General features: G+C 46.2%; 101 protein-coding genes (2 of these 101 cut by a window edge). 50 read left to right on the top strand and 51 right to left on the bottom strand.

What is annotated here, in order from left to right:
* From metH to BMW79_RS33790, 5 genes are all read left to right on the top strand, one after another.
* Window positions 1–546, top strand: partial view of a methionine synthase gene (gene metH / locus BMW79_RS02485; RefSeq protein ID WP_089890105.1) — the 3' portion only. The gene continues 2,220 nt to the left of window position 1, outside the view; only the last 546 of its 2,766 coding nucleotides appear in the window; its start codon lies beyond the left edge, outside the window; its stop codon occupies window positions 544–546.
* 126 nt (window positions 547–672) lie between these two features.
* Entirely contained in the window at window positions 673–1,437 is a 765-nt protein-coding gene (locus BMW79_RS02490) for an exodeoxyribonuclease III (protein ID WP_089890107.1), read from the top strand.
* Between the two features lie 12 nt (window positions 1,438–1,449).
* Window positions 1,450–1,752 carry a DUF4286 family protein gene (locus BMW79_RS02495; RefSeq protein ID WP_089890109.1) on the top strand — a complete coding sequence of 101 codons (303 nt, stop codon included), beginning with the start codon at window positions 1,450–1,452 and terminating at the stop codon, window positions 1,750–1,752.
* Window positions 1,753–2,068: 316 nt separating this feature from the next.
* Window positions 2,069–2,338, top strand: a complete 270-nt coding sequence (locus tag BMW79_RS02500; RefSeq protein ID WP_012788562.1) for an HU family DNA-binding protein — start codon at window positions 2,069–2,071, stop codon at window positions 2,336–2,338.
* A 152-nt stretch (window positions 2,339–2,490) separates the two neighbouring features.
* The gene (locus tag BMW79_RS33790) at window positions 2,491–2,610 is read left to right on the top strand and encodes a 30S ribosomal protein THX (protein ID WP_079471345.1); all 120 of its coding nucleotides are present in this window, start codon (window positions 2,491–2,493) and stop codon (window positions 2,608–2,610) included.
* 154 nt (window positions 2,611–2,764) lie between these two features.
* Here BMW79_RS33790 and pdxH read toward each other — a convergent pair whose 3' ends face one another.
* Window positions 2,765–3,412: a pyridoxamine 5'-phosphate oxidase gene (gene pdxH / locus BMW79_RS02510; RefSeq protein ID WP_218150270.1), complete on the bottom strand. Its 648-nt coding sequence runs from the start codon at window positions 3,410–3,412 to the stop codon at window positions 2,765–2,767.
* An 84-nt stretch (window positions 3,413–3,496) separates the two neighbouring features.
* Here pdxH and BMW79_RS02515 point away from each other — a divergent pair, with 84 nt between their 5' ends.
* Entirely contained in the window at window positions 3,497–4,612 is a 1,116-nt protein-coding gene (locus tag BMW79_RS02515) for a DUF3298 and DUF4163 domain-containing protein (RefSeq protein WP_089890111.1), read from the top strand.
* A gap of 80 nt (window positions 4,613–4,692) precedes the next feature.
* Here BMW79_RS02515 and pyrH read toward each other — a convergent pair whose 3' ends face one another.
* The 6 genes from pyrH to BMW79_RS02545 all read right to left on the bottom strand — a co-directional run bounded on the left by pyrH (window position 4,693) and on the right by BMW79_RS02545 (window position 9,489).
* The gene (pyrH, locus tag BMW79_RS02520) at window positions 4,693–5,406 is read right to left on the bottom strand and encodes a UMP kinase (protein ID WP_089890113.1); all 714 of its coding nucleotides are present in this window, start codon (window positions 5,404–5,406) and stop codon (window positions 4,693–4,695) included.
* A 200-nt stretch (window positions 5,407–5,606) separates the two neighbouring features.
* The gene (gene tsf, locus BMW79_RS02525; RefSeq protein WP_089890115.1) at window positions 5,607–6,431 is read right to left on the bottom strand and encodes a translation elongation factor Ts; all 825 of its coding nucleotides are present in this window, start codon (window positions 6,429–6,431) and stop codon (window positions 5,607–5,609) included.
* A gap of 130 nt (window positions 6,432–6,561) precedes the next feature.
* Window positions 6,562–7,560: a 30S ribosomal protein S2 gene (rpsB, locus tag BMW79_RS02530; RefSeq protein WP_089890118.1), complete on the bottom strand. Its 999-nt coding sequence runs from the start codon at window positions 7,558–7,560 to the stop codon at window positions 6,562–6,564.
* A 92-nt stretch (window positions 7,561–7,652) separates the two neighbouring features.
* Window positions 7,653–8,042, bottom strand: coding sequence for a 30S ribosomal protein S9 (rpsI, locus tag BMW79_RS02535; protein ID WP_089890120.1), 390 nt, complete (start codon window positions 8,040–8,042; stop codon window positions 7,653–7,655).
* 14 nt (window positions 8,043–8,056) lie between these two features.
* Complete coding sequence (gene rplM / locus BMW79_RS02540; RefSeq protein WP_089890123.1) at window positions 8,057–8,500, bottom strand: 50S ribosomal protein L13; 444 nt, start codon at window positions 8,498–8,500, stop codon at window positions 8,057–8,059.
* A 296-nt stretch (window positions 8,501–8,796) separates the two neighbouring features.
* Window positions 8,797–9,489 carry a zinc metallopeptidase gene (locus tag BMW79_RS02545; protein WP_089890126.1) on the bottom strand — a complete coding sequence of 231 codons (693 nt, stop codon included), beginning with the start codon at window positions 9,487–9,489 and terminating at the stop codon, window positions 8,797–8,799.
* A 561-nt stretch (window positions 9,490–10,050) separates the two neighbouring features.
* Between BMW79_RS02545 and radA the strand changes: the two genes are divergently transcribed.
* From radA to BMW79_RS02575, 6 genes are all read left to right on the top strand, one after another.
* Complete coding sequence (radA, locus tag BMW79_RS02550) at window positions 10,051–11,427, top strand: DNA repair protein RadA (protein ID WP_089890129.1); 1,377 nt, start codon at window positions 10,051–10,053, stop codon at window positions 11,425–11,427.
* A 12-nt stretch (window positions 11,428–11,439) separates the two neighbouring features.
* Window positions 11,440–12,129, top strand: coding sequence for a ComF family protein (locus BMW79_RS02555; protein WP_089890131.1), 690 nt, complete (start codon window positions 11,440–11,442; stop codon window positions 12,127–12,129).
* A gap of 175 nt (window positions 12,130–12,304) precedes the next feature.
* The gene (locus BMW79_RS02560; RefSeq protein WP_089890133.1) at window positions 12,305–12,826 is read left to right on the top strand and encodes a glutathione peroxidase; all 522 of its coding nucleotides are present in this window, start codon (window positions 12,305–12,307) and stop codon (window positions 12,824–12,826) included.
* A 117-nt stretch (window positions 12,827–12,943) separates the two neighbouring features.
* On the top strand, window positions 12,944–13,495 hold the full coding sequence (locus BMW79_RS02565) for a hypothetical protein (RefSeq protein WP_143059051.1): 552 nt from the start codon (window positions 12,944–12,946) through the stop codon (window positions 13,493–13,495).
* A gap of 32 nt (window positions 13,496–13,527) precedes the next feature.
* A complete protein-coding gene (locus BMW79_RS02570) occupies window positions 13,528–14,667 on the top strand; it encodes a DNA polymerase III subunit (RefSeq protein WP_089890137.1) in 1,140 nt (379 codons plus the stop codon).
* 146 nt (window positions 14,668–14,813) lie between these two features.
* A complete protein-coding gene (locus BMW79_RS02575) occupies window positions 14,814–16,358 on the top strand; it encodes a PSP1 domain-containing protein (RefSeq protein ID WP_089896749.1) in 1,545 nt (514 codons plus the stop codon).
* A 203-nt stretch (window positions 16,359–16,561) separates the two neighbouring features.
* On the opposite strand, the gene BMW79_RS02580 is transcribed toward BMW79_RS02575, so the two are convergent.
* A complete protein-coding gene (locus BMW79_RS02580) occupies window positions 16,562–17,575 on the bottom strand; it encodes a nucleoid-associated protein (RefSeq protein ID WP_245752354.1) in 1,014 nt (337 codons plus the stop codon).
* A 189-nt stretch (window positions 17,576–17,764) separates the two neighbouring features.
* Between BMW79_RS02580 and BMW79_RS02585 the strand changes: the two genes are divergently transcribed.
* Window positions 17,765–18,664, top strand: coding sequence for an SMP-30/gluconolactonase/LRE family protein (locus BMW79_RS02585; RefSeq protein WP_089890142.1), 900 nt, complete (start codon window positions 17,765–17,767; stop codon window positions 18,662–18,664).
* Between the two features lie 65 nt (window positions 18,665–18,729).
* On the opposite strand, the gene BMW79_RS02590 is transcribed toward BMW79_RS02585, so the two are convergent.
* The 8 genes from BMW79_RS02590 to lptB all read right to left on the bottom strand — a co-directional run bounded on the left by BMW79_RS02590 (window position 18,730) and on the right by lptB (window position 31,725).
* Window positions 18,730–21,750: a glycoside hydrolase domain-containing protein gene (locus tag BMW79_RS02590; protein WP_245752355.1), complete on the bottom strand. Its 3,021-nt coding sequence runs from the start codon at window positions 21,748–21,750 to the stop codon at window positions 18,730–18,732.
* 117 nt (window positions 21,751–21,867) lie between these two features.
* A complete protein-coding gene (locus tag BMW79_RS02595; RefSeq protein ID WP_089890145.1) occupies window positions 21,868–23,349 on the bottom strand; it encodes a RagB/SusD family nutrient uptake outer membrane protein in 1,482 nt (493 codons plus the stop codon).
* Window positions 23,350–23,371: 22 nt separating this feature from the next.
* Window positions 23,372–26,539, bottom strand: a complete 3,168-nt coding sequence (locus tag BMW79_RS02600; protein ID WP_218150271.1) for a TonB-dependent receptor — start codon at window positions 26,537–26,539, stop codon at window positions 23,372–23,374.
* A 245-nt stretch (window positions 26,540–26,784) separates the two neighbouring features.
* Window positions 26,785–27,894, bottom strand: a complete 1,110-nt coding sequence (locus BMW79_RS02605; protein ID WP_089890150.1) for a FecR family protein — start codon at window positions 27,892–27,894, stop codon at window positions 26,785–26,787.
* A gap of 70 nt (window positions 27,895–27,964) precedes the next feature.
* A complete protein-coding gene (locus BMW79_RS02610) occupies window positions 27,965–28,528 on the bottom strand; it encodes an RNA polymerase sigma-70 factor (RefSeq protein WP_089890152.1) in 564 nt (187 codons plus the stop codon).
* A gap of 113 nt (window positions 28,529–28,641) precedes the next feature.
* Window positions 28,642–29,391, bottom strand: coding sequence for a 3-oxoacyl-[acyl-carrier-protein] reductase (gene fabG / locus BMW79_RS02615; RefSeq protein WP_089890155.1), 750 nt, complete (start codon window positions 29,389–29,391; stop codon window positions 28,642–28,644).
* A gap of 17 nt (window positions 29,392–29,408) precedes the next feature.
* Window positions 29,409–30,941, bottom strand: a complete 1,533-nt coding sequence (locus BMW79_RS02620) for a GH3 auxin-responsive promoter family protein (RefSeq protein WP_089890158.1) — start codon at window positions 30,939–30,941, stop codon at window positions 29,409–29,411.
* Between the two features lie 22 nt (window positions 30,942–30,963).
* Window positions 30,964–31,725 carry an LPS export ABC transporter ATP-binding protein gene (gene lptB, locus BMW79_RS02625; RefSeq protein WP_089896751.1) on the bottom strand — a complete coding sequence of 254 codons (762 nt, stop codon included), beginning with the start codon at window positions 31,723–31,725 and terminating at the stop codon, window positions 30,964–30,966.
* A gap of 166 nt (window positions 31,726–31,891) precedes the next feature.
* On the opposite strand from lptB, the gene metF reads away from it, so the two are divergent.
* Window positions 31,892–32,845: a methylenetetrahydrofolate reductase [NAD(P)H] gene (gene metF, locus BMW79_RS02630; RefSeq protein ID WP_089890161.1), complete on the top strand. Its 954-nt coding sequence runs from the start codon at window positions 31,892–31,894 to the stop codon at window positions 32,843–32,845.
* A 391-nt stretch (window positions 32,846–33,236) separates the two neighbouring features.
* On the opposite strand, the gene BMW79_RS02635 is transcribed toward metF, so the two are convergent.
* The 5 genes from BMW79_RS02635 to BMW79_RS02655 all read right to left on the bottom strand — a co-directional run bounded on the left by BMW79_RS02635 (window position 33,237) and on the right by BMW79_RS02655 (window position 37,838).
* Window positions 33,237–33,905, bottom strand: coding sequence for a porin family protein (locus BMW79_RS02635; RefSeq protein ID WP_089890164.1), 669 nt, complete (start codon window positions 33,903–33,905; stop codon window positions 33,237–33,239).
* Between the two features lie 79 nt (window positions 33,906–33,984).
* Window positions 33,985–34,671, bottom strand: a complete 687-nt coding sequence (locus BMW79_RS02640; RefSeq protein ID WP_089890166.1) for an outer membrane beta-barrel protein — start codon at window positions 34,669–34,671, stop codon at window positions 33,985–33,987.
* A 162-nt stretch (window positions 34,672–34,833) separates the two neighbouring features.
* Window positions 34,834–35,454 carry a porin family protein gene (locus BMW79_RS02645; protein ID WP_089890169.1) on the bottom strand — a complete coding sequence of 207 codons (621 nt, stop codon included), beginning with the start codon at window positions 35,452–35,454 and terminating at the stop codon, window positions 34,834–34,836.
* Window positions 35,455–35,603: 149 nt separating this feature from the next.
* Entirely contained in the window at window positions 35,604–36,305 is a 702-nt protein-coding gene (locus BMW79_RS02650) for a porin family protein (RefSeq protein ID WP_089890173.1), read from the bottom strand.
* A 126-nt stretch (window positions 36,306–36,431) separates the two neighbouring features.
* The gene (locus BMW79_RS02655; RefSeq protein WP_089890176.1) at window positions 36,432–37,838 is read right to left on the bottom strand and encodes a TlpA family protein disulfide reductase; all 1,407 of its coding nucleotides are present in this window, start codon (window positions 37,836–37,838) and stop codon (window positions 36,432–36,434) included.
* Window positions 37,839–37,913: 75 nt separating this feature from the next.
* Between BMW79_RS02655 and rlmD the strand changes: the two genes are divergently transcribed.
* The 11 genes from rlmD to BMW79_RS02710 all read left to right on the top strand — a co-directional run bounded on the left by rlmD (window position 37,914) and on the right by BMW79_RS02710 (window position 50,085).
* Complete coding sequence (rlmD, locus tag BMW79_RS02660; RefSeq protein WP_089890179.1) at window positions 37,914–39,368, top strand: 23S rRNA (uracil(1939)-C(5))-methyltransferase RlmD; 1,455 nt, start codon at window positions 37,914–37,916, stop codon at window positions 39,366–39,368.
* 13 nt (window positions 39,369–39,381) lie between these two features.
* Window positions 39,382–40,209: a rhomboid family intramembrane serine protease gene (locus tag BMW79_RS02665; RefSeq protein WP_089890181.1), complete on the top strand. Its 828-nt coding sequence runs from the start codon at window positions 39,382–39,384 to the stop codon at window positions 40,207–40,209.
* A 47-nt stretch (window positions 40,210–40,256) separates the two neighbouring features.
* Window positions 40,257–41,189 (top strand): rhomboid family intramembrane serine protease, encoded by a 933-nt coding sequence (locus BMW79_RS02670; RefSeq protein WP_089890184.1) that lies wholly within the window; start codon window positions 40,257–40,259, stop codon window positions 41,187–41,189.
* A 122-nt stretch (window positions 41,190–41,311) separates the two neighbouring features.
* Complete coding sequence (locus BMW79_RS02675; protein ID WP_089890187.1) at window positions 41,312–42,409, top strand: endonuclease/exonuclease/phosphatase family protein; 1,098 nt, start codon at window positions 41,312–41,314, stop codon at window positions 42,407–42,409.
* A 64-nt stretch (window positions 42,410–42,473) separates the two neighbouring features.
* A complete protein-coding gene (locus tag BMW79_RS02680; protein ID WP_089890190.1) occupies window positions 42,474–43,580 on the top strand; it encodes an endonuclease/exonuclease/phosphatase family protein in 1,107 nt (368 codons plus the stop codon).
* 153 nt (window positions 43,581–43,733) lie between these two features.
* Complete coding sequence (gene cysS / locus BMW79_RS02685; RefSeq protein ID WP_089896752.1) at window positions 43,734–45,233, top strand: cysteine--tRNA ligase; 1,500 nt, start codon at window positions 43,734–43,736, stop codon at window positions 45,231–45,233.
* Window positions 45,234–45,255: 22 nt separating this feature from the next.
* Entirely contained in the window at window positions 45,256–46,248 is a 993-nt protein-coding gene (locus BMW79_RS02690; RefSeq protein WP_089890193.1) for a M28 family peptidase, read from the top strand.
* 59 nt (window positions 46,249–46,307) lie between these two features.
* Window positions 46,308–46,949, top strand: a complete 642-nt coding sequence (locus BMW79_RS02695; RefSeq protein ID WP_089890195.1) for a DNA-3-methyladenine glycosylase family protein — start codon at window positions 46,308–46,310, stop codon at window positions 46,947–46,949.
* A 41-nt stretch (window positions 46,950–46,990) separates the two neighbouring features.
* The gene (locus BMW79_RS02700; RefSeq protein WP_089890198.1) at window positions 46,991–47,608 is read left to right on the top strand and encodes an alpha-ketoglutarate-dependent dioxygenase AlkB family protein; all 618 of its coding nucleotides are present in this window, start codon (window positions 46,991–46,993) and stop codon (window positions 47,606–47,608) included.
* Window positions 47,609–48,526, top strand: a complete 918-nt coding sequence (locus BMW79_RS02705) for an SIR2 family protein (protein ID WP_245752356.1) — start codon at window positions 47,609–47,611, stop codon at window positions 48,524–48,526.
* A 113-nt stretch (window positions 48,527–48,639) separates the two neighbouring features.
* Window positions 48,640–50,085: an META domain-containing protein gene (locus BMW79_RS02710; protein WP_089890202.1), complete on the top strand. Its 1,446-nt coding sequence runs from the start codon at window positions 48,640–48,642 to the stop codon at window positions 50,083–50,085.
* Between the two features lie 239 nt (window positions 50,086–50,324).
* On the opposite strand, the gene BMW79_RS02715 is transcribed toward BMW79_RS02710, so the two are convergent.
* The 8 genes from BMW79_RS02715 to BMW79_RS02750 form a co-directional block, all read right to left on the bottom strand.
* A complete protein-coding gene (locus tag BMW79_RS02715; protein WP_089890205.1) occupies window positions 50,325–51,092 on the bottom strand; it encodes an AraC family transcriptional regulator in 768 nt (255 codons plus the stop codon).
* A 115-nt stretch (window positions 51,093–51,207) separates the two neighbouring features.
* Window positions 51,208–51,552 (bottom strand): IPT/TIG domain-containing protein, encoded by a 345-nt coding sequence (locus BMW79_RS02720; protein WP_089890208.1) that lies wholly within the window; start codon window positions 51,550–51,552, stop codon window positions 51,208–51,210.
* Window positions 51,553–51,756: 204 nt separating this feature from the next.
* Window positions 51,757–52,503 (bottom strand): succinate dehydrogenase/fumarate reductase iron-sulfur subunit, encoded by a 747-nt coding sequence (locus BMW79_RS02725; protein WP_089890212.1) that lies wholly within the window; start codon window positions 52,501–52,503, stop codon window positions 51,757–51,759.
* 15 nt (window positions 52,504–52,518) lie between these two features.
* Window positions 52,519–54,429 carry a fumarate reductase/succinate dehydrogenase flavoprotein subunit gene (locus BMW79_RS02730; protein ID WP_089890215.1) on the bottom strand — a complete coding sequence of 637 codons (1,911 nt, stop codon included), beginning with the start codon at window positions 54,427–54,429 and terminating at the stop codon, window positions 52,519–52,521.
* Between the two features lie 6 nt (window positions 54,430–54,435).
* A complete protein-coding gene (locus tag BMW79_RS02735) occupies window positions 54,436–55,104 on the bottom strand; it encodes a succinate dehydrogenase cytochrome b subunit (RefSeq protein WP_089890217.1) in 669 nt (222 codons plus the stop codon).
* A gap of 25 nt (window positions 55,105–55,129) precedes the next feature.
* Window positions 55,130–56,560: an anion permease gene (locus tag BMW79_RS02740; protein ID WP_089890220.1), complete on the bottom strand. Its 1,431-nt coding sequence runs from the start codon at window positions 56,558–56,560 to the stop codon at window positions 55,130–55,132.
* Window positions 56,561–56,575: 15 nt separating this feature from the next.
* Window positions 56,576–57,754 (bottom strand): porin, encoded by a 1,179-nt coding sequence (locus BMW79_RS02745; protein ID WP_218150272.1) that lies wholly within the window; start codon window positions 57,752–57,754, stop codon window positions 56,576–56,578.
* 149 nt (window positions 57,755–57,903) lie between these two features.
* Complete coding sequence (locus tag BMW79_RS02750) at window positions 57,904–60,066, bottom strand: S46 family peptidase (RefSeq protein WP_089890226.1); 2,163 nt, start codon at window positions 60,064–60,066, stop codon at window positions 57,904–57,906.
* Between the two features lie 207 nt (window positions 60,067–60,273).
* Here BMW79_RS02750 and BMW79_RS02755 point away from each other — a divergent pair, with 207 nt between their 5' ends.
* The 5 genes from BMW79_RS02755 (at window position 60,274) to recA (ending at window position 65,316) form a co-directional block, all read left to right on the top strand.
* Complete coding sequence (locus tag BMW79_RS02755) at window positions 60,274–60,711, top strand: hypothetical protein (protein ID WP_089890229.1); 438 nt, start codon at window positions 60,274–60,276, stop codon at window positions 60,709–60,711.
* A gap of 89 nt (window positions 60,712–60,800) precedes the next feature.
* Window positions 60,801–61,400, top strand: coding sequence for a ribonuclease HII (locus tag BMW79_RS02760; protein ID WP_089896753.1), 600 nt, complete (start codon window positions 60,801–60,803; stop codon window positions 61,398–61,400).
* A gap of 112 nt (window positions 61,401–61,512) precedes the next feature.
* A complete protein-coding gene (rpoN, locus tag BMW79_RS02765; protein ID WP_089890231.1) occupies window positions 61,513–63,000 on the top strand; it encodes an RNA polymerase factor sigma-54 in 1,488 nt (495 codons plus the stop codon).
* 9 nt (window positions 63,001–63,009) lie between these two features.
* A complete protein-coding gene (locus BMW79_RS02770; RefSeq protein ID WP_089890234.1) occupies window positions 63,010–63,705 on the top strand; it encodes a hypothetical protein in 696 nt (231 codons plus the stop codon).
* A 597-nt stretch (window positions 63,706–64,302) separates the two neighbouring features.
* Window positions 64,303–65,316, top strand: a complete 1,014-nt coding sequence (gene recA / locus BMW79_RS02775) for a recombinase RecA (RefSeq protein WP_089890236.1) — start codon at window positions 64,303–64,305, stop codon at window positions 65,314–65,316.
* A 426-nt stretch (window positions 65,317–65,742) separates the two neighbouring features.
* Here recA and typA read toward each other — a convergent pair whose 3' ends face one another.
* Window positions 65,743–67,551: a translational GTPase TypA gene (gene typA, locus BMW79_RS02780; RefSeq protein ID WP_089890239.1), complete on the bottom strand. Its 1,809-nt coding sequence runs from the start codon at window positions 67,549–67,551 to the stop codon at window positions 65,743–65,745.
* 260 nt (window positions 67,552–67,811) lie between these two features.
* On the opposite strand from typA, the gene BMW79_RS02785 reads away from it, so the two are divergent.
* A complete protein-coding gene (locus BMW79_RS02785; protein ID WP_089890243.1) occupies window positions 67,812–68,813 on the top strand; it encodes an alpha/beta fold hydrolase in 1,002 nt (333 codons plus the stop codon).
* 65 nt (window positions 68,814–68,878) lie between these two features.
* Here BMW79_RS02785 and BMW79_RS02790 read toward each other — a convergent pair whose 3' ends face one another.
* A complete protein-coding gene (locus tag BMW79_RS02790; protein ID WP_089890246.1) occupies window positions 68,879–71,110 on the bottom strand; it encodes a patatin-like phospholipase family protein in 2,232 nt (743 codons plus the stop codon).
* A 71-nt stretch (window positions 71,111–71,181) separates the two neighbouring features.
* Window positions 71,182–72,234 (bottom strand): COX15/CtaA family protein, encoded by a 1,053-nt coding sequence (locus BMW79_RS02795; RefSeq protein WP_089890249.1) that lies wholly within the window; start codon window positions 72,232–72,234, stop codon window positions 71,182–71,184.
* Between the two features lie 181 nt (window positions 72,235–72,415).
* Between BMW79_RS02795 and BMW79_RS02800 the strand changes: the two genes are divergently transcribed.
* Window positions 72,416–72,868, top strand: a complete 453-nt coding sequence (locus BMW79_RS02800) for a hypothetical protein (protein ID WP_089890253.1) — start codon at window positions 72,416–72,418, stop codon at window positions 72,866–72,868.
* Between the two features lie 76 nt (window positions 72,869–72,944).
* Here the strand turns inward: BMW79_RS02800 and BMW79_RS02805 are convergent, their stop codons facing one another.
* Window positions 72,945–75,929, bottom strand: coding sequence for a glycoside hydrolase family 3 N-terminal domain-containing protein (locus tag BMW79_RS02805; RefSeq protein WP_089890256.1), 2,985 nt, complete (start codon window positions 75,927–75,929; stop codon window positions 72,945–72,947).
* A 280-nt stretch (window positions 75,930–76,209) separates the two neighbouring features.
* Here BMW79_RS02805 and BMW79_RS02810 point away from each other — a divergent pair, with 280 nt between their 5' ends.
* The 5 genes from BMW79_RS02810 (at window position 76,210) to BMW79_RS02830 (ending at window position 80,228) form a co-directional block, all read left to right on the top strand.
* On the top strand, window positions 76,210–76,800 hold the full coding sequence (locus tag BMW79_RS02810) for an adenylate kinase (protein ID WP_089890260.1): 591 nt from the start codon (window positions 76,210–76,212) through the stop codon (window positions 76,798–76,800).
* A 168-nt stretch (window positions 76,801–76,968) separates the two neighbouring features.
* Entirely contained in the window at window positions 76,969–77,997 is a 1,029-nt protein-coding gene (gene obgE, locus BMW79_RS02815; protein WP_089890263.1) for a GTPase ObgE, read from the top strand.
* A gap of 64 nt (window positions 77,998–78,061) precedes the next feature.
* Window positions 78,062–78,769, top strand: a complete 708-nt coding sequence (locus BMW79_RS02820) for a hypothetical protein (RefSeq protein WP_143059052.1) — start codon at window positions 78,062–78,064, stop codon at window positions 78,767–78,769.
* Between the two features lie 39 nt (window positions 78,770–78,808).
* Window positions 78,809–79,573, top strand: coding sequence for a hypothetical protein (locus tag BMW79_RS02825; RefSeq protein WP_089890269.1), 765 nt, complete (start codon window positions 78,809–78,811; stop codon window positions 79,571–79,573).
* A gap of 1 nt (window position 79,574) precedes the next feature.
* Entirely contained in the window at window positions 79,575–80,228 is a 654-nt protein-coding gene (locus BMW79_RS02830; protein WP_089890271.1) for a DUF2306 domain-containing protein, read from the top strand.
* A 52-nt stretch (window positions 80,229–80,280) separates the two neighbouring features.
* Here BMW79_RS02830 and BMW79_RS02835 read toward each other — a convergent pair whose 3' ends face one another.
* The 5 genes from BMW79_RS02835 to BMW79_RS02860 form a co-directional block, all read right to left on the bottom strand.
* Entirely contained in the window at window positions 80,281–81,417 is a 1,137-nt protein-coding gene (locus BMW79_RS02835; RefSeq protein ID WP_089890274.1) for a TPR end-of-group domain-containing protein, read from the bottom strand.
* Between the two features lie 118 nt (window positions 81,418–81,535).
* A complete protein-coding gene (locus tag BMW79_RS02840) occupies window positions 81,536–82,096 on the bottom strand; it encodes a GNAT family N-acetyltransferase (RefSeq protein ID WP_089890278.1) in 561 nt (186 codons plus the stop codon).
* Entirely contained in the window at window positions 82,083–82,448 is a 366-nt protein-coding gene (locus BMW79_RS02845; RefSeq protein ID WP_089890281.1) for a DUF7674 family protein, read from the bottom strand. The genes BMW79_RS02840 and BMW79_RS02845 overlap by 14 nt, the downstream gene beginning before the upstream one ends.
* A gap of 484 nt (window positions 82,449–82,932) precedes the next feature.
* Window positions 82,933–84,339: a PepSY-associated TM helix domain-containing protein gene (locus BMW79_RS02855; protein ID WP_089890287.1), complete on the bottom strand. Its 1,407-nt coding sequence runs from the start codon at window positions 84,337–84,339 to the stop codon at window positions 82,933–82,935.
* Window positions 84,340–84,501: 162 nt separating this feature from the next.
* The gene (locus BMW79_RS02860; RefSeq protein ID WP_089890289.1) at window positions 84,502–84,804 is read right to left on the bottom strand and encodes a YbaB/EbfC family nucleoid-associated protein; all 303 of its coding nucleotides are present in this window, start codon (window positions 84,802–84,804) and stop codon (window positions 84,502–84,504) included.
* Between the two features lie 115 nt (window positions 84,805–84,919).
* On the opposite strand from BMW79_RS02860, the gene BMW79_RS02865 reads away from it, so the two are divergent.
* The 3 genes from BMW79_RS02865 (at window position 84,920) to BMW79_RS02875 (ending at window position 89,894) form a co-directional block, all read left to right on the top strand.
* On the top strand, window positions 84,920–86,155 hold the full coding sequence (locus BMW79_RS02865) for an NAD(P)/FAD-dependent oxidoreductase (protein ID WP_245752358.1): 1,236 nt from the start codon (window positions 84,920–84,922) through the stop codon (window positions 86,153–86,155).
* A 14-nt stretch (window positions 86,156–86,169) separates the two neighbouring features.
* Window positions 86,170–87,273, top strand: a complete 1,104-nt coding sequence (locus tag BMW79_RS02870) for a DUF2891 domain-containing protein (RefSeq protein ID WP_245752359.1) — start codon at window positions 86,170–86,172, stop codon at window positions 87,271–87,273.
* An 80-nt stretch (window positions 87,274–87,353) separates the two neighbouring features.
* Window positions 87,354–89,894: a DUF3857 domain-containing protein gene (locus BMW79_RS02875; protein ID WP_089890294.1), complete on the top strand. Its 2,541-nt coding sequence runs from the start codon at window positions 87,354–87,356 to the stop codon at window positions 89,892–89,894.
* Here BMW79_RS02875 and BMW79_RS02880 read toward each other — a convergent pair.
* From BMW79_RS02880 to BMW79_RS02890, 3 genes are all read right to left on the bottom strand, one after another.
* Window positions 89,891–91,084 (bottom strand): FtsX-like permease family protein, encoded by a 1,194-nt coding sequence (locus BMW79_RS02880; RefSeq protein WP_089890296.1) that lies wholly within the window; start codon window positions 91,082–91,084, stop codon window positions 89,891–89,893. The two genes, BMW79_RS02875 and BMW79_RS02880, sit on opposite strands and share 4 nt — an antisense overlap.
* Before the next feature lie 9 nt (window positions 91,085–91,093).
* On the bottom strand, window positions 91,094–91,744 hold the full coding sequence (locus tag BMW79_RS02885; RefSeq protein ID WP_089890299.1) for an ATP-binding cassette domain-containing protein: 651 nt from the start codon (window positions 91,742–91,744) through the stop codon (window positions 91,094–91,096).
* 105 nt (window positions 91,745–91,849) lie between these two features.
* Window positions 91,850–93,649 carry a DUF4836 family protein gene (locus tag BMW79_RS02890; protein WP_089890301.1) on the bottom strand — a complete coding sequence of 600 codons (1,800 nt, stop codon included), beginning with the start codon at window positions 93,647–93,649 and terminating at the stop codon, window positions 91,850–91,852.
* Between the two features lie 225 nt (window positions 93,650–93,874).
* Here BMW79_RS02890 and BMW79_RS02895 point away from each other — a divergent pair, with 225 nt between their 5' ends.
* Window positions 93,875–94,141, top strand: coding sequence for a YciI family protein (locus BMW79_RS02895; protein WP_245752360.1), 267 nt, complete (start codon window positions 93,875–93,877; stop codon window positions 94,139–94,141).
* A gap of 55 nt (window positions 94,142–94,196) precedes the next feature.
* On the opposite strand, the gene BMW79_RS02900 is transcribed toward BMW79_RS02895, so the two are convergent.
* Entirely contained in the window at window positions 94,197–95,213 is a 1,017-nt protein-coding gene (locus BMW79_RS02900) for an SRPBCC family protein (protein WP_177192019.1), read from the bottom strand.
* An 87-nt stretch (window positions 95,214–95,300) separates the two neighbouring features.
* Window positions 95,301–95,795, bottom strand: a complete 495-nt coding sequence (gene msrB, locus BMW79_RS02905) for a peptide-methionine (R)-S-oxide reductase MsrB (protein ID WP_089890308.1) — start codon at window positions 95,793–95,795, stop codon at window positions 95,301–95,303.
* A 326-nt stretch (window positions 95,796–96,121) separates the two neighbouring features.
* Between msrB and mutL the strand changes: the two genes are divergently transcribed.
* Window positions 96,122–98,020: a DNA mismatch repair endonuclease MutL gene (gene mutL / locus BMW79_RS02910; RefSeq protein ID WP_089890311.1), complete on the top strand. Its 1,899-nt coding sequence runs from the start codon at window positions 96,122–96,124 to the stop codon at window positions 98,018–98,020.
* Window positions 98,021–98,144: 124 nt separating this feature from the next.
* Here mutL and BMW79_RS02915 read toward each other — a convergent pair whose 3' ends face one another.
* Entirely contained in the window at window positions 98,145–99,611 is a 1,467-nt protein-coding gene (locus tag BMW79_RS02915) for a gluconokinase (protein WP_089890314.1), read from the bottom strand.
* An 81-nt stretch (window positions 99,612–99,692) separates the two neighbouring features.
* Between BMW79_RS02915 and BMW79_RS02920 the strand changes: the two genes are divergently transcribed.
* The 4 genes from BMW79_RS02920 to BMW79_RS02935 all read left to right on the top strand — a co-directional run bounded on the left by BMW79_RS02920 (window position 99,693) and on the right by BMW79_RS02935 (window position 104,460).
* Window positions 99,693–101,432 carry a GMC family oxidoreductase gene (locus BMW79_RS02920; RefSeq protein WP_089890317.1) on the top strand — a complete coding sequence of 580 codons (1,740 nt, stop codon included), beginning with the start codon at window positions 99,693–99,695 and terminating at the stop codon, window positions 101,430–101,432.
* Window positions 101,433–101,449: 17 nt separating this feature from the next.
* Window positions 101,450–102,145 (top strand): gluconate 2-dehydrogenase subunit 3 family protein, encoded by a 696-nt coding sequence (locus BMW79_RS02925; protein ID WP_089890320.1) that lies wholly within the window; start codon window positions 101,450–101,452, stop codon window positions 102,143–102,145.
* A gap of 51 nt (window positions 102,146–102,196) precedes the next feature.
* On the top strand, window positions 102,197–103,651 hold the full coding sequence (locus BMW79_RS02930) for a Gfo/Idh/MocA family protein (RefSeq protein ID WP_089890323.1): 1,455 nt from the start codon (window positions 102,197–102,199) through the stop codon (window positions 103,649–103,651).
* A 152-nt stretch (window positions 103,652–103,803) separates the two neighbouring features.
* A complete protein-coding gene (locus BMW79_RS02935; protein WP_089890326.1) occupies window positions 103,804–104,460 on the top strand; it encodes a hypothetical protein in 657 nt (218 codons plus the stop codon).
* On the opposite strand, the gene BMW79_RS02940 is transcribed toward BMW79_RS02935, so the two are convergent.
* The 3 genes from BMW79_RS02940 to BMW79_RS02950 form a co-directional block, all read right to left on the bottom strand.
* A complete protein-coding gene (locus BMW79_RS02940; RefSeq protein WP_089890329.1) occupies window positions 104,457–105,749 on the bottom strand; it encodes a D-alanyl-D-alanine carboxypeptidase/D-alanyl-D-alanine-endopeptidase in 1,293 nt (430 codons plus the stop codon). The genes BMW79_RS02935 and BMW79_RS02940 overlap by 4 nt on opposite strands.
* A 104-nt stretch (window positions 105,750–105,853) precedes the next feature.
* The gene (locus tag BMW79_RS02945; protein ID WP_089890332.1) at window positions 105,854–107,185 is read right to left on the bottom strand and encodes a Gfo/Idh/MocA family protein; all 1,332 of its coding nucleotides are present in this window, start codon (window positions 107,183–107,185) and stop codon (window positions 105,854–105,856) included.
* 41 nt (window positions 107,186–107,226) lie between these two features.
* On the bottom strand, window positions 107,227–108,192 hold the full coding sequence (locus BMW79_RS02950; protein ID WP_089890334.1) for a formylglycine-generating enzyme family protein: 966 nt from the start codon (window positions 108,190–108,192) through the stop codon (window positions 107,227–107,229).
* 176 nt (window positions 108,193–108,368) lie between these two features.
* Here BMW79_RS02950 and BMW79_RS02955 point away from each other — a divergent pair, with 176 nt between their 5' ends.
* The 4 genes from BMW79_RS02955 (at window position 108,369) to BMW79_RS33795 (ending at window position 111,968) form a co-directional block, all read left to right on the top strand.
* Entirely contained in the window at window positions 108,369–109,301 is a 933-nt protein-coding gene (locus BMW79_RS02955) for a hydroxypyruvate isomerase family protein (protein ID WP_089890337.1), read from the top strand.
* Window positions 109,302–109,394: 93 nt separating this feature from the next.
* Entirely contained in the window at window positions 109,395–109,745 is a 351-nt protein-coding gene (locus BMW79_RS02960; RefSeq protein WP_089890339.1) for a phage holin family protein, read from the top strand.
* A 34-nt stretch (window positions 109,746–109,779) separates the two neighbouring features.
* Window positions 109,780–111,753 (top strand): alpha-ketoacid dehydrogenase subunit alpha/beta, encoded by a 1,974-nt coding sequence (locus BMW79_RS02965; RefSeq protein WP_089890342.1) that lies wholly within the window; start codon window positions 109,780–109,782, stop codon window positions 111,751–111,753.
* Between the two features lie 71 nt (window positions 111,754–111,824).
* Window positions 111,825–111,968, top strand: coding sequence for a hypothetical protein (locus tag BMW79_RS33795; protein WP_177192020.1), 144 nt, complete (start codon window positions 111,825–111,827; stop codon window positions 111,966–111,968).
* A 129-nt stretch (window positions 111,969–112,097) separates the two neighbouring features.
* Here the strand turns inward: BMW79_RS33795 and BMW79_RS02970 are convergent, their stop codons facing one another.
* The 4 genes from BMW79_RS02970 to BMW79_RS02985 form a co-directional block, all read right to left on the bottom strand.
* Window positions 112,098–113,477, bottom strand: coding sequence for a TlpA disulfide reductase family protein (locus BMW79_RS02970; protein ID WP_089890344.1), 1,380 nt, complete (start codon window positions 113,475–113,477; stop codon window positions 112,098–112,100).
* 208 nt (window positions 113,478–113,685) lie between these two features.
* On the bottom strand, window positions 113,686–114,228 hold the full coding sequence (locus BMW79_RS02975; RefSeq protein ID WP_089890347.1) for an O-acetyl-ADP-ribose deacetylase: 543 nt from the start codon (window positions 114,226–114,228) through the stop codon (window positions 113,686–113,688).
* A 3-nt stretch (window positions 114,229–114,231) separates the two neighbouring features.
* Window positions 114,232–114,984: an NYN domain-containing protein gene (locus tag BMW79_RS02980; RefSeq protein ID WP_089890350.1), complete on the bottom strand. Its 753-nt coding sequence runs from the start codon at window positions 114,982–114,984 to the stop codon at window positions 114,232–114,234.
* A gap of 120 nt (window positions 114,985–115,104) precedes the next feature.
* Window positions 115,105–115,343, bottom strand: the 3' portion of a protein-coding gene (locus BMW79_RS02985) for a Dps family protein (RefSeq protein WP_089890353.1). The gene runs 232 nt beyond the window's last position; the window shows 239 of its 471 coding nt (coding positions 233–471); the start codon falls outside the window, past its right edge; the stop codon is at window positions 115,105–115,107.

Raw genomic sequence — 115,343 nt, forward strand, 5'->3', positions numbered from 1 at the left:
TTCATTGCTCCTGAAGAAACCGGCAAAACCGACTACATTGGCGGCTTTGCGGTAACAACCGGTGTGGGTATCGAGAAGTGGCTGGATAAATTCAAAGAAGAACACGACGATTATAACAGCATTATGCTGAAAGCGTTGGCCGACCGCTTGGCGGAAGCCTTCGCAGAACTGATGCACGAGCGTGTCCGTAAGGAGTTCTGGGGCTATGCTACCGAGGAACACCTGAGTAATGAAGACCTGATTAAAGAAGCTTATGCAGGTATCCGTCCGGCGCCCGGTTATCCGGCCTGCCCTGACCATACCGAAAAGTGGAAGCTGTTTGATCTGTTGAATGCCACCGAAAATACCGGCATCATACTCACGGAATCACTGGCGATGTACCCTGCGAGCAGCGTTAGCGGATGGTATTTTGCCAACCCAGAGGGTAAATATTTCGGTCTTGGAAAAATAGAAAAAGACCAGGTAATCGATTATGCTGCCCGTAAAAAATGGACAGTAGAGGAAGTAGAACAATGGCTGCGTCCTAACCTGGAATACGATATATAAAAGCATTACCACTTCAATTGTTACGGATCTGTGGAGGGATAACAGCGGATTTTTTTACCGCCGGCATCTGACCACAGGTCCGTCATTCGTAAATTGAAGTCCGTAAGGCCCAAAACAACACCCGACATGAGAATCATATCTTACAATGTGAATGGTCTGAGGTCCGCCATGACCAAAGGCTTTACCGAATGGTTACAGACAGATCCTGCGGATATTATCTGCCTGCAGGAAATCAAAGCACACAAGGAGAACATCGACTTTCAGCAATTTGATCAGCTGGGGTATGAACATTACTGGTATCCGGCCCAGAAAAAAGGGTATAGCGGCGTAGCGGTATTGACCCGTATTAAGCCCGATTTTGTGCAGTATGGCAGCGGCCATGATCAGAGTGATCTGGAAGGCCGCTTTATAAGGCTGGATTTCGGCGATATTACCCTGATCAATACCTATTTCCCATCCGGCACCAGCGGTGACCTCAGACAGACCTATAAATACCAGTGGCTGGAAGAGTTCTTTCAGTACCTGGACGAACTGAAAAAAACACGGCCTAACCTGATTGTTTGCGGGGACTACAATATCTGTCATAAACCGATAGATATCCACGATCCGGTGAGCAATAAAAACTCAACAGGTTTCTTACCTGAAGAACGCGCGTGGATGGACCGTTTCTTTGAAAGCGGGTTTATTGACAGTTTCCGTCATTTCAATACAGATCCTCATCAGTACAGCTGGTGGAGCTTCCGGGCCAATGCAAGGAACAATAACAAGGGCTGGCGTATCGACTATGTGAATGTAACTACACCACTCAGGGAGAAACTGAAACATGCTACTATTTACCAGCAGGTAAAGCATTCGGATCATTGTCCGGTGTTTGTGGAACTGACAGTATAAATAATGTGAGGTATGATTATATATAATGTTACCACCAAAGTGGCCACAGATACGTATTCACGGTGGTTTCAATGGTTGAAGGAAGAGCATATTCCGGCAATGCTGGCCACGGGTTTATTCCGTGATTACCGTATCAGCCGCTTACTGGAGCAGGATGATGAAGAAGGACCTACCTATGTGGTACAGTATTTTGCAGATAGCCTGGAGGACTACAATTCCTTCGCAGAGCGGCACCAACAAGCCCTGCGGCAGAGAGGGTATGATCTTTTCGGCGATCGTTTTATCGCTTTTAATACGATCATGGAGGTGGTTTAAGTAAGGGGTCTTTACTAAACTTATCCACAGGAAATCCACTATTTTCAAGGCATCCGGACTTTGGTACAATAGTTGGTTCAAACCCGCGTTAATAGTAAAAAAGCAGGCAAACATGCCACGGTACAGGGTTCTATGCGATCCTGCTAAAGTACGTGACTTTAGCACGCACTGGGCTAATCAGCTGTAACCGTTACCAGTAGCGTTTTTCAGCCGATAAAAATTTCTATAAAAAAGTGCTGAAAAATTTGGTAATCTGATAAAACGCGCTATATTTGCTCACATCAAACATTTTTTCACTAGTTAAATCTTACTAACTATGAACAAAGCCGAATTAATCGACAAGCTTGCTAAAGATGCAGGCATTACCAAAACCCAAGCTAACGAAGCTCTGGATTCTTTCACCAAAGCTGTTGCTGATACCCTGAAAAAAGGTGGTAAAGTAACTTTGGTTGGTTTCGGTACTTTCTCCGTTTCTAAACGTGCTGCACGTAACGGTAGAAACCCACAAACCGGTCAGATCATCAAGATCAAGGCTAAGAAAGTTGCTAAGTTCAAGGCTGGTAAAGCTTTATCCGACAAGCTCTAATCAGTTAACACAACTTATTCAAGCAAGGAACAGTTATGTTTCTTGCTTTTTTTTTATATCAAACGGCCGGTACTACACTATTTCATCGATTTGCAGTATTTTGCAGCCTGATAACATCATATTTAACAACAACAAACTTCAAATTATTCGTTATGGGTAGAGGAGATATTAAAACCAAAAAAGGTAAGATCTTCAGCAAATCTTTCGGTAAAGTTAGATCTGCAAAGACAAGAAAAAATACTGCTGCAAAAGCTGCTGCACCAAAAGCTTAATTTTACGCTTTTAGAAGAAATGCCGCGAAGATGATAAAGCATCATCTTCGCGGCATTTTGATGTCTGGGGGGAAGATCTATCCTCCATTATTCTCCATAGCCGCCCTGGATTTTTTTCCTGAGACAGCCATCACAGTTATTTTACTTACTTCAATCAGGGCGCCAGACGCTCAATTTTCCAGCTACCTTCCGGGGTCAGCGTATACAAAATCCGGTCGTGCAACCGGCTGCTTCTCCCCTGCCAGAATTCCAATACCTGAGGCTTCACCAGATACCCACCCCAGTAATCGGGTCTCTGAGGGGTTTCCTGCTGATATTTAGCCGCTACCTGGTCTACCTGTTCCTCGAGGAAAGATCGGCCCGGAATGACCTTGCTTTGCGGCGAGGCGATAGCTCCTATCCTGCTGCCTACCGGACGGCTGTTGTAATACTCATTACTCACCGATACCGGCGCCTTACTAACGGTGCCCTCTATACGAACCTGCCTTTGCAACTCCCTCCAGAAGAACAACAACGTTACATGTGGGTTCAGCGCTAACTCTTGCCCCTTGCGGCTTTCATAGTTTGTAAAAAACAAAAATCCATCCTCATCAAAACTCTTTAGTAACACAATTCTCGCAGAAGGATGTCCGTCCGGTGTGCTTGTGGCCAGTGTCATCGCATTGGCCTCATCGATTTCACCGTTGATCGCTTCATCCCACCATTTCCCGAACTGGGATAAGGGATAAGCTGCTACATCGCCTTCATCCAGGGAGGCCAGTTGGTAATCTTTCCGTAAATCAGCTATTTTCTGGTTCAACATGGTCTGTTATTTTTATGTTCAAACGGGTACTCAAAGGTATGGAAGGATAATAGTAATTTTGAGGTACCTGATATAAATCATACTATGAAAAGAATTTCATTACTGGTACTCGTCATCACTGTTGCGCTGCTTTCCTGTAACTCCAGCAACAACCACTCCAACGCACCGGCGAATACTGCTGATATAATTGTACCATTGGCTTCTGCCCCCCTGTTTTATACACAACTAAAAGGAAAAATAGGTAGCAGAGATATTACCATGCAATTGCTCAAAACCGCGCCTCACCTGTTTCGTGGCTATTATAGCGACGATAGTACCGGCCAGCCCATCGCTTTATGGGGCACCCTGGATTCTTCCCTGGTAAACATCTACGAAGAAACCAATAACAGCACAGAAGACCGGTTGTTCAGTGGTTACTTTTCTGACGATGGAAAATTTAAGGGGGTATGGCATGGCGATGGCACTTCGTATCATTTTGAATTATCGACCGATCTGAAAAACGCCGTTCCGCTGAAAGTATTCTACCAGATCGATTCTGCCCGCCTGCTGGCCAATGTTACCAAATCGCCGGTGGGCACTGTTTCCAATAGCATCATATGGCCGGATTCCCTGGTGGATAGCACCGTTGCCCGCTTTATTATTGAGCAGGTGACCGGCAGCAGCCGTTATCCCGATCCGCAAAAATTCCTGAGAAAGGGTATCGATTCCTTTATCCTGAGTTATCGCTTGTCGGCCAAAGATGCGGACAGCAGCGAATTCAATGACAACAGCACGGCCCTCTCCTGGAACTGGACTACCGACAACGATATGAAAGTGGTGTACAATACCTGGCCTTTGCTGGTGATAGAAAAATATGCGTATGATTTTACCGGTGGAGCGCATGGCAACTGGGGCGCGAGCTACAAAACACTGGACCTGGCTAAGCGCAGGGTATTGACACCAGAAGATATTTTTAAACCCGGTTATAAAGAGGTATTGAGCGGGCTGCTGGACAAGGCTTTTAAAGCACGTTATCACATGAGTGAAGAAGAAGCGCTGGATCAGAATCTGCTGGTAAAAACCATCCCTCCCAATAACAATATGATAGTAACTGGCAAAGGTGTTGCCTTCAGTTATGTTCCTTATGAAATTGGACCATATGCACTGGGGCAGGTAACATTGTTTGTGCCGTTTACAGAGATGAAGGGTATATTGAAGTAGGCATGGGCACAAAAAAAGCAGCGATGATCATTGATTATGATCATCGCTGCTTTTTTATGTTGTTAGCGGAGCGCTACAAATTATCCTTTTACGAGGGTACCTACATTTTTACCCATGATAACGTTCAGAAGGTTGCCCTGACGGTTCATATCAAATACGATGATAGGCAGCTTATTTTCCTGGCAAAGGGTAAAGGCTGTCATATCCATTACATTGAGTGATTTCTGGTATACTTCTGAGAAGGTAATGGTTTCGTAGCGGGTAGCCGTTTTATCCTTTTCTGGATCTGCAGTATAGATACCATCTACACGGGTTCCTTTGAGGATAACATCTGCCTGGATTTCGATAGCGCGTAAAGAGGCGGCGGTATCGGTAGTGAAGTACGGGTTACCGGTTCCTCCACCAAATATAACGACACGACCTTTTTCCACGTGACGGATAGCGCGGCGGCGGATGTAAGGTTCTGCGATCTGTTCCATTTTTATGGCAGACTGAAGCCGGGTGTAGAGTCCAACTTTTTCCAATCCGCTCTGTAATGCCATCCCGTTGATCACGGTTGCCAGCATTCCCATGTAATCACCCTGTGCTCTTTCGATACCGGTTTCGGCTTCATTCATTCCGCGATAGATATTGCCCCCACCGATAACGATGGCTACCTGGACGCCCAGGTCGGTAACTGCCTTAATATCGTAGGCATACTGAGTTATCACCTTCGGATCAATACCATAATTTGCATCCCCCATGAGGGCCTCACCGCTCAATTTGAGCAAAATACGCTTATACTTTGGCAACATGACGCTATAAAATATTGTAAGATTGTGATTTCCTAATACTGATTACGGTATTCTAATATACAACTTAAATGCAGAAAGGAGGAAAGGAAGAAAAAAATGCCTTTTCGGAAGCCTGGTTACTGTGTGTTTAAGTGTATAGTTAGTTATGCACAAAAAAAAGGAGAGAAACGAATTCTCTCCTTTTTTTTGATATGTTTTTCTTAACCTAAAGCGATTCGCTTAAAGCTTACCACTTTCAGGTCAGCATCTACAGACTTCAGGTAATCCGCTACAGACTTGTTGGAGTCTTTCACGAAAGCCTGTGGCAGCAGGGTGCTTTCTTTGAAGAATTTATTTACTTTACCGGCAGCAATTTTCTCCGCCATTTCAGCAGGTTTGCCTTCAGCTTTCACCTGTTCAACAGCGATTTCTTTTTCGCGTGCGATCAGTTCAGCAGGAACACCGTCTGCATCAACTGCAATTGGGTTCATAGCTGCGATCTGCATTGCGATATCTTTGCCTACTTCTTCAGAAACAGGTTTAGAGAAAGCAACCAGTACACCCATACGGAAGTTACCGTGAATGTAAGCGGTTACGCTACCAGCTTCAACGAATTCGAATTTATTGAGGTTGATTTTCTCACCGATTTTTGCTACCTGATCGTTTACTTTATCAGCAACGGTAGCACCATCCAGTGGAGCTGCGTTCAGTTCTTCAACGGTTTTGATACCGCTGGAGAGTGCCAGATCAACGATAGACTGTGCAAATTTTACGAAATCTTCGTTTTTAGCAACGAAGTCAGTTTCACAACCCAGACCCACGATAACGCCGGATTTACCATCTGCTGCTGTTTTAGCGATGATAACGCCTTCTTTGGTTTCACGATCGGAACGTAAAGCGGCCACTTTCTGACCTTTCTTACGCAGGTAGTCTACTGCTTTTTCAAAATCGCCATCACTTTCTACCAGTGCCTTTCTGCAATCCATCATACCAGCACCAGTTTGCTGACGCAGTTTATTTACATCAGCTGCTGTAATTGTTGCCATGAGCTATAATTAGTTTAATTGTTGTAAAAGTTATTGCTATTACTAATCGGACTTTTAACCATTAGCCTCTAGCTGTTATAACCTGAAAGGTGTAACTGCTAAAGGCTAATCAGCTTAAAGTATAATGATATTATCTTCCGCCGCCTGGTTTTCTAGGACCGCTGTTGCTGCCGGCACCAGATGGACGACGTTGTCCGCCTGCTGCTCCACCGCCTGGACCACGACCGCCACCGCCACGGTTAGCGCCACCGCCCTGGCCACCAGGACCACGGCCGCCGCCACCACGGTTAGCACCGCCTGGGCCGCCTGGACCACGTCCACCACCTGGTGCACCTGGTTTACGACCTCTTTCGCGATCTTCGCCGCCTTCAACATCGAACTTGCGTCCTTTGTCGTCTGCTTCTTCTTCTTCCTCTACTTCTTCAGATTTCTCTGTAGCTCTTTCAGAAAGACCTTCAGCGATAGCTGCGCAGATGTAGCTGGTGATGATAGCGATAGATTTGGTAGCATCGTCATTCGCAGGAATAGCGAAATCTACTTTAGTAGGATCAGAGTTAGTATCTACCATACCGAAGGTAGAGATACCCAGACGCTTAGCTTCTGCCAGTGCAATGTGTTCGTGGCTGATATCAACCATAAACAGCGCTGCTGGTACACGTGCCAGTTGGGCAATACCACCCAGCACTTTCTCCATTTTCTCTTTATCGCGGCTTAAAGTAAGACGTTCTTTCTTAGTGATGTTATCGAATGTACCGTCCTGCAGCATTTTTTCAATGCTCTGCATTTTCTTTACACTCTTACGGATGGTAGAGAAGTTAGTAAGCATACCACCTAACCATCTTTCAGTAACGAAAGGCATGTTGATGTTACGCGCAGCATCTGCTACGATTTCTTTCGCCTGCTTTTTAGTAGCAACGAACATGATCTTTTTACCGCTCTTTGCGATAGATTTCAGGGCAGCTGCTGCTTCCTGTAATCCTTCTACGGTTTTGTTCAGATCAATGATATGAATACCTTTCTTTTCTGCGAAAATATAAGGCAGCATCTTGGGATTCCACTTTTTCTTCAGGTGACCGAAGTGAACACCTGCCTCCAGTAACTGCTGCTGCAATGAGGTATTATTTTCCATGTTTATATTGCTCAATTAAAAGGATCAAATAATGTTTAGCTTTTAGCATCCGGCGAATTAGCCCGGAGCTAACGGCCAATAGCTCAAAAAAATTAGCGTTTAGAGAACTGGAAGCTTCTTCTTGCTTTCGCTTTACCTGGTTTCTTACGTTCAACTCCACGTGGATCACGTTTCAGCAGACCTGCAGCTTTCAGTGCGGGACGGAACTCAATGTTCACTTCGCATAAAGCACGGGCAATACCCAGTTTAATAGCTTCTGCCTGACCTTTGATACCACCGCCCTGTGCATTCACTTTCACATCAAATTTATCGAGTGCATCGATCGTTTTGAAAGGCAGCTCCACCTGATTCTGCAGGTAGATCAAAGAAAAGTAGTTTTTATAATCTTTGTCGTTAACAGTAATGTTACCGGTACCCTTGTTGATGTAAACACGGGCAACAGCTTCCTTACGACGACCTATTGTATTTTTTTGCTTTTCCATGTATCAGAGAAAAATTAGAAAGTTAATGGTTGTGGTTTCTGCGCAGCATGAGGATGTTCAGCACCAGCATATACAAATAATTTTTTGTACATGGCACGGCCCAGACGGTTTTTAGGCAACATACCTTTAACAGCCTTTTCGATCAATACCTCAGGACGGCGACGGATCAGGTCCTTAGCCAACTCGATTCTCTGACCACCTGGGAAACCAGTGTAGTGCATGTATTCTTTCTCCTGCATTTTATTACCGCTCAGGGCAATCTTTTCTGCGTTGATTACGATGATATAATCACCACAATCAGTATGAGGCGTATAGTAAGGCTTGTTTTTACCTCTCAGGATAGCAGCCATCTTAGCAGCAACTCTTCCGAGTGTCAGGTTGGTAGCATCTACTATATGCCAGTCACGCTTTACGTAAGCGTCGTTAGCCGATTTAGTTCTGAAACTTAATGTATTCATTGTTGTATACGATAAAAATTACGTCTTGTAAACAATTCCCCATTATGAGGAGTGCAAAGGTACATTGCTCAATCTTAATAACCATACATTTTGGGCACTTTTTTACAGGACACCTTTGCAACAGATTGATTTTCAATAAAAAATTTGTATAAAAGTTATTAACAGCAATGGCAAAGCCGGTTAATAACTGCTTTTCTTAATATATCTGCATACTGGAAATCAAATAAAAAAGGCAGCCCGGGCCGCCTTTTATTTATATAAGTATGTAAAAACGACTTTTTCTGCCGGCCCCGGGGTTAATTCCGGTTTCTGCTACCTGCCATATATATTAATACATATTGCACCAGGGTAGCTATGGAAGCAAGTGCAGCCACTACATAGGTCATGGCAGCCCACCAGAGCGCATTCTTCGCCTTGTCATGCTCACTCCGCTGCATAATAGTAGTGTTATCCAGCCATGCCAGCGCCCTGCGGGAAGCGTCGAACTCCACTGGCAGCGTTACTACCGAAAACAGCGTTGTTATCGCAAAAAGGATAATCCCCCCCAGCAATAGCTGCGGGAACGTATTTATAAGCAGGATACCGCCCAGCAGCACCCATGAAACGATATTTGAACTGACCTGTACAATAGGAACTAACCGGGAACGGAGCCCCAGCCAGGGATAGGCCGCCGCATGCTGCACCGCATGGCCGCATTCGTGCGCTGCCACCGCTGCCGCCGCTACATTGGCGCCGTTATATACATCCGGGCTCAGATTTACCGTTTTATCGGCCGGATTGTAGTGATCCGACAGAAATCCTTCCGTTTCACGTACCTGTACGCCATAAATCTGGTTATCCTTCAGCATTTTTTCCGCAATCTGCTTACCGGTCAGACCGGAAGAGGTGGGTATTTCACTGTAAGCCCTGAACTTACTCTTGAGCACTTGGCTTACAAGCAGGCTGATCCCCACAAAAATCAGCGATAAAAACATGATTCCAGGTGTCATATTATTTAAAGTTAAGTCATCTTATGCAACAAATATCTCACCAGAGCCCCCCTTTTAAGTTATATTTAGCACTTGACTGCCATCCCTTCTTTTTGTCTCCGGATTATAAATTTAACACTGCCATTATGTCCTAAAAAATATTTTTTTAACGCGAAAAGCGCCTGTTTGTCATTTAAAAATATACTTACTATTAGATTTTTTTAATATACAAAAATCATCAACATCAACCCTATTTATCAACATTTTACGAGCCTCCAATGAAAGTAATATTAGATAAAAACAAGGGCTGAAACAAGCGATGGCAGCCACTTTCTCAGATCAGGCAAATACCCCAAAAGTTATTCACATCAATTAAATAAACTTTTTTATTCTGAAGCCATTTTGTAATTTAGACCTGAATTTAATGGGTTAGTAAGTAGAAAGAGTCAGCGGAATCTTCCGTTTGGCTCTTTTCTCTTTTTATACCTTCTTCCCTCCTTTTTTACACCTTCTCTTTTTATCATTTCACCCGAAGTAAAGTTTAAAACCGTTTACTTTGTATGCATCTTCTTTATAAAAATTATGAGTAAAATCAGAACCGCTTTTTTCTGTCAGAATTGTGGATACGAATCAGCTAAATGGAATGGAAAATGTCCGAGTTGCGGAGAATGGAATACGTTTGTCGAAGAAAGAGTGCAAAAAGACATTCCTCAAAAACAACAAGACTGGAAAAATAATGATTCCCCTTCTCCCAGAACACAAAAAATTATCAATCTTTCTGAAGTAGTTACCAAAGACGAAGAAAGAATACTTACCCCTGACAACGAATTGAACAGAGTGCTGGGAGGCGGTATAGTAGCGGGTTCCCTCGTATTGGTGGGTGGAGAACCCGGCATCGGAAAATCGACGCTCTTCCTTCAGAATGCATTACAACTGAAGCATATCAAAACACTTTATATCAGTGGAGAAGAAAGTGAACAACAGATAAAAATGCGGGCAGACCGCATCCAGAATTCCAACGAACAATTCTATCTGCTCACAGAAACTTCCACACAGACAATTTTCCAGGAAATAAAAAAATTACAACCCCAACTGGTCATTGTCGATTCCATTCAAACACTGCATTCCCCATTTATAGAATCTGCTCCCGGAAGTGTATCACAGATCAGGGAAACTACCGCCGAATTACAACGCTTCGCCAAGGAAAGTAATACCCCTGTTTTCCTCATCGGGCATATCACAAAAGATGGCTCCATAGCCGGCCCAAAAGTGCTGGAACACATGGTGGACACGGTTTTACAGTTCGAAGGCGATCAGCATTATGCCTACCGCATCCTGCGCACGATCAAAAACCGGTTTGGCTCTACCGCCGAACTGGGCATTTATGAAATGACGGGTACAGGCCTCAGACAGGTGACCAACCCTTCCGAAATACTGATCTCCCAACGGGAAGATCTGCTCAGCGGTGTTGCCATCTCTGCTACGATGGAAGGGATGCGCCCACTACTGGTAGAAGTACAGGCACTCGTTACTCAATCTGTTTACGGCACACCACAACGCACGGCTACTGGTTTCGATCTTCGCAGGTTACAATTGCTGCTGGCTGTACTCGAAAAAAGAGGTGGCTTTCACTTTGGCGTAAAAGATGTATTTCTCAACATTGCCGGCGGTATCCGGGTGGAAGATCCGGCCATCGACCTGGCGGTGTTATGCGCCTTGCTTTCTTCTTATGAAGACAATGCCATTTCCCCTAAAATCTGTTTTTCGGGAGAAGTAGGTCTGAGTGGTGAGATAAGAGCGGTGAACCGTATTGAACAGAGAATCGCAGAAGCAGAGAAGCTCGGCTTTGAAAAAATATTTATTTCACGGTACAACAAAAAAGGAATTGATTTCAGTAAATTCCATATTGAAGTAATTGCAGTAGGAAGAGTGGAGGAAGTATACCAGCGCTTATTCTAAATACACGTATATATGCTGACCAGTTTGTTAACCCCACTGGTTCATCTGTTTTATCCGCATTGCTGTGAACTATGCGGTACTGATCTTCATCAGGCAGATGAATTGTTATGTCTGCGTTGCGCGCAGGCCCTACCCCTCACCCATTTCCAGCGCTATCCCGATAATCCTGTAGCACAGGTGTTCCGGGGAAGAATACCCCTGCAACAGGCCAGCGCTACTTATTATTATAACCAGTCGTCCGGCTTACAACAGCTGATTCACCGGTTCAAGTACCATCAGCGTCCGGACATTGCCACCTGGCTCGGTAAACAGACCGGCTACCAGTTACAGGAAAGCTCCTGGATCAAAGACATTGATCTGCTGGTACCCGTTCCCCTGAATGCCCGCAAGGAAAAGCAACGTGGCTATAACCAGGCAACGTTGCTGGCCAGGGGTATTGCGGCTGTGATTCCTTTACCGGTATCGCCGGCTACCCTACGCCGGGAACACTTCACCGCCACCCAAACAAAAAAAGGGCGAACAGACCGGTGGCAGAATGTAGCACATGTCTTTAGTATCTCCGGCAACCTTTCCGGCGGTTTACACGTATTGCTGGTGGATGACGTGATTACCACGGGAGCCACTACCGAGGCCTGTTGTAATGTGCTGCAAAAAGCCGGCGCCAGGGTCAGTGTCTGTTGTCTTGCCTATGCCTGGAGCTGACAGCAGTGACATCCGGGAGCCATCGCCTGCCACCCGACTTTGCAGCGGAATTCCAGTTACCGGATGTGAATAATTAAAAGCTGGAAAATCTTACCTATTTTTAGTAAGGGAATGCTAACTTTACAAGTAGAGCCATTAAACTATTGTTTTAAATCAGACTTTATAAAAATCGCATATGTTCAGATTAGCCATATTATCAATTGTGATGCTCTTTGCATCTTCCCATCTGTATGATTTTAAAGTAGATGCCGTAGACGGAGGAAAGATCGATTTCTCCAAGTACAAAGGAAAGAAAGTATTGATTGTCAATACTGCTTCTATGTGCGGTAACACCCCGCAATACGAAGGCCTCGAAAAACTCTACAAAAAATATGAAGGAAAGCTGGTGATCATCGGTTTTCCTGCCAATAACTTCGGTTCACAGGAACCTGGCAGCAACAAGGAAATTCAGGAATTCTGCACAAAGAAATATGCAGTTACTTTTCCGATGGCCGCCAAAATTTCTGTGAAAGGCGCCGATATACACCCACTGTACAAATGGTTGCTGGAACAAAGCAAAGCGAAACACATGGAGCCAGCTGAAGTAACCTGGAACTTCCAGAAATATCTGCTGGATGAGAAAGGAAACCTGGTAGCGGTGTTTTCGCCCAAAACCCAACCTGAGTCTGCCGAGGTAATTGCGGCTATCGAGAAGTAGTTCTTTTTTCTTACCTGTCGTCAACTTTGTGTATAAAGAAATTTGCAGGTACCTATGTAAACGTATATCCGTTTACGTAGGTATCCTGTTATTCATACACAATGCGTAACCGTATTCATGAAACACTACACCCCACACACAGTTCATGCACTGCCTGTAATGGCGTTGCTTTGTATTTTATTTCTTTTCCCGGCTTGTCAGCAGGATGTAGATGGTCCTTCTATTTCCTGCCCGGGTATGCAGATGCTTGCCTCTATTGACAACCGGAGTACGCCCATGAATTTCAGCAGAAGCCTGTTATTCAGAGAGCGGACAGATACCGGCGGGCTCAAATTTCTGAGCCTGGAAACGGTATCCGATTCCTTTAAGATTGTACTCAATGTTACAGACGGCATGTATGAAGATGCAGGCCTGCTAAACGATAGTCTTAAGCTGAAAACCTATATTTTTAGCCGTCAGCAACATCTTTCAGGTGGGCTTGTAGCGATGGCGCTTAAGAACGCGGCCGGCCAATTCGATTTTCTCACAACGGATTCCTCCAGTGTAACGATACGCAAAATCAATCTCCGGACACAAACTGTATCCGGCAACTTTTATTTTACAGATAATGCTAAAAAGATCGTCAGTAGCGGCACCTTCGATAATGCCTGTTATCTGTCTCTTCAATAAATGATTAGCCCCCTTTTTACTATCTTGCGCCCATGCTTTTTTCTGATATCATAGGACAAGGGGATGTGAAGCAACAGCTTATTCAATCCGTTCAGCATAACCGGCTTAGTCATGCCATGATACTGCTGGCTCCGGAAGGAGCAGGCGGTTTGCCACTGGGCCTGGCCTTCACTCAATACCTTGTTTGTGAAAACAAACAGGAACAAGGCGCCTGCGGACAATGCGCTGCCTGCGCCAAAGCTTCCCAGTTTGTTCATCCTGACATCCACTATTCTTACCCGGTTATTCCACGCAAAACGGGTGATAAACCTGTGAGTACGGATTACATCAGTGAATGGCGTGAATTTGTTACCACCAATCCTTATGGTAATGCCTACGACTGGCTTCAGTTTATTGGTGCAGAAAACAAGCAGGGAAATATAACTGCTACTGAGTGTCAGGACATTATCCACAAATTGAACCTGAAAAGTTTTGAAAGTGGCTATAAAATATTGGTGATGTGGATGCCAGAATACCTGGGCAATGAGGGCAACCGCCTATTGAAATTGATTGAAGAACCTCCACGGAATACCTTATTTATCCTGATAGCTGAGAACCAGGAGCAGATCCTGGCCACCATTTTATCCAGAACACATCTGATCAAAATAAACCCGCTGACAAAGGAAGATATGGTGACCGCGCTGGAACAGCGAAGTCATGTACCCACTGCCAAAGCGCAACAAATGGCCACCATCACAGCAGGCAATTACCGGGAAGCACTATTCCTGTTGCAGCACTCCGACGACGATTATCATGAGTTACTCCGCAGCTGGCTCAATCACCTGTTTACCGGCAACCGTGTTGCCCTGCAGGAATGGATTGAAGGAATATCCAGTGCCAAAACCGGCCGGGAAAACCAGAAACAATTCCTGCGTTACTTTATTAATCTACTGGAACATACCATCAGGTTGCAATACCTCGACAAAAGCCTCCTCGCATTTTCCACAGAGGAAATGGACTTTGCCGCCAAGCTGGCCAAACTGGCTAACCTCGACCAGATGCAGGAAATAACCGAAGCGCTGAACAACGCCAGTTATTATATTGAGCGTAACGCCAACGGAAAGATGCTATTTCATGCCCTGTCCCTCAAGCTGCAATATATATTTAAAAAGAAACCTTTACCAGTTATATAATAGCCCCTGCATCCTGCGGGGCTTATCAGCGGCTTTTCCCTATCTTTGCTGCTTCCGGCCTTTTGTTTTTCTGAAAGGAAAAACGTATTTTGAAGAACTGGAATAACCTGAAATGCTTATTTATAAAATTTAAACTAATTAATAATATGGCTTGTGCCGGATGTGGTACGGGTGTGGATGGGAAGCCGTCAGGATGCAAGAGTAATGGAGGATGCAGCACAGGAGGTTGTAACAGACTGAATGTATTTGACTGGTTATCCAATATTCCCCTTGGTGATAGCTTAGCACCATTTGACATTATAGAGGTAAGTTTTAACAATGGCAGCCGCAAAGACTTTTTCCGCAACGTTACCAAGCAATTCTTCGATAAAGGAGAAATGGTAACAGTAGAAGGAATCAGCGGATTTGACGTTGGCACCGTGAGCCTGACAGGCGAACTGGTAAAACTACAAATGAAGAAGCGACGCGCGGAAGACACACCCGAAGTAAAAAAAGTTCTACGCCGTTCAACTAACGACGACCTGCAGCGAATGAATGACAACAAGTCCCGCGAGAAGGAAGCGCTCATCAAATCAAGAGCACTTGCCCGTAACCTCGGACTTGAAATGAAACTCGCAGAAGTGGAGATACAGGCCGATGGCCGTAAAGCCACCTTCTTCTACACCGCAGATGATCGCGTTGATTTTAGAGAATTAATCAAAGTATATGCCTCTGAATTCAGGGCCAAGGTGGAAATGCGCCAGATAGGCGCCCGCCAGGAAGCCGGAAAAGTAGGTGGCATCGGCAGTTGCGGCAGGGAGCTTTGTTGCTCCACGTGGCTGTCTGATTTCAAAAGCGTAAATACCACCGCTGCCAGATACCAGAACCTGTCTATCAACCAGGCCAAGCTATCCGGACAATGCGGTCGTTTGAAATGCTGCCTGAACTACGAGCTGGATACCTACCTCGATGCACTGAAAGACTTCCCCGACGATGCAGATAACATCGAAACAGCAGGCGGCGTTGCCCACCTGCAGAAAAGGGATATCTTCAAAAGCCTCATGTGGTATTCCTACGAAGGCAGTAACAAACAGTATCCACTCACTATTTCCAGGGCAAAGGAAATACGCCAGCTCAACAGGCAGGGTATTAAGCCTGAAGACCTGAAACCAGTAGAAGTGGTGACAGCCAAACCAAAAGAAGCGGATCTCGGATACGCAGATGTGGTAGGACTGATCAGTCTGAAATCTCTCGAAAAAACGGCACAGAAACGTAAGCAGAAAGACAAGGACAAACAAAAACAACAGAAAGGCGGAGAGCGTGGTGAACGCGGAGGAGAACGCGGCGAACCTAAACAGGCGCAGGCCCAGGGTTCCCAGAGATCCGAAGGCAGACCACAAGGTCAAAGACCGGAAAACCGCCCCCCTTCCGACCGCAAACCCAAACCAGACAACCGCCAGCAACGGCAGCAAGGTCAGGGTGGAGGCCAGCCAAAACAGGGTCGTGAACAACAACCCCGTAACGAGCAACAGCCACCGCGTTCAGAACAGGGACCAAGACAGGCATCCCAGAAACAACCGGGACAACAGCCTGCACAACCCGGCCAACAAGGAGGCAATCCGGGAGCCCCCAAACAGGACAGACGCCCACCCCGGCATAAACACCGGCCGCCAAATCCTAACAAGAACAACAATCCTGAAAAAGGACAATAAATAAAAACAAAAAAGACAACCATCCTGGTTGTCTTTTTTGTTGGTGTTATACCATCGTTTCCTATAAAATAAAAGGCCGCCCAGACGAGGCAGCCTTTGTTAACAATTGGTTTTTGCTTATGAGAAAACTTTAAATATTTCTTCTTTTCTATCTCTTCACAAAATCAATCACACAAGGCGCCCCTACTGACTATTACACGGACCTACGCTTCATTTTCAAATAGGAGTTTATAATAGTTCATGTTAGTAGCTTCATCAAAACCGCGCTCAATCATCTCACGGTTGCCATGAATATATACATGAAAATTACGATCAAGTTTCAGAATGCTTTTAAATACTTTCTGCTGCTTCTTGACAGCAGGTGCAGATATTTCAAATTCGTCAGGGATATCTTGCTGGAAATGATCCGCATATTCATTCCGGTACTCTTTAAATGATGCTATCGCGTCGGGATGACCCAATACTTCTTTCGCAAAATCATCCAGCTGGAATTGTTCTTTTTCCTTGAAATAAGCGGCCGATTTATTTAACAGATCTACCTGATCCACTCTGTCCATCTCATACTCTGTTGGCAGTTTGTTGTGTATAAACTGCTTACACATGTCCACTGCAGTTTCAGTCTGATGGTAGCTATCTTCCCTGCGCTGTACCTGTAAAAAGGCATCCTTCCAGTACACCGCCTCGGTTTGTTTGTTCGTATCTATGATAGATACTTTGAAACCATCTTCCTCCTCTGTATTAAAAACCAGACAACCTTTGTCCAGCTTATTAATATTTATACCGTCTTCGTAATTAACCTGATAATTTTCGTCTGCCAGAAATACTTTTAAATAGGTATCGCGGTTCTCTGACTTAAAAATGCCGATAGCCTCCACTTCTTCTCCATCTACCTGGCACTTGCTAAAGTAGGCTATATAGAGCTCCCCCCCTTTTATTTTTGGATGGGTGGAATGTTTATATAGATGTTTGGCAATATTGACCGACTGCTCCTGAAATTCATTTTGGTCTGTAAATATACGGCGACAATATTGAAATATTTCATTCAATTGCAGATCTGCGTCATGACGGAATCGGAAATACTCGGCAGTTTTGGCAAATGGCTGAATAAAATAAGTCAATAATAACTGGCTGATCGTTTCATCCTCCAGCTGCAACGGCGCCTTGGAACACAGCAGGGGCTCATCATTAGAGGAGTTACCTACCTTATGTATCGTCAAATGCGCCAAATCTTTAAACTCCGAAACATGGATCATGGGCGCAAAATTAATAAATTAGTTGACAGGCCGCAGAACCGTTTTGGCCTGTAATTATTTCTTGATAATTTCATTACAGAGACTCCCTTCCATCCATATACGCTGAAAAATCTGGAATAGTTCCTTAATTTAAAGTTTCAAAAAAAAATGAACATGAGAAAATATATCTGCCTGCTCACAATGATGGCTGGATGGGGACTTCCGGTAATCGCCCAGCAAAAAAACGCCGATCGCCCCCTGTATGAAGCCCGGGATCTGACCGCAGAAAATATGTTCTCCTCCAATATCGAAGGACCTAACTTTGACAAAGCCGGCAATTTCTATGTGGTGAATTTTAAACAGGATGGTACTATCGGGAAGATAAATACCAGAACCGGCGCCGGCGAAATATTCGTTACCCTGCCCGATAGCAGCGTTGCCAACGGTATCCACTTCAACAGCAAAGGCGCCATGTTCCTGCCGGATTTCATCTGGCACAATGTGCTCACCATCGATATGAAAACAAAAAAGGTCAGCGTATATGTCCACTCTGATCAGTTCAATCAACCCAATGATCTGTGTATCAACCGCAAAGATCAGATCTATGTTTCCGATCCAAAATGGGCCAACAACACCGGCCAGATCTGGCGCATAGACGCTAACCGCACCCCGGTACTCCTGGAAACAAACATGGGTACCACCAATGGTATTGAACTGAGCCCCGACGAAAAAACACTCTATGTGAATGAAAGCGTTCAGCGCAAAATCTGGAAATATAAGGTAGACAAGGCGGGCAACATCTCCCGGAAAACCTTATTCGCCTCCTTCCCCGACTACGGGTTCGATGGTATGAAATGCGATAAAGTAGGTAACCTTTACGTGGCCAGATGGGGAAAAGGTGTGATCGCGGTACTGTCGCCCGCCGGGAAACTGATCCGGGAAGTACCGCTCAAAGGAAAACAATGCAGCAACCTGGTGTTTGGAGATAAAGACGGCCAAACCGTGTACGTTACCCTCCAGGACCGCAAATGCGTGGAAACATTCCGTGTAGCCGTACCCGGAAAACATTTCTAAATTTTCTATAAATAAAAAGCGGGCCACCAGTAAACTACCGGTGGCCCGCTTCTATTTTAAACAGCTTATTTAATAATTAACAGCCAGCCTTTATTCTTCTCCACAGGAATACTGGCCTCCTTGCCAAATACCTGCCCACGCTGAAAGTTCCGTATATCCGGCGCCGTTATCACCGCTTTCGCAGGATCTATGCCCAGTGCTTTCCAGTCGATGGTCAGTTTCACTGTAGTGTTCTCCGCCGCCCAGCTGGCGATCGATACCAGCACCGCACCGTCCTTCCGGTAAATAGTAGCCGGCACCAACGGATTATTGGTTTTCACCGGGTTATTATCTACCCAGTATCCCACCATCTTCGTACCCTGCATGCCAAAGTCATCCCATACTTTCCAGATAGGACGCGGATCTGAAGTAGCTGTCCAGGGCATACGGTTAGTCATGCCATACACCATGCCCCGCCATTGATTACCGCCATCTTGCAGCATTTCGCCCATCAAACCAAACGGAATACCACTTACTTCCGTGAGGAAAAAATCAGGATCATTCTTTTCATAGTCGAAGTATTCACCGAACCAAAGCCTGTTCAGGTAAGGGAAATGCTCCATATACAGTACCGCACTGTTGATAAATCCATCGGATTTATTATACTGATTAGCGGAATGCAGATCAATGATACCGGGATGGTTATCCTTCGTAAGCACACGTTTTACACGCTTCATGGTTACCCGGTCAAACGCCACATCATCGAGGTAAATGCCATCGATACCTACGTTTTGCACCAGCCAGTTCATGCCTTCCACGTAGTAATTATGCCAGCGATTCATGCCACTGTTAATGATGGCGGCATCCTTGAATTCGGGTACAAACCAGGCGGCGATGTAATCCTGGCCTACATGTTCCTGCAGCCAGGAGAAGCCACCACCCTTACCCGGACTGTATACTTCATGCCCAAGACTACGCAGCGGGAAGGTTTCCCACGCATGGTTCGACAACTCCCTGACGGTATTATAGATCTTTACTTTTAAACCTTTCTGATGTGCTTCATCAATATAATCCTTCATCTTTTTGGTTTCGATAAAAGGATAATTGATCCACGGATTAATATCGTTGCCATGATGGATATTCACCACAGTAGCGCCGGTAGCCTTGATGCTGTCAAGGTTATTGTATTTATGATAAAAACGGGTAGACCACTGGAAGTCCGTATTAATGGTATGGAACGGCGTAATGATGAGGTGGAAGTTATAATACAACACCTCGCCTTTATGCAGGGTCCTCTCCCCGCTGTAACTGTTTACCAGTATAGCCTTTCCTTTCTCCCCGATGGTAATACCGCCTTTATCGCCATTACCCCAGGAAGTGGGCAACAGTAAAGGTTTCTGGAGATAGAAGTTGGTATTCAGCGGGCGTACATAGTTTTCATCCCGGAGATTAAACTGGATACCGGCATTTACATCACCGATCCAGGCGCCATCCTGGTTTTTATTTTTCACATTCCATTTCCAGTCGATCTTTTCCGGACGCAGTCCACCTTTCTGATTCAGGCCCATCATGTATTTGGCGGCGCCTTTGTCGAAAGGAAGGTGCATGGTAATTTCTTTCAACGACACATCTTCCAGAGCGGTTACTTTCACAGTATAGTCGAGGAAGCCATCGAATTCGAGAGCAGCATTGACTTCCATTTCCAGGCCGGTAGTGGTATTCACTGCTTTCCAGCTGATTTTTCCTGCCTCCTGGGAGGTTACCTGCCAGCCGTTGCTTTTCCAGGTAAGATCCTTGCCGGTAGCGGCAGAGGTGAAATGGAAATGTACCGGTTCTGTAAAAATATTCTTCGGCTGGGTAGCCAGTGTAGTCATTTCCGGTGTAAAGAACGTCTGGATCTGAGCGGGGAAGCCATCTTTATTGATGCCTACTTTGCGGCCCAGCAAACTGATCACGCTGTCTTTTCTTTCCAGTGGCGTATAAGGGGCAATTACAGAATTGTCCTGTGCCAGCGTGGAGTTCAGCCACTTCAGGCGGGTTTGTTTCCAGGGTTCATTAAAGCCGCTGTTCACTACCGGTTTATTCATTACCGTGAGTGTGAGTCTTACCGGCATAGCGGGCATACCTTGCGCACTGATAGTAGCAATCCCTTTATACACGCCGGCTACAGCGTTTTCCGGAACATCCACTCCACACCACATGGCCTGTATTTTTCCTTCCGGAATATTCACTGTTGCGGTAAATGGCTTTGCATCGTAGGTGGTACCGTGTGTATTGATACAGTTTAACTGCGCGGCCGGAATAGTTTGTCCGGTGGCCGTTTTCAGGTCTGCAAAGGAAATCTGCACGTCTTTCATATCATGACGGGCATAGATCCCGAGCTGGAAAGCGTAGTATTCTCCTTTACCGGCTTCGCCGGAGAAGGCCTGGGAAGGTCCTTTCTTAATCCAGCGCTGTGGCAGGTCTTCCGTCATTTTTATGGGAAACTCCCGGTCTTCCGGAAACACCATATATCCTGCACCCGGATGTTTCAGCAGCAGCTGTTTTTCTTCTGCAGCCGTGGCAATCACTTCCATCGGGTAAAAGGTATTAAAGGAATCGATGGATTCCAGTTCCTTTACGGTAGCATTGGGTTTCATACCAGCGGGGATAGATTGCAACCAGCTGTTATCTGCGGTTTGCTCCGGCGCCAGGTATACACCTTTGGGATAGTTGTCGCGGCCTTCATTTTTAGAAGGCAGGTAATAAATATAGTAGTCGCCTTTCCCTGAAACAGGTTCAAAACAGAGATCTCCCTGTTCCCGGTTAAGGACCAACGTTTTTACATTGTTGATCTTTTGCTTTGTTTTTGCATCCTGTACAATGATGCGTTTCAGTTCGGGATGTTCATCGCGGCGGCGCCAGGGGATGACTACGCGGGCCACGCGGGTAGCGCCGTTAAACGTAACAACCGCCCGGTGGTTACCGAGAGAATCTGCGTTCCAGTTGTTGTTGCCGTTGGTATACTTCACTTCCTGTGCAAGTGCGGCGGTCAGGAAACTGAAAGTAAATCCTGCCAGCAGCAACCCTTTCCTGAAGTAGCGGGAATGGTGGTTTGTCTGATACATGAAGGATAATAATTTTTTAAATGTTCACCGGTTATAAATTTACTATTGTTGCGGTTTCTTTTCCGGAATATTTTATAAATGCAAAAGCCCCGTTGAACGGGGCTTTTAGCGGATAATTTATTGAAGCGGATTTTGCGTCAGGTTTGGATCCAGCAATATTTCCTGTTCGGGAATAAAGTGCACCACCCGGGCATCTGTGTAGGATATTGTTTGCGGGTTGGTTTGTACACCCGGATAATTCCGGTATACATTCCGGTTGTTGCGGAACAGATCGAATACGCGGTGTGTTTCAAAGGCCAGTTCCAGGCGGCGTTCGTCCAGGACTACATCCAGTACGGAAGCATAGCCATGCAGGTCGGACACTGTGAACAGCGCCGTGCCGCTTAAACCGGCTCTTTTACGGATGATGTTTACGTCATCGATGGCTGCGGCGGCGTTATTCAGCTTCGCATTAGCTTCTGCCCGGATCAGGTACATTTCTGCCAAACGCAGGACCACGGGGGAACTCAGCGTAGGTACATTGTCCTGGTTGGAGAACTTCAGTACATACCATTTCGGTACACCGTTGCGGGAAGCCATTACTTTCTGGCCACCGGCGTTTACAGAATCCTTTCCGTCGCTGCCCTTCAGGTACACTGCCTGTACAAAGCCATTACGGGCGTCTTCCGGGTGTTTGTGAAGCAGATCGAGGTACGACTGAGACGCATACATTTCCCCATACCCCATACCACCGGGCGACATATAATACATAGAGCCGATAGAACTCCAGGTACGGTCGTCCTGCAGGGTGTGATGAATAGCGAAGATGGTTTCCTTGTTATTCTCATTGGTCTTGGTATAATAACCTGGGAGATCGGAAGTAGCCACCAGTGAGTATTGTCCGGAAGTGATCACGGAGTCGGCGTATATGCGGGCAGAATCATTCATGCCCATGTAAAGGTACACCCTTGCCAGTAAAGCCATGGCACCGGATCTGGTGGCATAGCTGTTGGTATTGGAATTGTCCATCAGGTCTTTCCCTTTCTTCAGATCGGCCACTATCTGCGTATACACTTCTTTCACGGTATTGCGTTTAGGCATAGCCGTTATGTCGAACTTAGTAACTACGGGTATACCTGGATTGGTTTCAGGACTCTGGGAGTAAGGACGCCCGAAAGATCTCACTAAACCAAAATGCACAAACGCACGGATGAACAGGTTTTCTCCGATCATTTCGTTTACCGCAGCAGATTTACCTTCCGGCATTACTTCCAGCAGTTTATTACAACCGTTGATGGCTTTGTATCCCATCTTCCAGATCTGGCCGGTATTGGCCTGGTTGGTGAGGTGACCATAGGTGTAAGAATAGAACAAAGCATCGGTGGTAGCGCCGCTCAGGGCTACATCATCACTTGGGAACTCTCCCATCTGCCAGTAATTGCGGGTGAAATTTTCTTCCTTCAGCAACGCATAATTACCAGCGGTGGCTGCCGGCCACTTGGTTTCATCTTTCAGGATGTTATCATCCGGAACAGCACTATATGGATCTTTTTTCAGGGAACAGGAAGTAGCCATAGATAACAGCACCAGCCCTGCAAAATATTTTGACACGTGTTTCATGATCATCTCTTTTTAGCTCCTGTTAAAAATTAATTTCAAGGCCTGCAAACCATTTGGTACTGGTTGGATACTTTATGTAGTTGATACCACGATCATCTACTTCCGGATCCAGACCAGAGAATTTGGTTAATGTCCACAGGTTATCACCGCCAATAGAAATTCTGGCGTTTCCAATATGCGCGCGGTCCAGCCAGGCCTTAGGCAGCGCATAACTCAGGTTTACGTTTCTTAAACGCAGGTAGCTACCGTCTTCCAGGAAACGGGAAGAGGTTTTTTGTGAATTCTTATTTCCTTTGATGGTGTACTTTGGATGCGTAGCATTATCACCAGGCTTTTCCCAGCGGCTCCAGTCTTTATCCAGCTGCATCATATTGTAGGTATAATACGCGCCGTCGTTGTCCATCAGTTCACGGGTACTGTTATACACATCATTGCCGGAAACAAAGGCCAGGAAGGCACTCAGCTGGAAGTTTTTATAGGAAAACGTATTACGCATACCACCAAAGAACTTTGGTGAAGCGGAACCCACAATCTGTAAAGAGGCGTCGTTGTAGTTGTTGGTAGTGGTTTTTGTTACCTTACCATTGGCATCGGTCACCAGTTTTTCCCACAGCGGGTCTCCGTTGGCAGCATCTACCCCGGCCCATTTGCGCATATAGAAACTGCGCATGTCCTGGCCTTTCTGCAGAATGAAATAACCACTGATCGGATCTACGATGTGATCCTGACCGCCATACAGTTCGGTAACGCGGTTCTTGTTGAACCCGATATTGAAATCAGTGCTCCATTTAAATGCACCTACCAGGTTATCGGTACTCAGGTTAATTTCCAGGCCTTTGTTACGCACAGAACCTACATTCTGTGAAATGTAGTTGTAGCCGGCAGTTCCAGGCAACGGTACATTGAACAACAGGTCTTTGTTATCCTTCTGGTATAATTCCACGGTCAGGTTAATCCGGTTGAATAATCCCAGGTCGATACCGAAGTTGGTATTATATGCTTTTTCCCAGGAGAGATTTGGTACACCGTAAATGCTCTGGTAAGCACCCGGATAACCGTTGTATTGTGTATTGATGGAATAAGCGCCGATAGCCGCATAATCACCGATCTCCGCATTACCGGTAGTACCGTAACTGGCGCGTACCTTCAAATTGGTAATGGCTTTGATCTGTTTGATAAAGTTTTCTTCCGATACTGCCCAGGAGGCACCAAACGCATAGAAGTTACCATACTGCTGGTTAGCGCCAAACTTGGATGAGCCGTCTCTTCTGAAGGAAGAGGTGAAGTAATATTTATAATTATAGTTATAGTTCGCCTGAATAAAGTAGGAATTAAACGCCCTGTCTATTTTGGTACCACCTATGGCCATCGGGGAAGAAGTGCCATCCAGTACGTTCACTCCCTGCAGCACACCTTTACCTTTTGCATTGATATCGTTCAGATTAGCCTGCTGGAACTCAGCGCCCACCAGTCCGTCGATGTTATGCACTTTATTAATCGTATACCTTGCTTTTAACAGGTTGGAGCTGATATAGCTGGCGGAATCCTGGTAATAGTTGTATAAATTACCGCGATCATCGGCGCCGGAAGATGTTCTCACATCACCATTACTTTCCTGGTTGTAGTGATAGTATTGTGCACGGTTGGTAGAACTGAAGGATAACCATTTGGTGATATCATACTCCAGTTTCACCAGTGCTTCGAGCGACTGCCGTTTGTTTTTGATATAGTTATACTGTTGGTCGTAGAGGAAATTGGTCATATCCCGGCCATACCAATTGGCCGCATTCAGCGGATTCACCGGTTTGCCCTGAGCATCGTAAGCCGCGTCCCATGGCAGGTTGGTGTAATACTGATAGAGGGAACCATTGGAGTTGTCGTGGTCAGAAGTTTGTGTACCGGCAAAGTTGGCGCTTACACGGAACTTGTCGGTGATATTATGATCCAGGTTCAGGCGGGCGCTGAAACGCTCTACACCAGTACCTTTCAGGATACCATCTTCTTTATAGTAGTTTCCACCGAGATAGAATTTTGTTTTTTCATTACCACCACTGGTCGATAATTCGTAGTTCTGATTTGTGGCGTTCTGAAAGGCCTGTTTCTGCCAGTTGGTATTTATATTCCGGAGAGATGGGTCCAGCGTGGCTCCTGCACCTTTTTCGAGGTCGTATAAGTCGGTGCCGTTCATCAGGTGAAAACGACCGGTGTTGAGTTGTGCGGTTCCTACGTTGGTGCGGAAATTCACCTGTGTTTTACCGGCTTTACCTCTTTTGGTGGTGATCACCATTACACCATTAGCAGCGCGGGCGCCATACAACGTAGTAGCAGCTGCATCTTTCAGGATGGTAACGCTTTCAATATCGCTTGGGTTGGGTAAACCGCCAATGATACCATCTACCACAACCAGCGGAGAATTGCCCGCAGTAAGGGTTCCGTTACCACGGATACGGATCACCGGAGCGGAAGCCGGATCGCCGGAAGTGTTACCTACAAATACGCCGCTCACTTTACCTTGGAGCATTTTGTCCATGCTGCTGGCAGTTACATCTTTCAGTTTAGCGCCGCTTACTGCCTGGGCAGCACCTGTCAGGTTTTTGGTGGTAGTGGTGGTGTAACCCATTACTACTACTTCTTCCAGTTTCTTGGTATCTGCTTCCAGTTTCACATTCAATTCCTGGCGGCCGCCGATGCTTATTTTCTGTTGCAGGTATCCCATATAGGAAAATATCAGCACACTGTTTTCAGAAGGCACCTGGATGGTAAACTTACCGGTAGCATCGGTTACAGCGCCGGTGTTGCTGCCTTCGATGGTGATCGTTACACCGGGCAACGGATCTTTGGTAGCAGCATCCGTAACATAACCGGTTACCTTCACCTGTGCGGCGCCAGCAGGAGTAATCACCACCAGGTTATTTTCCAGCACGCGGTAAGTAACGTTGGAACTGTTGAACAATTCCTTCAGCACGTCGTTGATTTTTTTATCTTTTACATCAATGGTCACTTCCTTATTCAGGTCAGTGAAATTTTCGTTGTAGAAGAAGCGATAATTGCTGTTGTTTTCGATGAGTTTAAATACCTCCTTCACGCTTTTATTTTCAGCATGCAGTTCTTTTATTTTATCCTGCGCATAAGCGTTTGCGGATACCTGTAAAAAACCTCCGAAAATCAGCAGACCCGTCAATTTCATCATGAGCAATAATTTTCGCCCGGGGCAAAAAAATGCCCCCAGGTTTGCAGTGGATTTCATAAACTTGTATAGATTTTAGTTAAACGAATAATTACGGTGAGTGCCCGTCGCAAAGGCAGTTCACCATCAAGTGATTTTCGTTGGGTTGGGGTAAGTCGCATTACCCCAACTTTTTTAGTCCTTCATATCGGGCATGTAAGTTGTTTTTACAGGTGATTTAATGTTGATTCTCCTATATCATCCGGCCATTACCGGCTCTTAAATGCTTTATTATATTTTTCTTTCAGCTCCTGATCCAGCGCCAGGGTTACCTCCCCATTGTCGATGGTATATTTCAGCGGCGCGGTGAGCTTCAGAATGTTCAGTACCTGTTCCAGCGTTTCCTGGCGGAAGGTGCCACTGAAGCGGTATTCTTTTAATTCTGGTTCTTTAAAGATCACTTTAACATTAAATCTGCGTTCCATGGTTACCGCCAGTTCATCCATGGTTTGAGCGGCAACAATCCAGTTGCCATCTTTCCAGGCGGTATAAATTTCTGTGTTGTTCACTTCCCTGCTTTCTATCGGAGCAGCTGTGGTGCTGTCTGCAATAGATACAGGCGTTTTCAATTGTTCACTGTTTGTTGTCAAAGGTTTTTTATAGACTACATGTTGATGTGGTTTCATCATCAGGCCGAAAGGCGTGGTAGTTTTGCTTCCATCTATCTTCACTTCTCCATCTACCAGCGTGGTGACCACGGTTTTATCTTCCGGATATGCTTTTACATTGAAGGAGGTGCCGAGCGCCAGTATTTTCAGGTCGGAGGCCTTTACTGTAAAGGGTTTCTGTGCATTGGTATGCACTTTAAAGAAAGCTTCTCCTTCGAGTTTTACTTCGCGGCCACGGAGGTTGTAAGACTGTGCATATTGCAGTTTACTACCGGCATTGAGCCATACTTCCGTACCATCCGACAATTCGATTTTGGTGGTAGCGCCTTTCGGGCTGATCACCGTTACCAGCGCGTTATTGCTGTCATTCTTTTTCAGGGATGACCAGGCATATACCAGGCCGCCGCCAATTAAAAAAGGTAATGTATAGGAGGCGGCCACCCTGAAATAATATCGCCACCTGTTTACAGACAGCGGGCGTTCCATAGCGGTGCGGTATTGCAAACCATCCCAGGCCGACAGGGTATCATAATCGCCGGATGCAGCCGTTGCCTGCCAGGTATCTCTCCACTGCAGGAAGTAGGATTGGTTCTCTGCGCTGGCTTCGATCCAGTGCGTGAGTATCTCCTGTTCCTCCGTGGAAATATTACCGGACAAAAAACGCGCGATCAGATCATCTATCTGCTCCTGTGTATAGTTAGGCCTCATCATATAGAAAACAAGGAGTAAGACAACATTTAACACCGGGTAGGGTGACAAGCACTCAAAAAAAATTTATCTTTTATTTCAGCAGGGGAAGTATTTCATCACGTAATCTTTGCAGGGCGCGGGTCATCTGGGTTTTTACGGTGTTGATGGAGATGCCGAGGTGGCGGGAAATTTCGGGGTAACTCAGTTGTTCAAAGCGGCTTAGGCGGAATACATCCTGGCATTGAGGTGGTAATTTACGGATAGCTTTTTCTGCGATCAGTTCCAGTTCGGACTGTTCCAGTTTTTCTGCCGGCGAATGCCCGGACGACAGACTGAATAGGGAAATGCGGGATTCCAGTTGCTGCAATTGTTCGCTGCCGTATTGTTCTTTTACTTTGTTTTGTTTGATATAGTTGAGACAATTATTTTGTACAGCACGGTACAGGTATGCTTTTTCAGATACCTGTATGTCCAGCTCCGCATACTTTTCCCATATTTTCAAAAAGGTATCCTGCACAATTTCCTCTGCCAGTTCACGTCGGTTCACGAAATCAAAGGCGAAAGTACAGAGTACGGCATAATACGTCTTGAATAATGACTCAAAAGCAGGCAGCTGGCGTTGTTTCCGGTTAATATTTTTACTTACGTCCTCCAAGGTATTCCCTTCATCCTCAAGATATGTTCACTGTGCCGAAAAGATACGGAAACTAGGATCAATAAAAAAACGCGGGTCATAGACCCGCGTTTCACCATCTTTAACTCATTGAATTACATGCACAAACCGCCGCAGGTGCTGATCGTCTGACCGGTTACATAACCGCTCATATCAGATGCCAGGAACAGGCAAACGTTAGCAATATCTTCCGGTGTACCAAAACGGTTCAAGGGAATCTGAGCAATATAATTGGCAGCAGCCTCTCCTTCTTTGAGATAGCTGGTCATATCTGTTTCTACGAAACCCGGCGCCACTGCGTTGCAGCGGATATTACGGCTACCCAGTTCCTGTGCAATGGATTTGGTAAAACCAATGATCCCTGCTTTGGAAGCGGCATAGCTGCTTTGTCCGGCGTTGCCCATGATACCGATCACAGAGCTCATATTAATGATGCTACCGCTCTTCGCCTTCATCATAGGGCGTATTACCTGCTTGGTCATATTGTATACGCTCTTCAGGTTGATGTTCATCACATCATCCCATTGGTCAGGGCTCATACGCAGCAGCAGGTTATCTTTAGAGATACCGGCGTTGTTCACGCAGATATCAATTTTTCCAAATTCTTTCAATACGTCTGCCACCAGTGTTTCCGTTTCTTCGTAAACGCCTGCATTGGATTTATACGCTTTTGCTTTTACACCTAAAGCTGTGAGTTTCGCTTCCAGTGCCTGGGCTTTTTCATCAGAGCTAACGTAGGTAAATGCTACATTGGCTCCGGCTGCTGCAAATTTCAAAGCAATTGCTTCCCCAATACCACGGCTGGCGCCTGTTACTATGGCTACTTTGTTCTCCAGTAATTTCATGTTATAGTTGATAGGTTTTAAGCATTCATATGATCCGCCGCAAATTGCAGGATTTCTTCCAGATACTTGCGGTCATTGTTCAGTCGGGGTACTTTATGTTGCCCTCCCAGTTTTCCTTTGCTCTTCAGAAATTCGCAAAAAGTGCCTTCTGGCAGTACATGTACTACCGGCATATGCAGGGCCATGTCTTTATATCTCTTTGCTTCATAATCTGAGTTGATCGCTTTCAACGTGCTGTCGAGCACGGACGTAAAGCGGTTCAGATCATCCGGCATTACTTCAAATTCCATTAACCACTCGTGTCCGCCATTGCCATGATCGCTGAAATATACCGGAGCTGCGGTGTAATCATTTACTACGGCGCCGGTAGCTTCACAGGCTTTGGCAACTGCCGTATCAGAATTCTCCACAATCACTTCTTCCCCGAAGGCATTGATAAACGACTTTGTTCTGCCGCTGATCTTTATACGATAAGGAATCAGGGAAGTGAACTGGATGGTATCTCCTACCATATAGCGCCATAATCCGCCATTGGTGCTGATAACGAGTGCATAATTTTTCCCGAGTTCCACTTCCTGCAGTTGCAGGGTTTGTGGGTCTTCTTTACCGAGCTCTTCCATGGGCATAAACTCATAGAAAATACCGTGATTGAGAAACAGCAATAAGCCTTCTTCTCCCACTACGTCCTGGGCGGCAAAGAAGCCTTCCGAAGCATTATACGTTTCCTGGTAATGCATTAAGGGCTTGCGTATCAGCTTTTTAAACTGTTCGCGGTAAGGGGTAAAGCTTACACCGCCATGCATATATAATTCCAGGTTAGGCCATACATCTGCCAGGTTATCGGTACCGGTGAGTTCAAAAATACGTTTGATCAATACGATGGTCCAGGTAGGTACCCCTGCAATAGAGGTCACGTTTTCATGGATCACGGCGTTGGCCATCCGTTCTATCTTCTCCTCCCATTCGTCCATCAGCGCGATTTCCAGGTCCGGGGTACGGATCATGTTTCCATAAAACGGCATGTTCTGGAGCATCACTGCACTGAGATCCCCGAAATAGGAATCACTGTTTTCGGAAAGTTTATTCACCTGGTGGCTACCGCCAATAACCAGCGATTTACCTGTAAATACGTCGGAGTCCGGAAAATTATTGTAGTAGAGCGAAATAACATCCCTACCGGAGCGGTAGTGGCATTCATCCAGGCTTTCCACTGTTACAGGGATGAATTTGCTTTTGTCGGCAGTGGTGCCGCTTGATTTTGCAAACCATTTGATGGGTGTATTCCAGAGTACATTTTGCTGTCCCTCCATCGTGCGTTGTATGTACGGCTTGATGGTATCATAAGTATGAATAGGAACCCGTTGCTTATATTCGTCTATCTTATAAATCTTCGAAAAGCCGTACTGCTTACCGAATTCGGTATACTGGGCGGCGCTGATTAGATTTTGGAATACCTGCTGTTGCACCTGCACGGGGTACTGCATAAAATACGCAATACGCCCCATACGCAATCGTGCCAGTTGTGATATTGCAGGACTTAAAATTCTCATATAGGATGCTGTAGAATTATTTTTATTGTTTAGCTGCTTCGTCCAGGTAATCTTTACGGCGAAGAATAAAATTCTGGCCAAGATACACTTTTCTTACCTGTTCATCGGCTGCCAGCTCTTCGGCTGATCCTGATTTAAGGATTTTACCTTCAAACAATAAATAAGCCCTGTCAGTAATGGACAATGTTTCCTGTACGTTGTGATCCGTGATCAGGATACCTATATTTTTGTATTTCAGTTTAGCGACTATCCCCTGGATATCCTCCACGGCAATGGGATCAATACCGGCAAAAGGCTCATCCAGCAGGATGAATTTCGGATCTACCGCCAGGGCGCGGGCAATCTCTGTACGGCGACGTTCTCCACCGCTCAATACATCTCCGGGGCTTTTTCGTACATGCGTCAACCTGAATTCAGATAAAAGGCTCTCCAGCTTCTCTTTCTGCTCAGCTTTCTTCAATTTCGTCATTTCCAGTACGGCTGCAATGTTATCCTCCACACTCAGCTTCCGGAACACGGAAGCTTCCTGCGGCAGATAACCGATCCCCATCTGTGCCCTTTTGTACATGGGTAGCTTGGTAATGTTCTGGCCATCCAGGTACACATTCCCTTGATCCGGCTTAATAAGCCCGACTACCATGTAAAAGGAGGTGGTTTTACCCGCTCCGTTAGGGCCCAGCAGCCCTACTATCTCCCCCTGAGACACTTCAACAGATACATGGTTTACCACCGTTCTGTTGCCGTAACGCTTTACCAGCTGGTCTGTATGTATTCTTAATGCCATATGATCAAACTTAGCAAAAATAAACAATTCATTCAGTTAGCCTAGTTATAGTTATCCTAAGATTAAAATTGATCTGATAATAATAAGGGGATATCTTATTTTTGCCCGCGTAATTTTAGCAGGGAGCAGGTTTTAATGTAGCCCGTACCTCAAAGCTTATAACTTTATGAAAGTAACTGAACATATTGCCAAAGCCAAAGACACCCTGATTTCTTTTGAAATCCTTCCCCCCCTTAAAGGGAAGAGCATTGAATCTATCTACGATCACCTGGATCCACTGATGGAGTTCAAACCCGCTTTTATCAATGTGACCTACCATCGCAGTGAGCATATGTTCAAGAAAAAGGCAGATGGCTCCTTTGAAAAGGTAGAAATCCGTAAACGCCCCGGTACCGTGGGCATTTGCGCCGCCATCATGAACCATTACAATGTAGATGCGGTACCACACCTCATTTGCGGCGGTTTTAGCCGGGAAGAAACAGAAAATGCCCTGATCGATCTTAACTTCCTGGGTATTGACAATGTACTGGTTTTACGGGGAGATGCCCCTAAAAACGAAACTTTCTTTGAACCAGATCCGCATGGACATAGCTATGCCATTGACCTGCTGGATCAGGTGGCACATATGAATAACGGCGTTTACCTGGAAGACGACCTCCAGAGCGGCGTAAAAACCAATTTCTGCATCGGCGTAGCCGGTTACCCGGAAAAACATTTTGAAGCTCCCAATATGCAGACGGACCTTTCTCACCTGAAACGTAAGGTGGAAAACGGGGCTGACTATATTGTTACCCAAATGTTCTTCGATAACCAGAAATTCTTTGATTTCGTGGCCCGCTGCCGGGAAATGGGCATTACTGTACCAATTATTCCGGGACTGAAACCCCTGACCTCGAGGAAACAGATGACCATGCTGCCACGCATTTTCCATGTGGATTTACCTACAGACCTCTCTACCGAGATCCTGAAATGCAAAACAGATAAGGATGTGGAACTGGTGGGTACCGAATGGCTCATTAATCAATCAAAAGAGCTGAAAGCTTTTGGAGTGCCTGTACTGCACTATTATACCCTGGGAAAACCCAAAGTGGTGCGTCAGGCCGTAGAAGCCATCATGTAAAACAAAACGATATCAGCTATAAAAAGGAAGGGAAGGACAAAAGTCTTTCCCTTTTTTGCTGTCTTTCATATAAAAAAAAGATGCCATCACGTAGATACGTAGTGGCATATCCCTATAACTGTCACACTTTTAATTATAACTGTCCTATGATCGAAACCATCATCTGATGGCCTCTTTCGCTAATAAGACGCGGTAAACAGGAATGACCCCTACGAAGTCCCGAAAAAAAATAAAAAAACATTATTGCCTGCCGACGGCCTGCTACCCCGGACCTGCATGAACGTACAGGCGTTTTCCTGACAGGCCTGTTGAAGAGCGTATCATAGCCAGCCTATATTAACTAAGAAAGGCACCCAATGGGTGCCTTTCTTAGTTAATATAGGCGTAGCCGTTACTTCCGGGGAAACAGGTACCCGAAAGAAATATTAAAACTACGGTGAAGCTGTTTAGTGTTTTCACTGGCACTTACGTCCAGAAGGCCCGCTGCATATCCCGCGCTCAGCAGAAAACCCGGCGAAAACTCATAACCAACCAGGAAATTAGCTGCAATATCAACACGATTGGCGTGCACATCATCAGTGGATGATGCTGTTGCTTCTTTTCCATCAAACAATATCTTTGCTGTACCTGACTTTGTTCCATCCTTGATAAAAGAAACTTTACCACCAATTCCGTAGGCAACACTGGGACCAAGACCAGCAAATATTTTACCGGCTCCCACCTTTCCTTTATATAAAAAATTAACGGGTAGTTCCAGGTAGTTATAGCCGTACCTGGCAATGAAATACCAGTTTCCTGCATCCGATTCCGGACGTGTTCTGTAACCTTTGATGCTATAAAGCAACGCTGGCTGCACCGTCAGCCACTTTGTTAAGGGAATATCCATTAAGCCCCCTCCCTGAAAGGCAGGCAGCATAAATTTACGGTTATCTGCCACATACGCGGGGCCATCCAGCTTCATATTCGCACCGGTAAAACCAGCTTTTAATCCAAATCTTACCTGTCCCATTGTTACATGAACAATCAGCAGTGCTATGATAGTCAGAATGTTTCTTTGCATGAACCTTAAATAAATTGGGTAACCTGAAGGATCAGCCTTATCCTTCAGATAAACAGGGTGCTATAGAATTGTTAGAGGGTTACCAGTCTTCCCTGTTGAACAGAAACCCAAGACTTACACCCCAATACCTGTTTCGCAGTTGATTGTCAGATGATTTGTCAATATCCATCATTCCATAACCATACTGTGCATTCAGGGTGAGAAAACAATTGAACTCCACTCCGGCTATGAAATTCAAACCGGCATCCCAGCGCTGCAGGTTCATGTTTGTTCCAAAAATATTGGGAGTTGAACCGAAATCTATCCGTTGAGATCCGGATTGCAACATCTTATTATTGTTGTAAACAGATACCTTGTAATCCCCACGGGTACAATATGCGGCATATGGCCCTGCTCCAACAATGATTTTACCAAAACTCACCGGTATCTTATATACCAGGTGTACTGGTAACTCCAGGTATTGCAACCTTAGTTTGGTAGCTCCTGAAGTAAATATATCCTCCCGGTGAGATACAGCATAATCCAATCCTGCTCCTTTCACAGTGTAACTGAGGCCGGGTTGCAGATAACCGTTTTCAAAGAGGGGAATATTTGTGTAAAATCCCACCTGCCAGTTATTAAGACTTGAAGTACCTGGCGCATAGCTCTCTACGGATGACTCAAATCCGCTTTTAATATAACCGCCACGAATACCCAGACTTACCTGTGCATGTGAGGTTACTGTAACACAAAAAGTTGTTACAAACAGTAGTGTAAAAATTTTCATTAGTCCGCTAATAAGTAAATGACAAATCCGCTATAACAGTTAATTGGGGAATGACTCTAATAGGCTGGTTACTGAACGCGAAAATAAACAATCGTTTTCATATAAATAAAAAACCACCCGAATTTACGGGTGGTTTAATAAAAAAATCATTTTGAAGGGTTGTTATCTGCCACCGAATTTATAGCCTACAGAAACGCCAAACGAGGTATTTTTAAATCGACGGTCATTGTCGGTATTCTCGGCGGTATTGACCAGGCCCAAATCTGTATTAAGACCAAAATAAAGGCCCATCGGCATTTCATATCCTACATTGATGCCTACACCGGCGTCAAATCTTTTCTGTTTTGCCAGTAATGCCTCATCATCGTATACATTCAGATCACCTAATATTGTATTTTTAATTTTGCCACCTACGCCATAAGCAAAATAAGGCCCGGCAGATAATACCAGTTTACCACTTCCCACTTCCGGTTTAAACATGAAATGCAGTGGTAATTCCAGGTAAGATAAGGTGGTTTTTACGTCGGAGTTCTTTGCTTTTCCTCCCTTTCCGGAATAAAGCAACCCGGTTCCGATATAAAATTCATCCGCCAGTGGAATATCTACAGTGATCCCTGCGCGGATCCCTGTAAGAATAGAGCTGGTTTCCTTTCCACTGTTTAAAACCGCGTTCTTGGACGCAATGCTGGAAAACTGGGGCCCTGCCACAATACCCCATTTCGCTTGTCCGAAAGAAAGACTTGCTACCAATACGGCGGCGGCAGATAATAATAACTTTTTCATGTGTGATGTAATTTGAATGATTAAAAAAAGCGGTGACCCACAGGTTAGGTACCGCTTCCTTAATTTTTTGATTGCCAACTAATGAATGAAACCTGTTTTTGCTTGCCTGGAGTTATTACAATTGAATGAGTTAATTGTTTGTTACCGGGTTATTTTCCTCCAAAGAGGTAACCAACGGATACACTGAATACACGGTTCTTACTTTTGTCGTCTGTACTGTTATCCTGTCCTGAATTTACTTTTGCAAAGCCAATACCGTACTGGGCGGAGATCAGGAAGTTGCTCAGTTCAGCACCGATCTGCACATTACCACCCCAATCAAAACGTTTCATTTTATTGTAAGCTGTATTAGGGTCGTTATTAAACGGGGTATCATCATCCCATTTAATGCTTTCAGATCCGCTGGCATTCACACCCGCAATGGTGGTTTCATATTTCTGTTTACCCGCTACACCGAAGGCAAAATAAGGACCCACACCGGCAAAAAGGCTGGCGCTCGGACCCACAGGTAATTTAGCCACGAAGTTCAGTGGAATTTCAATGTAGGAAGGATTGATGGTATACTTTGCGTAAGGGTTTACAGTGGAGTTACTTTTATCCCCGGTTTCCAGTTTGGTACCTTTGGTAGTATAGAATACACCTGGCTGGAACGAAAGGATTTTGGGAACTAAGGGTAAATCAGCAATGGCACCCACATTGAAACCGGATAATCCACGACTATCTTTTGTACTTCCGGAGTTGTCATAGGTGATGTTGGAAAGGTTCCAACCAGCCTTAATCCCAACACGTGCCTGAGACATAGCAGCAACAGAAATGGCTAACGCTGCAAATGATAATAAAATCTTCTTCATAATCTTTGGTTTTATGGTCTGTTACACATAAAGCCAAAGACTATGCCAAAGGAATGTTAAATTCTTACAACTAATTGATTTTCAATATACACCGAGGACCATATTCTACGTTCTACACCCTCATTTCTACAGCTTTGAAACGGTGTCCTTGGGTGTAATCCGGTCCAGAAATTCCTGTAATTGCTCCACACCCAGTCTTTTCGCCACAATTTTCTTCTTTTCGTCCAGCAGATACACCATCGGCGTGCTGTAAACGTCGTATAAGCGGCGGTAATTGGTAGCAGATTGAGGATCTGAGCCATGTACCCAACCTTTTAGATGATGCTCCCTGATAAACTGCAGCCATTCTTCACGGGTTCCTTCCGTTTTTACGCCTATCATAGCTACTCCTTTGCTTTTCCAGCTTGCATTCCACGCAGAATCGAGCCGGGGAATCTCCGTTTTGCAATGTCCGCAGGTGGGATCCCAGAAAACCAATACCGTAAACTTTGCAGCTGTCTTATATAAGGAAAGTGGTTTTGAGGCCGTGTCTTTGTATTCCAATGGGGCGGCCTGTTTCCCTATCAGGTTTGGCGCCATGGTATAGGCACGGTCAACAATTTTATTTAGTTGCTCATCGTTCATCCAGAATGCTTCTCCCGGTACATAGTATTTCTCTACGAGATGCACAAAAACAGCATCCATCCCCATGTATGGAGAACTTTCATAATTATAGGTGAGCCACCACAAAACAAATTTGAATACTTCTTTGCTCTTGCGGGTGCGTGCAATCATGGCGTCGCAGTCCACTATAATGGAATCGGGGTGTAAAGGCACCAGTTGTGTAAAATACTTCTTCAGTTTTCCTTCGAGGATAGGCGTTCTCACCAGGCGGTCACTTTGCAGATCTACTTCATCCCAGTAATGATTTTTAAAATAGTGGTAGGCGAACAGGGAGTCCGCACCCGCAGGCGCCTGTGGCACCTCTGGCTCCTTCATGGCCAGGAAAATAGTACTGAGAATTGTACCTGGGTGTTTGGTGATAAACTCGGACCTGAAAACCTGGATCTTTTTCCCCAATTCCTGCTGCAATGGCTGCGCTTTCGCTGAATCTGCCGCTGTACGGGCAGCCTGCAGTTGCTGCTGGATGCTGCGGCTAAGGGTTTCCTGTTGAAAAAGGAATTTGTTATACTCCAGGAAGCTATCATTATCCGGACTTCCTTTATATACTGTTTTATTGACCAGGTCGCTGGTATCAAGGGCTACACTAAACACCTGTTGCTTATCAATCAGGGTTTCCACATATTGTTGTTTACCGGGGAGTACCAACAGATAGATACCGGGCAATAACTTCTCTTTCCCCTGGAGTACTACTTCCCCTGCCGGATTTACATCTGCAGAATCCGCCAGATAGGTGGATTTTCCCATATAATGAGCCAGGAAAAATCTGCCTCCGGTAAAGTTTTTCAGCTTTACCGAAATGTGGTATCCCTGCGCCTGCAGGGTCCAGTGTCCCAAAAGAGTGGCTATCAGTAATAAAAATAGTCTACGCATAATATTTGAAAGCAATATGTAAATGTAAGAGGAAAAAAGTGAAAAAGGAAAGCCCTGTGCTGAGCGGTAATTCCTATGAATTACGCGGCAGGATTCAGCATTTCAATTACCTTTGCAGCCGTGAGGAAAAAAAACGTTGTTTTAGAAAATGTACCTGTTACTGCCTATGCGGCAGAAGGTAAAGCCCTGGCCCGTCATGACGGGAAAGTTGTATTTATAGAAGGCGGTGTGGTGCCTGGTGACGTGGTAGACGTTCGTCTTGCTAAGAACAAAAAAGACTGGGCAGAAGGGAAAGTGGTTCACTTTCATAGCTATTCAGACAAAAGAGTTACTCCGTTTTGCCAACATTTCGGGACATGTGGAGGTTGTAAATGGCAGATGTTGCCTTACTCCCTGCAACTGGAATACAAACAACAACAGGTAGCAGATCACCTTCAACGCATCGGTAAACTGGCACTGCCACCTATGGATCCTATCCTGGGAGGCGTTCACACAGAACACTACCGCAATAAGCTGGAGTTTACCTTCAGCAACAAGGCCTATCTCACCAATGAAGAAATCAGGGCCAACGACGGGGAAATACCGGTAAGGCCGGCACTGGGCTTCCATGTACCGAAACTATTCGACAAAGTATTAAACATAGATACCTGCTACCTGATGCAGGAGCCAGTTAACCTGATCCGCAATACCATACGTGAGTACGCAGTTTCCCACGAACTGACCTTTTATGATATCCGTGCGCAACAGGGCTGGCTCCGCAACCTGGTGATCCGTCTCTGTACTACCGGTGAAATCATGGTGAATCTTGTGATCCATCATGAGGACAAAGCCAACAGGATCGCTTTGCTGGATCATCTGCTGAAAACAGTACCGGCTATTACCACTGTGCTGTATACCATCAATCCCAAAGGAAATGATACCATCTTCGACCTGGAGCCGAAGGTATATTTCGGTAAAGGATATGCAGAAGAAAAGCTGGAGGACTTTGTTTTCAAGATAGGTCCGAAATCTTTTTTCCAGACCAATACCTACCAGGGCGAGGTTTTGTATAAAGTGACGAGAGATTTTGCAGGACTCACCGGCTCCGAGACCGTATATGACCTATATTGTGGCACTGGTAGTATCGGCATCTTTGTATCACGTAATGCCGGCAAAGTCATTGGCATTGAACTGATCAAGGAAGCTATAGATGACGCAAAAGAAAACGCCGCCCGTAACAATGTGGACAATGCCACGTTTTTTGCAGGCGATGTAGTAGATATTTGTAACGATGCTTTTTTTGCGGAACACGGTGCGCCGGATGTGATCATTACGGATCCTCCACGGGCAGGCATGCACGAAAAGCTGGTAAATAAGTTGCTGGAAATCGCTGCCCCGAAAATTGTATACGTGAGCTGTAATCCTGCTACACAGGCCAGGGATCTGGCCTTACTGGATACACTCTATACAGTGGAAAAGGTTCAACCGGTAGATATGTTCCCGCATACACATCACATAGAAAATGTGGTGCTGTTGAAAAAAAGAGTTTAATAACTAAGCAACAATGAACGAGTACAGGCCCGGAAAATTTCAGTACCTGCCCCTGGTGATCAAAAATCTGATGATCATTAATGGTTTGGTTTGGTTAGTGCAGATTACGCTGCTGAACAGATTTGATTATGATTTGAGTCGTTTGTTTGCCCTCCATTACTGGGGCTCCCCACTTTTCAAACCACATCAGTTCATTACGCATTTATTCATGCATGATACGAAGGGATTTGCGCATTTGTTCTTTAACATGTTTACCCTGTGGATGTTTGGTTCCACACTCGAAAACCTGTGGGGGGCGAAACGTTTCCTGATCTTCTATCTGATCTGTGGTTTAGGCGCAGCCCTTTGCTATATGGGTATGCTAACCTATGACAACCTGAGCCTCGCGAAATATGCAGGCCATTTCATAGATGATCCGACTTTCAGCAACTTCGTGGCGCTCGATAATAAATTTGACCTTGGCAGTATGGCCAACTTCAATATGCAAAGCCTTAAAAATGCACTGGCCAATAATGATCCCAGTGCTATTGAAATGGCCCAGCTCTATGTAAGAAACTACGTAAACTTTTATCAGAATATACCCACTGTAGGCGCATCCGGAGCAGTATACGGCATCCTGTTTGCCTTTGGCTTTATGTTTCCGAACAGGTACCTGTATTTCTTCGCCATGTTCCCCATAAAGGCCAAATTTGTGGTGGGCTTTATGATCATCGGTGAAGTATGGGCCAGTATTCAGAATAATCCCGGCGACAATGTGGCACACTTTGCCCACCTCGGTGGCGCGCTCTTTGCTTACCTGTTGCTGAGAGGGTGGAATAAAAGACGATCAGATTTTTATTAATACAACTGTATTAATGACGTATTTTTGTATTGAAAAATATTAGTACCATGCATGCGTTGGAAAAAGAGAAATTACCCCGCCTCTCTTTAGGAGAAGGAAGAAATATGGTGACACACCTGATGGTCATTAATCTTACGATTTTTGTTTTCCTGTTTTTCACGCTTGTGATCTACCAGATGGAACAAATTGGTGCGCCCAGGTTTCACCAGGACATTATGACCTGGCTGAGGCTTCCCGCAGATCCGGCGAAATTACTGAGCCGTCCGTGGACACTCGTCACATCGTTGTTTACACATATCAGCTTCTGGCAGATCTTTTCCAATATGGTATGGCTGTGGTGTTTTGGTACTTTTATGCAGCATCTGGCAGGTCATCAGCGGATTCTCCCCCTCTATCTCTTTGGGGGCATCTGTGGTAATCTCTTCTATGTGGCCGCTATGCAGCTGATTCCCTCTTTTCACACCCTCGCCGCTAATGAATATACACTGGGCGCAGCAGGCAGCATCATGGCAATAGCCGTTGGCGTTACTACCATCGCTCCCCGTTACCGCATATTCCCGTTACTGGCTGGTGGCATTTCTCTCTGGATTATTACCCTGGTTTTCGTGGCGCTTTCTGTAGGCTCCTTAATGGCCGCTTCCAGCTATGGTTATACCTATATCCCTGAACTGGCCGGTGGCGCACTGGCAGGATGGCTTTATATGTACCAATGGAAAAAAGGTAATGACCTGGGCGCCGGTTTCAATAAACTGGCCTTTAAACTGACCCATGTGTTTCATCCGGCAGCCCAGCAGGTAAACCCGGAAGATTTCAAAAAGAAAAATTTCACCGCAGATACCGACCAGCAACCTTACAGACGCATCGGCAAAGTACCTGAACAGAAATTAAATGAAATTCTTGATAAGATCAATGAAAATGGACTGTCCTCCCTTTCTCCCGAAGAAAGAGAGACCTTATTGAGAGCAAGCAAAACAGAATAAAAGTCTTACGGATTAAAAAATATTCCCACAAATAAAAGGAAAGCTGGAAACGGAGTAACATCCCGGAGAGCTTTCCTTTTTTTTTGTATTTTAAGCTCCTCATTTGTAATTGCTTGTCCCCTATGCTTAGGATTGTTTCTCGTCGTTTGTTACTCTGGACGAATATCTGTTTGGTTATTGGCCTGCTACTCAGTGCATGGCTTCCTTATCTGAACCCCGCCAGATTCTGGATCACCGGTTTTTCCGGCTTCTTCTTCCCCATCCTGTTCCCGGTTGGTATCCTGTTTATCATTTGCTGGGGCTGGTTTAAAAAACGTAAATATCTGCTGATAAATATTATTGCAGTAGCCTGTTGTATTCCCACAGCATTGAGTACCTGGGGCATTCACATCTTCCGGAATAACATACTCTCCAAAGTAAAAGACCTCCGCCAGTTTACACTAATGACCTATAACACCAGCAGTATGGGTTTGGTGAGATATGTAACGGATAAGGACAAGGAAGCTGCGATTTATCAGGCTATTGAAGCCGGAAGCCCGGCTATTCTGTGTATGCAGGAGTTTTACTCCAATGACAACCCGGAAAAAGAACAGCATATCCAACGTATTAAATCGGTGGGCCGTTATCCGTACCACTATTTCACCTGTGATAAAACCCACTGGGAAAGCTGGTATTACGGCATTGCCCTGTTCTCCCGTTTCCCCATTGCCGCTGCCACTGCTATCCGTTGCGGCGAAAGCCAGTTTGGAAGCGGCAGCACGTTTCTGCAGGCAGACCTGGTGGTACATGGAGACACTGTCCGGGTATTTTCGGTTCAGCTGACGTCGTATATGTTCCGGGGAGAGGATTATGAGCATATGAAGGCGCCGAAGGGAACCGGCTTGATCTATAAAATGCGGCGCACTTTTGAGCGACGATCAGCCCAGGCGCTGCAACTGGCGTCGCTGGTGGCTGAAAGTCCCTATCCAACCATCGTTTGCGGTGACTTTAATGATACCCCGGTGTCGTTTACCTATAAAACCATCAGCAACAACATGCAGGACGTGTTCCTGGAAACCGGTGCCGGCTGGGGGCGTACACTTTCCTATTTATCGCCTTCGCTGCGGATCGACTACATTCTGGCTCAGCCTTCTATAGATGTGCATGGGAGCAAGGTTTTCGAAATAAAACCCTCTGAGCATTTCCCGGTTATGGCCTGTCTTTCGTTGAAAAAAAACTAACTTTAGTACTTCAACAAAGTACGACGCGGTGCGATTTTTAAGACTATTTACGAAAGGATTTTTTTTGATCATCAACTTCGCCGTGGTATTACTTTTCCTGGCTGCCTGCCTGGCGCCGTATATTTCACCGGCGTGGTTCTGGCCAATCAGTTTTCTCACCCTGGCATTCCCTTTCCTGTTGGGTGTACTGGTTATATTTTTTATCGGCTGGCTGTTCTTTAACTACCGTTATACCCTGGTATCAGGCATCGCGCTTTTACTCGGCTGGAAGTCAATCAGTGCCTTTGTGGCATTTAAAATGCCATCCGGAAACAAGGCGATGACGGGCGACAGCACCCTCACCATCATGAGCTATAATGTGAGCCAGTTTGGATTGTATCGTGAAAAAGACAGTAAATACAACCGGCAGGCGATGTTTGCCATGATCAAAAAACAGGCACTGGACATTGCCTGCTTCCAGGACTTCTATACGTCTGAAAAGAAAAATGATTTTAATAACCGGGAGGATATTTCCCGGGAGATGGAACTGCCTTATCGCTATTTTTCAAGCGATTTTAACCGCGATGGCATGCAACACTGGGGTTCTATCATTTATTCCCGTTTTCCCATTATCGCCTCCGATAAGGTAAAAATGAGTGTGGGCCCGAGAAGCGAAAGCCTTATCTATGCCGACATTGTGAAAGATGACGATACCCTCCGGATCATTAACATGCACCTGGAGTCCTATCGCTTCAACGAAAAGGATTATTCCGCCATCCGGAAAATCAAAAACCAGGAAGATACCGGCCTTAAGGCCACGAAAAGCATTATCCAGAAAATGCGGGAGGCGTATATCCGCCGCAGTCAACAGGCCGATATTGTAGGAGATTTCATCCGGCAAAGTCCTTACCCGGTGATCGTTTGTGGCGACTTTAACGATACACCGGCGTCTTACACCTACTTTACCATAAAAGGGGATTTACAGGACGCTTTTCTGCAAAAAGGTTTGGGAATTGGCCGTACTTTTACAGGGCTTGCACCTACCTTGCGTATTGACTATATTTTTGTCAGTAATCATTTTAAGGTGAATAGCTTCCGGAAAATAAACTCAGACCTGTCTGATCATTATCCTGTAATTACCAATCTAAGCCTGGTTGGGAGTGGAAATACCACCGTAGAAGTAAATAAATAACTGTAACCATTATGAAAATGTATCATATTTTTTGCGCTGACCGATGTTGTTGCCTGCTTGTACCAGGAAAACAATTTTTATCTTTGCCATCCATCAACAAAAAATAAGATGTCAGCACCGGCCCGGCCGGATTACATCTGTCATTTACAGCATATGTCAGAACTGAAGATATATAATTCATTACACCGTCAGAAAGAAGTATTTACACCTTTACACCCGGGCCACGTAGGCATGTATGTGTGCGGCCCTACCGTATCCGGCGAATCACATCTGGGCCATGCCCGTCCGTATATTACGTTTGACGTGGTTTTCCGCTATTTAAAGTACCTGGGATATAAAGTACGTTATGTACGCAATATCACAGATGCCGGCCACTTTGAAGAAGAAGGCCGCGCTGCGGAAGACAAAATCTCCAAATTTGCCATACTGGAAAAGCTGGAACCCATGGAACTGGTGCAGAAATACACCAACCTGTATCATTGGGCCATGTTGCAATTCGGTTGCCAGGAACCAAGTATAGAACCAACGGCTACCGGTCATATCATTGAGCAGATTGAAATGATCAAAACGATCATGGAAAAAGGTTATGCGTATGAGGTAGACGGCAGCGTGTATTTTGATGTAAAAAAATACGCGGCTAATTACGATTACGGCATCCTGAGCGGTCGTGTACTGGAAGATATGCTTGAAACCACCAGGGAACTGGAAGGTCAGGACGATAAACATAACAAAGCTGATTTTGCTCTCTGGAAAAAAGCACCCCCAGAACACCTGATGCGCTGGCCCAGCCCATGGGGAGAAGGATTTCCCGGATGGCATATTGAGTGCTCTGCCATGAGTGCGAAATATCTCGGCGCGCAATTCGATATCCACGGTGGTGGTATGGATCTGCAATTCCCGCACCATGAGTGCGAAATTGCCCAGAGTGAAGTAGCACATGGCGACATGATGGCCCGTTACTGGATGCACAATAATATGATCACCATCAACGGCCGCAAGATGGGTAAAGCCTATGGCAATACCATTAAGCTGACCGAAATGTTTACCGGCGAAAATCCACAGCTGGACAAGCCATACAGCCCGATGACGATCCGCTTCTTTGTGTTGCAGACGCATTATCGTGGTACACTGGACTTTTCCAATGAAGCGCTGCAAGCCGCCGAAAAAGGGCTCCAACGCTTGTGGGCAGCTTATGAAACATTGCAGAAACTGACTTATACCTCTGCCAACGGCCAGGGGATCAACGAAGAACTCGACAAACAGGTTCGTCAGTGGTGCCAGGAATGCCCCGAGTTTATGAACGACGATTTCAACACGGCAAAAGTACTCGCCAATTTGTTTGAACTTACGCCGGTGATCAATTCCCTGAAAGGCGGACAGATTAAAATGAATGAAATCAGTGAAGACACCTTCCAACTGTTACTGCAAACCTGGAACACTTACCTGGTAAATATCCTGGGTATTCAACAGGAGTCAATAGCAGGAGAAGACAATAAACTCGATGGCGTATTACAGATGCTGATTGAAATGCGGAAGGAAGCCAAAAGCCGTAAGGATTATGCCACTTCCGATAAAATCCGTAACGAATTATTATCTGTAGGCATTCAGCTGAAAGATGAAAAAGACGGTACGGTTTCTTACAGTCTTCAATAAAACATAAATATCCCGGAAGATAATGCGTAAAGCTTTTATTACGCTGACTGCGCTGGCCTTACTGGCCGGCGCCTGTCAGCAGAACAGCCAGACCACCAGCAATACCAACGATAGTACCGGCGACGGAAAAGTGGCTAAGATAGAGGTACCGGTACCCGTTTTCCAGGCAGATTCCGCCTACGCGTATACCGCCAGGCAGGTAGCTTTCGGACCGAGGATCCCGAACACACCCGCACAGGAAAAATGTGCCAGCTGGTTGATCAGCAGTTTCCGCAACTGGGCGGATACCGTGTATGTACAACGCACTACGGTAACCGGACCGAAAGGCGAGAAACTTCCCTGTATCAACATCATCGCCAGCTTTAATCCTGCGGCCAAACAGCGCGTTTTGCTGCTGGCTCACTGGGATACCCGCCCCTGGGCAGATGAAGATGCCTTCGACAAAACAAAGAAACTGGATGGCGCTGATGACGGTGCCAGTGGTGTGGCTGTGCTGATGGAAGTGGCGCGTCAGTTCCGGAAACAAAAACCAGACGCAGGTGTGGACATCCTGCTGGTAGATGTGGAAGACTACGGTGCTAAGAGCGATGAAAACTCCTTCTGCCTCGGCACCCAGTACTGGGCTAAAAATCCGCATATTCCAGGTTATAAAGCCAATTATGGTATTCTCCTGGATATGGTTGGCGGACGTGGCACCCAGTTCTATATGGAAGGTTCTTCCAAACAATATGCAGGTGCACAAATGAAAATGTTCTGGGATGTAGCCAATAAACTGGGCTACTCCGATCTTTTCCGTTACGAAAATAATGGCGCCTTTATTACAGATGATCATATTGCAGTAAACACCATCGCCAATATTCCTACGTTCGATATCATTGCGCTGCAGGCAAACAATGATTTTGCACCACACTGGCATACTACCAACGACAACATGGATGTGATTGACCGCAAAACATTGCAGGCAGTAGGCCAGACCTTGTTACAGGTAATTTATACACAGCCTTTCAGTTATTAATATTGCCGACGTTTCCGGGGTGATGGATGATGTGACGTATTTACTTTAAACAACAGTTTATGCCCAGGTCAAAAAGCACTCCGGAAGCTGTTCCGTTGCATTATGTAGCGCATCTCAGCAAGGATAAAAAGCTACAGAAAATTATCAGCGGCCCCTTAACGGAGCTGGCTATACGCAAAAACATCTGCCTGAAACTCATTGGCTCTATCATGAGCCAGCAGTTATCCACCAAAGTGGCTGATGTGATTTACTCCCGTTTTCTTGATCTCTATGGCCGCCGGGAGCCAACTGCACAGCAAATACTCGATACATCTCCCCTGACACTACGCGGCATCGGATTATCCAATGCAAAAGTGACCTATGTCCAGAATGTGGCCGCTTTTGTAATAGCGGAAAAACTAACCGACAGCAAGCTGAAAAAAATGGACAATGAGGAGGTGATTGCTTATCTCACGCAGATCAAAGGTGTAGGACGGTGGACCGTGGAAATGCTGCTGATGTTTCACCTTGGCAGGAATGATGTATTTGCAATGGACGACTGGGGCCTGCAACAAGCCATGATCAAGCTTTACAAGCTGGATACGGAAGATAAGAAAGTATTCCGCGATCAGCTGCGGAGAATCACCGAAAAATGGTCGCCTTACCGCTCCCATGCGTGCCGCTACCTCTGGTCCTGGAAAGATAATACACCTGATAAGTAACTCAACATATACAATGCGTAGCAGGGTGCTAAATTAGTGTTATGAATGTGCAGGGAAGTTTTTTTGATGATGGGGAAGCAACCGGTATTTCCTTACTAAATGGCGAACTGGCCTATTACCCACAGTTTTTCAGCCTGGCGGAGAGTAATGAACTCATGCAGATTTTAAGCGAAAAAATTGCCTGGAAACAGGAATCCATGAAGATGTACGGCAAAGAAGTATTATTTCCACGGCTGATGGCCTGGTACGGAGATAGTGCCTCTGCTTACGGATTCTCAGGAAACACTTTTTCGCCACAGGCATGGACACCGGAATTATTACAGATCCGTGATCGTATCACACCTGTCAGTGGCCAGGTATTCAATAGTGTGCTGCTGAATTTTTACCGGAATGGCAACGACTCTATGGGCTGGCATGCAGATGACGAGTCTGAACTGGGCCCGCAACCGGTGATTGCCTCCGTAAACTTCGGCGCCACCCGGCGCTTCCAGCTACGATACAAGAAAGACCACCTACAGAAATATGAATTACCACTACAACACGGATCCCTGCTCATGATGAAAGGCACATTACAGGAATACTGGGAACATCAGGTTCCCAAAACCAAGAAAGTATCAGACGGAAGAATTAACCTCACGTTCCGGTTTATCCACCCCTAAATGATCGAATGCACTATGAAAAACCTGGTATTATTAATCGGAAACGACATCAACAACATCTCCCGCGGACAAAGCTGGAGAGACCTGCTGCAGGATATTATCACCTTTTGCCACGCAGGCGATTGTGTGGAACTGGACGACAAAAAACCCTTTCCACTCCTGTATGAAGAAATATTCCTGACCGCCAGCAAAAATCACCGCATCAGGGAAAAAGACCTGAAATCATTTATTGCCATCAAAGCAGCGGAAATAAAGGCCAACCCGATACACAGCGCTATCCGGGAATTAAAGCCCAGCCATATCCTCACCACCAACTACGAGTTCACCCTGGAAGGACAGATCCCGCTGGAAAATACCAGTATCATCAAGGAAAAGTTCTATAGCATTTTCCGGAAATATGAAGTAGATGGTATTCACTATTGGCATATTCATGGCGACTGCCTCAACCCGATGAGCATCAATCTTGGCTTTGAGCACTATGGCGGCCAGTTACAGCTGATGCGTAATTATGTTGTAAGCGGCACGGTATACTCTTCCAAAGACGTTCCCAGGCCTTCTCTACTCCGCAGGATTCACGCCCGGGAAGTATATTTTCACTCCTGGATTGACCTGTTCTTTACGGACGATATCCACATTTTCGGATTATCACTCGACTTTGTGGAAACAGACCTCTGGTGGCTGCTGACTTACAGAGCCCGGCAAAAATTTCATCATAAAAATGTACCAGTGCCCAACCGCATCTTCTACTACATTCCGGAAGAATATATGGTAGCTGCCAAATATAAACTGGATCTGTTGACGGCTAATGATGTGACCATCGTAAGTCTACCGGGTAAGGATAAACTGGCCTATTATGAGTCTATTATCAGGAAAATTGAGAAGTCGAGGCAAACAGCCCACCATGGCCACGTAATCTAACAAACATCCGCTAAGAATCAATGCTGGCAGCGTTTTTGCAAAATATAGGATAATCCGGCAAAAGGCACAACCTCATGGCGCCTTTTGTTGTTAATTATTAAAATCTATATTTTATGTTATTCGAATTAGCAATCACCCTGGCCACGACCTTTATGTCGCCGGTACAAAACAAACCACAGCCCCCGAAAACACAGATCATTTATGTGAAAGAGTCAAAGGAGCCATGCACAGGCGTAGCGCCCATGGAGTGTTTGCAGATAAAGGGAGTGAATGATACAGACTGGTCAAATTTTTACACCAATATCAGCGGCTTTAAGTATACGCCCGGCTATCGATATAAATTGCGGGTTAAAATCACTTCGATAGCAAACCCTCCGGCAGACGGCTCTTCTCTCAAATACACTTTATTAAAAGTCCTGGAAAAAAAGAAGGTCAACACCAATAGCAGCTGGACTTCCCTGACCAGCAAAAAATGGATACTCGTAAAAATGGATAGCGAAACGCTTACTGATGGCAGTATCTGGATACAATTCGATCCTGCAAAAAAACGTATCAGCGGTAAAAGCGGCTGCAATGGCATGATGGGCGGATACACTACCAACGGCAACGCTATCACCTTCAGTAAAACCGCAGGCACGCTGATGGCCTGCCCCGGCGCGGATGTGATGCGTAGAGAAGCTACTTTTATGAAGCTATTGGGAGATCAGACTTTTCAATATACAACTTCCGGTAATACGGTGAATCTTCAGCAAAATGGTAATACCGTACTGCAATTCCGACTGGAAGAAAACAGTGGTACTGCCGGCAATTCCAGCAGCAATAACTGGGCTGCAATAGGTGATAAAAAATGGACACTATCCATGATCAACGAAGGCGTGATGAGCAATTCCGGTATCTGGCTGCAATTTAACGCTGCCAAAAAACGCTTCAGCGGTAAAGGAGGTTGCAATAATATCTCCGGTGGTTATACCGTGGTAAAAAATAAGATCACTTTTACACAGGCCATGAGTACCCGCATGATGTGCAGTGATGCAGATGTAATGCGCCGCGAATCGGATTTTCTGAAACAATTGGGCGGCCATAGCTTTACGTATACTGTAACAGGTGAAACCGTTAATCTCTACGAAAACGGGAAACTGGTGATGCAATTCACTGTGGAAGATAATGGTGGCAGTCAGCCTGCCACTGCACCTGGCGATGATAGTCAATGGGCTTTTATCGGTAGCAAAAAATGGAGCGTACTCAAACTGAATGATGCTACCCTTTCCAATTCCGGTATCTGGCTGGAATTCGATACCAAACAAAAACGCTTCCACGGTAAAGGCGGCTGTAACAGCATTTCCGGCGGCTATAACGCTACTGCAGATCAAATCAAATTCACACAAGGTATCAGTACCCGCATGGCTTGCATAGATGCGAAAGTAATGCGCCGGGAAACAGAATTCCTGAAACTGATCAGCGACAATACCTTCCGCTATGATATAGCGGAACAAACGCTGAACCTTTATAAAGATGGAAAACTGGTCGTAATTTTTGGTATGCAGGATAAAACACTGTAGATAAAAAGAACCGGGTGGTTGATCAAAACCGGCAAAGCACGATACGTATAAAGCGGAAGGGCTAATGTTAATAAACATTGGCCCTTCCGCTTTATGAATGCAGACATCATGCCTCTAAAAATATCTCGGTGCGGGTATACGCCCACCATTTTTGGAGCAGATGTTTCAAATAACTTTAACGCTGTACACATTTTCCTGAAAGATAGCACCAACCGTTCCGGCGAAGGTTGCAAATAGCCTTAACGTTGTATAAATCCGGTAGGGCTCTCCCCTGCAAATGCCTTGAACTCTCTTGTCAGGTGTGCATGATCATAAAATCCATTATCAAGTGCCAGTGAAAGCAAAGGCTTATCTGGGTGCACTTTCAACTGTTGCTTTAAATGCAGAAATCTTACAATGCGGGTAAATGTCTTTGGAGATACGCCCACCGACTGCAAAAAATGTCTTTCAAAATTACGGGTACTCATATACGCCTGCATTGCCAGTGTCTTTATGTCAACTGCTCCGTGTACGTGGCGAATTAAAGCAATACTTTCCTGCAGTTTGTCTGCGTTGATAGTACGTGCAGGCAATCGCTGCAACAGGAAATTGTTGAGCGAATTAATTTTTTCTGTGACCGTCCTTGCCTTTAACAGCAAGGGTTCCAGCAAATGCTGCCATCCGGCAGAAATATCTGTTAAACAGGCGTGATCATCTGTAATCGACTGCAAGGGCCATCCGGTGAAAGCAGCAAGCGCACCAGGATGAAATCGGATTCCTAACAAATAGGTATATGGTAAAACAACCGTATCCCGGAAAGTAGTCATAGTGCCAACAACAAAAGCATTCCCGGGCATCACCTGTAGCCCTCCATTTCCTGCTGCGATAACATCTTCCGAAATATTAAAAATAATATCTGCACAGGTATCCGGCAAAATGCGGTGCACACTTGCGTATACACCACCGCTAACCCAATAGGCATCTACATAAGCAGCCAGTAAAGGATGTGGACGGATGGTTTTAAACATCCCTGTAAATTACTGCATTATCCTTAATTACGGTTCTATACATAGCGCCGCCTGCGAAAGAAAAACTTCGCATTGATCAACTATATATAAAACCGTAATTATTAATTCATCCCGATTATTTTGCCGCTACCAGTTTTGGGTGATAGGCAAACAGCATGGCGTTGGAAACATTGTCGCCCACAGCCACCACAACGGGTACTGTAGCTGCTTTCTGTACAGGTACCTGTACTAACAGGTAGTTGGCATTCGCCCGCAGAATCTGCGCAGGCACGTTACCAAAACTCACCTTGTTCAGGTGGCGGTCTTCACTAAAACCATGTCCTTTAATCATCAGGAAATTACCTGCATGTCCTTCTACAGTAACTACTTCAGCGGTGTTTTCTGTTGGATTCGGGGAACAAGCCGTCATGGCTGTAATTAACAGCATAAGGGCTGTCACAAACAATTTAAAATGTGTCATCTTATTTTTCTTCTCTTTTGGGGGGGCATCATGCCCTGTTACAAATAATTCACCGGGGTTAACACTATCGCAATTGCAACTCTATTCGCAACAGCATATATTCGGTATTCAAACGGACGCAAATTTACAACCATTCTTTCAATAAAAATACAAACGCATAAAAAAATACGTAAAATTACGTAGACGGGTATATGAAATAAGTAATTATTTTTTCAACACCTGTGCTTTGTTGTATTCGTAATTCATACGGGCAATATGTAATACTGAAATCTGCTGTGGACACTCCGCTTCACAAGCTTCCGTATTACTGCAATGACCAAAACCTTCTGCATCCATCTGATCTACCATACTCCTCACACGGGTTTGCGCTTCTATTTCCCCTTGTGGCAACAATACCATGTGCGATATTTTTGCACTCGTAAATAAGGCCGCACTGGAATTCTTACATACGGCCACACAAGCCCCGCAACCAATACATGCTGCTGCGTCAAAAGCCGCCTCTACATCAGGAGAACTGATAGGAATACTGTTGGCTTCCGGCGCCTGTCCAGTGTTTACAGAGATAAAGCCACCGGAAGCAATAACGCGGTCGAAAGCAGTACGATCTACTTTCAGATCACATTTCACCGGAAAAGCAGTAGCCCTGAATGGCTCAATCACAATCTCTTCATTGTCTTTAAAACTACGCATATGCAACTGACAGGTAGTGGTATTTTTTAACGGACCATGCGCACGGCCATTGATCATAATACCACATTGTCCGCAGATGCCTTCCCTGCAATCATGATCAAATTCCACCGGTCGGGAACCTTCCTGTAACAGTTGCTCATTCAACGTATCCAGCATTTCCAGGAATGACATATGCGGATTGATATCTCCTAACACATACGTCATCATTTTACCTGGATCCTGCTGGTTTTCTTGTCTCCATACTTTTAATCGTATACGCATAACCGTTAGTTTATGTTATTTGTAACTTCTTACACTTGGCGTAACAAATTCAAAATGCAGTGGCTCTTTGTGAAGTTGTGGTTCCTTCTCAACACCTGCCCATTCCCAGGCAGAGATAAAAGAAAAATCTTCATCATTGCGCATGGCTTCTCCTTCCGGGGTCTGATGTTCCACCCGGAAATGTGCGCCACAGGATTCATCCCGCATGAGCGCATCATAGCACATCAGCGCGCCTAATTCCAGGTAGTCTGCTACCCTGCCGGCTTTCTCCAGTTCACTGTTCAGTGCATATCCACCGGGTACGTATAAACGTTGCCAGAAAGACTCCCGCAACTCATTGATTTCACGGATAGCAGCTTCCAGCCCCTCTTTCGAACGACTTAATCCACATTTATCGTACAGGATTTTACCCAGTTCCTTATGAAAATAATCAGCGCCCAGGTTGCCCTGAATACCCATCAGCCGTTTCAGGAACTGTTGTACATTTTCTTCGGCTGCAGCAAAAGCGCCGTGGCGGATATCTATCGGACCGGTTTTAATTTCATCCGCCAGATAATTAGCCATGGTATAAGGCGCAATAAAGTAGCCGTCTACACTGGCCTGCAGCAGGGAATTTGCGCCTAAACGATTAGCGCCATGATCGGCGAAGTTGGCCTCTCCCAATGCAAATAAACCGGGGATGGTGGTCATCAGTTCATAATCCACCCATAACCCTCCCATAGAAAAATGCGCCGCAGGTGAAATACGCATCGGCTCCTGGTAAGCATTTACACCGGTAATTTTTTCGTACATGCGAAAGAGATTGCCGTATTTCTTCCGGATCTTATCTTCTCCCTGATCTTTAATGGCTTTAGAGAAATCCAGGTATACTGCATTCTTCAGCGGGCCTATGCCAAAGCCCGCATCAATACGCTCCTTGGCAGCACGCGAAGCAATATCACGCGGCGATAGATTACCAAATGCAGGGTACCTTCTTTCCAGGTAGTAATCCCGTTCTTCCTCCGGAATCTGGTTGGGTTCCCTGGTTTCTTCTTTCTGTTTTGGTACCCAGATGCGGCCGTCATTTCTTAATGATTCCGACATCAGCGTGAGCTTCGACTGGTATTCGCCGGATTGCGGCAAACTGGTGGGATGGATCTGTGTCCAGCTGGGGTTGGCCATGTAAGCGCCCCTTTTGTGGGCCCGCCAGATGGCAGATCCGTTACAGCCCATTGCCAGTGTAGAGAGATAATATATTTTTCCAAACCCGCCGGTAGCCAGGACCACCGCGTGTGCGCCATGTCTTTCGAGTTCGCCCGTATCCATGTTCCGCACAATAATGCCCCTGGCTTTGCCATCTATCACCACGAGATCCTGCATTTCATGACGGGCAAACAATTGCACCGTACCTGCGCCCACCTGTCGCATCAGTGCCTGGTAAGCACCCAGTAACAGCTGCTGCCCGGTTTGACCACGGGCATAAAAAGTGCGTGATACCTGTACCCCGCCAAAGGAACGGTTATTCAGATAACCACCGTATTCACGCCCGAAAGGCACGCCCTGCGCCACCGCCTGGTCAATGAGATTGGCGCTGCATTCCGCCATGCGGTATACATTGCCCTCCCTCGCCCGAAAATCACCGCCTTTGATGGTATCATAAAACATACGGAATACACTGTCGCCATCATTCTTATAGTTCTTACACGCATTTACGCCACCTTGTGCCGCCACAGAATGCGCCCGTCGCGGGGTATCCTGGAAGCAAAAACTCTTCACGCTATATCCCATCTCCCCCAGGGAAGCCGCGATAGAACTGCCTGCCAGGCCGGTACCTACCACAATCACTTCCAGCTTCTTCCTGTTGGCCGGGTTCACCAGCTTTGCATGTGCTTTGTAATGACTCCACTTATCTTCCAGTGGTCCGTCCGGTATTCTCGCATCCAGCATAACCAACTATTTTAAGAAATGAACATACACGGGCATCGCAGCAAATCCTGTACAGATCACGATACTGAATACCCAACCAAAAATTCTGACCCCTTTTGCATAACGCGGGTGATATAAACCGAGTGTTCTGGCTGCGCTGAAAAAACCATGCAGCAGGTGATAACAAAGCGCCACCATACACACCACATATAGCAGCACGTACCACAATTCACTGTAAACGCTTATCACCAGGATGTACAGATCCTTGTGCCCCTGCGCATCTAACGGTAAGTTCCCAAATTTGTACACATACCAGAAGTCGCGCAGGTGTATCACCAGGAAAATGAAAATAACAGTGCCCAGCAAACCCATATTACGGCTGTACCATTTGCTCACAGCGCCTCTCCGGTCGTAATGATATTTTACTTTTCTGGCGCGTGTATTCGTTAACGTGATAATGATAGCATATACCACATGCCCGATGATACTGGCAAATAGTATATAAGAAATTATTTTGATGATGATGTTACCGGATAAGATGTGTGAATAGAGATTAAACTGGCGGTGTGCCCGTTCTTCCGGCAAAAACAATTGCAGGTTCCCCAGCAGGTGTATGACGAGGTAGAGGCACAGGAACAGTCCTGTAAATGCCATCCAGTTTTTCCTGGATAAAGTTTGTTGCTTCCATTGACCCATAAAAAATCTTTTTAAATCGATTCGTTTACCAGATGCCCAGCACTTTCCACCACACGCCGCCAAGGCCCATCCAGATAAGGATAAGGGCGATACTCAGTATGAATCCGCACTTCCACCAATCTTTCAGATCTACATAAGTACTTCCAAAAAATACCGGTGCAGGTCCATGCCCATAGTGGGTAAGTGTTCCGAAGATGCCACCGCAATAACCCAACACCAGCGCGAGCAATGTACCGGGTATCCCTACCGAAATACCCACTCCCAGAAAAGCCGAATACATCGCCGCCACATGCGCGGTAGCACTGGCAAAAATGTAATGACTGTAAAAATAGACCAGCACGATGATCGGGAATGCAATCGTCCATTTCATGCCACCCACCTGTTGTTTAATCAGGTCGCTGAACCAGGGGATAAAACCCAGGGTGTTCAGAAAACTGGCCATCATTACCAGTGCAGAAAACCATACAATCGTATCCCAGGCTCCTTTTTCCGATTTCACATCTTCCCAGGTCAGCACCTGCGAGATCAACAGAAATACCAGTCCTATCAAAGCCGTAGTGGTAGCGTCTATGCCAAATAAATCACCGGTGATCCAGAGAAACAACAGGATCACAAATGCCAGCAACATCAACCATTCGTTCCGGTGTACCGGTCCCATTTCCTTTAGCTTCTCAGCAGCCATGGCGGGGGCATCTCCGGTAGACTTCAACTCCGGTGGGTAGATCTTATACAGGATCCAGGGCACCGCAATAATGGAGACGATAGCCGGTATCAATGCTGCCGTAAACCACGACATCCAGGAAATATCAATGCCCAGGTTTTTCGCGAACTTCTGACACATCGGATTACTCGCCGTACCTGTTAAAAACAGGGAAGACGTAATAAGGTTCATATTATAACTATTCAAAGTCAGATATCCTCCCAGTTTACGATGGGTGGCGGGATCTTCCGGAACAGAGCCAAAGTTCATGGCCATCGACTTCATAATAGGATAGATAATGCCTCCTCCCCTGGCCGTATTACTGGGTACCGCCGGCGCCAGCACCAGATCGGCCAGGCCAAGACCATATGCCAATCCGAGGGAACTACGACCAAATACCCGTATAAATAAATACGCAATACGCTTACCCAGACCGGTTTTGATAAATCCGCGTGCAATAAAAAAGGAAATACCGATCAGCCAGATCACTTTATCCCCAAAGCTGCTGAGCGCCAGTGTAATGGATTTCGCAGGGTCTCCCGGCGCCAGCACACCGGTTAATGCCACCAGCGTAATGGCCAGCATCGACATCGTTCCCATGCTGGCAGCTTTCATGATAATGCCCACAATGGTCGCCATAAAGATGGCCAGCAGGTGCCAGGCCTCCGGCTTCACGCCTTCAGGCGCCGGGATAAACCAGATGATGACGCCAATAGCCAGCGTAATTAACAGTTGCGGATACTTGATCTCTTTCATATAAACTCACTTTTATTAAAACCTGCATTGTCCCTGTATAATCAACAGGTTGCTGTTATGTGTTTTTGTACCGGGGATATCTTTATTGTACTGGTCTATCTGCATTCCGAACTGCACCCGGCCGCCATAGTCTTTCAGGAAAGCCAGGCTGATCATAGGAATATAAGATTGCCGGATAGCGCCATCGTGCTTGTCATTTTCATCAAAGTATTCATAGCGCATAGAAAATTCTATCGACGTCAGCTTTTTATAATTGATTTTATACCGGAAATTAGGCAGAACGTATACGCCGTCCATGATGTAGCGGTTTACGCCTTCTTTGCTGCGGATACTATCCGGAAGGGCATAATACAGCTGGTGGTTGTTTCCCTGCTTATACTCTGATTGTAGCTGCAGGTCCCATTTTGGCGCCAATGGAATAACGCCGCTCACATCTACCCCCAACGCATATACGTTCTGTCGTTTTACGGCGCCGAAGCCACCGTTCAGTCCGAGGGAGAGTTTATTCATATTTCCGAATTCCAGCCGGGCCGTACCCAGCTTCCCGTTATCATTATCGGAGGCCTGGTTGCGGTTGTTGCCGTTCACTACGGAAAGCGCATATTTCATCGGCAGGTTACTTTCCTGGTTAAAGGATCCAAACATGGACACCCCGATCTGAAAGCTTTGCCAGCCGTTGCTTCCAAAGGCATAGTATTGATTGGAGAAATCCATAGACTGGATAATATCTACCGGGTAGAGGTCTTCCAATCCGAAAGAAGGCCGGAACTGGCCAATGGTAAAGTTTATGGCGTCATTCCAACGGTAAGAGATATACGCATTTTCCAGCACCTTGCCTTTGGTGTCCCCGGAAAACTCGGCCAGGTTGATCAGCACCGCTGCGGTAAACCGGTCGCTCACCTGCGCCTTGGCCTGTAAACGGGCCCTTTTGATACTGAAGCTGTTACGCACTACTTCCTCGGCGTCCGGCTGGTACATCCCGTTTACATCCACATCTTTCGTCAACGACCCGGTGTACCTGGCCTGGAAAACGCCGCCGAAAGAGATCTTCTTGATAAAACCCGTCAGTTTCTGAATGGACGAATCGCGGGTGGTAGTGTCGCTCACCGGCCATGGGGAAGCCCTCGCATAAGCGCCGGCCGATAAGGAAATCATGAACAATAAGGTGGCTGAGAGTAGAATTCGTTTATGCATGCACGGTTGTTATTAGGTGTTGGCAACAGCCTCATCATCATAACAACAAGTAACAAAAAAAAGTTTGATGTCAACGGAATTATCGTGTAATAAAAAGTCCCGTGCCGGTATAACGGGCACGGGACTACTTTTTATAATGCTGTAACGGGTTATTTCACCAGTTTCAGCTCATTGATGATGTTCTTTGCACCACCCAGTTTTTCAATGCACCACAGTACATAACGTACATCCACACAGATAGTACGGTTAAACTCGGAGTCGAACTGGATTTTGTGGCTCAGCGCTTCGTAGTTACCATCGAAGGCAAGACCAATCAGTTCACCGTTGGCGTTGATCACCGGAGAGCCGGAGTTACCACCAGTGATATCGTTGGTAGTGATAAAGCCTACTACGATGTCATTGCGTTTCGCATCTTTGTACTGACCGAAATCTTTTTTGTTGTACAGATCAACATAATTTTCCGGCAGATCAAATTCATAATCGCCTGGTACATACTTCTCTATCACACCTTTCATGGTAGTTACATAGTCGTAGTGAACCGCATCACGTGGAGAGTAAGGTTTTACCTGGCCATAGGATAAGCGCATGGTGAAGTTCGCATCCGGGTATCTGTTGGCGTTAGGGCTCATCTGCATTACACCTTTCAGGTAAGCGCGGCCCAGATCGGTATTCTTCGCGTTGAACTGATTGTACAGCGGCAGGTATTTACCTACATAATTTTTCACGAAAGCGCTGGCATAAGCAAATACCGGATCGTTCTGCAGGGTTACTGCATCCGGGTTAGCGATAAAAGCGTTCCATTTGGCATCGTCAAAAATAATAGTGTTGGACATCAGCGCAGCAGCCCAGGTATTATAGGTTTTATCTTCATCGAGCGGGCCGTATTTTGCTTTCAGGCCGTCGTAGAAACCAATAGGCTGTTGATCTTTGGAGATGTCTGTGTAGTACATATGACAGGTAGCTGCCAGTATTTTCTGATCGCTTGGTTTGTTTTCTCCTTCCAGGAATGCTTTGCGGGCTTTATCAGCCGCATCGGTAGCCTGTTTCACTGCGTCTTTGGCGGCGCCTGGAGTTACCAGTGCCCTTTCCACGCTCATTAAGGAAGCGGCGAAAGATGCCACCGGAGAACCGAGGATACCTTCATTCAGGTAAGCACGTTGTTTTGCGTAAGGAGTCCATGCTTTATAGGCAGCTTCGTAGTCGCGGAGGATACCTGCAAACTCAGGTTTGTCCTGTGCCCATTTTGCAAAAGCAGCTTCCTGCTTTTGTTTGTCGGCTAGTACACCATGTTTTTCCAGTTGTTTGGTTTCGCCGTCAAAGAATTTCCAGTAGTTGGCGATGCCGGCATAGGAAGAAGCCAACTGCAGTTTTACCGCAGGGTCTTTCTTCATCTGCTCAAACATGGCTTTCAGTCTTACGTCGCGAAGATTTACCAGGGAAGGATTTTCGATGGCTGTTTTCAGCTGGATGCCATAAGAGGTTTCATAGCGGTTGGTACCACCGGGATAACCAAAGATCATAGCGTAATCATTTTCCTTTACACCTTTAATAGATACAGGCAGGAAATGTTTAGGCTTTAAAGGCACGTTGTCTGCAGCATAGGGAGCAGGTTTGCCATCTTTGCCGGTGTATACGCGGAATACGGAGAAGTCGCCGGTATGACGGGGCCATTCCCAGTTATCGGTATCACCACCGAATTTACCTACGCTTTCAGGAGGCGTACCTACCAGGCGGATATCTTTATAACGTTCGTAAACAAACAGCAGGTATTGATTGCCTTTGAACATCGGCACTACTTTCGCTTCATAGCCGTTGCCTGTGGTGGTTTTCGTGATAATTTCGCTATACACCTGTTGTTCTTTCTGGGCTCTTGCGGCACCATCCAGGCCTTTCAGGGCGTCTTCCACCTGTTTGCTCACATCTTCCACTCTTACCAGGAATTGTACAGAGAGCATGGGGGAAGTAATTTCTTCCTGTTTATTTTTTGCGTAGAAACCGTTTTTGAGATAGTTATGTTCTACGGAGCTGGCAGCAGCAATGGCGCCATAACCACAGTGGTGGTTGGTAAAGATCAGGCCTTCGTTACTTACGATTTCGCCGGTACAACCGCCACCAAAGATAACGATGGCGTCTTTCAGGGATGCTTTGTTAATGCTGTACAACTGTTCCTTGGTCAGCTTCAGTCCTTTCTTCACCATGTCGTTGTACGTTTGTTGCCCCAGTAAATAAGGCAACCACATGCCCTCATCTGCTTTAGCCCATTTGATACTTACGCTAAGCAATAAGAGCAAAACCAGTAATTTTTTTCTCATATTAAGTCAGGTTTTGTTTTTAAGGACCTCAAACCTAGCTAATTTTTCGTTACCGGGCGCAGGTATAGGGATCAGTGGCAGTCATTATCTGATAAAAAAATTAATATGATATGGGGTTGAACAAAAAAACTGGAATATGTTTTGATAAAGGGGTACAGCCGGAAGGCTGTGCCAGTATTTCAAAAACACAAAAAAAACTGTCGGAACATGAAAAATGTATTCTTACTGGCGGGCATTGCCGCTTTATTTGCCTGTAATGAGAGTAGCACTCAGCAGGAGAAAAAAGAAGAGATCAAAGAAAATATCAAAGAAGCAGGAAACGATATAAAATCTGCTGCCAGCAGCACCGGTGATTATTTATCCGAACAAAAAAAACAGGCAGAAGAGGCAATACAGGAGCGGATTAAGGAGATAGACCAGACCACAACAGCACTGAAAAAAGAGGGAGACGCCAAAAGTGAGGCAGCACGTAAAAAACTGGAAGCCTTAAAAGCACAGATGAACAGGAAACTGGATGATGTAAAAAGCAGCAGCGCCGAAAAGTGGGACAGTACCCGGGAAGCAGCTGATCAGCTCATGAAAAAATCTGATAAAGAGTGGACTGATTTCAAACAGGATTTCAAGGATCTTTTTAAGAAAGACTAGGAGCAGACTGCGGTATCTCTTCAAAATTCCACAATCCTTGTTCCTTGAACATTATTCTTGTAATTTTACCCGGCTTAATAGATTTGGATTTGCTACTTTCTTATCATCAGGAATTATTAATAGAAGCCGGCTGCGATGAAGCCGGAAGAGGATGCCTGGCGGGTCCCGTATTTGCCGCAGCGGTTATACTGCCGAAGAAATTCAGACTTCCGTTGCTGAATGATTCCAAGCAGGTGAAACCGGCAGACCGGGAAAAACTAAGGACCGTGATTGAGAAAAAAGCAGTATGTTATGCAGTAGCAAGTGTGGATAATGTGGAAATTGACAAGATAAATATACTGAAAGCTTCTTTTAAGGCCATGCACCTGGCTTTGGAGAAGTTACAGCAACAACCTGAATTTATACTGGTAGATGGGAACCGCTTTTACGCATATGGCAGCACGCCACACGCCTGTATCATTCAGGGTGACGGCATATATGCTTCCATTGCAGCAGCATCTATCTTGGCGAAAACATACAGGGATGAATATATGCAGCAATTGCATACTACCTACCCTCATTTTGGCTGGGATGTGAATAAAGGTTACCCGACCAAACAACACCGGAATGCAATCAGGGAATTTGGCGATACGCCTTATCACCGGAAAACATTCCGTCTGTTGCCGGAGCAATTGGAGTTAGACCTGTAAGCCATTAGTTTTTAGCAGTTAGCCCTTAGCTGATGCTTTAAAAGCTAAATGCCGACAACGACATGCTCCGTTAACCTTATACTTATTAATTTTGCCCTGACAGGGAATAATTATGTTAAAGCAGACACAACAGCAAAAGCTATTACAGAAACTTTCACCTCAGCAAATTCAGCTCATGAAATTGCTGCAGGTTCCTACTGTGAACCTGGAAGAAAGAATCAAGGAAGAACTGGAAGAGAATCCGGCCCTGGAGTATGGGGAAGAAGCCGGAGAAGACGAGTTTAAAGAACAGGAGGAGTACGAAGCACCTGCGGAAGAGGACGAATTTGAGCCGGATGGCAGCGAAAACGAATACGACAATATTGATATTTCTGAATATGTAAGTGAGGGAGATGATGATGTGGCGGATTATAAACTGCGCGACGACAATTACCCTGATCCGGATGAAAGCAATAAAACGATCCCGATCCGCGTGGAAACTTCTTTCCACGAACATTTACTGAGTCAGCTGGGTATGCTGGAACTGGACGACCATCAGAACGCCATTGCTGAGCATATTATCGGCAGCATCGATGACGACGGCTATCTCCGCAGGGAAATCAGCTCCATGGTAGATGATCTGTCCTTCTCCCAGAATATTGATACCACCGAAGAAGAAATTAACATCCTGATCAAAAAGATCCAGGACTTTGACCCGGCCGGTGTTTGTGCCACTGATCTGAAGGAATGCCTGCTGCTCCAGTTGAAACGTAAGCCACAGGACGATCCGGGAGTACACTACGCCTACCTCATCCTCGAAAATTACTTCGACGAGTTTACTAAAAAACACTACGAGAAAATACAGAAGGCGCTGGGATTGACCGACGAAGGCCTGAAAGAAGCCATCACACAGATCATCCGTCTCACGCCCAAGCCAGGTGGCAATTTTGCCACCCTGAATAAAGCGGAAAGCTATGTATTGCCCGACTTCTTCATTTTAAATAATGCCGGCAAACTGGAACTCACGCTGAATTCACGCAATGCGCCGGACCTGCGTATTTCCGGTGGGTACCGCGAAATGCTGAAGGAATACGACCGTGGTGACAAAAAAGACAAGCGCCAGAAAGAAGCCGTGTTATTTATCAAACAAAAGATTGATGCTGCAAAATGGTTTATAGACGCTATCAAACAGCGGCAGCATACCTTGTTATCCACCATGGAGTCCATCATGGACTATCAGCGGGAATTTTTCCTTACGGGAGATGAAACCACGATGAAGCCCATGATCCTCAAAGATATCGCAGACCGCACCCAGCTGGACATTTCTACCGTAAGCCGGGTGGCCAACAGCAAATATGTACAAACGGAGTTTGGTACCTTCAAACTGAAATTTTTCTTCTCTGAATCTTTGTCTACCGACAGCGGGGAAGAAGTATCTACCAGGGAAGTGAAGAAAATCCTGTCTGACCTCATAGAAGCGGAAAACAAACGTAAACCGCTCAGTGATGAAAATCTGACGAAGATGCTGCAGGATAAAGGATATAACATTGCCCGCCGTACGGTGGCCAAATACAGGGAGCAGCTGAATATACCGGTAGCCCGTTTACGTAAAGAATTATAAGAACATACCATGCAAGAACAAGCTGTTTTAGACCGGAACGGAAATTTACACCTGGACCCTGAGTTTCCGGGAGCGATGAAATCAACCGCCCTGGTCATTTCCTATCTTACACATCCGCTGTTCATTCCCCTGCTGGTAACGTTCCTGGTACTCGAATCCATTCCTGAATATATGGTGGCCTTTAAGCCGATCAGCAAAAGATTTGCCTTTGACATGCTGTATTTCAGAGTCGCTATTATCAGCATCGGATTTCCTGTGCTGACGCTTTTACTCGCCAAGTCGTTGAAATTTGTGTCTTCTGTTCATATGAAAACGCAGCGCGACCGGATCATTCCGTATGTGGCGATGATTACTTACTATTTCTGGGCTTTTTATACCTTTCAGCAGGAAGGACGTGCGCCGAAATTCTATACGGCCTTTTTCCTGGGCGTATTCCTCAGTGTTTCTATTGCATTTGTATCCAATAATTTCATCAAAACCAGCATGCATACCGTAGGCTGGGGCGGTGTTATCGGCTTTCTGTTTTCACTGATGTGGGGAATGCATATGAATGTATCAATACCACTTGTCATTACCTTCTTTGTGGCAGGTATTACGGCTACAGCGCGACTGATACTGGCGGCTCATCAGCCCCGGGAAATCTATCTGGGCTTTCTGATTGGTATTGTTTCTCAGCTGGCCGCCTGCTGGATTCTTGTAAAATAACTTATCGGCCATTCCTCCCTGATCCCCATCTGTAAACACTGTAATAAATCAGTTGGCAGACAGGAATCAGGGGGTTCAATTTATAGAATGGCAATGAAAAAAATTTTTGGGGTTTAACCTGGACCACTTCACCATTTCATACCGCACATTGGATGCAAAGGCCGCAAGGCAGGCTAACAAACAACTTTAACAAACAGTAGGGGGATTAACTTCAACAACTAAACTTGACAGTACAAAAGTGAAACTTTCTGTGCTGATACTCAAGCGTATAACTACGCTTTTTAAAAATGCAGTAGAATTCTCATCCCCGGGGAGCAATTATTTTTTTGAGGTTTTATGGTTACGCATATTCAATGCGTAATGGGTTCGCATCTTTGTTATGCCATTGCGGGTTAACCCTTTTAAGATCTTAAGAATAAGTTTTCGACTGGAAGTAATTGAACAGCACAGGAATTGAATACTAGTATATTTAGCATATCAAAAGAAAATGCTAAAATATTTAGGAAAATAAAAAATTAGATCATAACTTAGCAATCCAATTAATTTGCTTTCTAATTGTGATCAGCTATCTATTAAATTTGTAAAAACATTAATTATATGTCTACAGCCAATGCAGAAAAACTGAAGGCCCTGCGCCTCACAATGGACAAGATTGAAAAAGATTTCGGTAAGGGATCTGTGATGATGATGGGGGAAAAAGCAGAAGCACCGATGGAGATTATTTCCACGGGTTCCCTGGGCCTTGATATCGCACTTGGAATTGGTGGTTTACCGAAAGGAAGAATCATTGAGATATATGGACCAGAGTCTTCCGGTAAAACAACTATTGCCATACATACAATTGCTGAAGCACAGAAAAAAGGTGGCATTTGTGCCATTATAGATGCGGAGCATGCTTTCGACAGCAGCTATGCAAGAAGACTGGGAGTAGACGTTGATTCCCTGTTAATATCTCAGCCGGATCATGGTGAACAGGCACTTGAAATAGCAGATCGCCTGATTCTCTCCGGAGCAGTAGATGTGGTTGTAATTGACTCCGTTGCTGCCCTGGTGCCGAAGAGCGAGCTGGAAGGTGAAATGGGTGAGAGCAAAATGGGATTACAAGCCCGTTTGATGTCACAGGCGCTGCGTAAATTAACCGCCACCATTTCCAAAACAAATTGCTGCTGCATATTCATTAACCAGCTGCGTGAAAAGATTGGTGTAATGTTCGGTAACCCCGAAACTACCACTGGTGGTAATGCCCTGAAATTCTACGCATCTGTAAGATTGGATATCCGTCGTATGAGCCAGATCAAAGATGGCGACGAAGCAATCGGTAACCGTGTGAAAGTGAAAGTGGTGAAGAATAAAGTAGCACCTCCTTTCCGCCAGGCAGAATTCGATATCGTATATGGCCAGGGTATCTCCAAAACAGGTGAGATCATCGATATGGGTGTGGAATATGGTATTGTTCAAAAAAGCGGTAGCTGGTTCAGCTATGATACCAACAAATTAGGACAAGGCCGTGATGCAGTAAAACAACTGCTGAATGATAATCCTGAACTGGCAGCAGAAATCGAAGGAAAGATTAAAGTGAAGATTCAGGAAAAGCAAGATGCTGAAGCATAGTTGCTATTGATTTGAATTTGTTGAATTGAAACTGAGTATTTAAATATACATAGAAGTTAGTTTTAGTTTTAGTAAGCATTGGGTTAGTATGCACATCCCTGCCTTATCCTGGGCGGGGATTTTTTTTGCGGATTGCAGCCAACGGAATCTCCCGGCTCCACAGTTTGAAGAGTTATCCAAATACCTCCTCTTATAAATTTTTCGGGCTACCACTGTTAAAAAAATTTGCCCTGGCTTGCCGGCAAAATTACCTGCTCTCTTGCACAGACTTTGACAGATTATGCCATAGAAGGCTATCCCTTTTTACCAACTACCTCCCTCCTATGAACAATAAACATTAACAACAGCGAACTCCCCAAAAACAAAAACCGCCCCGTAAAACGGAGCGGCTTTCGCATTTTTTCATTAGTTATCTTACAAAGGCAATTAAGCTTCCGCTTTCATGCTCTTAGCAGTTCTCTTACGTTCTTCCTCATCCAGGATCACTTTACGCATACGGATGAAGTTAGGTGTAACTTCGATACACTCATCATGCTGGATGTACTCCATACATTCTTCCAGTGTCATCAGTATTTTAGGCGCAATGTTAGCAGCACCATCAGTTCCACTTGCACGCATGTTGGTCAGTTTCTTACCTTCATTCGGGTTTACCACCAGGTCACCTGGCTTGTTGGTTTCTCCGATGATCATGCCCTTGTATACTTCTTCTCCTGGATCAACAAAGAACGATCCTCTATCCTGAAGTTTATCCAAAGAGTAACCGGTAGTAGTACCAGCTTCTTTTGCGATCAACACACCGTTGTTACGGCCTGGGATAGCACCTTTCCATGGTTTGTAATCATTGAAACGGTGCGCCATAACTGCTTCACCAGCAGTAGCTGTGAGCATCTGTGTACGCAGACCAATCAAACCACGGGAAGGAATTTCAAATTCCAGATGTTGCATTTCACCCTTGGTTTCCATGATCAGCATCTCACCTTTACGACGGGTTACCAGATCAATTACTTTGCTGGCAAAATCTTGCGGAACGTCTACCACCAGGGTTTCATACGGTTCGCATTTTTTACCATCAACATGTTTCACGATTACCTGAGGCTGACCAACGGTCAACTCGTAACCTTCACGACGCATGGTTTCAATCAATACACCTAAGTGCAGGATACCACGGCCGTAAACCATGAAACTATCAGCACTGTCAGAATCCATTACACGCAGTGCAAGGTTCTTTTCAGTTTCTTTCATTAAACGGTCACGCAGGTGACGGGAAGTAACAAACTTACCATCTTTACCAAAGAACGGAGAGTTGTTGATACCAAACAACATGTTCATGGTAGGTTCATCTACACTGATAACTGGTAATGCTTCCGGCTCTTCCGCATCAGCGATAGTATCACCAATGTTGAAACCTTCAATACCAACTACCGCGCAAATATCGCCGGCAAATACTTTCGTTACTTTTCTCTTACCTAATGCTTCAAAGATGTACAACTCACGTACTTTCTGTTTCTTATTGGTACCATCTGCCTGCATTAAAGTAATCCACTGTCCTTCTTCGATAGAAGCACGTGCTACCTTACCTACAGCGATACGGCCAAGGAAAGAAGAGTAATCGAGAGATGTGATCTGCATCTGCAGGTTACCTTCCGGAGTTTTAGGCTGTGGAACGTATTCCAGGATGCCATCCATCAACGGAGTAATATCTTCACTCTGCTCTAATGAACTGTTGAACCAGCCATTTTTACCAGAGCCATAAAAAGTCGGGAAGTTCAATTGTTCTTCTGTTGCATCCAGATTAAAGAACAATTCAAAAACTGCATCGTGTACTTCATCAGGACGACAGTTAGCCTTATCTACCTTGTTGATAACAACGATAGGTTTCAGGTTCAGCTGTAAAGCCTTCTGCAACACAAAACGGGTCTGTGGCATCGGACCTTCAAAAGCATCTACCAGCAGGATAACACCATCAGCCATTTTCAATACTCTCTCCACCTCACCACCAAAGTCGGCGTGGCCTGGAGTATCAATCACATTGATCTTGGTGCCCTTGTACTCAACAGATGCGTTCTTGCTGAATATGGTGATACCACGCTCTCTTTCAAGATCGTTACTATCCATGATCAGTTCTCCTGATTCCTGGTTAGCCCGGAATACATTAGCCTGATGAAGGATTTTGTCAACCAAAGTAGTTTTACCATGGTCTACGTGTGCAATAATTGCGATATTACGAATGTTCATATACTTAAATCTTTAGCTATCAGCCATTAACAAAATTTACGCTAATAGCTACAAAAAGAAGGCGCAAAGGTACGAAAACATAGCGAGAATGATGGTAACGCGTTTTAAATAAATGTAATCATTTGGTCACGTCAGAAAACGTCCTTACAATAGACTGGTTATCATTGATTTACAATTAATTATAAGCAAATATTGCTTTCAAATAGTTTTATGGCGTCAATTTTGCCACCACCAGAGGCTTTAACCGTCATCGTCAGCTTATGAAACAGAAAATATACCTGCTCGCAATAGCCTGCCTCACACTCCTCTCTTCAACCTTGCCGGCACAACAAATACCAGCCCAGGACATCACCTTATCTCAATACAAATATCCATTCCCGGTACATTCCCTGAAACTACATATACAAGGACAACACCTGGAAATGGCCTATATGGACGTACAACCCTCCCGCCCTAATGGCAAAACGATTGTACTCCTCCACGGTAAAAATTTCTGTGGCGCATACTGGGATAGCACCGCCGCAGATCTCAGTAACAATGGATACCGCGTGATCATACCGGATCAGATCGGTTTTGGTAAATCGTCCAAACCTAAAACGTTCCAGTACTCCTTCCAGCAACTGGCGCAGAACACCAAAACCCTGATGGACTCACTCCACATCGACAAAACAGCCATACTCGGCCACTCTATGGGAGGAATGCTCGCCACCAGGTTTGCACTGATGTATCCGCAAATCACAGAGAAACTCATTCTCGAAAATCCGATCGGCCTGGAAGACTGGAAAGTAAAAGTCCCTTATCAGTCAATAGATAAATGGTATAAAGCAGAACTGCAACAGAACTATGAAAAGATCAAACAGTATATGATGGATAGCTACTATGCCGGCAAATGGGCCCCCGCCTACGACAAATGGGCGCAATTACAGGCCAGCTGGACCAGCAATCCAGACTATTCCATCGTAGCGTGGAACTCCGCCCTTACCTACGATATGATCTTTACCCAACCAGTATTATACGAATTTGAAAATATTACCGCTCCCACCCTGCTCATCATCGGGCAACGGGACCGCACCGCTCTAGGAAAAGCCAACGTGCCGGAAGACGTTCGGAAAACACTAGGCAATTATCCTGAACTGGGTAACTATGCTGCGAAAAAAATTCCACACGCCAGACTGGTGCCCATTGAAGGTGTAGGACATCTTCCCCACATTGAAGCCTATACGAAATTTATTACGCCGCTCCTTGAGTTTTTAAAAGAGTAGAAGAACAACGTTCTCAAAAGAGCGTTTAAATCAGAATGCAGAGGCAATCAGGAAACAAACTGCTCTTATTCTTCCAGCAACTTCACCACATATTCCAACGCACTCTGATTAGCCGGATTATCCAGCGCATGCGCTATATCCAGTTTTTCTCGGGAAGTAAGATGCCACGATAGCGCGGCGGCCTTATCCTGCTTCTGCGGTACATACTGGAAAATCACCCGGTGAAACTTATCAGGAAAATAACCTTCCATGTAGTTCAACAGGTCATCCTGGTCGAAATCCTGCATGGCACTCCAGTGCTGTTGCATGGTAAACAATGGCTCAAACAACAGATCCGGTAGATCCTTTGTTTTTTTGATAGGAGAAATATCATTTTTGCGGGTGTCACGGATCTGTATATACACCACCCCACTGGTGTTCTCATTGATCCATTTATTGAATGTATAAAGATAACGCAACGTGGTTTGCTGACCGAAATTATCGCGGATACCGGCATCCATCACATCTACAATAGGATTACTCGGCAGAAACGCATTAGGCAGCACATAAGGAAAAGTAGCACACATCCGGATGGCACTCGTTACACGCAGGTCCATGGCGTCCTGACGGGCAAAGTATTGGGCGAAATCCACACCGTCAATATCCCGTACCTGCCTTGTAGGATACAGGTACTGCGGACTACACAGGTAGCTGACAGGCTGCGGCGATATCATCAACCTACGCCCATCTGCATTAATAGTGGCATTCCAGATCAACATCGGAATCTCCGCTTTGGCCTCCGGCAGCCGGTAGTCTTTCAGGGTTTTATCCAATACACTGTCGGTATGTTCATTCAATTGCATTTCAAACGCATAGCCACGGTCTTTTGCATAGTGATTCTTCCCGATGCTGAAACTCCTCCAGGGCGTAATAAAATCATTTACCGCCAATGCAGAAAACACAGAATTCAGCAGGTCTTTTGAAACTTTCTCGGCATAAATACTATCTGTGAGCCGAATCGGTTTACCTTGTTGCTGTTCATAATACAACTCCCGGAAATAGCTGGCTCCCAACATTCCCCCGGAGGCGCCGGTCATCAGCACAGTATGTTTCATTAGTCGGCCTTGCAGCATGCTATCCAGTCGTTGCAGTACATTCACACTCCAGGTGGCTGATCGGCTTCCGCCGCCACTGAAATTCATCACGATCAGCGGAGGCTTCTTCCCAGAAGGAAATTTTGCCCGCCAGTTGTCGAGGATCAACAATGTTTGCCTTTTATCGGCTTCGTATTTCTCACGGGTAAAAAACTGTTGTAGCGCACCCACACTGTATTCCGGACGATCCTCTTTATCGCGGTAATTCAGGCCGTAGGCCTTATTGCGATTATCCACCCAGTTATGTTCCACCATCCAGTTCAGCCCAAAGAGCATGACCAGTAAAATGGGGATAGACCAGGTCTGCAACATATAAGAAAATGCGCCGGCAACGCCTATGAGAAACGCAAAGAAGATCAATACACTGGCCCCTGCCGGAATCCGGAATACATCATAATCCATCATGTAAGCCAGAATGACCAGGAAAATCAGCGAACACCCTACCGTAATCATGGCAGCAAAGTGATGCTGTTTGAGAATACTATCGAGGTAATGCTTATTATAGTGATCTACATTCCGCGCTCTCCGGATCCGCCATGGTGTAGAAAAGTAATTATGTACGGGCAGTGCATTTTCATCAGGATCCTGGTTCGGTTTCAGGATCATCCGCAAAAAATTGCGGGGATTACCAAAGCGTTTTTCCAGGCGGCGTCCGATATTTTTATCTGCATTAAAAAAATAAAAGAAACAGAAGAAGAATATAAACAGTACTCCGCAAATGAATCCTTCTCCCAGCAACATAATATCAGGGATAGTATTCAGCTGTTCATAACGCTGATACTCCCATCCACGGTAAAGCATACTGAAAATGAATACCAATGGGATGATTGCGTTATTCAGACAATACCTGAAAAAAGGCTGGGAAGTGGTGGCCAGGAACTTAAACCGGCCGGTATGCAGGATGAAAGTGGTAATCTGCCAACTCATGATAAACATGCCAGTGGCTAATCCCAGGATAGTAGTGCTATAGAAATTTACCTTACCCAGGTATTCGGGCGCCAGGTAAAGCGCATCTCCGCCAAACACCTTGGCAAAACCGCCGTTGATGGTGCTGAACAGGATCACCCAAAAAATAAGTAATACCTGGTACTTCCTGAAATGCAGGAGCAGTAGCTGTATAGGGAAAGAATAGTAAGTTTTTATCAATAATAACTTCACCTTCATCAGACGATTATTACGAATAAACCTACGGAAAATTTACGGATTTATCGCCGCAGGAATTGCCCCTGCGGAAATCAATTCAAATTCCGTGCGCCCCTGCTGAGATAAAGTGTCCATATCAGCGACAACATCAGCAGCATTCCCACGCCCTGATGAAGTATTCCATAAGAAATAGGAATTTTCACCTGGCTGTTCAACAGTGTCAATACACCCAACAGCACCTGCAGCAATACCAACAGTAAAGGAAGATAACGGATGGTATGTAACAGGCTATGAGCCGGTGTTTGCGCAGCCTTCCACCACCATACTGCAATAAGGACAGTAATGGCATACGCCAGTCCGCGATGTATAAATTGAATGGTAATAGGATTATGGGCAATGTCAGTGAGAAATCCTCCCTGGGAGAACATGCCCGTTGGCACCCAGGCACCGTTGATATCCGGCCAGGTATTGGCTACCAGCGCGGTATGCAAACCAGCCATGAAAGCCCCGTACACCAACTGAACTACCAACAAAATCAGCAACCAGATATTCAGTTTATATAAAACAGGCACTTTTAATACTTCAAAAGGACGGATACTCAGTTTCAGGGCAAACCAGAATACATAAGCCAGCAACACTAAAGCCGATATAAAATGGATAGCAAGACGGATATGGTTTACATACAAGTTTTCCTCATTCAGACCACTCATGACCATGATCCATCCTATCAAGCCCTGCAGTCCACCCAGTACAAACAGTATGATCATCGGATTGATCATGCTCTTGTTGATCTTCTTCTTAATAATAAAATAGATAAACGGAATGATGAACACCAATCCCATTAACCGGGCCCAATCGCGATGCAGCCATTCCCAGAAGAAAATGAACTTAAAATCTGATAAAGTGAAGTGATTATTCACATATTGATACTGGGCTATCTGCTTATAGCCTTCAAATGCTTTCTCCCAGGCAGCTTCATTCATGGGAGGAAAAGCTCCCAGCAACGGCTGCCATTCCGTAATAGATAAGCCCGAGCCGGTTAAACGGGTAATTCCGCCCAGCAATACCTGTACTATCAACATGCCCACGCCTATATACAGCCAGATAGCCACGGGGCGGTTCTTTTCTAATGTTACTGCTTCCATAAACGGTGCAAAAATAGGGAAGAATGCCTAACAAGTCCCCCAAATACTCACATTATTTTAACAAAGGCGTAATGTTCTGTTAATCCGCAGATCGGAGCTTTGCTTTGAATTTAAACGGCACCATTGTATTAGCTAATACCGCCCTCATTAAAAAAGACGAACACATTAAAAAAATAATGTCATGAAACACTTACGTTTTGTTTTTTTAGCACCCAAAGTAGCTTTGTTGGTATTTGTAACTATCCTTTTCCCAATTTTACACGCAGCAGCACAAACAGAAACATTTGCATATAACGTGGCAAGATTGAAAGGAAACCCGGTAGCAACGGCTCCTATTGAAGCATTCAACGTACATATTACACAACTGCAAAAGGATCAGCTGTTATTTCAGCTTTCTGTGGATAATCCTTCCAACGAAAAGCTGACGCTTTACATAAAAGACAATTTCAACAATACTTTGCATCGCGAAACACTGCCTGCTACCCTGCGCTTTGAAGCACGTTACAACCTCGCTTCCCTGGAAGACGGCGACTATGTATTCGAAATCAGAAGCGGCAAAACCAAACTGGCAGAAAAAGCCATTGGCATCAAAACTCAAACGCTGGTAAACAGAAGCGTATCCGTAACCGAGTAGTCCCTCATCGTATAAAAAAATGAAAGAGGTGGTATCGCTACAGATACCACCTCTTTCTATTTTTAATCAAACCCCTTTATCTACGGGTCGATTCATATACTGCTTCAAACATTTTCTCGCGGGTATGCAATGCCGTTAATTTCGTATTGGCACCACCGTTAGGATATACCCGGTTGCTCAGGAAAATGAATACCAATCCGGAAGTTGGGTCTGCCCAAACACAGGTACCGGTATAACCGGTATGACCAAAAGTAGCAGCAGACGCACTTTTAGCCGGATATGGCTCCCGTCTCGTACTATTGTCTTTCTCCGGCTTATCAAATCCCAGTCCGCGACGGCTGATATTACTGTTATAAGCAGTAAACAAGTCCACAGTAGCTGGTTTAATATATTGTACCCCATTGAAAGAACCCTTGTTCAACAACATCTGCATAATAACTCCCAGATCATGGGCATTGGAAAATAAACCGGCATGCCCGGCTACTCCGCCAAACATGGCTGCCCCCGGATCATGTACATCTCCGCGCAGTAGCTGCATCCGGAAAGAATACTCCCGCTCCGTAGGTACAATCTCCGTTAACGCAAAACGCTCTCTCGGCAAAAATCCAGTAGTCGCTAATCCCATCGGGGCATAAAAGGTTTCCCGCACATAATCATTCAGCTTTTTACCCGTGAGCTCCTCTACTATCTTCCCCAGGAATATGAAATCACAATCGCTGTAAACATAGCCCTGGCGGGGTGATAGCCTACTGTCGAGAATTTTCTTCCAGATCGTATCCACATAACTGTTTTCCATGTACAGCTGATCAGCCACCCTTACCCCGTGCGTAGCATCAGGGCTTGTGTGGTATAATACCGTATCCGGACGGGCATTATTATAAAGGGTTTCCTTATAAAAAGGAATAAAGGCTACCAGTCCGGCCTGATGCAACAGCACATCGCGGATCCTCAATCCTGCTTTATCCGTACCCAGCACTTGCGGCAGATATACGCCCAGTGTGGCATCCAGGTTTATTTTTCCTTCATCATATAACCGCATCACCGATAAGGTAGTGGCACATACTTTCGTCACCGAAGCCAGATCATAAATAGATTGCGGTGATACCGCCTCTGCTTTGTTGTATTCGTAATGGCCGAAACAGCGATTGTAGATAATTTTGCCGTTTTTCATGGCCAATACCTGCGCTCCTGGTGCGGCTGCGCGGGCAATCATATCATTGGCCAGCCCATCGATCTGTAAAAGCGTCTGTTCATTTACACCTGCTTCTTTCGCTGTAGCAGTGGGCAGTACGGTAAACTGGTTCACAGTATAGGTGATGCCGGTACCGGAAGGCAATCCGGGACAAACCGTCACCGGCAGTTTTCCGGAAGGACCCAGTTTGCCAAAAAGCAAGTCGGCAGCAGCTCTCTGGGTCGTGCTGTCATCTTCATAGGCAGCTACCAGGTGAGGCGCATCACAGAAATACTGGAGTGCATACGGATTACCAAAAACAACAGTGGCAGAAGGCATTTCTGATTGCAACTGACGGATGATCAATCGCTCCGCCATGGAAAGACCGAAGTTATTGGCCGGACGGCGGCTATAGTCGTGCAAACTGATAATAACCGCTTTATAATCACGCTGGATCCGGGATACTATCGGCGCAATCTGTTGTACGGATTGCTGCGAGGTAAAGATGAAAACATCTGTACCGGGCTTATATTCTTTGATCGATTGAAGGAAAGTATTACTGGAATTGGCGCCTACGGCAATAACGGCCAGTTTTTGCTGGGCCATAGCCGGGGAAAAAGGAATCAGCTTCTTATCGTTGCGCACCAGGGTGATAGCGCTTTCCGCGATTCTTTTACGCAGCGTATCTGTTTTGGCGTTCAGATCTTCCGCCAGGTGATCGGTGTTGATACGTTGCGGTTGCCACAGTCCGAGGTTATATTTAGCCCGTAAAACTTTCTTTACGCGGGCGTCTACTTCGTCCTGGTCAATTTTACCTGCCTTAATGGCTTTGCGGATGGCATCTACACTACCGGCTGCGGTGGAGGGCAGGATCATCAGATCGTTACCGGCGAGCAGCGACTGTAAGGATTCCTGTCCTTTGGTATAGAATTTCGCGATGCCTTTCATTTCCAGGGCATCGGTAACGATGAGGCCTTTAAAACCCATCTCTTCTTTCAGCAGTTTTGTAACGGCATTGTAAGAAATAGAGGTAGGTGTATTCGGTTTTTTATCGATAGATGGAATATAAAGATGTCCGATCATGACAGACTGCACACCTGCAGCTATGGCTTCGCGGAAGGGATATAGCTCCAGGGAGTCGAGTTGCGCCCTTGTCTTATTGATGGTGGGCAGATCCAGGTGGGAATCTACGTTCGTGTCGCCATGTCCGGGAAAGTGTTTGGCGCAGGCCATAATGCCCGCGTCCTGCATACCACGGATGGTGGCAACGCCCATGCGGGCTACCTGGTATTTGTTTTCTCCGAAAGAGCGGTCGTTGATAACGGGATTAGATGGATTGTTATTCACATCCACGTCCGGGGCAAAGTCGATATGAATCCCCAGGCGACGGCATTGTTCGCCCATGAGCCTACCGGCGTCATAAGCCAGGGTGGTGTCCTGCATGGCGCCTATCATCATGTTGCGGGGAAGGGAAATCACGCTGTCGAGGCGCATGCCCAGTCCCCATTCTCCGTCGATAGCCACCAGCAGTGGCACTTTGGAGATAGATTGATAGTAGTTGGTGAGATTGGCTTGTCTTACCGGGCCTCCCTGGAAGAAGATCACGCCGCCTACTTTGTTATCCTGTATATCCTTTATAACTGCATTGATATGGTCTTGCCCCAGGTTGGAATGCGCCCTGATCATGATCAGCTGGGCGATGCGCTCATCTGGGGTGAGTGACTGAAACACACTATCCACCCACTGGGAGGCATTATCCTGCTGTGGAACGGCCTTTTGGGTGTTCTCCTTTTTATGCTTCTTTTTCTCCTTGAATACCAGGGGCGCAGAAATGGCGCTTCCTGTCATCATCAAGCCTGTAAGTCCTGCAACCAATAATTGTTTCCTCATATCATAAACTTACAAATATTCATGCGTAAATCCAGAGCGGCCTGCTGAATATCAACTAATTACTAATAATAATCATATGATTTTGTCAGATAGAAAGTATTTCGTTAAATTAGGATAGCCTGTTAAAGATAATTTAGTGATTGTGGTTAAAAATTAAAATATGTTTATTAATTTGTCAGAATATTTACATTTAGTTTAACCAATCGTAATTTTAATTACCAATACATTCATCTGTTTCTTATATTTGCAACCTTGCGAGTAAAGTAGATTTAAATAAAACATGGTCAATCTCATTTTATTTGGCCCTCCCGGTAGCGGCAAGGGTACACAAAGTGCTAACATTATCCAGAAGTACGGACTTATTCACCTGTCAACCGGCGATTTACTTCGCAGTGAGATCGGCGATAAAACCCCACTGGGTCTTGAGGCCAAGAAATTCATGGATCAGGGCCAGTTGGTTCCGGATGAAGTGGTGATTGGCATGATCAGCTCCAAACTGGAAGCTAATCCTGAAGCACGTGGTTTCATTTTCGACGGTTTTCCGCGTACCACTGCACAGGCAGAGGCGCTGGATAAGCTGCTGACACTTAAGAAAACGGCTATTTCTGTGGTATTATCCCTGGAAGTTCCGGAAGACGCGCTGATCAAGCGTTTGCTGAACCGTGGTTTAACCTCCGGCCGCAGCGATGATGCTTCTGAAGAAATAGTGAAAGCACGTATCGTGGAATATCATAACAAAACCGCTCCTGTAGCCGATCACTATGCCAAATTTGGCAAGTTCAAGAAGGTAAAGGGAGATGGTACAGAAGAAGAAGTCTTCGAACTGTTGTCCAAAGAACTGGATGAACTGGTAGGGGAAAGAGTACAATAGTAGCGGAAATCCGCTCTGAAAAAGACTTTTAGCATCTTATTATACAACGCAAAGATTGTAAGTAAAGAGCTCCTGGCACATGATGGTGCTAATTAGCTCAAACTTCACGATCTTTGCGTTTTGTTTTTCCGGGGTAATGGACCCCGGCATATTTAAAATCCGAGAATAGTGGAAAAAGCGAACTTCGTAGATTATATCCGTGTATTTTGTAAATCCGGGAAAGGTGGCGCAGGAAGTATGCACTTTATGCGTACCAAATTCAATGCGCAAGCCGGCCCTGATGGCGGCGACGGCGGAAGAGGCGGGCATGTTATTTTAAGAGGTAATTCACAGCTGTGGACCCTCCTGCACCTCCGCTGGCATAAAAACCTGCTTGCAGAAGACGGCGAAAACGGCAGCGGCGACAACTGCACCGGCCGTTTTGGTAAAGATATTGTCATTGAAGTACCGCTGGGTACACAAGCCAAGGATGAAGAAACCGGCCGCGTAGAAGCAGAAATCCTGCACGACGGACAGGAACTGATCTGGATTCCGGGCGGACAAGGAGGAAAAGGTAACGCCTATTTCAAATCTGCCACCAATCAAACACCGGAATACGCACAGCCAGGCATGCCCGGCACAGAAGGCTGGAAAGTAGTGGAACTGAAAGTATTGGCAGATGTGGGCCTGGTAGGTTTCCCCAATGCCGGCAAATCCACGCTCCTGTCTACCATCACCGCTGCCAAACCCAAAGTGGCCGATTATGCCTTTACTACCCTCACTCCCCAGCTGGGTATGGTAGAATACCGCGACAACAAATCATTCTGTATCGCCGATCTTCCAGGTATTATCGAAGGCGCCCATGAAGGAAAAGGATTGGGTCACCGATTTTTAAGACATATTGAAAGAAACGCCGTATTATTATTCCTTATTCCAGCCGATAGTGCCGATCATCGTAAAGATTTTGAAGTACTTGTAAATGAACTGGAACAATATAATCCCGAATTGCTGGATAAACAGTTTCTGCTGGCCATCAGTAAAAGCGATATGCTCGATGATGAACTGAAAGCTGCTATATCAGCGGAGTTACCGGAAGATGTTCCGCATGTATTTATTTCCTCTGTTACCAATCAGGGCCTCAGTGAATTAAAGGACATATTGTGGGAAGCCCTCAACAGAAAAGTGGATACTACTCCCGATAAGGTAAACGCAGAGTAACTGTTTCCGGACTTACGGGGAAACTATTTCTGACGCCAATGTTCGTTACAGTATCCCGTATACCATGAAAACAATCCTTTTTCTTGCAACTTTTTCATTGTTGCTGCCAGCTTGCCAGGAACCGGCCAGGCCTGTGAAAGAACGCCCTGTGCAGATCGATACCATGCAACTGGTAGCACCACCCGCGCCATTGGTAAAAGTAGCGTCCAACGAAGTATACGTAGTGAGTCGGGACTCCACTACGTATATCCGTTTCGGCGATTGCTACTTCTCGCTCGACTGGATCACCGCCGATCCCAGACGCAACGACTTCGAAATGCATCCGGATACGCTCTACTTTAACCTCGCACATTTACGTACCATAGAAGGCCAGATGCTCGCGGTTACCACCGGAGAAGCAGAAAAAATACGGGTATTTCAATGCTACGAAACCAGCGCCATCATCGAAAAAAAACCATTGCTCCAATGGAAACATTACCGCTCCCCCTGGGAAACACTTATCCCCGAAGCCAGTAACTTCTTCCTATGTAAAAAATATACCCAGGCTGAAAGAACCAGGTTTCCGCCCACCAGCATACATGCTTTACAACAACATGTAAAACAACATGGTTCCCCCGCTGCCTACGCCAGCGTGGCACAGCTGGATACTTTCCCCTCCCCTTCAGCCAACGTAAATATCAGCAGGTACTATATCCGGCTCGACGGCGGCGATAAAAAAACCGCAGACAAGATCAACAAGCTCCTGATTATCGACGTCAACTTTAATGGCTGATAACAAAAATCACATTCACTATATTTACAAAAAAAACGGGTGAAACAATTAACTGCTATCCTTATCATCACCATCCTGGCATTCCAGGCATGCAAACCTTCCGCCGGCAAACAACCCGAAGAAACGGCTACCATCAACGATAGTGCTGTACGCGGCAAAATACTCGATACCTATAAAGGCGACTTCGGCAACGCCCCTATCTATATTACCCTCAATTATTTAAATCATCAGCATATAGCCGGGTACAACGTCCACAAAGGCTTACGCCGTAACCTCCACGGGGAACTGAAAAAAGATAACAATAACTGGATAGTCACCCTCAGCGAACCAGGCGACCATCCCTTCGATGGAAAGTTTGTGATCACTTTCGATTCCGCCTTTAATGCCGGTAAAGGCACCTGGACGCCGCTCAATACCAACACACTGAAGGAAAAAAGCTTTGATATTCAACGAAATTCCGGCTATGGCCAGCAGGCCGCCATCGCTGCAGGCACGCCTACATTCGACGCCTTTTTTATGGACGAAAAATTCTATAAAAGCGATTTCGCCTTTAAATCAGATGGTAGCTGCCTGCTGCAACTCTACGAACAGGTAAACGACTCTACCCTCGCAGATCAACTGCTCCGGATCAGAGGTACTTACGAACGCACCAGCGACTCCACCGTGAAAATATCCTGGGAGAAAAACACCCACTTTAAAGAACCTAATATAGAAGGGAAACTGAGCATGCACCATGAGGAAGACGGATCAGAATACATTACCGGTTTAACTTTTGAAGACCTCCGTTTCGTAACTGGTCCGTAAGATGAAAGCCATCCTGAAACAAATAGCATGGATACTAACAGCAACGGCTATACTATATGGGGCCTGGCTGATGCTGTTACTTACCATTCCATATGCTGCTTTCGAAAGATACACCGACTTCCTGCTCACCAAGCAGCGGGTATATCATATTCTACACTGGCGCATCAGTTTCTATATTCACATATTCGTCAGCATCACCGTGTTGCTGGCGGGCTTACTGCAATTCAGTAAATACCTGCTCGATAACTTTCCACGGCTGCACCGCAATTGCGGGAAAGTGTACGCGCTGGTAGTGATCTTTCTCAGCGGCCCCACAGGATTGATCATGGGATTTTACGCCAATGGTGGAATCTATGCCCGGATCAGCTTTGTGTTGCTTTCCGTGTTGTGGATCATCTTTACCATCCTCGGCTGGAAACGGGCTATGCAAGGGCGTTGGCCGGAACACATCACCTGGATGCTACGCAGCTATGCACTCACGCTGTCTGCACTTTCCCTGCGCTTTTATGCTTTGATACTCGGCTGGATGCACATGCCGCTCAGACCCGTCACCGCCTATATCACTATTTCCTGGTTAAGCTGGACCGTAAACCTCCTGCTGGCGGAGTGGCTCATCAAACGCATGCTCATTAAAAGAATGAATTTACCCGCATAAAAAACGGCGGTACTTCCGAAAGGAAATACCGCCGTTTCTATCTTTTTATTTTTTAACGGATCATCGCCAGTTGCTGCGTTTTCTGCGCAAAGCGTCCTTCTTCATTAATTACAAAAACCTCTTTTTTCAGTTCTGTCCTGGATGTTTCCGGGTTATCTTTATACCCTTCTTTCTCCGGATCTTTCTCATATTCAATCTTATAGTCGGTTACTTCAATATCGCCATTACCGGATATAACCGCCTTCCGATAAGGATCATTCAGTAATTTCTGACCTGCCAGCAGCATCTTATCCAACACTTTACCACTTGTATTATAGCTTACCATCAGGTAATAAAAAGGCATTCCTTCTGAAAGGTTTCCCGGATCTTCTACTTCATCGCTGATGCCGTAAATCAGTGTCTTGTATTCAGGTGTTTTCTTTACTTCTCCTACATAAAAAAAGGAACTACCTACATCGCGTGAAAACTTGGTGTCTCTCATTTCGGACACATAGATCTCAAAGTCGTAAGAAATAAACTGCTGCCCGAGGTCTTTTGCATAAGCCTTGTCGATTGTAACAGGCATATGTAATGGTTTGAACTGACCTGCAAAAAGGTTCCATTGCAGTTTCTCCGGATCACCCGCGCCGGCAAAGGCTTCCAGTATGTTGCTTTTAAAAGCGTAGTTATCTTCTCTTACCCAGGCCAGGTCAGGATCTTTCAGGATGTTATCCATATTGTTATACCCAAACTCTATGGCTGCATACAGGTAATATTCTGCAGAATCTTTTTTCTTTGAGATGGAATACGCACAGGCTTTATTATACAGCAATTTCGACAAGGGCTTGTAATCCAGCAATTCGGCCATATCATATGCAGAAAGCGCCTCGCCTACTTTACGGGTATCCATCAGGGCATTACCCAGTTCATAATAACTCTTTGCCTGTGGTTGCAGTAAAATTGATTTAATAAAGAGGTCAACACTACCCGCAGCATTCTTCTTATTCCGGTATAAATCAATCGCTTTCAGGAATACTTTTTCTGCCGCATTATTCTTTCCGGCAGCATGAGCGGCTACATATTTTACAGAGTCGGCGTTATAAAGTGAGGCCACACTGAGCTTTGTTGTCTGATCCTGCTTATCATGTGCTGTTTTCACATCACAGGAGGCTAACAGCGCACATAAGGCAAACAAAGGTATAAAGCGCATAAGATAGGATTTGTGGATAAAGATAGCGAAGAAATATGAGCCGTGTAACTATAACGGGAATACCGGCCGTGCAAAAGCATGGCCGGTTCATTCATTGGCTGTAATTTCACCATCAGGGTTATGCCTGTTCCATTACCGGTGACGGTTGGAACAACATGGCAGTACATAAACAATTCCTGTAATTTTTGTCTGCCAGGATAGGATAGTTAACACAGCTTTTACACCCTTCCCAGAAAAGCGGATCATGGGTAATCTGATCATAAGTAACTGGTTCAAAACCCAACCGGGTATTGAGCTTCATCACCGGTAAGCCGGTGGTGATACTGAATATCTTTGAGTGTGGATAAAGCAACCGGCTCAGTTCAAAAATCTTTTGCTTGATGGCCTGTGCTACTCTCAGTCCACGGAAGGCGGGCGCCACAATCAAACCGCTGTTGGACACAAACTGCTTGTCTTCCCAGGATTGTATATAGGAAAACCCTGCCCAAACACCGTCTGCCGTAAAGGCAATCACAGCTTTCCCTTCCAGGATCTTTTCTTTAATTGTAGCGGGATTTCTTTTTGCAATCCCGGTGCCTCTTGCTTTGGCGGAGGCTTCCATTTCTGCTACTATAGGCAGCGCAAAATCAACGTCCATGGCAGTAGCCAACCGGACGACAATTTCCTCATCTGTTTCCATTACCTGTCAATTGATATTGTATGTAAAGTGGATAAATTGAATCTGGAATCAGGGAATACATCCGGATCCTGCTCACGGCGTCTGCCAATGGAATGCGGCAAAGGGTGGGTAGAAAAACACGTGTAATCGCCTCTTTCACAACGGTATTGCCCCGCTCATATAATCGGCCTGCTACCTGCAGACACTTGTGAGCTACCGTAAAATTCTGTTCCCTGAGTTGTTTGTCGGTGTAGTCCGTCAAACAACCAATCGTTTCGTAAATGTGAAATACGGCAGGAAACTGGTGCAATGCTTTTTTCAGTGCCGGGATGGAATCTTCAATACAAGCGGGCACTTCATACTGATTAATCATGGGTTATAATTTTACACTGTTATGCACGATCTCCGCTACCACAGCGATAACAATAAAACCAATAGCGATATAATACATCGCTTTGTGATTAGGTGCCGGCGGTTTTGGATAAGCGCGCATAATAGTGTTCTTTCCCACTATATGCCAAATGCTATTCCATATTCTGTAGAAGAATGTTAAAACTCTGTAGGGTAAAGGGTTTGCAAAGAAAATGTTAAAGACAGCTGGAGGAAATCAAACTAAAAACCTTCCGTTTCTGAAGGGTGGCTTTCAGAAATTGAAAAAGAAAATAAAGGAGTTATCGGGAGATATGGAACGCGTGGCTTTACAACGGGCAGCGCAAATTAAGGCGTGTTCATTTCTCAGGTATGATCATCTTACGTATCCGGTTAAAAGTAACTACTGGTATAGCGCTTTCGGTATGCTTTAAAAAGCATACACCACATGCTCTCCTATGCCTATGCTTTAAAACCCTCCTGAGTAATCAGGCAACCTGTTTAGCACCAGCGCTTTCCTTTGCTTTGGCCGGTGCCTTTGCTCCTTTCTTTTTCTTACGCGTCCGGTTCAGCCACATAATAGTCCCGGTAGTGGGAAAAGTGGCGCCCAGCAAGGCGAGAATGAGCGAAAATATTTTTGAAGGCGTACCAAAGATGGCGCCCGTATGTAATGGCTTTATACTGGCCCGGATCCTTTGCCCGGCGGTCCTTTGCGCAAAGGTTTGGGACTGTAACACCTTTCCGTTGAACTGATCCAGGTAATAGGTAGTAGTAGTAGCTTCATTCACATTACCGGCAGGCAACAGGCTCACCATAAATGCTGCTTCACCGTCTTTCGGTGGAGTGAAGGAATAAAATTTAGCATCCGGAACGGCCTTTTTCACAATAGCCAGCGCCGCTTCATAAGTAATCCTGCTACTGTCTGTTGCAGCGGCCTGTTCAGAAACCGGTGCCACCGACGGCTTTGGAGACACGCCCAATGTAGCGTAAAAAGCCTTGCTAAACCATTCAAACGACCAGGTTAATCCGGTAAAGGCGACTATAAAAAGGAATATAGAGGTATAAAAACCGAGTACCACATGCAGATCGTTGGTCACACGCTTCCAGTTGCCATCCCATTTCACTTTGATCCGTTGCTTGAAAATATTGCGTGTTTTAGGCCACCACAGAATGATACCCGTAATCAGGATAAATAAAAAGATAAAAGTGCTGATACCAGTGATCATTTTGCCAGTAGGCCCGGCCAGTAACCAACGGTGCAGGGAAAATACCTGGTAATAGAAAGATTGCTGATAACTGTATACTTCAATCACCTGGCCGGTATAAGGATTTACGAAAGCAATACGGCCCTTTTCTTTCTTGGGAGCTGCGCCTTCTTTGCCTCCGGATTTCATTTTGTCTTGCCTGTCTGGCTGCGCGTCTTTTTCAGGTGCCGGTTTGGCGGTCTGCGCATCTGCGGCGCTACGATCATCCTGAGATCCGGCTTTCCCTGTTTTTTCGCCGGTAGTTACAATGGCAGCGCCGGGATTGCCCTGCTCTTCATGCCGCTGCCTCTTACTCCCGTCTTTCTCTCCTCCTACTTTTCCTTCTCCCTTTCCACCTTTTTTTCCACCTTTCTTCCCTTCTTCTACCGTCACCTGGATGGTTCGCGCAGGATCGGCAAATAACTGTATCCGGGAAATACTTGCGCCAGGAACGGCTTGTTGTACCAATGCTGCCACCTTGTCGAGCGGCAAACGCTCGCCGGAAGGCATCACATAATAACGGTCGTGATGAAATGCTTCGGTTAATTCCTTCTCAAATACCAGTAAAGCACCGGTTAAACAACTGATGGTAATGACCAGGCCGGCTGTAAGGCCCAGGTATAAGTGTATGCGCCGGAAAAAAACTTTCATGTTGGAATTGATCGTAACTGCAAAGGAACTCCACGCGCGGGTTAATATGGTGTCGAAAACGGAAATTTATTTACGCAATGCAGAATGTCTACAATATTCAAATAAAAAAAATCGTCATATATGCCGCAGGCACATATGACGATCCCATCAATAAACAATATCTTATAACAAGCCTCCCAGCATACCGCCGGTAGCACTCTTGATCTCTGCTTCCCAGGAATTTTCTGCGTCTTTCAGGGCACGGTTTAACGCCGTTACCAGCAGATCTTCCATTTCTTCCTTGTTTTCCGGCGTCAACAGATGCGCGGCTACATCAATACTTTTCACCTGGCGGTTACCATCCACGGTTACTTTCACGGCGCCATCACCGGCCTCACCGGTTAACGTTACAGTTGCCAGACGCACCTTCATTTCCTTCATTTTCTCCTTGATCTGCGACAGCTTTCCAAATATATCACCAAACATATCCTGTGTTTTTAAGAACGGCAAAGATAGCGGAAATTGTTTTACACGGAAAGAAGAGGTATCCGCATAAATGAGCAATTACGTATCTTACTGGCAGGTAATAGCAATAAGCGTAATGGAAACTAAAGTTTGTATCATAGGGGCCGGGCCCGGAGGAGCTACTGCAGCACTGCAGCTCGCCCAGCTTGGCATTGAATGTATCGTAGTAGATAAAGCCGTATTTCCGAGGGATAAAGTCTGTGGAGATGGGCTAAGCGGGAAAGTGCTCACACTCCTCGAACGGATCGACAAAGGCATCGGAGAACGCTTACAGCAAGCCATGTTTAAGGCCGACAGCTGGGGCGTTACCTTCGTAGCCCCCAACCGGATCGGAATGGACATCCCCTACCGGATGGGCTACCAGGAAGATATGAGCAATCCCCGTGGATTTGTCTGCAAACGTATCGACTTCGATAATTTCCTGGTAGACGAAATGAAACGCCGTCCTGAAATTCATCTGTACGAAGGCGTAAGCATCGATAAATATGAACTGGCGCCCGATGGCTACCATCTCTCCAGTAAAGATGGCAACTTCCAGGTAAAAGCCGATATCGTGATTGTAGCCAATGGCGCCCACTCCGGATTTACCCGCGATGTGGCCGGCATCAGAATGGAACCGGAACATTACGTAGCCGGTATCAGGGCCTATTATAAAGGTATCACCGACCTGCATAAAGACAACTTCATTGAATTGCACTTCCTGAAAAACATGCTCCCCGGCTACCTGTGGATCTTCCCGCTTCCAAACGGCGAAGCCAATGTAGGCGTAGGCATGCTCAGCAACTCTGCCCGTAACAATAAAGTAAATCTTAAACAGCTCATGCTGGACACGCTCGCCACCGACCCGGTGATGAAGGAACGCTTTAAAAATGCGGAACTCACCGGTACCATCGATGGTTATGGTTTACCCCTGGGCAGCAAAAAACGTAAACTCCACGGAGAACGCTATATGCTGGTGGGAGATGCCGGCTTCCTCATTGATCCTTTTACAGGAGAAGGTATCGGCAATGCGCTCTACTCCGGCAGAATAGCCGCCCAGCAAGCCGCTGCAGCTATTGAGGCAAAAAACTACTCAGACGCTTTCTTTAATACCTACGACGAAAACGTATACCGCATCCTCGGACCGGAATTACAGGTAAGCACCAAACTGCAGAAACTTATCAAATATCCATGGCTGTTTAATATGCTGATGAAAATGGGCTCCCGCAATAAACAACTGAAAGACCTGATGTCCTGCATGTTCCATGAAGTAGACCTCCGCAAAAAACTGGGCCACCCCATGTTCTATGTAAAATTGTTATTTAACAGATAAAAGTATTTTCCGTCGTGAAGTTTTTAGGCCAGTTATCCGTCATCCTCTTTTCTGCTTTCACCATGAACGCACAGGTACCTTCTCCGCAGCCAAACCAGCCGGCAGCCACCCGCCTCACCCGCGATATCGCCAATAAACTGGCCGAACTGCCGCTGAAATGCCTGGAACTGGAATTTCCCTACAAAACAGGAATCGTTTTTACGGATAGCTCCCTGCTCACCGCCCCTAAGAATTATCATCCCGCGTTCTACGGATGTTTCGACTGGCACAGCAGCGTACACGGACACTGGATGTTGGTAAGACTCCTCAAGTCCTACCCGGACCTGGCCAAAGCTTCGGATATTAAAAGCAAACTGGCCGCTCACCTATCTGCCGAAAACATAAAAGCAGAACAACAACTCTTCAACAGCGCAGAAAATAAAAGCTTTGAACGCATCTATGGATGGAGCTGGCTGCTCCAGCTCCAGAATGAACTGCTCACCTGGAACGACCCGCTGGGTCAATCCATGAGCAAAAATCTGCAGCCACTGGCCTCCCAGTTTTCCGCCGCCTACATCCAGTTCCTCGATAAAATCATGTATCCCATCCGCGTGGGAGAACATACCAACCTGGCCTTCGGCCTTTGCCTGGCATGGGATTATGCCATCACCACCAAAGATGCACCTCTGCAGAAAGCCATTCATGATGCCGCTATCCGCTTCTATGCCGCCGATAAAAATGCACCGGTACAATGGGAACCAGGAGGCTACGACTTCCTCTCCCCCAGCCTGGAAGAAGCAGATCTGATGCGCAGGATATTGCCCGAAGCCGACTACCGTAAATGGTTATACGCCTTTTTACCTGGCCTCTTCGAAAACAAAATCCAGATCCTCCAGGTAGCACAGGTGAAAGACCGTACCGATGGTAAACTCGTTCACCTCGACGGACTAAATCTCAGTCGCACCTGGTGCCTGGAAGCCATCGCCGAGCATGGCGGTAAAAACCAGCAAGCCATCCGCAAACTGGCCCACGAACATATGGAAGCCGGCCTCAAACAGGTATTCAGCGGAAGCTATGCCGGTGAACACTGGCTCGCCTCTTTTGCCGTTTATATGCTGACTATCGGAAAACAACCGTAAATTCAACAACACTTTTTTAATATCCCTATCGTTACCTGTAGTTCCTGACAACCCGAAAAGGTGTATCTATCAAGCTAATTATGCACACCCAAAAGTTCGTTCTATCCCTGCTATTGATCCTGACTGCCATCACGACAACAGCGCAAAAAGTCAATACCAGTCCCACCCCGGCCTGGCTGGCACCTTACACACCCGACCTGACCAAAACTCCCAATGCCAAAAATATCAGCGATGGCTATTATCTGCTACTACTGGAAGAACAGCGACACGCAGAACTGAAAAGCAATTACCAGCATTTCATCCGCAAAATTATCTCAGAAGCAGGTATCCAAAATGGCTCAGAAATTTCGGTAGACTACGACCCACAATACGAAAAGCTTACCTTTCATAAAATCGTGATCCACCGCGACGGAAAAGAAATAAATCTTCTTCCCGGCGCCGCTTTCAAACTCCTGCAAAAAGAACAGGACCTCTCCAGGTTCATCTACAGCGGCACCTACACCGCTTTCCTCATCCTCGAAGATGTGAGAAAAGGAGACCAGATCGAATACGCCTATTCCATCAATGGCGACAACCCCATTTTCAACGGAAAGCTGGACAGCCGCATCTACTTCGTTGCCTATGAACCCATTGTCAACTATTACAAAAACCTGATCATAAGCCCGGAAAGACATATCCGGTTTAAGCTATACAATAATGCCTCCTCCCCGGTGCAAAAAAACTGGAACGGCTTCACTATATACGAATGGAATAAAGTAGATGTCCGGGAAACCGACAACAGCAGCTATGTTCCTTCCTGGTACAATCCCTTCACCCGCGTTCAGGTAAGCGAATATGCCTCCTGGAAAGAAGTAGCAGCCTGGGGTATGAAGATCAACCAGATGCCCGCTCCCGGTGCCGCACTCGCAGGCAAAATAGCAGCACTAAAAAAAGCGGCCAATGGCGACAAAGCCGCGTACCTGCTGCATGCCCTAAGATTCGTACAGGACGATATCCGTTATATGGGCATCGAAATGGGCGAATATTCCCACCGGCCCAATCACCCGGACAAAGTGCTGGCCCAGCGCTTCGGCGATTGTAAAGATAAAGCCCTGTTGCTCTGCTCCATGCTGCGCGCGAACGATATTACCGCCAACATGGCCTATGTGAATACAGATATAAAAGGCGGCGTCAGTGATGTATTGCCTTCTCCCAACGCCTTTAATCATGCCATTGTGCAGGTGCTGCTGGATGGTAAAACCTATTGGCTCGATGGCACCATGTCTTATCAGCGTGGCCAGCTGGCCGGTTTCTGCGAACCAAACTACCAGCAGGCACTCGTAATAACCGATACCACTACCCAACTCACCGCCATCAAACCGGTAACCAGAGGCAAAATAAACGTCCGCGAAATATTCACCCTGCCGGCAGAGGAAACCAAAGACGGGAAACTGGATGTCATCACTGCCTATCACCGCGATGAAGCAGACGCCCAACGCGCAGAACTGGCGGGCACCAGTATGAAGGATAAAGAAAAATCCTACCTGAACTTTTATAAGAAGTTATATGGAGATGTGACCATTGAAGAGGGCATCAGTACACAAGACAGTGCCACCGCCAATATTGTCCGCGTTAATGAGAGCTACCTGGTACATCATATCTGGAAAAGAGACAGCAGCACCAACAAGCTCCTGTTCAGCACCAACGCGCAGTGCTTTTATGATATTTTGTCCAATATTACAGACGATCAGCGGAAAATACCGGTAACATTGCGTTATCCATATGATCTCGACTACCAGATTGTATTGCACACACCCACCGAATGGACGTTGGATCAAACGCCCGTGAACATCAAAAACGATTATTACACCTTTGATTATGCGGCGGAGAAAGACGGGAAAACGGTCACCTTATCTTATCATTTCAAAACTTTCAGCGATCATATCCCGGTAAAATATATACCGCAATATGTGAAAGAACTGAAACAGATGAATGAAACCACGTCCATGGATCTCACCTGGCAGCCGGATCTGGCCGGATCCAGGCGTCCGGAAGGAAAGGTAAACTGGCTGGCAGTAGCGCTCGCGCTATTATCTGCTGCCGCCTTTGCACAACTGGCCACCGTATATTACAAACACTCTGTAGCACCAGCCGGCGACACTCCGGACCCGTTGCCTATCGGCGGTGGATTGGCCCTGCTGGCCATCGGTTTAGTATTTACACCGCTGGGAGAAGTAACCGGCATCTGTAAAATGTCTGTATTCAACTACAGCTACTGGATTGGTATCACCAACAGGCAGGATATCGGCAACATCACAGTGGTACAGCTTTTCCTGATCATGGAAATGATCATCAGTGTGTTCATGCTGGCATACAGCGTTTTGCTGGCGGTGCTGTTCTTTAACAGACGGGATACCTTCCCTGTCTCGCTGGCCACTTTTTACTTTATCACCACTCTTTTTATTTATGCAGATAATGCGCTGAATCAGTATTTCTTCAAGACGGAAAACGCCCAGGGGTTGATCAGTGTAAATTCAATACTGTGGCCACTTTTACGGATGGCCATCTGGATTCCGTATCTGCTCACTTCTGAAAGAGGTAAAACTACTTTTATAGTACCTTATCGTTCACCACAGCACTAAATATTATTGACGTACTTCCTGACGGTCAGCACGTTAACGATATACACCAGTCCCAGTACCAGCGCAATACCTGCTAATACAGGTACGCCGGGTAAGGTGCTCACCTCCATCTGATGCTGCGCCAGCGCCGTGGCAGCCCAGTATTGCAAACCCGTTACCAGTATCAGTGACAATACACCTATAATAATATATAACGGCACAAACTGTCGCAGCAGGTAACGTTGCAGCTGCCGGGGCGCGGTACCCAATATCACAAGCAACTGGATTTCCCGCTTGCAGGAAGCAATTACCAGCTGGATAAACATGCTGAATACCAGCAGGGCGAAGAATAATAAGATCAATCCGAAAAAGCCAACCACTGATACAATGGTTTGTACAATCATCCTGGTTTTGCTGAATTTCAGCTTGTCCTGGTTGGTGGTATAACCGTTATCGGCCAGGAACTTCACCAGGTCGGGGTTCGAAGGATCGGGGGTTTTAATGATCACCCGCGAGGTGCCTGGTGCAGCAGTGATCCCATACTTTTCATTAGCCCAGGCCATAAAAGAAGCTGGTACCAGGAAAGAGGAGATGCGGTCCGAAAAACCAACAATGTGCCCCATGTATTGCTCAGATACCTGGTTATTGGAAATATTCACCTGTAAGGGCAGCGCCTTTACTGTTTCCTGTGAAATCTGCGGCAGATCCTGGCTCAGCGAGAACCCGAAGTTATAAAGATTAAGAAAGTCGTTGGGCAGGATAATCGGAATGGTCCTATCACCGTTGCTCCATTTCCAGTCTTCCGCTTTCACATCCAGGAAACTGTCGGGCACTGCTTCAAAAAACATATCTGTAGCGAAATGTAATTCTCCCGGGGCCTGGATCACCACTTTATACTGACTGGAGGTAACTAACCCGAAAGCCTGTACGAAGGGCTGTTTTTTTATGGTTTCAATTTCTTCAGGGGAGAACATGCTTTTGCCCGACTGCCCCATCATGGCGTTGGTGATGGTTTTATTGAGTACCAGGAAATCGGCGGTTTCATTCTGATTTTTGTGGCTGTACAGCAGCTGGCTGAAATTGGAATGTGCCTGGATGGCAATGAGGATCAGCAGCATAGCGATACCAAGGCCAACGGCCGCCATCAGGAAGCGGGTTTTCCCCACGCCGGTTTGTATAATTTTCTTCAGTAGTTCGAAAAAAGGACGCATGAAACAACATTAAAGATGATAATGCACATCATAAGGAAAGTGCTGGTCATTATCCAGGTCAGTTAAAATGAACCCGGCGTTGCGGGCCCTGCATTCGTCAGCAATGAGTGCGGCGGCGCGCTGTGTGTTTTCTTCATCGAGGTGACTGAAGGGTTCATCCATCAGGAGCCACTGGAAGGGTTGCACCAGGGCGCGGATAATAGCGATCCGCTGCCGCTCGCCATAGGAAAGGGTTTTGCCACTTTGCTCCAGCACATGTGATACATTGAGCCTGGCAGCCATTTCATCGATCTTTTCAGGAGGATAATAAGGCTTTGGCTCCATTACCCGTTTCAGGGTAATGTTTTCCCGGGCGCTAAGCTGTTCAAACAGGCGCAAGTCCTGGAATATGATGCTGATCTGCTGCTGCCGCATTATGGCAATTTCATTTTTATTGTAGGCCTGCCACGGTTGTCCGTTTACCTGCACTTTTCCCGTATAGTCGTAACGGATATGATACAGGTAGTGGATCAGCGTTGTTTTGCCGGTACCGGATGGCGCTTTAATCTTCACGAAATTGCCGGGCTGAAAGGTCACGTCCTGGTTCCAGATATCCGACGTCCTTTGCCGGAGTTTGTCCTGCAAGGGAATGGGCATCAGGTGATTGAGCTGAATCTGCATAATGGCATATACTGTTAACGAAAGCGAATATAATTGATATATTTTACGCAAAAGAAAAGGGCGCAATGGAGATGCTCCTGCGCCCTTTCCTGGTAATATTATTGCTTAGTTTGGAGCAACAACAGAATCAACCGGTGCTGATCCGGCAAATACGCTGTCTTCATATGCTCTGTCCTTGGCTTTCTTAGCCTGCATTATTTTCACAGTTTCAGTACCGAGGTTAATCAGTTGTACCAGGCTGTTCTGATCTTTATTTTTAAAGGTCAGAACGGCTTCTGCGTGCTGAACATCGCTGCCATCCGCTTTGCTGGTGAATGTGACATCTTTCAGCAGGTCTTTGGCTTTTTTCACCACTACCTTTTCGTCGCCATCTACTTTATCTTCAGGGATTACGCTGGTTACTTTCTCCAGATCTACATAACCACCCATCATGGTGCCTTTGATTTTGCTTTCGATACCATCAGGTAATTTGATATGACCATTGCCGGCCAGGTATTGCTGCAGCAATACGCTATCGGAGCCCAGGGTCACAAATTTCTCTGTGATAGACATGGCAGGCATAGTAGCTGCTGCCATTGGGTTTACTACAGCATAATGATCTCCTTCGCGGGTGAATACCTCTTTCAGCATTGGAGAAGTCATCAGTTTATTGAATGCGTCTTTGTTACCTACTTTCAGGCTGAATATCCATTTAGCGTCTGGTTTCTCTGTGAATTCGCCGGGGTAATAAGGAGATTCTTTTTTGGTGATAGCGAAATCGGATGCTACATAAGTCAGCTGACCTTCGAAAGCATTCAGTACGTCATCCATAGATAAGCCGGATTTGCCCATCATGATATTTACCATACCGTCCATGCCGGTAGCTTTCACGATATCGCCGATCATGCGGAAGTCGAAGGCATAGGAAATGAAACCGGTTACGTTTTCAGAAGGATACTTCTTCAACATGTCCAGGTCAATTTCTTTCTTGCCATATTTTTTGTAGATCGCGGCCAGTTCTTTACCCAGGAAGGTATTGGCATTGAACAGGATTTTACCGTTTTCGAAGTTAATAGTACCAGTATAGAAAGATCCTTCCATCAGTTTTTTCACATTGGCAGGGATCATGGTCAGTTGACCGCTATTGTAGATAGCTTCCGGGTTCACGAAAACGCCAGCATCCGCGCTTTCCTTCAGTAATTTTGCAAAAGCATCGATAGAACCGGCAGATTCTTCTTTTTTCAGGTGAAACAGGTGATCTACTTCCGCTACCCAGCCTTTGATTTCAGCATCGGTGTCGATGAGTACATTGGCAGCAGGTACGGCAATGGCAGCAGGTTCAGCTACAGCGCTGTCGGTGATAGGTTCATCTGTTGGATAATCAGGAGTAGATGAACCGCCTGGTGCATATCTTTCCAGGTTACTTGGATCTACTGCACTGATATAAATAACGGCAGATTTGTTCCAACCGATAACGGCATGTTGTTTTTCTTCCCAGATATATTTGAAATCACTTTGTGTTTTCAGGGAGAAGTTAGCGATGTTCTTTTTCAGATAAGCTTCAAATTTATCCGCATCTTTCAGACTGGCAGTGAGGCTCACATAAGATTTGTGTTCAGCTGGCTGTCCCTGGAATACTACGGAGGCAAAGAAATGGCTTTGCATGTCGATACCGGAGTTTTCGGCATCTTTCCAGACTTTCATCACTTCGTTGGCGGTATCTTTACTCTGAGTGGCTTCAAACAGTTTATCCATGGTAATACCATTGGTAACCAGTTTATTGGTAAGTTGTTTGGCATTCAGTTCTATTACTATTCCGGCTGTTTTCGGAATATACCGGCTCTCATCGGGAGTTTTGGAGCAGGACGACAGCATTACCGCTGTAGTCACAGCGGCTAACAAAACTTTGGAAATTGATTTTTTCATAAAAGCATTAAAAAATTAAGAGATGATTCGGAGCAACACGAGATCTAACATACATTCCCACTATCGTGGTATTTCATTCGTGCAAAAGTACGTATATTTTTGTAGCGCATATGTCTGATTTTTCGCAGTTGCAATACAATATTTCAATACTGATTAAGTTTATACCTTTGCTACTACTATGAAACTATTACTAAATACCATAGAAAAACCATTATGTTCCTGATCATGCTACAATACATACGGCCCGTCGCGGCTGTAGAGCACTACATGGAGGCGCACACCGCTTTCCTGCAAAAGTACTACGACAGTGGTCGGTTTATCTTATCGGGTCGGCGAAAGCCCAAATCCGGGTCTGTCATTCTGTGCAATGCTTCCAGCCGCAAGGAGGTAGAAGAGATTATGAGTGAAGATCCGCTGGAAAAGTACCAGCTGGCGCTTTATGAGATTATAGAATTTGAGCCAACCAAGTATGCCAGCACACTGGGAAAATAGTATTTCCCCCTTGTAATGCCGTGCCAATCGCTTTTGCTTCTTTACTTCCGGATGATTACTTCATAAAGTAAATGACTTTCGTCAGCCATTTGCTACTGTCCTTTTCTTTGCCCGGATCAGTCACATACATTTCTATAGTGGGTCGAACAATTTTCTTCCCTTTATCGGTTATAAAATTCTGGATAGCCACATGTGCATTGGCTATTTTGCTGTAGGGTCCTACATAATCCGCATAGGCTGCCTGTGCTGCTGGCAGGGTAATAATTTCATATCCTGGCGCTGGTTTACTGCCTTCCGGTACCGGGATCGCTGCTGCCATGTCTGTTTGCTGCAGTTTCCGGTCCCAGGTGAAGAAGATACCACAAGGTACACCCGGCTGTAGATTGGCAGCCTGTGCTGCGTTGTAGATCGTTTCCAGGTTTTTGCGGTAATAGTCGGTAATCCTGCTTATCTGGACTGTTTTTCGTACGGCCGCATACGTAGTGGCCGGGAAATTCATTTCCTTTACCGTTACATCAATTCCATTTGGTGCACCCGGACCTTTTACTTCAGCTTCGGCCATGCTCTTCAGGTTGTTTAGTCCCCGGTCGAAATCCTTTTCCAGCGCGCCTTTCATAAAAAGGGTCATCACGTTCTGCGGGCGGTCGTAATGGGTATCAAATCCCCAGGTCACTTTGGTTTTGCCGGCAGCTTCCGATAACTGGAAGAATACATCCGACTCCGAAGCAAAAGGAGTAATAAAGGTAAGTTTCTGGGTAACGGATTTATAAGGATCCATGGAAAGATGCTGCAGCTTGCCTTCCCCGATTTTGCTTCCTTTCCAGGAATCTACGGCACCAATGGTACCATCATCACCGGACACAGTAAACCTGGCGGTCGAATCCATCAGTTTCCAGGTATTCCACTCATTAAATTTTTCGAATCTGACAATATCATTCCATACAATCGCCGAGGGAGCATTTATTTCCACCGAACGCGCCACATGTATGGTTGTGGGCGCCACAAAGATCAGCACTATGGCAATAAACAGGATGATTCCTATAATCCAGGCGAGTGTTTTAAGTACTTTCATGACTGTCGGGGGTTGATGATAATAAAAATACGTCTTTTTATTGTTCAACCGACACATCACGCTGGCAATCAGGCAGAAGAATGTTGGCTACGCTGGCTCCTGGTCGTTTGTTTTGTTGTCCTGCTGATAGTGCTCATCCGCTTCCTGCGCTTTTTCAAAGTCGAGGATCACGGAGTTGATACAGTAACGAAGGCCGGTAGGCGGCGGGCCATCGTCGAATACATGTCCAAGATGTGACTTGCAACGGCCACACAATACTTCTGTACGATGCATCCCATGACTGTTGTCCGGGGCATAGATGACACTGGTTTTGGTAAGTGGCTGAAAAAAACTTGGCCACCCGCAGCTGCTGTCAAATTTGGCATCCGAAATAAATAAAGGATTCCCGCAGGCAGCACAGTAATAACTACCGTTCTCCTTGCTGTTCCAGTATTTTCCCGTAAAAGCCCATTCTGTTCCCTTTTCCCTGGCAATGTTATACACCTCCGCTGGCAGCACTTCCTTCCATTGTTCATCCGTCAGATTTACTTTGCTGGTATCAGTATGGGAGTAAATGTCCCCCTTCTTTTTTCCATCTTCCATTGATTTCTTTTTTTCGCCGTTTTATGGGTAAGTAACAGTTGGTAACACCCTGATAGAGATATTCAAAATTATCAGATTCCATAGGTAGATATGTAATGTTTTCATTCGTTAACTTCTCATTAACACTATCATGCGTCAAGTTTTTTGTTGGCCGGATCATTTTTTATCTCTACTTAAATTACGTATGAACAAGCATAATGGATTGTTATTTCCTGCAAATCAAGCGGGTAATTAACAAAACAGTTAGTTTTTTGTTTAAAACTGTCTGATAATCACCGATGAGCAACTGCATATAAATTGTTAACTTTACAGCAAAAGGCTAGTAAGTGGCGGATATCATCAATTTATTACCAGACAATATAGCGAACCAGATAGCTGCAGGGGAAGTGATACAAAGACCGGCATCAGCGGTAAAAGAATTACTTGAAAATGCAGTGGATGCAGGTGCTACGGAGATTCAGCTGATCATAAAAGATGCAGGCAAAGAGTTAGTGCAGGTAATTGATAACGGCGGCGGTATGAGCGAAACAGATGCCCGGATGTGCTTTGAACGCCATGCTACCTCCAAAATACAATCCATCGAAGATCTGTTCCAGATTACCACTATGGGATTCAGAGGGGAAGCCCTCGCTTCCATTGCGGCCGTTTCCCAGGTAGAACTCAAAACCCGTAAAAAAGGCGCTGAAGTTGGTACCTATGTGGAAATAGACAACAGCTTCGTCAATAAACAGGAACCCTGCCAAACCGCTGAAGGTACCAGCATTGCCATGAAAAACCTGTTCTTCAATGTGCCCGCCCGCAGAAATTTCCTCAAAAGCAACGCAGCGGAAATGAGACACATTGTTGACGAGTTCATCCGTGTGGCCATGTCCTTCCCGCAACTGCAATTTTCCCTGGTCAACAATAACCAACAACTTTTCCACCTGGATAAAGGATCGCTTAAACAGCGCATCGTAGCTATCCTGGGACAACATTATAACGCAAGACTGGTCAGCGTAAAGGAAACTACCGACTACATGAATGTGTACGGATTTGTAGGAAAGCCTGAAACCGCCAAGAAAACAAGGGGCGACCAGTTCTTCTTCGTCAATAACCGCTTTATCAAAAGCTCTTACCTGAACCATGCAGTCATGAACGCCTTCGCCGATATCATCCCGGCAGATGGATTCCCCCTGTATGTGCTCTTCATTGACGTAAACCCCGAACATGTAGACATCAACGTACATCCTACCAAACAGGAAATCAAGTTCGATGATGAAAAACTCATGTACGCCTTCGTACAATCTGCTGTAAAGCACTCACTGGCCCAGTTCAGCATTACCGCTACCCTGGACTTCGACCTGGACCCAAGTATCCAGGCACTCGATGCCGTGAGCAAACCCTTTACCGCCCAACAGCAGAACGAATCTACCCAGAGCCCGCTGTATAAGTCGTTTACCCAGGCCAACCAGGCCCACATGATCGACAAAAGCAGCAACAGCAGTAACCTGAAACACTGGAAAGATCTGTACGAAACCAATAGCAACGACAACTACAGCGAAAGCACCTATACCATCGCACCGGAGCCGGAAACAAGACCAGCTGTGACTTACGAAAGTCAGCCACACGCTACTGCTTCCGTCATCGACGAACGCTGGCAGGACACCGCCACCGATCAGAAAGTGCCCGTACAGGTACACCAGCAATACATCCTGTCACAGATAAAATCCGGTTTTATCCTGATAGATCAGCAGGCCGCACATGAAAGAATCCTCTACGAGCGCTACCAACGCGCCCTCCAGGAAACACCCATGGCTACCCAGCAAAGCCTCTTTCCGCAAACTCTGCAACTGCCACCCGCAGATGCAGCCCTGATCAGCGAAATGCTCGGCGACCTGCAAACACTGGGCTACGACCTGGAACCATTCGGTAATAATACCTTCATTGTACGCGGTACTCCCGCCGATATCCAGAACGGTAACAACCAGGCCACCATCCAGAACCTGCTGGAACAATTCAAAAACTTCAGCCACGAACTGAAAGTAAATACCCGCGAGCAACTGATCCGCTCTATGGCACGTAACAACGCCATCCCGGCCGGTAAAATCCTGGCTGCCCGCGAAATGCAGAATATCATCGATGAACTCTTTGCCTGCAGCATGCCTAATGTGGCGCCCGGCGGCAAGTTCACCTTCATCTCTTTCAAACTCACCGACCTCGCAAGGATGTTTGAAAGAGGGAATTAACAGATTTTTCTTACCATTGATATGATAAAGGGAGATAGAAAACGGTAAAACCGCTTCTATCTCCTTTCAGTTTTAAGATCGTTTGCCTGTGTATGTTTCAGGTGAATCTGGTCCCAGAGGCACGCTACTCTCCCGCCAAACTTTCCTCGATCTGTTCATACAGCTTCAAAAATACTTTGTACTTCTTCCGGTACGCCGCCAGTTTACCAGCATCCGGTGTAAATACAGTTTGCGCCTCTTCAGGTGCCACATCCTGCCACCCGAGCACACCGGCTGCCAGTTGTATGGCGCCCAGTGCAGAAGCGTCGCTTTCCTGCTGCAGGTGCATTTCCTGCCCAAATATGTCCGCCATCAGCTGAATCCAGCCCGGAGCGTTCGTGAAACCGCCACTCACTGAAACTTTAAGGACGGGTCCGGTCGTTTCTTCCAGCGCTTCCTTAATACTCAGCAACGCAAAACAAATTCCCTCCAGTACCGCCCGGGTAAAATGTGCCGGCGTATGCTGGGGCTGAATACCGATAAAAGCAGCCGTAGCGTGGCTGTTCCAAACCGGTGCCCTTTCCCCGAGGAGATACGGCAAGCAAAGCAGCTTCCCCGGATCGGTGTGCAGCGCCTCGCTCACAAGGTCATTGAGCGCGCTCAAAGGTTGTTTCAAAAAGTCCCGTACCAGCCATTGCAATACCACGCCGCCATTGTTGGAGGCGCCTCCGGTAATATATATATCGTCTGTTAATAAGTAGGTGAACAGGCGGCCACGGGCGTCGGTGAGTGGCTGTTTTCCGGCCATCCTTACGGCTCCGCTGGTGCCAATGGTGAGTGTAGCATGACCAGCATCCATGGCGCCACTTCCCAGTTGTGCAAGACAACCGTCGCTGCCGCCTATTATAAAAGGCGTATCTGCAGGAATGCCCATGGTGGCGGCCAGCACGGGCGACAAGCCACTTACCTGGTAATTCGCGGGAACCGGCACGGGCAATTGTGCCGCCGTGATCCCCGCTACCCCGAGCGCAGTGTCATTCCAGCGGAGTGTGTGAATGTCGAACAGGCCTGTAGCGGAAGCTATGGAATGATCTGTTACCCATCTCCCGAAAAAATGATGGAAGATATACTCCTTGATGCCAGGGAACATCACTGCCCGCGCGAACAAGGCAGGTTGCTGCTCCCGCAGCCAGCAGATCTTACAGAGCGGCGACATGGCATGAACAGGCGTTCCGGTTTGGCGGTAGATCAACCGGCCTTCCGCGGTATCCCGCAATGCCAGGGCCTGTGGCTCACTCCGGTTGTCGGCCCAGATGATCAGCGGGGTTAGTGCTGCTCCCGATCCATCAATAGCCATGATGCTGTGCATGGCGCTACTAAAGGAAATCGCCGCAGGAGCACCCCCTACTTCCGCCACCACTGCGCGTATGCCGGCAATTACAGCATTCAGGATCACTTCCGGATCCTGCTCACTGTATCCGGGTTCCGGATGATCCGTAAGATATGCCTGCTGAAATACCCCCAGAATTTTGCCGTTCATCCCCCGCACAATCGATTTTGTACTGCTGGTACCGATATCTACACCAATAATATATGCTGTATGATCACTCATAAAAAAAACCTCTCTTTTTCCGCATTTAATTTATAGATTTAAAACCGGTGTTCTTCTAAAAAGTCTAAAATATCCACGCAAATGGCTTTCGAAATCAAAAAACAGGGGAAGGTTTATGACGTTTGTATTGTTGGTTCAGGTGCCGGAGGAGGCATGGCCGCAAAGATCCTGTCAGATGCCGGACTCAAAGTAGCGCTCCTGGAAGCAGGTCCGAAATATGATCCTGCAGATCCGGAGCAATCGACTCAATTGAAATGGTCTTATGAATCGCCCAGAAGAGGCGCCAGTACTACCCGTCCATTCGGCGACTTTGATGCTGCCTACGGCGGATGGGAAATTGATGGTGAACCTTACACAAGAAAAAACGGTACTGAATTCGACTGGTTCCGCTCCCGTATGTTAGGGGGCCGAACAAACCACTGGGGCCGCATTTCACTGCGCTTCGGACCCCGCGACTTCAAGCACAAAAGCTATGACGGTCTGGGCGACGATTGGCCGATCACGTACGACGATGTAGCACCTTTTTACGACCGGGTAGATAAGATGATCGGCGTTTTTGGTTCCAAAGAAAACATGCCCAACGAGCCGGATGGCTTTTTCCTGCCTCCGCCAAAACCGAGATTACATGAGCTGATGGTAAAAAAGGCAGGCGACCGTTTAGGCATTCCCGTTATCCCGGCACGTCTGTCTATATTAACCCGCTCTGTGAATAAAGATCGCAGTCCGTGCTTCTATTGCAGCCAATGTAGCCGCAGCTGTAAAGTATATGGCGACTTCTCCTCTTCTTCTGTACTGGTGAATCCGGCTATGAAAAGCGGACACGTTGACCTGTACACTAATGCCATGGTGCGGGAAGTGCTGACAGACGGCAGCGGTAAAGCGACTGGTGTAGCCTATGTAGACAGAAATGATCTGCAGGAATATTCTGTTAATGCAAAAGTAGTAGTGCTGGCAGCCAGCGCCTGTGAATCGGCCCGCCTGCTGCTGAACTCAAAATCTGCCAAACATCCCAACGGGCTGGCTAACTCCAGCGGCGTAGTCGGTAAATATCTTCATGACTCCACCGGTTCTTCCAGGAGCGGTTTCCTCCCTCACCTGATGGACCGCAAGCGGTACAATGAAGATGGCGTGGGCGGCATGCACATGTATGTGCCCTGGTGGGAAGATAATAAGAAGCTGGATTTTGCCCGTGGCTACCATATTGAATTTGGTGGTGGTATGCATATGCCTACCTATGGCTACGGATTCGGCATGGAAAATATGAACGGAAAATATCCTGGTCGTGATGGTAAAACCAAACCGGCAGGTGGCTACGGCGCCTTGCTGAAAGATGACTACCGCCGCTTCTATGGCGCCCACATCGGCTTTGCCGGCAGGGGTGAATGTATTGCCCGCGAAGATAACTACTGTGAAATAGATCCGAATGTGGTAGATAAATATGGTATTCCGGTGTTACGTTTCAACTACACCTGGAGCGACCATGAAATAAAGCAGGCCAAGCACATGCAGGATACCTTTGAACAGATCATTCATGAAATGGGCGGTGTGGCCAATGGCACTAAACCTGGCGCCGACACCAAATACGGACTGGAAAATCCGGGCCGTATTATTCATGAAGTAGGTACTACCCGCATGGGCGACGATCCAAATAAATCAGTACTGAATAAATTTAACCAGGCGCATGAAGTAAAAAATCTCTTCGTGGTAGATGGTGGCGCATTTGTGTCGCAGGCAGATAAAAATCCTACCTGGACCATCCTGGCCCTGTCTATGCGGGCATCTGAATATATTGTGGATCAATTGAAAAAACAGAATCTCTAATCTTTTAAGTTTTTTTCATGGATAGAAGAGAATCACTGAAAGCACTGGCGCTGGGCACCTTGTCCGTTGGCACCATCCTGGCAGCCACTGGTTGTGAAGATAAAAAAGGCGCCACCGGTGCATCCGAGCATCCCAATGTTACCACAGCGGGATATGGCCGTACACCGGAAGAAGCAGCCCGCGATAAAGCACTGGCGGATGAAAAGTTTTTCACACCGGCAGAAATGAAGACCATCACCATCCTGGCGGATATCATCATTCCGGCAGACGAACATTCCGGCAGCGCTTCCGAAGCTAAGGTGCCGGAGTTTATAGAATTCATCGTAAAAGACATACCGGAACACCAACTGCCGATGCGGGGAGGATTACGCTGGCTCGATGTACAATGCGCCAAACGATTTAATAAATCGTTCGCAGAAAGCAGTGAGCAACAACGCATCGAAGTAGTGGACCTCATTGCTTACCCGGAAAAAGCGTTGCCGGAAAACAGCCAGGGCGTTGCGTTCTTTAACCGGATGCGCAACCTGACCGCCACCGGCTTCTTCACCAGTAAGCCCGGCATCAAAGACCTCAATTACATCGGCAACACTCCCAACGAATGGGACGGTGTTCCTGACGATGTACTGAAACAGTACGGTTATGCCTACGACGAGCGGACACTGGCCATCAGCCTGAAAATGGAAGACAGGGGCAAACTGATGACCTGGGATTAACAAGACCAGAACTTGCTATTTCATAATTTAAATCCAGAAAACTTCACATCAATGATTCCAGAAAAAAAGAATGAGGGAGAAAACAATGTATCCCGCAGATCATTCCTGAGAAACGGTGCGCTTGCCGCCGCCGGTTTCATGATAGTTCCACGTCATGTATTAGGCAGAGGCTATGTTGCCCCCAGCGATCGCCTGCGCGTAGCAGGTATCGGTGTTGGCGGTAAAGGCTTCAGCGATATATCTGAGTTTGCCAAAGGTCCGGCTGATATTACTTTCCTCTGTGATGTAGACCAACGTCGTGCAGCCGAAGCCGTTAAGAAATTCCCTAAAGCGAAGTTCTACACCGACTTCCGCGAAATGTTTGACAAGGAACACAAAAACTTCGACGCCGTTTCCGTATCTACTCCGGATCATACGCATGCCGTAGCTGCGATGGGTGCTATGCAGCTGAAGAAAGATGTATATGTTCAGAAACCATTAACACACGACATCTACGAAGCCCGTATGCTTACACAGGGTGCCAACAAGCACAAAATTGTAAGCCAGATGGGTAACCAGGGTTCCTCCGGCGACGGCGTTCGCCAGCTGATGGAATGGTACAATGCCGGTCTTGTGGGTGATGTACACACCATTTACTGCTGGACAGATCGTCCGGTATGGCCACAGGGCGTTCCCTGGCCAACCACCCGCCAGGATGTTCCCAAAGAACTGAACTGGGATCTGTGGTTAGGTACCGCTCCTAAAAAAGACTATGTGGATAACCTGGTACCATTCAACTGGCGCGGCTGGTGGGATTACGGTACCGGCGCTATCGGCGACATGGGCTGTCATATCATTGAACCTCCTTTCCGTGTACTTGGCCTGGGCTATCCTACTTCCGTAGAATGCAGCGTTGGTAGCGTATATGTAGGAGAATTTACCCGTGGCTACTTCCCTGAAAGCTGCCCTCCTTCTTCCCATGTTATCATGAAATTCCCTGGTAAAAATGGTAAAGAAGTTACCCTCCACTGGATGGACGGTGGTATTCAGCCAGAACGTCCGGAAGAACTGGGACCAAACGAAACCATGGGCGACGGTGGTAACGGTGCGCTCTTCATCGGCGATAAAGGTAAAATGATGTGTGGTACTTATGGTATGTATCCTAAGTTACTGCCTACTTCCCGCACCAACGAAGCCAATGTACCACAAACTATTGCACGTGTACCGGAAGGCCACTACGTTCAATGGGTAAATGCCGCTATTGCCGGCTACGGCAGCAAACAGCAGAAAGCACTCAGCTCTCCGTTTGATATTGCAGGCCCACTCACAGAAACGATCCTGATGGCTAACCTGGCCATCCGTAGCTTCGATATCCGCAAGGCAAAAGCCAACGGTAAAGGATTCGACTACCCAGGCCGCTATATCAAGCTGCTCTGGGATGGTAACAACATGAAGATTACCAACTTCGACGAAGCCAACCAGTTCGTAAAACGGACTTACCGCGACGGCTGGTCACTGGGAGTATAATATTCACAATCATAGAAAGTATAAATGCCGCGACGATCTCGCGGCATTTTTCTTTTATATACATTAAAATGTCATTAGCCGGACGCTAATGGCCTTTTTTTTGCATAATTTTATACTATTCAACGTTATAGCAATAGCAACCATATAGTTTTATGAAAAAACACTACTTTCTCATAGCTATCCTTTTCATGGTTACAGCACTTTTTTCCTGCAGTAAGGAAATGAGTACTGAGGGAGAAGGTAATTTGCCTCCGACCAGCCATTGCGATTATGCCCCCTACACCAACGGCTCCTCCTTTTCCTACATCAATGTAAACCGTTCCAAAGACACCGTTGCCTATACCCTTACCGTTTCAGAAGACACCACCATCAATGGTATTCTATATAAAAAAGTGGGAAACGACAGCGTGTTCACCTGCTCTAACTGTAAAGATGGAATCTACACGCAAGTGGCCAGCATCCTTACTTTCCAGGGATATAGCGCAGATGATCTGAAATTAACTTACCTGAAAGATAATGTGCCGGTAGGCACCATGTGGCAGGATACCATCACCGTAAGCAACGGAGGCGCCAGTACTTCCGGCATCCTGGAATTTACGGTTATGGAAAAAGATATTACCAAAGCGGTGAATGGAAAAGATTATGCATCCGTGATTGCCATAAAAATGGACGCTTACGCCATTGTACTCGGTAATCCCGTGTCTGTAGGCACTATCTCCACCAGCTACTATGGAAAAGGCGTAGGACTGATAGAAGCAGACCAGCTACAGGACACCACCCGTATTGTATCGTATACCCTGCAACCTTAATACTCCTTCGACACCATCGTCAGCAAACGCTCTACTGCCCTTCTCACACTGGACGGCGATTCATGATGATTATTGACCATCACACTAAAGATCAACGTCTTCTTTTTCTTTGTTTCCAGGTAACCACTCAGGGCCACCACGCCATTCAGGGTTCCGGTTTTTGCATGCACGGATAACTGCTGATAATAATTTTTCAGCGTTCCTTTTCCGCCGGCAGGAAATAAACGGTAAAGTCTTTCTTTCGGAAACTGCTCCTGCATAAGTGTCAGCACCCGTACAAAATCGCGGGGTGTAAACAGATCGTAGCGCGAAAGACCAGAGCCATCCTCCCATTGCGGCGGATGCGGTAAACTTTTCAGGTCGTTGGCCAACAGGTAATTAATAGTATGATCGCTGCTAAGCGTATCCCAGAGCCGGGAAGCAGCCATCATCAGGGTTTGTTCTGCGAAAAAATTATCGCTGCGCTCCATCATCGGTATAAACAGGGAATCTACCGGGAGACTTCCCAATATGGTATACTTCACTTTGGGTGGTACAACGGCCAGGCCTATACGCTTATGCAGTGTATCTTCCAGGCGTTGCCGCAGTTCCTGCACAGAGCCGGTGAGAAAAGGCACTTCTGCTTTCAGCAGGCTTCTGTCTCTGGGGTTATATTTCAGGTAGAAGAAATTGTTTCGTTCATCCCTCGACGTGATAGCTTCGCTGAGGGTATCATCTTCCGAAATATCAAGATCATAAATGGCAGGTACAATGCTGTTGCTATCACGCTGATGGCGGATACGCACGACGTTACCATACATGGGCCATTCGTTCAGTTCCGGTTGATAATCGTCTGCGTAATCATTCCAGGCCCAGCCTGAGCGGTACCGCAGGTTGGTATTCACACCAGGTACCAGGTATATCTTTTTAGTGGTTTGTTGCAGCAATTGCAGGAGAGGCTGATAGGTATAGTCGGGATGAAGAAAGGACGGATCGCCCATTCCCTTTACAAACAAGGCGGTGTCATTTTCGTAGTAACGTGCTGCCGGCAAGGAATCTCCCAGCAGTTTCAGTCCGGCATACAGGGAAAATATCTTCATATTGGACGCCGGCGTGAAATACTTGTTGTCCTGGTACTGATACCAGTATTTTCCGGTGGCCGGTTCATAGATACAAATCCCTACATGTGCCTGTTCCATCGGCGTTTTATACAGCAGTTCCGTTTCCGCCCACTTCTTTATGGCTGGCACCTGTGCGGACACATGCTCTGCTATGACCAGGGAGATCATTACTACCAGTAATTTTTTCATAGCTGGAAATTACGAATTGTGCGGAACGAAACAGGGATTTGTGGTCAGATCGTTTTACTGATCGTTCCGCAAATCCCTGCTACTTTGTGTTTTGCTACTTTTTATCAGGTAAAGTATTTGGTGATACCTGGTTTCGCATAAGCATAATTACCAGATGCATCCGGTGTTACCGGTGGAATTGCATCAAATGAATATGTTTTCGGATGCAGATCCAGGCCGGAGTTAAGCGCTACATTCCAGTCGATCACCTGACCGGAGTAAGTGGCGAGTCGGCCTATGATAGCAGAAAGCGTGGTGTGTGCGCCTCTTTCTGCATCTGCAAATTTGTATTCTCCTTTGGCGATTGCGGCAAAGAGTTCGTCGTGTTCTGTCTGATAAGGATTGTTTTCCTGTTTCTTATCAAACTGGTACAGCACTTTCCCTTTGTGGTCTACTATCTGTGCCTTATCGCAATAGATACGGCCCTTTGTTCCCACGATTTCTTCATCTACCTTGCTGGGAGCGTCTTTCCAATGGCGGCACTGACTGTTCATCACTACCCCGTTGGCATAACGGTACTCTACAAAGTGGTGGTCAAAAATTTCACCGTATTCCTTACCCGTACGAACAGCGCGGCCACCCATACCACTGGCGGTAACGGGTGTTTGTCCCATAAACCAGTTACCCACATCGATATTGTGAATATGTTGTTCTACGATATGATCGCCGCAGAGCCAGTTGAAATAATACCAGTTACGCATCTGGTATTCCATTTCGGTATATTCCGGTTTGCGTGGTTTTACCCACAGCGCGCCCTGGTTCCACCATACCTGTGCAGACAGCATATCGCCGATCATACCATCCTGGAAGCGTTTGTACAGTTCGCGGTAAGAGTTCTGGTAGCGGCGTTGCAAACCTACTACTACGTTGAGTTTCTTGGTTTTGGCAACCGCTGCGGCTTCCAGCACCTTTTTAATACCGGCAGGATCTGTTGCTACCGGCTTCTCCATAAATACGTGTTTGCCTTGTCTTACTGCCTCTTCGAAATGAATAGGCCGGAAACCCGGAGGGGTGGCCAGGATCACTACGTCGGCCAGTGCAATGGCTTGTTTATATGCGTCGAAGCCCAGGAATTTATTGCTTTCCGGTACGTTTACCCGGTTAGCTTTATCGCCCAGTGCTTCTTTAATGTCGTTGTAGCTGTTGCTCAACCTGTCGGGGAAAGCATCTGCCATGGCCACCAGCTGCACATTTTCTTTTGTGCTGAGCGCCTGGGTAGCAGCACCGGTACCGCGTCCGCCACAGCCAATCAGGGCTATTTTGATAACACCGGTAGAACCTGAGAAATAATTTGCTTTTGATAGGATAGGCATTGCCAGCAGACCACCCGCCAGCAAAGTAGTTTGCTTGACGAAATCGCGGCGTCCTTCACCGTGGGATTTTTTTTCGTTGTCCATAAATGAATAAGATTTTTTAGATTTTAGTAGTTTGAATCTTTCTAACGTGCACCTTTATATTTAGCGATCATCTCTTCAAAAAATGTAGCAGCTTCTTCTGCTGTGGGTTGTTTTACGGGTCTTACCACTCTGAAACCAACAAAGGGCGCATCCGCATTCCACCAGGAACTTTTTGGTATCTGTGGATCGCGACGGTTCCAGATCGGGTCTGATTTCAAACGGGCAGCGCTGCGGAGCAGGGGGGCCTCATCCTGGAAACTGCCGCCTTTGAGCGTTCTTGGTGTTTTTGCGGTTGGCTGTGTCCATGGGTCTGTAGCGTTGGCATTGGCTACACCGTTTTCATCGTATTGATCCAGGGTCCATTCTTCCACGTTACCCAGCATATCGTATAGTCCCCATGCGTTAGGCTTCAGTTGCCCTACTTTATGGTATTTATTATCACTGTTACCCTTGAACCAGGCATAGTCTTTTAACTGTGCTGCATCCGTACCAAAAGGATACGCAGTGGTGGAACCGGCCCTGCAGGCATATTCCCATTCTGCGGCAGTAGGCAGACGGTAGAAGATACCGGTTTTGATATACAGCCACTGGCAATACATCAGGGCGCCATACTGGCTCATGCTGTTGGCCGGAAAGCCGCCTGCTTTACCCATTCCTAAGGTCAGGTCAATATATGGAGGACTGGGACGGGTCATACCATCCGGTACGGGTGTTTTATCTTTTTCTGCATCTGCGTAAATATCATATTCATCGAAAGTGACTTCCATGGCGCCCATCCAGAAATCGGACACGGCTACTTTCTTCGCGGGGCCTTCATCTTTGTTCCTGCCTTTTTCATTGTCCGGGCTTCCCAGTTGGAAGCTTCCCCCCTTTACGGGTACCATTTTAAAACTGACATCGGTTCCCGGAATCTGCTGGCTATAAGCTTCGAATGCCTGTTTTGTCTGCGCTACAACAACCTGGCTGAACAGTCCGCTCAGCAGTAAGGTCACATACGGTTTAGTCATCTAACGTGAATTGAAATATAAGTGGGTGAATCTAAAAAAAACTAATCTGGAAAGCAATATTTTTTGATGAATGCGAAAATGGGCTGATGAATTGAATATTTTTCATCAATGTTAGTATTTCCTTCGAAAACCTATTAAATTTAGCTTCCTGTCAATCTTACAATCAATCTATCGTTATGGAAAGAAGAAAATTCCTGCAAAACGGCACCCTCGCCGGTATCTCAGCACTGGCACTGGGAGGTATGACCAATGCTGCGCAGGCTGCCAACAAGAACAATGAAAGCACGGCCGGAAAGCCGTTTAACATGGACTATGCTCCTCATGACGGCATGTTTAAAAACAGTGCCGGCGGAAAGGATTTCCTGGATCAGATTAAATATATGTACGACCAGGGATTCCGGTCTATAGAAGATAATGGTATGTTAGGACGGAGTCCTGCCGAACAATCCAAAATCGGTGATCTGCTCGCCAAGCTGGGCATGACCATGGGCGTATTTGTGGTAGACACGGGCAACAACTGGAAACCATCCCTTGCTACGGGTAAACAGGAGTTTAAAGATGTTTTTATCAAAACCTGCAAAACCAGCGTAGAAACCGCCAAACGATGCAACGCCAAATGGGCCACTGTGGTACCCGGCTACTTTGAACGCAACCTGCCGATCGGTGTACAAACCGCCAACGTGATTGATGCACTGCGTGCCGGTGCAGAAATTTTTGAGCCACATGGCCTGATCATGGTGCTGGAACCACTCAGCGATAACCCGGATCTTTTTCTGCGTACCGCCGAGCAAAGCTTTGAAGTGTGTAAAGCAGTGAAAAGCCCCTCCTGCAAAATATTATACGATATCTATCATATGCAGCGTAATACCGGTAACCTCATTCCTGTAATGGACTGGTGCTGGGACGAAATTGCCTATATCCAGATCGGCGATAACCCCGGTCGTAAAGAACCGGGCACCGGCGAAATCAACTACAAGAATATCTTTAAACATCTTCATAATAAAGGATATAAAGGTGTTTTGGGAATGGAGCATGGAATCGCCGGGCAGGGAAAAGCCGGAGAAGAGGCCCTGATCAAGGCATACCGCGACGCAGATAGTTTCCTGTAAACTCTTTAGCTGTTAGTTATCGGGCGATAACTAACAGCTAAACTTTGCCATTCGCCGTTTTTTTCGTTAACTTAACTAGTAAAACAAATCAACATGGGTTTCCTGCTCCGTATACTAGTTAGTGCTTTAGCCGCAATGTTAACCGCCTATCTGCTGAAACCGGCAGTAAAGGTGGATAGTTTTGTAACTGCGCTGATCCTGGCGCTGGTACTGGCGTTGTTGAATGCCCTTGTTAAACCGCTGCTTATTCTGCTTACTTTCCCGGTAACCATTGTTACCCTGGGACTTTTCCTCTTTGTGATCAATGCACTGATCATTTTGCTGGCCGCAAAACTGGTACCCGGCTTTAAAGTTGATGGTTTCTGGTGGGCGCTGCTCTTCAGCATTGTAATGACCATCATTAACAGTGTGATGATCAGTCTTGCCGGCGGCAACAACGACTAGCCCATCCCATCACTGCCTGTTTAAAAGTACATCCATGCATTTTGACCGGTCAGATCTCAGCGATACCCAATTACAATCTTTCTATAAAGCGTTGGTATATCCCCGCCTTATAGAAGAGAAAATGCTATTATTATTACGACAGGGCAAAATCAGTAAATGGTTTTCTGGTATCGGCCAGGAAGCGATTGCTGTAGGCGCCACGCTGGCGCTGGAAGCAGATGAGTGGATCCTTCCTCTGCATCGCAACCTGGGTGTATTTACCTCCCGGGAAATGCCACTGGATAAATTGCTTCAGCAGTGGCAGGGCAGTGAAGATGGCTACAGCAAAGGGCGGGAACGCTCTTTTCACTTTGGCAGCCGGCCACATCATATCTGTGGCATGATCTCTCACCTGGGGCCTCAGTTGTCGATAGCCGATGGTATTGCGCTGGCCCATCAACTTAAAAAAGAACAAAAGGTATCCCTGGCCTTTACCGGTGAAGGCGGCACCAGCGAGGGAGAATTTCATGAAGCCCTGAACGTGGCCGCTGTATGGGGATTGCCCGTTATCTTTCTCATAGAAAATAATGGCTACGGGCTCAGCACCCCGGTGAGCGAGCAATATCACTGCAGCAGCCTGGTAGATAAAGCCATTGGTTACGGCATGGAAGGCGTCCAGGTAGATGGCAATAACCTGCTGGAAGTATATCAGACTATCCGGACAGCCCGTGCATATGCTATCAGCCAGCAAAAGCCAGTGCTGATAGAAGCCATGACCTTCCGCATGCGCGGCCATGAAGAAGCCAGTGGCGTGAAATATGTGCCCCCGGCCTTGTTGGAAGAATGGAGCAAAAAAGATCCAATTGCACAATACGAGGCCTTCCTCCAGCAAACGGGGATCCTCAGCGCGGACAGCAGGACGGCCATCCGGGAGGAACTGAAACACCATATAGAGCAACAAGTAGCTAATGGCCTCACAGATACGCCACCAATTGCCGATATCCAAACAGAATTAGACGACTTATACGCTCCAGGATCCGCTCCGGTAGCAGCTTCAGGACCATCTTCCGAAAAACGCTTTATCAATGCCTTGTCCGAAGGCCTGAAACAGGCCATGGAACAACATCCGGAGCTGATCCTGATGGGACAGGACATCGCCGCCTATGGGGGCGCCTTTAAAATTACAGAAGGCTTCCTGGAAAAATTTGGCGCCGGCCGCGTACGTAACACGCCTCTTTGCGAAAGCGCTATCATCGGCGCCGCGCTGGGCTTATCTATCGGCGGATTCAAAAGCATGGTGGAAATGCAATTCGGCGATTTTGTGACCTGTGGCTTCAACCAGATTGTGAATAACCTCGCGAAAATACATTACCGCTGGGGCCAGCACGCAGATGTGGTGATCCGGATGCCCGCCGGTGGCGGCGTTGGTGCAGGTCCCTTTCACTCGCAGACCAACGAAGCCTGGTTTACCCATGTTCCCGGTCTGAAAGTGGTATATCCCTCCAATCCTGCGGATGCCAAAGGCCTGCTTACTGCGGCACTGGCAGATCCCAACCCTGTATTATACTTTGAACACAAAGCGCTGTATCGCAGTATCAGCGGGCCTGTTCCGGAGAACTATTATACCATTGAGATAGGAAAAGCAGCACTGGTACAGCCTGGCGAAGATATCAGTATTATCACCTGGGGCAGCGGTGTGCACTGGGCATTGGAATATACCCAGCAACATCCGGAATTTTCCATCGGTATCCTAGACTTGCGTAGCCTCGTTCCACTGGATTACACTGCCATCCAGGATATAGTATCGGCCACAGGTAAGGTGCTCATTCTTCATGAAGATACACTTACCGGCGGTTTTGGTGCTGAAATCAGCGCCTGGATCGCAGAACACTGCTTTCACCTGCTGGATGCACCCGTGATGCGATGCGCCAGCCTCGATACTCCCATTCCTTTTGCCACCTCACTGGAAAAAAATTTTCTTGCGAAAGCAAGGCTGGACAAGTACATCCGTCAATTAACCAGCTGGTAACAGGCGGTTTGATTGGGAATATGCACTGAAAGTTTTAATTTGCACTCAGAATAATATAAAATCATTATACAATGTTGACAACTCTTTTAACAGTAGTACACACCACCAACTTTTACAAAGTTGGCGATAGCATCGGAGGTTTCCTGGCGCCTGTAGCCATTATTGTTTTTGCGGCCATGTTCCTGTATGCCTGGGTGAAGTACGCAAAACTCTAGTCAAAAAGTTTTTTCACATCGCATTATAAAGATAATGGGCCGTCTCGCTGAGACGGCCCATTATGCTGTTTAGACGTAATTATAGCGCCGTCCCGATATGGAGACGGCTTTGCTATTGTTTCAGGAAGATTATCCTTTAGTCAGCGTTTTCTCAATCAGCGCCTTTAATTCCGGTGTAGACGGACGAGGGGCATCGATATTCACAATATTCCCTTTCTGATCAAATACCATAAAACGGGGAATCCCTTTGATATCGTAGTTTTTGGTGATATCGCTCCAGCCGTTAACGAAGATCTGAATCCCTTTCATTTCCTGTTGTTTTACAAAATCGATCCATTTCTGTTTGTCTTTGGCTTCGTCTACAGAGCAGCCGAGGAATACAACGTTCTTGCCTTCCATTTCTTCTTCCAGTTTGCTGAGATGAGGCATTTCGGCTTTACAGGGACCGCACCAGGTAGCCCAAACATCCACCACCACTACTTTTCCTTTCAAATCTGTCAGCGAGACCTTTTTACCGTTGATATCTTCACCGGAGAAATTAATGGCAGCTTCGCCCGCAGCAAAGTGGCGTAATGATTTCTCATAAGCGAGATAACGGGCTTTCTGAACGTCAGTTACCAGGTATTGCTGTACAGGCGCAATGGCCTCTGTTAAGCCTTCAAAGGTTTTATAGCTGCTCAGGTTACTGGTGATGGCCACAGCCTTAATGCTGTCATTGCCAAATAATGCCGACACATTTGCCAGTCTTTCTTCGGGCTTTGGTCTTTCTTTCGGTTGATGAGTGATCATGTAGTAGCTCGCGTACAGCCCGATCACATCGGCGCCGTCACCACTTTGCAATAATCTCGCGTCATTGTATTTATTATCCTTTACAATCTGTTTGTAATAAGGTGTATAGTCTTCCTGTTTCGGGTGTTTGGTGCGGGGAGTGAGCAAAAACAACATCGCAGCCTGTTCTACATCCACCTCCATTTCAAACTTTAGCAGTTCATTGAACTTCTTATTAGGTGTGTTCACCATTTTTTTGAATCCGGGCATTTTTGTTACGAATGCCTCCAGCTTCGGGAAATAAGACAGATACGTAGAAGAGTCGATGCTCTTTGCGGGATTCATCAATTCTTTCACCTGCTGGTCCCATTGGTGCAAAGCTTTGTTTTCCGGTGTACCTGATTGCAGCGTATAGTCGCCGCCGTTAAGCGTGAGTTGAAGCTGCTCCCCTCCTTTCAGGTAAATTCTTGCGTCACGACCCTTGAAACCGGGTGTGGATAAGTAATAAAATCCTTCTTTGGGCGCGGGCATGGCAAATGCGAAGGCTTGCTGGTCGTTTACTACAGCAGTAGCGATTTCTTCTTTTCTACCTTCCACCACTCTGGAAAGGGTAATTTTTTTAACGTTTTCATTACTGGCTTTTCCTTGTATCACGGAAAGCGTGGATCCCGGCACAGGCCCGGCGAAGGCGCTGGTAAAGGCCATAGTGGCAATTACCGGCAGCAGACGGTGTAAATTCATTGCTCTTCTTTTAATGGTTGGTGGTTATTTTAAAATATGCGGCCAAATATAATAAAGCTTCCCTGATGAATGCAGGCATTATGTGTTAGCGGCGGAAAACCGGTATAAAGCTATCGTGTGAGGTAAAATGAGAATGATGAGCCGGCATTGGAATACCGGGGAAACTCCCGGTGGTGTTGCCAGGAACGGATTTCAAAATGGTTGGGGGTTATTCCTCCGGGCGCACATACTGGTTATAATAATGTTCTGCAAAACGCAGGTTCTCTTCATCAAAACAAACCAGGATCACCTCTTCTATCGCCTCATTTTCCGACAGATATTGCACAATAGTGTCCATGGCTATTTTGGCGGCCAGGTCTTTAGGGAAACGATAAATGCCTGTGCTGATATTCGGAAATGCAATAGTTTTCAGGTGATGCCGTGTTGCCAGCTCAAGGGAACGCCGGTAGCAACTGGCCAGCAAGAGGTCTTCTTCCCGGGTACCATTGTTCCAGACCGGGCCTACGGTGTGAATCACATGTTTTGCCGGTAACCGGCCTGCGGTGGTGATCACGGCCTCACCGGTTTTACATCCACCCTGCCGGGCTACAATAGCCCTGCAGTCGTTCAGGATCTCAGGGCCGCCAGCACGATGTATGGCGCCGTCTACGCCGCCACCACCCAACAGGGAGGAGTTGGCTGCGTTAACAATAACATCCACCTTTATTTTGGTGATGTCTCCCTGTATGATCCGGATCTTTCTGTATGCCATAGGTTATGCCGTTCTTACATATACCAGTTTGCCGGTTTTCTTACCGCTTTCCCTAATATCTATTTCAAAGTTGGGAAAACTCTTGAGTAATTGCAATAGCTTATTGAACCCATAGTTACGGGAATCAAAGTCAGGCTGTTTTTTCAACAGTAGGTTGCCCAGTTCACCGAGATATGCCCATCCATCTTCATCGGCAATATCATTGATGCTGGAAGACAGCATGGATACCAGTTGTTTATCTGCCTTACTGATGCTGTTAGTCCGCTTTTCTTTGGTGGTCCTTGTCTTATCGGTATCTGTTTTCTTTTCCTTTACCGCCAGAATTTCCAGGTAAATAAATTTATCGCAGGCGGCCCTGAAGGCGCTGGGTGTTTTTTGTTCTCCCATTCCATACACGATCATGCCGGCTTCGCGTAAACGGGTAGCTAAGCGGGTAAAATCGCTGTCGCTCGACACCAGGCAAAAGCCATCTACCCTGCCGGTGTACAATATGTCCATGGCATCGATGATCATGGCCGAATCGGTTGCATTTTTGCCGGAGGTATAGCTGTATTGCTGGATGGGTGTGATGGCATAGTCGAGCAGTACGCCTTTCCAGCCTACCACTGTGGGTTTGGTCCAGTCGCCATAGATTCTTTTAAAAGTAGGGTTACCATATTTGGCCACCTCTTCCAGCATCCCCTTGATATTATGATATGGAATGTTGTCAGCATCTATCAGCACAGCCAGGCGGAGGTCTTTCGTTGTATTGTCCATTGTTATTATTTTTGGGGATGAAGGGGTACACTAACAAATGTAGCCAATTACTGAAAACTAAAAACGTGCTGACTACAGTGATCTACTGCCGTCAGCACGTCGTTTTATCAGTTATATAACTTAGTTCAGGTAAGCACGGATCATCCAGGCCAGTTTGAGGTGTTTCTGCAGCATTTGGGTGGCAAAATCTGCAGCCCCTTTGTCCTTGTACTTTTCATCGAATTCATCGATCAGTCTGCGCAGGTTACGGATGATTGTTTCATGATCGTCCAGCAATTCTTTCAGTTGCTTTTTCTGATCGTTGGAGTATTCGGATTCCAGCAGGTTGGTCAGTTTCAGCACATCTGCGTAGCGGCCTT

The organism is Chitinophaga arvensicola, assembly GCF_900110835.1.
Classification (GTDB): domain Bacteria; phylum Bacteroidota; class Bacteroidia; order Chitinophagales; family Chitinophagaceae; genus Chitinophaga; species Chitinophaga arvensicola.

Coding starts and splice junctions, on each gene's coding strand:
- BMW79_RS02490 (WP_089890107.1), top strand. CDS start 673: ATGAGAATCATATCTTACAATGTGAATGGTCTGAGGTCCGCCATGACC.
- BMW79_RS02495 (WP_089890109.1), top strand. CDS start 1,450: ATGATTATATATAATGTTACCACCAAAGTGGCCACAGATACGTATTCA.
- BMW79_RS02500 (WP_012788562.1), top strand. CDS start 2,069: ATGAACAAAGCCGAATTAATCGACAAGCTTGCTAAAGATGCAGGCATT.
- BMW79_RS33790 (WP_079471345.1), top strand. CDS start 2,491: ATGGGTAGAGGAGATATTAAAACCAAAAAAGGTAAGATCTTCAGCAAA.
- pdxH (WP_218150270.1), bottom strand. CDS start 3,412: ATGTTGAACCAGAAAATAGCTGATTTACGGAAAGATTACCAACTGGCC.
- BMW79_RS02515 (WP_089890111.1), top strand. CDS start 3,497: ATGAAAAGAATTTCATTACTGGTACTCGTCATCACTGTTGCGCTGCTT.
- pyrH (WP_089890113.1), bottom strand. CDS start 5,406: ATGTTGCCAAAGTATAAGCGTATTTTGCTCAAATTGAGCGGTGAGGCC.
- tsf (WP_089890115.1), bottom strand. CDS start 6,431: ATGGCAACAATTACAGCAGCTGATGTAAATAAACTGCGTCAGCAAACT.
- rpsB (WP_089890118.1), bottom strand. CDS start 7,560: ATGGAAAATAATACCTCATTGCAGCAGCAGTTACTGGAGGCAGGTGTT.
- rpsI (WP_089890120.1), bottom strand. CDS start 8,042: ATGGAAAAGCAAAAAAATACAATAGGTCGTCGTAAGGAAGCTGTTGCC.
- rplM (WP_089890123.1), bottom strand. CDS start 8,500: ATGAATACATTAAGTTTCAGAACTAAATCGGCTAACGACGCTTACGTA.
- BMW79_RS02545 (WP_089890126.1), bottom strand. CDS start 9,489: ATGACACCTGGAATCATGTTTTTATCGCTGATTTTTGTGGGGATCAGC.
- radA (WP_089890129.1), top strand. CDS start 10,051: ATGAGTAAAATCAGAACCGCTTTTTTCTGTCAGAATTGTGGATACGAA.
- BMW79_RS02555 (WP_089890131.1), top strand. CDS start 11,440: ATGCTGACCAGTTTGTTAACCCCACTGGTTCATCTGTTTTATCCGCAT.
- BMW79_RS02560 (WP_089890133.1), top strand. CDS start 12,305: ATGTTCAGATTAGCCATATTATCAATTGTGATGCTCTTTGCATCTTCC.
- BMW79_RS02565 (WP_143059051.1), top strand. CDS start 12,944: ATGAAACACTACACCCCACACACAGTTCATGCACTGCCTGTAATGGCG.
- BMW79_RS02570 (WP_089890137.1), top strand. CDS start 13,528: ATGCTTTTTTCTGATATCATAGGACAAGGGGATGTGAAGCAACAGCTT.
- BMW79_RS02575 (WP_089896749.1), top strand. CDS start 14,814: ATGGCTTGTGCCGGATGTGGTACGGGTGTGGATGGGAAGCCGTCAGGA.
- BMW79_RS02585 (WP_089890142.1), top strand. CDS start 17,765: ATGAGAAAATATATCTGCCTGCTCACAATGATGGCTGGATGGGGACTT.
- BMW79_RS02590 (WP_245752355.1), bottom strand. CDS start 21,750: ATGTATCAGACAAACCACCATTCCCGCTACTTCAGGAAAGGGTTGCTG.
- BMW79_RS02595 (WP_089890145.1), bottom strand. CDS start 23,349: ATGAAACACGTGTCAAAATATTTTGCAGGGCTGGTGCTGTTATCTATG.
- BMW79_RS02600 (WP_218150271.1), bottom strand. CDS start 26,539: ATGATGAAATTGACGGGTCTGCTGATTTTCGGAGGTTTTTTACAGGTA.
- BMW79_RS02605 (WP_089890150.1), bottom strand. CDS start 27,894: ATGATGAGGCCTAACTATACACAGGAGCAGATAGATGATCTGATCGCG.
- fabG (WP_089890155.1), bottom strand. CDS start 29,391: ATGAAATTACTGGAGAACAAAGTAGCCATAGTAACAGGCGCCAGCCGT.
- BMW79_RS02620 (WP_089890158.1), bottom strand. CDS start 30,941: ATGAGAATTTTAAGTCCTGCAATATCACAACTGGCACGATTGCGTATG.
- lptB (WP_089896751.1), bottom strand. CDS start 31,725: ATGGCATTAAGAATACATACAGACCAGCTGGTAAAGCGTTACGGCAAC.
- metF (WP_089890161.1), top strand. CDS start 31,892: ATGAAAGTAACTGAACATATTGCCAAAGCCAAAGACACCCTGATTTCT.
- BMW79_RS02635 (WP_089890164.1), bottom strand. CDS start 33,905: ATGCAAAGAAACATTCTGACTATCATAGCACTGCTGATTGTTCATGTA.
- BMW79_RS02640 (WP_089890166.1), bottom strand. CDS start 34,671: ATGAAAATTTTTACACTACTGTTTGTAACAACTTTTTGTGTTACAGTA.
- BMW79_RS02645 (WP_089890169.1), bottom strand. CDS start 35,454: ATGAAAAAGTTATTATTATCTGCCGCCGCCGTATTGGTAGCAAGTCTT.
- BMW79_RS02650 (WP_089890173.1), bottom strand. CDS start 36,305: ATGAAGAAGATTTTATTATCATTTGCAGCGTTAGCCATTTCTGTTGCT.
- BMW79_RS02655 (WP_089890176.1), bottom strand. CDS start 37,838: ATGCGTAGACTATTTTTATTACTGATAGCCACTCTTTTGGGACACTGG.
- rlmD (WP_089890179.1), top strand. CDS start 37,914: ATGAATTACGCGGCAGGATTCAGCATTTCAATTACCTTTGCAGCCGTG.
- BMW79_RS02665 (WP_089890181.1), top strand. CDS start 39,382: ATGAACGAGTACAGGCCCGGAAAATTTCAGTACCTGCCCCTGGTGATC.
- BMW79_RS02670 (WP_089890184.1), top strand. CDS start 40,257: ATGCATGCGTTGGAAAAAGAGAAATTACCCCGCCTCTCTTTAGGAGAA.
- BMW79_RS02675 (WP_089890187.1), top strand. CDS start 41,312: ATGCTTAGGATTGTTTCTCGTCGTTTGTTACTCTGGACGAATATCTGT.
- cysS (WP_089896752.1), top strand. CDS start 43,734: ATGTCAGAACTGAAGATATATAATTCATTACACCGTCAGAAAGAAGTA.
- BMW79_RS02690 (WP_089890193.1), top strand. CDS start 45,256: ATGCGTAAAGCTTTTATTACGCTGACTGCGCTGGCCTTACTGGCCGGC.
- BMW79_RS02695 (WP_089890195.1), top strand. CDS start 46,308: ATGCCCAGGTCAAAAAGCACTCCGGAAGCTGTTCCGTTGCATTATGTA.
- BMW79_RS02700 (WP_089890198.1), top strand. CDS start 46,991: ATGAATGTGCAGGGAAGTTTTTTTGATGATGGGGAAGCAACCGGTATT.
- BMW79_RS02705 (WP_245752356.1), top strand. CDS start 47,609: ATGATCGAATGCACTATGAAAAACCTGGTATTATTAATCGGAAACGAC.
- BMW79_RS02710 (WP_089890202.1), top strand. CDS start 48,640: ATGTTATTCGAATTAGCAATCACCCTGGCCACGACCTTTATGTCGCCG.
- BMW79_RS02715 (WP_089890205.1), bottom strand. CDS start 51,092: ATGTTTAAAACCATCCGTCCACATCCTTTACTGGCTGCTTATGTAGAT.
- BMW79_RS02720 (WP_089890208.1), bottom strand. CDS start 51,552: ATGACACATTTTAAATTGTTTGTGACAGCCCTTATGCTGTTAATTACA.
- BMW79_RS02725 (WP_089890212.1), bottom strand. CDS start 52,503: ATGCGTATACGATTAAAAGTATGGAGACAAGAAAACCAGCAGGATCCA.
- BMW79_RS02730 (WP_089890215.1), bottom strand. CDS start 54,429: ATGCTGGATGCGAGAATACCGGACGGACCACTGGAAGATAAGTGGAGT.
- BMW79_RS02735 (WP_089890217.1), bottom strand. CDS start 55,104: ATGGGTCAATGGAAGCAACAAACTTTATCCAGGAAAAACTGGATGGCA.
- BMW79_RS02740 (WP_089890220.1), bottom strand. CDS start 56,560: ATGAAAGAGATCAAGTATCCGCAACTGTTAATTACGCTGGCTATTGGC.
- BMW79_RS02745 (WP_218150272.1), bottom strand. CDS start 57,754: ATGCATAAACGAATTCTACTCTCAGCCACCTTATTGTTCATGATTTCC.
- BMW79_RS02750 (WP_089890226.1), bottom strand. CDS start 60,066: ATGAGAAAAAAATTACTGGTTTTGCTCTTATTGCTTAGCGTAAGTATC.
- BMW79_RS02755 (WP_089890229.1), top strand. CDS start 60,274: ATGAAAAATGTATTCTTACTGGCGGGCATTGCCGCTTTATTTGCCTGT.
- rpoN (WP_089890231.1), top strand. CDS start 61,513: ATGTTAAAGCAGACACAACAGCAAAAGCTATTACAGAAACTTTCACCT.
- BMW79_RS02770 (WP_089890234.1), top strand. CDS start 63,010: ATGCAAGAACAAGCTGTTTTAGACCGGAACGGAAATTTACACCTGGAC.
- recA (WP_089890236.1), top strand. CDS start 64,303: ATGTCTACAGCCAATGCAGAAAAACTGAAGGCCCTGCGCCTCACAATG.
- typA (WP_089890239.1), bottom strand. CDS start 67,551: ATGAACATTCGTAATATCGCAATTATTGCACACGTAGACCATGGTAAA.
- BMW79_RS02785 (WP_089890243.1), top strand. CDS start 67,812: ATGAAACAGAAAATATACCTGCTCGCAATAGCCTGCCTCACACTCCTC.
- BMW79_RS02790 (WP_089890246.1), bottom strand. CDS start 71,110: ATGAAGGTGAAGTTATTATTGATAAAAACTTACTATTCTTTCCCTATA.
- BMW79_RS02795 (WP_089890249.1), bottom strand. CDS start 72,234: ATGGAAGCAGTAACATTAGAAAAGAACCGCCCCGTGGCTATCTGGCTG.
- BMW79_RS02800 (WP_089890253.1), top strand. CDS start 72,416: ATGAAACACTTACGTTTTGTTTTTTTAGCACCCAAAGTAGCTTTGTTG.
- BMW79_RS02805 (WP_089890256.1), bottom strand. CDS start 75,929: ATGAGGAAACAATTATTGGTTGCAGGACTTACAGGCTTGATGATGACA.
- BMW79_RS02810 (WP_089890260.1), top strand. CDS start 76,210: ATGGTCAATCTCATTTTATTTGGCCCTCCCGGTAGCGGCAAGGGTACA.
- BMW79_RS02820 (WP_143059052.1), top strand. CDS start 78,062: ATGAAAACAATCCTTTTTCTTGCAACTTTTTCATTGTTGCTGCCAGCT.
- BMW79_RS02830 (WP_089890271.1), top strand. CDS start 79,575: ATGAAAGCCATCCTGAAACAAATAGCATGGATACTAACAGCAACGGCT.
- BMW79_RS02835 (WP_089890274.1), bottom strand. CDS start 81,417: ATGCGCTTTATACCTTTGTTTGCCTTATGTGCGCTGTTAGCCTCCTGT.
- BMW79_RS02840 (WP_089890278.1), bottom strand. CDS start 82,096: ATGGAAACAGATGAGGAAATTGTCGTCCGGTTGGCTACTGCCATGGAC.
- BMW79_RS02845 (WP_089890281.1), bottom strand. CDS start 82,448: ATGATTAATCAGTATGAAGTGCCCGCTTGTATTGAAGATTCCATCCCG.
- BMW79_RS02855 (WP_089890287.1), bottom strand. CDS start 84,339: ATGAAAGTTTTTTTCCGGCGCATACACTTATACCTGGGCCTTACAGCC.
- BMW79_RS02860 (WP_089890289.1), bottom strand. CDS start 84,804: ATGTTTGGTGATATATTTGGAAAGCTGTCGCAGATCAAGGAGAAAATG.
- BMW79_RS02865 (WP_245752358.1), top strand. CDS start 84,920: ATGGAAACTAAAGTTTGTATCATAGGGGCCGGGCCCGGAGGAGCTACT.
- BMW79_RS02875 (WP_089890294.1), top strand. CDS start 87,354: ATGCACACCCAAAAGTTCGTTCTATCCCTGCTATTGATCCTGACTGCC.
- BMW79_RS02880 (WP_089890296.1), bottom strand. CDS start 91,084: ATGCGTCCTTTTTTCGAACTACTGAAGAAAATTATACAAACCGGCGTG.
- BMW79_RS02885 (WP_089890299.1), bottom strand. CDS start 91,744: ATGCAGATTCAGCTCAATCACCTGATGCCCATTCCCTTGCAGGACAAA.
- BMW79_RS02890 (WP_089890301.1), bottom strand. CDS start 93,649: ATGAAAAAATCAATTTCCAAAGTTTTGTTAGCCGCTGTGACTACAGCG.
- BMW79_RS02895 (WP_245752360.1), top strand. CDS start 93,875: ATGCTACAATACATACGGCCCGTCGCGGCTGTAGAGCACTACATGGAG.
- BMW79_RS02900 (WP_177192019.1), bottom strand. CDS start 95,213: ATGAAAGTACTTAAAACACTCGCCTGGATTATAGGAATCATCCTGTTT.
- msrB (WP_089890308.1), bottom strand. CDS start 95,795: ATGGAAGATGGAAAAAAGAAGGGGGACATTTACTCCCATACTGATACC.
- BMW79_RS02915 (WP_089890314.1), bottom strand. CDS start 99,611: ATGAGTGATCATACAGCATATATTATTGGTGTAGATATCGGTACCAGC.
- BMW79_RS02920 (WP_089890317.1), top strand. CDS start 99,693: ATGGCTTTCGAAATCAAAAAACAGGGGAAGGTTTATGACGTTTGTATT.
- BMW79_RS02925 (WP_089890320.1), top strand. CDS start 101,450: ATGGATAGAAGAGAATCACTGAAAGCACTGGCGCTGGGCACCTTGTCC.
- BMW79_RS02930 (WP_089890323.1), top strand. CDS start 102,197: ATGATTCCAGAAAAAAAGAATGAGGGAGAAAACAATGTATCCCGCAGA.
- BMW79_RS02935 (WP_089890326.1), top strand. CDS start 103,804: ATGAAAAAACACTACTTTCTCATAGCTATCCTTTTCATGGTTACAGCA.
- BMW79_RS02940 (WP_089890329.1), bottom strand. CDS start 105,749: ATGAAAAAATTACTGGTAGTAATGATCTCCCTGGTCATAGCAGAGCAT.
- BMW79_RS02945 (WP_089890332.1), bottom strand. CDS start 107,185: ATGGACAACGAAAAAAAATCCCACGGTGAAGGACGCCGCGATTTCGTC.
- BMW79_RS02950 (WP_089890334.1), bottom strand. CDS start 108,192: ATGACTAAACCGTATGTGACCTTACTGCTGAGCGGACTGTTCAGCCAG.
- BMW79_RS02955 (WP_089890337.1), top strand. CDS start 108,369: ATGGAAAGAAGAAAATTCCTGCAAAACGGCACCCTCGCCGGTATCTCA.
- BMW79_RS02960 (WP_089890339.1), top strand. CDS start 109,395: ATGGGTTTCCTGCTCCGTATACTAGTTAGTGCTTTAGCCGCAATGTTA.
- BMW79_RS02965 (WP_089890342.1), top strand. CDS start 109,780: ATGCATTTTGACCGGTCAGATCTCAGCGATACCCAATTACAATCTTTC.
- BMW79_RS33795 (WP_177192020.1), top strand. CDS start 111,825: ATGTTGACAACTCTTTTAACAGTAGTACACACCACCAACTTTTACAAA.
- BMW79_RS02970 (WP_089890344.1), bottom strand. CDS start 113,477: ATGAATTTACACCGTCTGCTGCCGGTAATTGCCACTATGGCCTTTACC.
- BMW79_RS02975 (WP_089890347.1), bottom strand. CDS start 114,228: ATGGCATACAGAAAGATCCGGATCATACAGGGAGACATCACCAAAATA.
- BMW79_RS02980 (WP_089890350.1), bottom strand. CDS start 114,984: ATGGACAATACAACGAAAGACCTCCGCCTGGCTGTGCTGATAGATGCT.